Annotated in this window: 113 protein-coding genes and 7 tRNA genes (2 of these 120 running past the window's edge); 71 read left to right on the top strand and 49 right to left on the bottom strand. The window is 60.6% G+C overall.

Features of this window, described 5'->3' with window-relative positions; translation table 11 throughout:
* A protein-coding gene (parC, locus tag E5E96_RS04260; RefSeq protein WP_171281621.1) for a DNA topoisomerase IV subunit A crosses the window boundary here: on the top strand, window positions 1-974 show its final stretch. It extends 1,318 nt beyond the left edge of the window; the window shows 974 of its 2,292 coding nt (coding positions 1,319-2,292); its start codon lies off the left edge, out of view; its stop codon occupies window positions 972-974.
* A 102-nt stretch (window positions 975-1,076) separates the two neighbouring features.
* On the opposite strand, the gene E5E96_RS04255 is transcribed toward parC, so the two are convergent.
* The 3 genes from E5E96_RS04255 to E5E96_RS04245 form a co-directional block, all read right to left on the bottom strand.
* Window positions 1,077-2,066 (bottom strand): toll/interleukin-1 receptor domain-containing protein, encoded by a 990-nt coding sequence (locus tag E5E96_RS04255; protein WP_171281620.1) that lies wholly within the window; start codon window positions 2,064-2,066, stop codon window positions 1,077-1,079.
* 203 nt (window positions 2,067-2,269) lie between these two features.
* The gene (locus tag E5E96_RS04250; RefSeq protein WP_171281619.1) at window positions 2,270-2,644 is read right to left on the bottom strand and encodes a hypothetical protein; all 375 of its coding nucleotides are present in this window, start codon (window positions 2,642-2,644) and stop codon (window positions 2,270-2,272) included.
* Between the two features lie 58 nt (window positions 2,645-2,702).
* On the bottom strand, window positions 2,703-2,954 hold the full coding sequence (locus E5E96_RS04245; RefSeq protein WP_045525551.1) for a hypothetical protein: 252 nt from the start codon (window positions 2,952-2,954) through the stop codon (window positions 2,703-2,705).
* A gap of 303 nt (window positions 2,955-3,257) precedes the next feature.
* On the opposite strand from E5E96_RS04245, the gene E5E96_RS04240 reads away from it, so the two are divergent.
* Window positions 3,258-3,581 carry a hypothetical protein gene (locus E5E96_RS04240; RefSeq protein WP_139392595.1) on the top strand — a complete coding sequence of 108 codons (324 nt, stop codon included), beginning with the start codon at window positions 3,258-3,260 and terminating at the stop codon, window positions 3,579-3,581.
* A gap of 241 nt (window positions 3,582-3,822) precedes the next feature.
* Here E5E96_RS04240 and E5E96_RS04235 read toward each other — a convergent pair whose 3' ends face one another.
* From E5E96_RS04235 to E5E96_RS04195, 9 genes are all read right to left on the bottom strand, one after another.
* Window positions 3,823-4,194 carry a hypothetical protein gene (locus E5E96_RS04235; protein WP_171281618.1) on the bottom strand — a complete coding sequence of 124 codons (372 nt, stop codon included), beginning with the start codon at window positions 4,192-4,194 and terminating at the stop codon, window positions 3,823-3,825.
* A 605-nt stretch (window positions 4,195-4,799) separates the two neighbouring features.
* A complete protein-coding gene (locus E5E96_RS04230) occupies window positions 4,800-5,702 on the bottom strand; it encodes a hypothetical protein (protein ID WP_171281617.1) in 903 nt (300 codons plus the stop codon).
* 11 nt (window positions 5,703-5,713) lie between these two features.
* Window positions 5,714-6,481 (bottom strand): hypothetical protein, encoded by a 768-nt coding sequence (locus tag E5E96_RS04225; protein WP_005343119.1) that lies wholly within the window; start codon window positions 6,479-6,481, stop codon window positions 5,714-5,716.
* A gap of 12 nt (window positions 6,482-6,493) precedes the next feature.
* Window positions 6,494-7,036, bottom strand: a complete 543-nt coding sequence (locus E5E96_RS04220) for a hypothetical protein (protein ID WP_171281616.1) — start codon at window positions 7,034-7,036, stop codon at window positions 6,494-6,496.
* A 23-nt stretch (window positions 7,037-7,059) separates the two neighbouring features.
* The gene (locus E5E96_RS04215) at window positions 7,060-7,344 is read right to left on the bottom strand and encodes a DnaJ domain-containing protein (RefSeq protein WP_005305278.1); all 285 of its coding nucleotides are present in this window, start codon (window positions 7,342-7,344) and stop codon (window positions 7,060-7,062) included.
* A 280-nt stretch (window positions 7,345-7,624) separates the two neighbouring features.
* Window positions 7,625-8,152 carry a redoxin domain-containing protein gene (locus E5E96_RS04210; RefSeq protein WP_171281615.1) on the bottom strand — a complete coding sequence of 176 codons (528 nt, stop codon included), beginning with the start codon at window positions 8,150-8,152 and terminating at the stop codon, window positions 7,625-7,627.
* A 3-nt stretch (window positions 8,153-8,155) separates the two neighbouring features.
* Window positions 8,156-8,911 (bottom strand): DsbA family protein, encoded by a 756-nt coding sequence (locus E5E96_RS04205; protein WP_043127148.1) that lies wholly within the window; start codon window positions 8,909-8,911, stop codon window positions 8,156-8,158.
* 10 nt (window positions 8,912-8,921) lie between these two features.
* The gene (locus E5E96_RS04200) at window positions 8,922-10,964 is read right to left on the bottom strand and encodes a protein-disulfide reductase DsbD (RefSeq protein ID WP_171281614.1); all 2,043 of its coding nucleotides are present in this window, start codon (window positions 10,962-10,964) and stop codon (window positions 8,922-8,924) included.
* A gap of 55 nt (window positions 10,965-11,019) precedes the next feature.
* Window positions 11,020-11,400, bottom strand: a complete 381-nt coding sequence (locus E5E96_RS04195) for a hypothetical protein (protein WP_171281613.1) — start codon at window positions 11,398-11,400, stop codon at window positions 11,020-11,022.
* Between the two features lie 176 nt (window positions 11,401-11,576).
* Here E5E96_RS04195 and E5E96_RS04190 point away from each other — a divergent pair, with 176 nt between their 5' ends.
* The 4 genes from E5E96_RS04190 to pspG all read left to right on the top strand — a co-directional run bounded on the left by E5E96_RS04190 (window position 11,577) and on the right by pspG (window position 13,644).
* The gene (locus E5E96_RS04190; RefSeq protein WP_011707454.1) at window positions 11,577-12,305 is read left to right on the top strand and encodes a 1-acylglycerol-3-phosphate O-acyltransferase; all 729 of its coding nucleotides are present in this window, start codon (window positions 11,577-11,579) and stop codon (window positions 12,303-12,305) included.
* A gap of 206 nt (window positions 12,306-12,511) precedes the next feature.
* Window positions 12,512-13,174 (top strand): phage shock protein PspA, encoded by a 663-nt coding sequence (gene pspA, locus E5E96_RS04185; RefSeq protein ID WP_171281612.1) that lies wholly within the window; start codon window positions 12,512-12,514, stop codon window positions 13,172-13,174.
* Window positions 13,175-13,176: 2 nt separating this feature from the next.
* On the top strand, window positions 13,177-13,383 hold the full coding sequence (locus tag E5E96_RS04180) for a PspC domain-containing protein (protein ID WP_045788971.1): 207 nt from the start codon (window positions 13,177-13,179) through the stop codon (window positions 13,381-13,383).
* A 42-nt stretch (window positions 13,384-13,425) separates the two neighbouring features.
* On the top strand, window positions 13,426-13,644 hold the full coding sequence (gene pspG / locus E5E96_RS04175) for an envelope stress response protein PspG (RefSeq protein WP_045788972.1): 219 nt from the start codon (window positions 13,426-13,428) through the stop codon (window positions 13,642-13,644).
* Window positions 13,645-13,840: 196 nt separating this feature from the next.
* Here the strand turns inward: pspG and E5E96_RS04170 are convergent, their stop codons facing one another.
* Entirely contained in the window at window positions 13,841-14,242 is a 402-nt protein-coding gene (locus tag E5E96_RS04170) for a GIY-YIG nuclease family protein (protein WP_171281611.1), read from the bottom strand.
* Between the two features lie 44 nt (window positions 14,243-14,286).
* On the opposite strand from E5E96_RS04170, the gene E5E96_RS04165 reads away from it, so the two are divergent.
* Entirely contained in the window at window positions 14,287-15,021 is a 735-nt protein-coding gene (locus E5E96_RS04165) for an ABC transporter substrate-binding protein (protein WP_041216483.1), read from the top strand.
* Here the strand turns inward: E5E96_RS04165 and rarD are convergent.
* The gene (rarD, locus tag E5E96_RS04160) at window positions 15,003-15,911 is read right to left on the bottom strand and encodes an EamA family transporter RarD (protein ID WP_171281610.1); all 909 of its coding nucleotides are present in this window, start codon (window positions 15,909-15,911) and stop codon (window positions 15,003-15,005) included. The two genes, E5E96_RS04165 and rarD, sit on opposite strands and share 19 nt — an antisense overlap.
* A gap of 102 nt (window positions 15,912-16,013) precedes the next feature.
* Between rarD and E5E96_RS04155 the strand changes: the two genes are divergently transcribed.
* A complete protein-coding gene (locus E5E96_RS04155) occupies window positions 16,014-16,595 on the top strand; it encodes a uracil-DNA glycosylase family protein (RefSeq protein WP_135318943.1) in 582 nt (193 codons plus the stop codon).
* 10 nt (window positions 16,596-16,605) lie between these two features.
* On the opposite strand, the gene E5E96_RS04150 is transcribed toward E5E96_RS04155, so the two are convergent.
* A complete protein-coding gene (locus E5E96_RS04150; protein ID WP_011707447.1) occupies window positions 16,606-17,463 on the bottom strand; it encodes a DMT family transporter in 858 nt (285 codons plus the stop codon).
* A gap of 91 nt (window positions 17,464-17,554) precedes the next feature.
* Here E5E96_RS04150 and E5E96_RS04145 point away from each other — a divergent pair, with 91 nt between their 5' ends.
* Window positions 17,555-18,472, top strand: a complete 918-nt coding sequence (locus E5E96_RS04145; RefSeq protein WP_011707446.1) for a LysR substrate-binding domain-containing protein — start codon at window positions 17,555-17,557, stop codon at window positions 18,470-18,472.
* Between the two features lie 90 nt (window positions 18,473-18,562).
* On the opposite strand, the gene znuB is transcribed toward E5E96_RS04145, so the two are convergent.
* Together znuB and znuC are read right to left on the bottom strand one after the other, a co-directional pair.
* Window positions 18,563-19,342, bottom strand: coding sequence for a zinc ABC transporter permease subunit ZnuB (gene znuB, locus E5E96_RS04140; RefSeq protein ID WP_011707445.1), 780 nt, complete (start codon window positions 19,340-19,342; stop codon window positions 18,563-18,565).
* 21 nt (window positions 19,343-19,363) lie between these two features.
* Entirely contained in the window at window positions 19,364-20,128 is a 765-nt protein-coding gene (gene znuC, locus E5E96_RS04135) for a zinc ABC transporter ATP-binding protein ZnuC (protein ID WP_139703900.1), read from the bottom strand.
* A 94-nt stretch (window positions 20,129-20,222) separates the two neighbouring features.
* Between znuC and znuA the strand changes: the two genes are divergently transcribed.
* Both znuA and E5E96_RS04125 read left to right on the top strand, forming a co-directional pair.
* Complete coding sequence (gene znuA, locus E5E96_RS04130; protein WP_171281609.1) at window positions 20,223-21,137, top strand: zinc ABC transporter substrate-binding protein ZnuA; 915 nt, start codon at window positions 20,223-20,225, stop codon at window positions 21,135-21,137.
* A gap of 85 nt (window positions 21,138-21,222) precedes the next feature.
* Window positions 21,223-21,897, top strand: coding sequence for a transglutaminase-like cysteine peptidase (locus E5E96_RS04125; RefSeq protein WP_077095163.1), 675 nt, complete (start codon window positions 21,223-21,225; stop codon window positions 21,895-21,897).
* On the opposite strand, the gene E5E96_RS04120 is transcribed toward E5E96_RS04125, so the two are convergent.
* Window positions 21,892-22,833: a TAXI family TRAP transporter solute-binding subunit gene (locus tag E5E96_RS04120; protein ID WP_077095162.1), complete on the bottom strand. Its 942-nt coding sequence runs from the start codon at window positions 22,831-22,833 to the stop codon at window positions 21,892-21,894. The genes E5E96_RS04125 and E5E96_RS04120 overlap by 6 nt on opposite strands.
* On the bottom strand, window positions 22,833-24,125 hold the full coding sequence (locus E5E96_RS04115; protein WP_171281608.1) for a LapD/MoxY N-terminal periplasmic domain-containing protein: 1,293 nt from the start codon (window positions 24,123-24,125) through the stop codon (window positions 22,833-22,835). Before E5E96_RS04115 ends, E5E96_RS04120 begins: the two co-directional genes overlap by 1 nt.
* Window positions 24,126-24,385: 260 nt before the next feature.
* Between E5E96_RS04115 and mepM the strand changes: the two genes are divergently transcribed.
* A complete protein-coding gene (mepM, locus tag E5E96_RS04110; protein WP_016352056.1) occupies window positions 24,386-25,723 on the top strand; it encodes a murein DD-endopeptidase MepM in 1,338 nt (445 codons plus the stop codon).
* A gap of 66 nt (window positions 25,724-25,789) precedes the next feature.
* Here the strand turns inward: mepM and E5E96_RS04105 are convergent, their stop codons facing one another.
* A complete protein-coding gene (locus tag E5E96_RS04105) occupies window positions 25,790-26,734 on the bottom strand; it encodes a D-2-hydroxyacid dehydrogenase (protein ID WP_011707438.1) in 945 nt (314 codons plus the stop codon).
* Window positions 26,735-26,896: 162 nt separating this feature from the next.
* On the opposite strand from E5E96_RS04105, the gene E5E96_RS04100 reads away from it, so the two are divergent.
* Window positions 26,897-27,478 (top strand): YjaG family protein, encoded by a 582-nt coding sequence (locus E5E96_RS04100; RefSeq protein WP_011707437.1) that lies wholly within the window; start codon window positions 26,897-26,899, stop codon window positions 27,476-27,478.
* A 47-nt stretch (window positions 27,479-27,525) separates the two neighbouring features.
* On the opposite strand, the gene E5E96_RS04095 is transcribed toward E5E96_RS04100, so the two are convergent.
* Window positions 27,526-28,005 carry a MarR family winged helix-turn-helix transcriptional regulator gene (locus E5E96_RS04095; protein ID WP_011707436.1) on the bottom strand — a complete coding sequence of 160 codons (480 nt, stop codon included), beginning with the start codon at window positions 28,003-28,005 and terminating at the stop codon, window positions 27,526-27,528.
* 163 nt (window positions 28,006-28,168) lie between these two features.
* On the opposite strand from E5E96_RS04095, the gene E5E96_RS04090 reads away from it, so the two are divergent.
* Together E5E96_RS04090 and E5E96_RS04085 are read left to right on the top strand one after the other, a co-directional pair.
* Window positions 28,169-28,696, top strand: coding sequence for a hypothetical protein (locus E5E96_RS04090; protein WP_171281607.1), 528 nt, complete (start codon window positions 28,169-28,171; stop codon window positions 28,694-28,696).
* 9 nt (window positions 28,697-28,705) lie between these two features.
* Window positions 28,706-30,304, top strand: coding sequence for a BCCT family transporter (locus E5E96_RS04085; RefSeq protein ID WP_011707434.1), 1,599 nt, complete (start codon window positions 28,706-28,708; stop codon window positions 30,302-30,304).
* 93 nt (window positions 30,305-30,397) lie between these two features.
* Here E5E96_RS04085 and mutS read toward each other — a convergent pair whose 3' ends face one another.
* The gene (gene mutS / locus E5E96_RS04080; protein ID WP_171281606.1) at window positions 30,398-32,980 is read right to left on the bottom strand and encodes a DNA mismatch repair protein MutS; all 2,583 of its coding nucleotides are present in this window, start codon (window positions 32,978-32,980) and stop codon (window positions 30,398-30,400) included.
* Window positions 32,981-33,214: 234 nt separating this feature from the next.
* Between mutS and pncC the strand changes: the two genes are divergently transcribed.
* The 12 genes from pncC (at window position 33,215) to E5E96_RS04020 (ending at window position 40,907) form a co-directional block, all read left to right on the top strand.
* Window positions 33,215-33,706, top strand: coding sequence for a nicotinamide-nucleotide amidase (gene pncC / locus E5E96_RS04075; protein WP_016352049.1), 492 nt, complete (start codon window positions 33,215-33,217; stop codon window positions 33,704-33,706).
* A gap of 79 nt (window positions 33,707-33,785) precedes the next feature.
* Window positions 33,786-34,850 (top strand): recombinase RecA, encoded by a 1,065-nt coding sequence (gene recA / locus E5E96_RS04070; RefSeq protein ID WP_011707431.1) that lies wholly within the window; start codon window positions 33,786-33,788, stop codon window positions 34,848-34,850.
* A gap of 41 nt (window positions 34,851-34,891) precedes the next feature.
* Window positions 34,892-35,392 (top strand): regulatory protein RecX, encoded by a 501-nt coding sequence (locus E5E96_RS04065; protein ID WP_171281605.1) that lies wholly within the window; start codon window positions 34,892-34,894, stop codon window positions 35,390-35,392.
* Window positions 35,393-35,860: 468 nt separating this feature from the next.
* Window positions 35,861-38,485, top strand: coding sequence for an alanine--tRNA ligase (gene alaS / locus E5E96_RS04060; RefSeq protein ID WP_043127213.1), 2,625 nt, complete (start codon window positions 35,861-35,863; stop codon window positions 38,483-38,485).
* Between the two features lie 16 nt (window positions 38,486-38,501).
* Window positions 38,502-39,749, top strand: coding sequence for an aspartate kinase (locus E5E96_RS04055; RefSeq protein ID WP_171281604.1), 1,248 nt, complete (start codon window positions 38,502-38,504; stop codon window positions 39,747-39,749).
* Window positions 39,750-39,842: 93 nt separating this feature from the next.
* Window positions 39,843-40,031 carry a carbon storage regulator CsrA gene (gene csrA, locus E5E96_RS04050; RefSeq protein WP_005305164.1) on the top strand — a complete coding sequence of 63 codons (189 nt, stop codon included), beginning with the start codon at window positions 39,843-39,845 and terminating at the stop codon, window positions 40,029-40,031.
* A gap of 214 nt (window positions 40,032-40,245) precedes the next feature.
* Window positions 40,246-40,338: transfer RNA gene (locus E5E96_RS04045), tRNA-Ser, on the top strand.
* 3 nt (window positions 40,339-40,341) lie between these two features.
* Window positions 40,342-40,418, top strand: a tRNA-Arg gene (locus E5E96_RS04040).
* 99 nt (window positions 40,419-40,517) lie between these two features.
* Window positions 40,518-40,594: transfer RNA gene (locus E5E96_RS04035), tRNA-Arg, on the top strand.
* Window positions 40,595-40,620: 26 nt separating this feature from the next.
* Window positions 40,621-40,697, top strand: a tRNA-Arg gene (locus tag E5E96_RS04030).
* A 28-nt stretch (window positions 40,698-40,725) separates the two neighbouring features.
* Window positions 40,726-40,802: transfer RNA gene (locus E5E96_RS04025), tRNA-Arg, on the top strand.
* A 28-nt stretch (window positions 40,803-40,830) separates the two neighbouring features.
* Window positions 40,831-40,907, top strand: a tRNA-Arg gene (locus tag E5E96_RS04020).
* A 364-nt stretch (window positions 40,908-41,271) separates the two neighbouring features.
* Here the strand turns inward: E5E96_RS04020 and pbpG are convergent.
* From pbpG to pepA, 6 genes are all read right to left on the bottom strand, one after another.
* Window positions 41,272-42,099, bottom strand: a complete 828-nt coding sequence (pbpG, locus tag E5E96_RS04015) for a D-alanyl-D-alanine endopeptidase (RefSeq protein ID WP_011707427.1) — start codon at window positions 42,097-42,099, stop codon at window positions 41,272-41,274.
* Window positions 42,100-42,238: 139 nt separating this feature from the next.
* Window positions 42,239-42,904, bottom strand: a complete 666-nt coding sequence (locus E5E96_RS04010; RefSeq protein WP_016352045.1) for a DedA family protein — start codon at window positions 42,902-42,904, stop codon at window positions 42,239-42,241.
* 18 nt (window positions 42,905-42,922) lie between these two features.
* Window positions 42,923-44,215: a hemolysin family protein gene (locus E5E96_RS04005; protein ID WP_029302168.1), complete on the bottom strand. Its 1,293-nt coding sequence runs from the start codon at window positions 44,213-44,215 to the stop codon at window positions 42,923-42,925.
* 186 nt (window positions 44,216-44,401) lie between these two features.
* Window positions 44,402-47,254, bottom strand: a complete 2,853-nt coding sequence (locus E5E96_RS04000) for a valine--tRNA ligase (protein WP_171281603.1) — start codon at window positions 47,252-47,254, stop codon at window positions 44,402-44,404.
* A gap of 65 nt (window positions 47,255-47,319) precedes the next feature.
* The gene (locus E5E96_RS03995; protein WP_011707423.1) at window positions 47,320-47,775 is read right to left on the bottom strand and encodes a DNA polymerase III subunit chi; all 456 of its coding nucleotides are present in this window, start codon (window positions 47,773-47,775) and stop codon (window positions 47,320-47,322) included.
* 162 nt (window positions 47,776-47,937) lie between these two features.
* On the bottom strand, window positions 47,938-49,446 hold the full coding sequence (gene pepA / locus E5E96_RS03990; protein ID WP_011707422.1) for a leucyl aminopeptidase: 1,509 nt from the start codon (window positions 49,444-49,446) through the stop codon (window positions 47,938-47,940).
* 172 nt (window positions 49,447-49,618) lie between these two features.
* Here pepA and lptF point away from each other — a divergent pair, with 172 nt between their 5' ends.
* A complete protein-coding gene (gene lptF / locus E5E96_RS03985) occupies window positions 49,619-50,731 on the top strand; it encodes an LPS export ABC transporter permease LptF (protein WP_065475552.1) in 1,113 nt (370 codons plus the stop codon).
* A gap of 141 nt (window positions 50,732-50,872) precedes the next feature.
* A complete protein-coding gene (lptG, locus tag E5E96_RS03980; RefSeq protein ID WP_011707420.1) occupies window positions 50,873-51,943 on the top strand; it encodes an LPS export ABC transporter permease LptG in 1,071 nt (356 codons plus the stop codon).
* A gap of 263 nt (window positions 51,944-52,206) precedes the next feature.
* Here lptG and E5E96_RS03975 read toward each other — a convergent pair whose 3' ends face one another.
* On the bottom strand, window positions 52,207-52,728 hold the full coding sequence (locus E5E96_RS03975) for an RDD family protein (RefSeq protein WP_029304803.1): 522 nt from the start codon (window positions 52,726-52,728) through the stop codon (window positions 52,207-52,209).
* Window positions 52,729-52,871: 143 nt separating this feature from the next.
* Between E5E96_RS03975 and E5E96_RS03970 the strand changes: the two genes are divergently transcribed.
* From E5E96_RS03970 to E5E96_RS03955, 4 genes are all read left to right on the top strand, one after another.
* A tRNA-Leu gene (locus E5E96_RS03970) sits at window positions 52,872-52,957 on the top strand.
* A gap of 453 nt (window positions 52,958-53,410) precedes the next feature.
* Complete coding sequence (gene amt, locus E5E96_RS03965) at window positions 53,411-54,847, top strand: ammonium transporter (RefSeq protein WP_171281602.1); 1,437 nt, start codon at window positions 53,411-53,413, stop codon at window positions 54,845-54,847.
* Between the two features lie 321 nt (window positions 54,848-55,168).
* Window positions 55,169-56,521 carry a 23S rRNA (uracil(1939)-C(5))-methyltransferase RlmD gene (gene rlmD / locus E5E96_RS03960; RefSeq protein ID WP_171281601.1) on the top strand — a complete coding sequence of 451 codons (1,353 nt, stop codon included), beginning with the start codon at window positions 55,169-55,171 and terminating at the stop codon, window positions 56,519-56,521.
* Between the two features lie 206 nt (window positions 56,522-56,727).
* Window positions 56,728-56,910 (top strand): DUF5363 family protein, encoded by a 183-nt coding sequence (locus tag E5E96_RS03955; RefSeq protein ID WP_171281600.1) that lies wholly within the window; start codon window positions 56,728-56,730, stop codon window positions 56,908-56,910.
* Here the strand turns inward: E5E96_RS03955 and tppF are convergent.
* Window positions 56,879-57,496 carry a type IVa pilus pseudopilin TppF gene (gene tppF, locus E5E96_RS03950; RefSeq protein ID WP_171281599.1) on the bottom strand — a complete coding sequence of 206 codons (618 nt, stop codon included), beginning with the start codon at window positions 57,494-57,496 and terminating at the stop codon, window positions 56,879-56,881. The two genes, E5E96_RS03955 and tppF, sit on opposite strands and share 32 nt — an antisense overlap.
* A gap of 40 nt (window positions 57,497-57,536) precedes the next feature.
* Here tppF and E5E96_RS03945 point away from each other — a divergent pair, with 40 nt between their 5' ends.
* The 7 genes from E5E96_RS03945 to deoD all read left to right on the top strand — a co-directional run bounded on the left by E5E96_RS03945 (window position 57,537) and on the right by deoD (window position 64,730).
* Window positions 57,537-58,313, top strand: a complete 777-nt coding sequence (locus tag E5E96_RS03945) for a TatD family hydrolase (protein ID WP_171281598.1) — start codon at window positions 57,537-57,539, stop codon at window positions 58,311-58,313.
* A 225-nt stretch (window positions 58,314-58,538) separates the two neighbouring features.
* Window positions 58,539-59,813: a NupC/NupG family nucleoside CNT transporter gene (locus E5E96_RS03940; RefSeq protein WP_011707414.1), complete on the top strand. Its 1,275-nt coding sequence runs from the start codon at window positions 58,539-58,541 to the stop codon at window positions 59,811-59,813.
* Between the two features lie 123 nt (window positions 59,814-59,936).
* On the top strand, window positions 59,937-60,107 hold the full coding sequence (locus tag E5E96_RS03935) for a XapX domain-containing protein (protein WP_005305103.1): 171 nt from the start codon (window positions 59,937-59,939) through the stop codon (window positions 60,105-60,107).
* 391 nt (window positions 60,108-60,498) lie between these two features.
* Window positions 60,499-61,272 carry a deoxyribose-phosphate aldolase gene (gene deoC, locus E5E96_RS03930; RefSeq protein WP_011707413.1) on the top strand — a complete coding sequence of 258 codons (774 nt, stop codon included), beginning with the start codon at window positions 60,499-60,501 and terminating at the stop codon, window positions 61,270-61,272.
* Between the two features lie 109 nt (window positions 61,273-61,381).
* Window positions 61,382-62,713: a thymidine phosphorylase gene (gene deoA / locus E5E96_RS03925; RefSeq protein WP_171281597.1), complete on the top strand. Its 1,332-nt coding sequence runs from the start codon at window positions 61,382-61,384 to the stop codon at window positions 62,711-62,713.
* 14 nt (window positions 62,714-62,727) lie between these two features.
* Complete coding sequence (locus tag E5E96_RS03920; protein ID WP_171281596.1) at window positions 62,728-63,936, top strand: phosphopentomutase; 1,209 nt, start codon at window positions 62,728-62,730, stop codon at window positions 63,934-63,936.
* Window positions 63,937-64,013: 77 nt separating this feature from the next.
* A complete protein-coding gene (deoD, locus tag E5E96_RS03915; RefSeq protein ID WP_011707410.1) occupies window positions 64,014-64,730 on the top strand; it encodes a purine-nucleoside phosphorylase in 717 nt (238 codons plus the stop codon).
* 74 nt (window positions 64,731-64,804) lie between these two features.
* Here the strand turns inward: deoD and E5E96_RS03910 are convergent, their stop codons facing one another.
* Both E5E96_RS03910 and E5E96_RS03905 read right to left on the bottom strand, forming a co-directional pair.
* A complete protein-coding gene (locus tag E5E96_RS03910; protein WP_171281595.1) occupies window positions 64,805-67,051 on the bottom strand; it encodes a PAS domain S-box protein in 2,247 nt (748 codons plus the stop codon).
* A gap of 53 nt (window positions 67,052-67,104) precedes the next feature.
* Complete coding sequence (locus tag E5E96_RS03905) at window positions 67,105-67,713, bottom strand: AhpA/YtjB family protein (protein WP_017411238.1); 609 nt, start codon at window positions 67,711-67,713, stop codon at window positions 67,105-67,107.
* 120 nt (window positions 67,714-67,833) lie between these two features.
* On the opposite strand from E5E96_RS03905, the gene serB reads away from it, so the two are divergent.
* Both serB and E5E96_RS03895 read left to right on the top strand, forming a co-directional pair.
* The gene (gene serB / locus E5E96_RS03900; RefSeq protein ID WP_171281594.1) at window positions 67,834-68,844 is read left to right on the top strand and encodes a phosphoserine phosphatase SerB; all 1,011 of its coding nucleotides are present in this window, start codon (window positions 67,834-67,836) and stop codon (window positions 68,842-68,844) included.
* Window positions 68,845-68,893: 49 nt separating this feature from the next.
* Window positions 68,894-69,799 (top strand): alpha/beta fold hydrolase, encoded by a 906-nt coding sequence (locus tag E5E96_RS03895; RefSeq protein ID WP_029304809.1) that lies wholly within the window; start codon window positions 68,894-68,896, stop codon window positions 69,797-69,799.
* A 127-nt stretch (window positions 69,800-69,926) separates the two neighbouring features.
* Here the strand turns inward: E5E96_RS03895 and E5E96_RS03890 are convergent, their stop codons facing one another.
* Window positions 69,927-72,305, bottom strand: a complete 2,379-nt coding sequence (locus E5E96_RS03890) for a PilZ domain-containing protein (RefSeq protein ID WP_171281593.1) — start codon at window positions 72,303-72,305, stop codon at window positions 69,927-69,929.
* Window positions 72,306-72,405: 100 nt separating this feature from the next.
* On the opposite strand from E5E96_RS03890, the gene radA reads away from it, so the two are divergent.
* Window positions 72,406-73,770 carry a DNA repair protein RadA gene (gene radA, locus E5E96_RS03885; protein WP_060390695.1) on the top strand — a complete coding sequence of 455 codons (1,365 nt, stop codon included), beginning with the start codon at window positions 72,406-72,408 and terminating at the stop codon, window positions 73,768-73,770.
* A gap of 71 nt (window positions 73,771-73,841) precedes the next feature.
* Here the strand turns inward: radA and E5E96_RS03880 are convergent, their stop codons facing one another.
* Window positions 73,842-74,222, bottom strand: a complete 381-nt coding sequence (locus E5E96_RS03880; RefSeq protein WP_011707404.1) for a PilZ domain-containing protein — start codon at window positions 74,220-74,222, stop codon at window positions 73,842-73,844.
* A gap of 101 nt (window positions 74,223-74,323) precedes the next feature.
* Window positions 74,324-74,806 carry an Rsd/AlgQ family anti-sigma factor gene (locus E5E96_RS03875; RefSeq protein WP_011707403.1) on the bottom strand — a complete coding sequence of 161 codons (483 nt, stop codon included), beginning with the start codon at window positions 74,804-74,806 and terminating at the stop codon, window positions 74,324-74,326.
* Between the two features lie 97 nt (window positions 74,807-74,903).
* Between E5E96_RS03875 and E5E96_RS03870 the strand changes: the two genes are divergently transcribed.
* The 3 genes from E5E96_RS03870 (at window position 74,904) to E5E96_RS03860 (ending at window position 75,947) form a co-directional block, all read left to right on the top strand.
* Window positions 74,904-75,089 (top strand): hypothetical protein, encoded by a 186-nt coding sequence (locus E5E96_RS03870; RefSeq protein ID WP_130631666.1) that lies wholly within the window; start codon window positions 74,904-74,906, stop codon window positions 75,087-75,089.
* Between the two features lie 58 nt (window positions 75,090-75,147).
* Window positions 75,148-75,420 carry a nucleoid-associated protein HU-alpha gene (gene hupA / locus E5E96_RS03865; RefSeq protein ID WP_005305063.1) on the top strand — a complete coding sequence of 91 codons (273 nt, stop codon included), beginning with the start codon at window positions 75,148-75,150 and terminating at the stop codon, window positions 75,418-75,420.
* A gap of 101 nt (window positions 75,421-75,521) precedes the next feature.
* A complete protein-coding gene (locus E5E96_RS03860) occupies window positions 75,522-75,947 on the top strand; it encodes a hypothetical protein (protein ID WP_171281592.1) in 426 nt (141 codons plus the stop codon).
* 74 nt (window positions 75,948-76,021) lie between these two features.
* Here E5E96_RS03860 and E5E96_RS03855 read toward each other — a convergent pair whose 3' ends face one another.
* Both E5E96_RS03855 and dusA read right to left on the bottom strand, forming a co-directional pair.
* Complete coding sequence (locus tag E5E96_RS03855; protein ID WP_011707400.1) at window positions 76,022-76,171, bottom strand: hypothetical protein; 150 nt, start codon at window positions 76,169-76,171, stop codon at window positions 76,022-76,024.
* Between the two features lie 2 nt (window positions 76,172-76,173).
* Window positions 76,174-77,160: a tRNA dihydrouridine(20/20a) synthase DusA gene (gene dusA, locus E5E96_RS03850; protein WP_011707399.1), complete on the bottom strand. Its 987-nt coding sequence runs from the start codon at window positions 77,158-77,160 to the stop codon at window positions 76,174-76,176.
* A 138-nt stretch (window positions 77,161-77,298) separates the two neighbouring features.
* Between dusA and zur the strand changes: the two genes are divergently transcribed.
* The 3 genes from zur to E5E96_RS03835 are packed head-to-tail and all read left to right on the top strand — an operon-like array spanning window position 77,299 to window position 78,443.
* Window positions 77,299-77,757, top strand: a complete 459-nt coding sequence (gene zur, locus E5E96_RS03845) for a zinc uptake transcriptional repressor Zur (protein ID WP_011707398.1) — start codon at window positions 77,299-77,301, stop codon at window positions 77,755-77,757.
* Window positions 77,747-78,208, top strand: coding sequence for a chemotaxis protein CheX (locus tag E5E96_RS03840; protein ID WP_016351979.1), 462 nt, complete (start codon window positions 77,747-77,749; stop codon window positions 78,206-78,208). The genes zur and E5E96_RS03840 overlap by 11 nt, the downstream gene beginning before the upstream one ends.
* 4 nt (window positions 78,209-78,212) lie before the next feature.
* Window positions 78,213-78,443, top strand: coding sequence for a hypothetical protein (locus E5E96_RS03835; RefSeq protein ID WP_029302182.1), 231 nt, complete (start codon window positions 78,213-78,215; stop codon window positions 78,441-78,443).
* A gap of 70 nt (window positions 78,444-78,513) precedes the next feature.
* Here E5E96_RS03835 and brnQ (E5E96_RS03830) read toward each other — a convergent pair whose 3' ends face one another.
* From brnQ (E5E96_RS03830) to E5E96_RS03820, 3 genes are all read right to left on the bottom strand, one after another.
* The gene (brnQ, locus tag E5E96_RS03830; RefSeq protein WP_253264703.1) at window positions 78,514-79,791 is read right to left on the bottom strand and encodes a branched-chain amino acid transport system II carrier protein; all 1,278 of its coding nucleotides are present in this window, start codon (window positions 79,789-79,791) and stop codon (window positions 78,514-78,516) included.
* A 392-nt stretch (window positions 79,792-80,183) separates the two neighbouring features.
* Window positions 80,184-81,491, bottom strand: a complete 1,308-nt coding sequence (gene brnQ / locus E5E96_RS03825) for a branched-chain amino acid transport system II carrier protein (protein ID WP_011707394.1) — start codon at window positions 81,489-81,491, stop codon at window positions 80,184-80,186.
* A 191-nt stretch (window positions 81,492-81,682) separates the two neighbouring features.
* A complete protein-coding gene (locus E5E96_RS03820) occupies window positions 81,683-82,393 on the bottom strand; it encodes a tRNA1(Val) (adenine(37)-N6)-methyltransferase (RefSeq protein WP_171281590.1) in 711 nt (236 codons plus the stop codon).
* A 128-nt stretch (window positions 82,394-82,521) separates the two neighbouring features.
* Between E5E96_RS03820 and srmB the strand changes: the two genes are divergently transcribed.
* Entirely contained in the window at window positions 82,522-83,745 is a 1,224-nt protein-coding gene (srmB, locus tag E5E96_RS03815) for an ATP-dependent RNA helicase SrmB (protein ID WP_016351974.1), read from the top strand.
* 176 nt (window positions 83,746-83,921) lie between these two features.
* On the opposite strand, the gene yaaA is transcribed toward srmB, so the two are convergent.
* From yaaA to tapT, 3 genes are read right to left on the bottom strand one after another with little or no spacing between them, the layout of a single operon-like run.
* Window positions 83,922-84,695, bottom strand: a complete 774-nt coding sequence (yaaA, locus tag E5E96_RS03810; RefSeq protein ID WP_049045842.1) for a peroxide stress protein YaaA — start codon at window positions 84,693-84,695, stop codon at window positions 83,922-83,924.
* 31 nt (window positions 84,696-84,726) lie between these two features.
* Window positions 84,727-85,836, bottom strand: coding sequence for a type IVa pilus ATPase TapU (tapU, locus tag E5E96_RS03805; protein WP_017411211.1), 1,110 nt, complete (start codon window positions 85,834-85,836; stop codon window positions 84,727-84,729).
* A 28-nt stretch (window positions 85,837-85,864) separates the two neighbouring features.
* The gene (tapT, locus tag E5E96_RS03800; protein ID WP_011707389.1) at window positions 85,865-86,899 is read right to left on the bottom strand and encodes a type IVa pilus ATPase TapT; all 1,035 of its coding nucleotides are present in this window, start codon (window positions 86,897-86,899) and stop codon (window positions 85,865-85,867) included.
* Between the two features lie 39 nt (window positions 86,900-86,938).
* On the opposite strand from tapT, the gene E5E96_RS03795 reads away from it, so the two are divergent.
* Genes E5E96_RS03795 through E5E96_RS03775 form a run of 5 tightly spaced genes read left to right on the top strand, consistent with a single transcriptional unit; the run spans window position 86,939 to window position 89,852 of the window.
* Window positions 86,939-87,640, top strand: a complete 702-nt coding sequence (locus E5E96_RS03795) for a YggS family pyridoxal phosphate-dependent enzyme (RefSeq protein WP_029304817.1) — start codon at window positions 86,939-86,941, stop codon at window positions 87,638-87,640.
* Window positions 87,641-87,698: 58 nt separating this feature from the next.
* The gene (gene proC / locus E5E96_RS03790) at window positions 87,699-88,523 is read left to right on the top strand and encodes a pyrroline-5-carboxylate reductase (RefSeq protein WP_171281589.1); all 825 of its coding nucleotides are present in this window, start codon (window positions 87,699-87,701) and stop codon (window positions 88,521-88,523) included.
* 40 nt (window positions 88,524-88,563) lie between these two features.
* Window positions 88,564-89,115: a YggT family protein gene (locus E5E96_RS03785; RefSeq protein WP_016351969.1), complete on the top strand. Its 552-nt coding sequence runs from the start codon at window positions 88,564-88,566 to the stop codon at window positions 89,113-89,115.
* A complete protein-coding gene (gene yggU / locus E5E96_RS03780; protein ID WP_011707385.1) occupies window positions 89,115-89,414 on the top strand; it encodes a DUF167 family protein YggU in 300 nt (99 codons plus the stop codon). Before E5E96_RS03785 ends, yggU begins: the two co-directional genes overlap by 1 nt.
* 18 nt (window positions 89,415-89,432) lie before the next feature.
* Complete coding sequence (locus E5E96_RS03775; protein ID WP_011707384.1) at window positions 89,433-89,852, top strand: DUF4426 domain-containing protein; 420 nt, start codon at window positions 89,433-89,435, stop codon at window positions 89,850-89,852.
* A 54-nt stretch (window positions 89,853-89,906) separates the two neighbouring features.
* Here the strand turns inward: E5E96_RS03775 and E5E96_RS03770 are convergent, their stop codons facing one another.
* Both E5E96_RS03770 and E5E96_RS03765 read right to left on the bottom strand, forming a co-directional pair.
* Complete coding sequence (locus E5E96_RS03770; RefSeq protein ID WP_024945836.1) at window positions 89,907-90,218, bottom strand: hypothetical protein; 312 nt, start codon at window positions 90,216-90,218, stop codon at window positions 89,907-89,909.
* Window positions 90,219-90,330: 112 nt separating this feature from the next.
* Window positions 90,331-91,935, bottom strand: a complete 1,605-nt coding sequence (locus E5E96_RS03765; protein ID WP_139388236.1) for an ABC transporter substrate-binding protein — start codon at window positions 91,933-91,935, stop codon at window positions 90,331-90,333.
* 172 nt (window positions 91,936-92,107) lie between these two features.
* Here E5E96_RS03765 and E5E96_RS03760 point away from each other — a divergent pair, with 172 nt between their 5' ends.
* Entirely contained in the window at window positions 92,108-92,815 is a 708-nt protein-coding gene (locus E5E96_RS03760) for a ParB-like protein (RefSeq protein ID WP_011707381.1), read from the top strand.
* Between the two features lie 51 nt (window positions 92,816-92,866).
* Here the strand turns inward: E5E96_RS03760 and E5E96_RS03755 are convergent, their stop codons facing one another.
* On the bottom strand, window positions 92,867-93,532 hold the full coding sequence (locus tag E5E96_RS03755; RefSeq protein WP_171281588.1) for a CatB-related O-acetyltransferase: 666 nt from the start codon (window positions 93,530-93,532) through the stop codon (window positions 92,867-92,869).
* Window positions 93,533-93,822: 290 nt separating this feature from the next.
* On the opposite strand from E5E96_RS03755, the gene E5E96_RS03750 reads away from it, so the two are divergent.
* On the top strand, window positions 93,823-94,251 hold the full coding sequence (locus tag E5E96_RS03750; protein ID WP_011707379.1) for a DUF2753 domain-containing protein: 429 nt from the start codon (window positions 93,823-93,825) through the stop codon (window positions 94,249-94,251).
* A gap of 3 nt (window positions 94,252-94,254) precedes the next feature.
* On the opposite strand, the gene E5E96_RS03745 is transcribed toward E5E96_RS03750, so the two are convergent.
* Window positions 94,255-95,004 (bottom strand): enoyl-CoA hydratase-related protein, encoded by a 750-nt coding sequence (locus tag E5E96_RS03745; RefSeq protein ID WP_171281587.1) that lies wholly within the window; start codon window positions 95,002-95,004, stop codon window positions 94,255-94,257.
* Window positions 95,005-95,093: 89 nt separating this feature from the next.
* Here E5E96_RS03745 and E5E96_RS03740 point away from each other — a divergent pair, with 89 nt between their 5' ends.
* The 3 genes from E5E96_RS03740 to E5E96_RS03730 all read left to right on the top strand — a co-directional run bounded on the left by E5E96_RS03740 (window position 95,094) and on the right by E5E96_RS03730 (window position 97,001).
* Window positions 95,094-95,534, top strand: a complete 441-nt coding sequence (locus E5E96_RS03740) for a copper chaperone PCu(A)C (protein ID WP_011707377.1) — start codon at window positions 95,094-95,096, stop codon at window positions 95,532-95,534.
* Window positions 95,535-95,629: 95 nt separating this feature from the next.
* On the top strand, window positions 95,630-96,259 hold the full coding sequence (locus E5E96_RS03735; RefSeq protein ID WP_011707376.1) for a TIGR04219 family outer membrane beta-barrel protein: 630 nt from the start codon (window positions 95,630-95,632) through the stop codon (window positions 96,257-96,259).
* Window positions 96,260-96,323: 64 nt separating this feature from the next.
* Window positions 96,324-97,001 carry an SDR family oxidoreductase gene (locus tag E5E96_RS03730; RefSeq protein ID WP_011707375.1) on the top strand — a complete coding sequence of 226 codons (678 nt, stop codon included), beginning with the start codon at window positions 96,324-96,326 and terminating at the stop codon, window positions 96,999-97,001.
* A gap of 86 nt (window positions 97,002-97,087) precedes the next feature.
* On the opposite strand, the gene E5E96_RS03725 is transcribed toward E5E96_RS03730, so the two are convergent.
* Entirely contained in the window at window positions 97,088-98,812 is a 1,725-nt protein-coding gene (locus tag E5E96_RS03725) for a proline--tRNA ligase (RefSeq protein ID WP_171281586.1), read from the bottom strand.
* Window positions 98,813-98,947: 135 nt separating this feature from the next.
* Complete coding sequence (locus E5E96_RS03720; protein WP_171281585.1) at window positions 98,948-100,957, bottom strand: methyl-accepting chemotaxis protein; 2,010 nt, start codon at window positions 100,955-100,957, stop codon at window positions 98,948-98,950.
* A 238-nt stretch (window positions 100,958-101,195) separates the two neighbouring features.
* Here E5E96_RS03720 and ruvA point away from each other — a divergent pair, with 238 nt between their 5' ends.
* The 11 genes from ruvA to tolB all read left to right on the top strand — a co-directional run.
* The gene (ruvA, locus tag E5E96_RS03715; protein WP_016351960.1) at window positions 101,196-101,810 is read left to right on the top strand and encodes a Holliday junction branch migration protein RuvA; all 615 of its coding nucleotides are present in this window, start codon (window positions 101,196-101,198) and stop codon (window positions 101,808-101,810) included.
* Between the two features lie 8 nt (window positions 101,811-101,818).
* Window positions 101,819-102,829, top strand: a complete 1,011-nt coding sequence (ruvB, locus tag E5E96_RS03710; protein ID WP_011707371.1) for a Holliday junction branch migration DNA helicase RuvB — start codon at window positions 101,819-101,821, stop codon at window positions 102,827-102,829.
* Window positions 102,830-103,766: 937 nt separating this feature from the next.
* A complete protein-coding gene (gene cydA, locus E5E96_RS03705; protein WP_011707370.1) occupies window positions 103,767-105,323 on the top strand; it encodes a cytochrome ubiquinol oxidase subunit I in 1,557 nt (518 codons plus the stop codon).
* 12 nt (window positions 105,324-105,335) lie between these two features.
* Window positions 105,336-106,472 carry a cytochrome d ubiquinol oxidase subunit II gene (cydB, locus tag E5E96_RS03700; RefSeq protein WP_011707369.1) on the top strand — a complete coding sequence of 379 codons (1,137 nt, stop codon included), beginning with the start codon at window positions 105,336-105,338 and terminating at the stop codon, window positions 106,470-106,472.
* A 14-nt stretch (window positions 106,473-106,486) separates the two neighbouring features.
* The gene (gene cydX, locus E5E96_RS03695; RefSeq protein WP_005304933.1) at window positions 106,487-106,603 is read left to right on the top strand and encodes a cytochrome bd-I oxidase subunit CydX; all 117 of its coding nucleotides are present in this window, start codon (window positions 106,487-106,489) and stop codon (window positions 106,601-106,603) included.
* Window positions 106,590-106,901, top strand: a complete 312-nt coding sequence (locus E5E96_RS03690) for a cyd operon YbgE family protein (RefSeq protein ID WP_253264702.1) — start codon at window positions 106,590-106,592, stop codon at window positions 106,899-106,901. The genes cydX and E5E96_RS03690 overlap by 14 nt, the downstream gene beginning before the upstream one ends.
* 105 nt (window positions 106,902-107,006) lie before the next feature.
* Window positions 107,007-107,414, top strand: a complete 408-nt coding sequence (gene ybgC, locus E5E96_RS03685) for a tol-pal system-associated acyl-CoA thioesterase (RefSeq protein WP_171281584.1) — start codon at window positions 107,007-107,009, stop codon at window positions 107,412-107,414.
* A complete protein-coding gene (gene tolQ, locus E5E96_RS03680; RefSeq protein ID WP_011707366.1) occupies window positions 107,404-108,093 on the top strand; it encodes a protein TolQ in 690 nt (229 codons plus the stop codon). Before ybgC ends, tolQ begins: the two co-directional genes overlap by 11 nt.
* Window positions 108,093-108,539 (top strand): protein TolR, encoded by a 447-nt coding sequence (gene tolR / locus E5E96_RS03675; protein ID WP_011707365.1) that lies wholly within the window; start codon window positions 108,093-108,095, stop codon window positions 108,537-108,539. Before tolQ ends, tolR begins: the two co-directional genes overlap by 1 nt.
* Window positions 108,540-108,544: 5 nt before the next feature.
* Window positions 108,545-109,708 carry a cell envelope integrity protein TolA gene (gene tolA, locus E5E96_RS03670; protein WP_011707364.1) on the top strand — a complete coding sequence of 388 codons (1,164 nt, stop codon included), beginning with the start codon at window positions 108,545-108,547 and terminating at the stop codon, window positions 109,706-109,708.
* A 94-nt stretch (window positions 109,709-109,802) separates the two neighbouring features.
* Window positions 109,803-110,772, top strand: the 5' portion of a protein-coding gene (gene tolB, locus E5E96_RS03665) for a Tol-Pal system beta propeller repeat protein TolB (protein WP_171281583.1). Its footprint extends 356 nt past the window's final position; only the first 970 of its 1,326 coding nucleotides appear in the window; the start codon lies at window positions 109,803-109,805; its stop codon lies beyond the right edge, outside the window.

Raw genomic sequence — 110,772 nt, 5'->3', positions numbered from 1 at the left:
GCGCCGAACAGAACGAACTGGCGGAAGAGCGCGACAAGCTGGAACTGATCCTGGGTTCCGAGCGTCGTCTCAGTACCCTGCTGAAGAAAGAGATCCTGGCGGACGCCGAGAAGTACGGCGACGATCGCCGCACCCCGCTGGTGGAGCGCGCCACCGCCGTGGCGCTGACCGAGAAGGAGCTCACCCCGAGTGAGCCGGTTACCGTGATCCTCTCTGACAAGGGCTGGGTGCGCGCCGCCAAGGGCCACGACGTCGATGTGGAGGGCCTCTCCTACAAGGCGGGGGACGGTTATCTGGCCCATGCCCATGGCCGCAGCAATCAGCAGGCGGTGTTCCTCTCCACTCTGGGGAGAACCTACTCGCTGGAGGCCCATACCCTGCCCTCCGCCCGCAGTCAGGGCGAGCCGCTCACCGGTCGCTTTGCGCTGGGGGCTGGCGAAGAGGTGCGTCATCTGGTGATGGGCAACGAAGGCGAGCCGTACCTGATCTGTTCCGACGCCGGCTACGGCTTCGTCTGCAAATACGACGACCTGATTGGCAAGAACAAGAACGGCAAGGCGCTGCTGACCGTGCCGGAAGGGGGCCTGGTGATGGCACCCCAGAAGATAGGCGCGCCGGAGACCGATCTCTGCATGGCCATCTCCAACGAGGGGCGCATGCTGCTGTTCCCGCTCAATACCCTGCCGGTGCTCGGCAAGGGCAAGGGCAACAAGCTGATCAGCATCCCCTCGGCGCGCGTGAAGGCGCGGGAGGAGTTTGTGGTGATGGCCGCCGTCATTCCGCAGGGTCAGTCGGTCACCCTGTTTGCCGGCAAGCGCAAGCTCACTCTTAAGCCATCTGACCTTGACTACTACCGCGGCGAGCGCGGCCGCCGTGGCGCCAAGCTGCCCCGCGGTCTGCAGCGGGTCGATCGTATCGAGATTGAATCCGCCGCCGGCGCCGAGCCGGTAGCCGGGGAAAATCAGGAAGGGTAATAAAATAATAGGGAGCGAATAGTCGCTCCCTATTATTTTGAGGTAATAAATGAAAGCTTAATTTATTACCATCGCTGGGATTAAATGTTAGTTTTCGTAAACTCAGTCTAACCTACGACTTTGCTTAATTTGGTTGAAAAACATATCCCAGAGGTGTTCCGCCATTCCTTCGTTCGTGAGCAATGTTTCTCTTGAAGAACTCATATTGTAACCCCCCATCAATGGACGAAAACCAAGAACTTGACCATTTTCGGTAATGGTCAAACATTCATTGTAACTATTTCTGGCCATGCCATCCTGGCCATAACATATATCACCCACCCCATGACTACGGCCATTGTTACGCCAAATAGCACACTGACCAACCCGGCTGCCGCTGATGTAAATCGCGCAACTGAATGCATTGGCATCCAGCTGATGGAACTCAGAGTCTACTCCTGAATTACGCTTTTTAAGCTCAGACAAGGAGTTTTCAAAATATCGGGTAACGTACTCGAACCCTTCACGGCAGGCACGATCTTTATCGAGATCGGTGAAGCTCTTTGGCAAGGAAAGGTTGCTGGATCTTGGTGTGAAAATTGATCCAGTTTCTTGAGTCGAAGAAAATGTATTAATCTGTGAACGAAGGCCCACATCCTGCTGCGTATTTTTCGCCTCCATATTGTCAATGGCGCGTACTACGGCATCGACCACTTGCACATAACCTTCATCGTGACTAGCGAATTTCGTAATTGGTTTACCATCCACTGTGGCAGCAAGTATTTTGCCAAACGGTAATTGATGCCAGGAACATTCCCTTAAAATTACCGGAATAACTATTGCCTCGCCCCTTCTATGGCGCTCCATAGCATTTGCCATTTCAACCTGATAACAATAATCAGAAGCGATAAAGTCACTACTGATCAGCAAAAGCACAATATCTGCTTCAGAAAAATATTGATCAATCTTATGCTCGAATACTTCCCCTGGAATAATGCACCGGTCGTGCCATGTGGATATTCTCCCCATGCGTTTCAAGGGTGATAGATGTTTTTCAAGTTCATTACGTAATGCTTCATCAGCATGAGAATAGGAAAAAACGAGGCTAGCCATAATTCTAAGATGCTCCTGAACCATTACTGTTAGATACAACTATTCTGACGATTAAGCACGGAAGGTGCAATGAGCAATATGGCTTGTTCTGTGCTTATTACACCTGATGAGAATTGCATACCCCCCTCTCCCATTGGGAGAGGATCGGTGTGAGGGAAAGTAACCGCTGGGTGCCATCAACAGGGGAATGGCACTGCCGTCAATCAGTTATTGAAGTTCCACTCGATGGGCAGCTCAAGATCGAAAACAAGCTGATCCCCGTCGAGACGAAAGGCCACGCTGGTCTGGTGCTGGTCATATTCATCGATAAGCCGGCAGCTTTCGGCGAAGTTGGATTCGTAGCTGAGGCGCGCACTGCCGTCGGTGTGAGCCCCATCGAGTTCCACCCCCAGTACTCGCAGTGGCTCTTTCTGACTGAGCTTGACCCGGCTGTCACCCACATCCACCAGCCGCTCCAGCAGGGGGAAGAAATCCTGCTTGTGGGTCTCTATCGCCCGGGCGATGGCCTGCTCCAGTTCGGCGGGGCTGGCAAGGGGGCCATTCAGGGGGTAGCGGGTCTGTATCCTTTCCTGGGTCATAAACTGTTCCTCTCGGGGGTTGCCGGCGGGCGCTTCTCCCTTGGCTGCGATGGGGTGCTCAGGCGGGGATGCGGCCATTGCGCACCAGGGCCCGGCGGATGTTCTTGCACATCTTGCCGAAGCGGTTGATCTCGTCGAAGGAGGGCGGGATGCCGCGATCGATCTGATATTGCCAGTAGCAGAGATCCGTATCCACCAGCTCCATCAGCTTCTTGGGACAGCCGATGCAGGTGTTGTCCGGCCCGCATTTGAAGGTATCCGGTTGATAGAGCGGAAATTCCGCCTTCACGGCGTCGATGATCTGCTGCATTGCGGTAATGCGGTCCGGCTTTCTACTCACTGCTCGTTCCCCGGCTCTGGTATGGGGGAGTCATTATATCCCTGCCAAAAATGGGGCCAATGACGCTTACGAGGTAGTTTCGTGTGGACGCTATAAGGAAGAAGGTCTTGCTTGTTTTCAGTCGGCGGTTTTGTAAGGCCAGCATTTGTTGGCTAGGTGGCTGTATGTACAAGAGGTTTTATTGAGTTCTTTTACAGGATATTATTGGTTTCCAAATGAGTTAATTCCGCTCCACGGTCCCGGTAGAAACGGGCAAAATCATAAGGAGACGTGATGATGAGATATACCCCGCTCTTACTTTGTTGGTGGGCTTTGTGTGCTCAGGCTGAGATACCCAAGCCAGTACAGGAAGGCACACTCGCCAACCCGCAGCTTATTCAAGATGCTATGGTGGGCGTGGCGTCCTGGGTGGCTACCAAGGGTTGTGAGGCACCGGAGCGTTTTGTGCCCGTGGTGTTGCAGTTGACTAGGGGAGAGCCGGGTAGCCGCTACTGGCAGGAGCGCTGGACCGTGATGGGGTGTGGCAAAGAATACCCTGTGACCATCGACTTTCGGGAAACTGGTATGGAAAGTGCCATGTGGAGCATTGTGAATTGAATTGCTGGTTAGCATGAATCAGTCGAGCAGTAGCTACCTATATCGATATCGTTTCACCTGTTAGGCGAGATGTATTTGATGACGTATCGCAGTTATGTAAGCCCTACAGGGTAGCTACCGCTCTGCTGGGACCACTTTTTCTCAGACTTCACCATTTGAATTGCATCAGTTGAGTTAATATATGTCGGAAGATAAATGGTTGTTGATATGTATATTGTTGGGTAGGCACATGCTTTATTAATCAGGGCTGTGCGGCAATTGATGTATTAAATTGAACTTGCCGGCCATCGTAGTTGTAGAAATTGCTTGAAGATATATTTGAGTGTGAAGAGAAATCAAGTTTGATAGCAATCTCATTTAATAGGTGCGGATTTTTGTCTTTATCAAGTTCATATATCCTCAATCGATGTAGGCCCTGCACAGTAGTAATAAGTTGATAGCCTTGTGATTTATTGTTTTCGTTGCGCCACGTTAGCCCTGCAGTATCTGTGAATGGTTCATCATAGTACACCGGCAGACTATCAGAAAAAATCATCAGCAATGTTAAAAGGACGGCACCAATAAATGCATAGCCATGATACAGCGATTTAAGTAAGAATTTAATGTTTTTCATAAGCTATCGTTTCTATGGGGAGAAAAATTCGTAGTCAGGTGTAATAATGGTATTCTCTCGATACGTTACATAAATGATAGTACCCTCTTCATCCACTATGGCATATGGCCATTTCCCATTGGTTTTATACATGGCTGCATAAAGAGGATGGAAGTAGTCTTGAGTTTTTCCGGTTGGGTCATATGGCAGTCTGACATGATATATCGGATATTTTTTATCGTTACACAACTCAACTTTTTTTAATATGACACCTCGTTCCAACAGTACCTTCTTGGTTGGGTGCCGCCAGTTCTCCAAATCTGCACTTATGCAATTGTATGTAACCTCTTTATAAAGGCGGGTATCCAATAGTAGTGGCGCCTCAGTGCTGAACAGCATGATAAGTGGAAGCAACATATAAAAACGGCCTATATAAGAGTGAGCTTGCCCAGCCCTAAAGTCAGGCGAGTATAGCGATGTATGGGGTTTGAATGAACCTAATTTACCTCCTTTATTCCTCGACTGTTAAGTGAGGTGGCAAGAGGATTGCTGATATAGCAACGCCCGGCAAGCCGGGCGTTGTGGGGAGGAGCGGCGGGTACCGCCCTGCAAGAGGGCATGGCCCCTTAGAAGTCGTGATAGAGCGGCCAGCCGAGCAGCGGGTGCTTGAGCCCGGCGCGCATCTCCATGTTGTCGAGCTTCTCCGGAGAGGCGTTCTCTTTTTGCAGCAGCTGGTACTGGCGCACAAAGCCGAGGGTGTGCAGCAGGTTGGGCACAAAGCCCGGGCTCAGCTCCTGACGCAGGGCGGCGGCCATGTCGGCGGGCAGCGCGCCCAGCATCAGGGTGAGCTGGGCGGCGAGGTAGTCGGTGTCATACCAGCCCTCGTCGAGTTCAATCTCCCGCGCCAGTTTGCGCTTGAGATCCTGCTTCACCTTGAGCGGGGCGGCGCCACTGCCCTTGCCGCAGAGGATGCGGTAGAGCAGCGCTTCGGCCAGCTTGTCCTCCATGGTGGGGTGGTCGCTCTCGCAGGCGAAGAAGTGCTGGTCGATGAGCTCCATCAGGCGGCTCTTGTTGTGCTCGGTCAGCGCCTTCTCGTACTCCTGCCACCCTTGCCACTCCTCCACATCGGGCGGGCTCGAGATCTTGTCCAAGAGCCGCGCATCCACGTCACCGTAGAGGCTGTTGCCAGCCTGCTTGGGGCTGACGGTGATGAGCATCGACCAGCCCTTCTGGAACGGCTTGATGGGGCCTTCCGGCGCCTGCAGCAGCGCCAGCGCCTTGGCCGGATCACGCGCCGAGAGCTCCTGCAGGCCGAGGCTCACCACGCCGATGACGTCGTGGGCGGCCTGCTCCAGCAGGTGCATCTTGTACTTGTTGTAGTACTTGTCGGCGAATTTGAGGCTCATCAGCACCGCCTTGCCCTTGATGGCGGCCAGCTGTTGCTCGGTCAAACGTTCATTGTCGTGGCCAAAGCGCAGCACCTGGGTCAGAAAGGGGCCCTGGTTGGCATCGCGAATGACTAACTGCATGAATGGGCTCCTTAATCCAGAAAGCTGAACATGTCGTCGACGTCGCCGTACTCGTCTTCCTCGACCTTGTTCTTCTCTTTGGCCTGCATCACCAGTTCGGCGGCAAACTTGTTGATGATGCCGTCCCAGCTGGAGTGCTCATTGCGCAGCAGCGCCTTGATGGCTTTCTCCACCTCGGGGGCCAGCTCGCGAATGAGCATCAAGAGGCTGCGCGGATCATCCAGCGCGTAGTCGTGGACATCCTCGCTCTGCTGGCGCTCGCTGTAGCGCAGGGACTCTTCGAGATCTTCCTCTTCGGCGTGCAGCACGTCGCGATAGCCCTCATCCTCTTCATAGCGATCGCCACGATAGAACTCGATAAAGGGGATGGCGAGGTAGAAGAGACCGGCCGGGTCTTCGGCCACGCACTCGAGGATTTCGCGCTGCTTGGCTTCGCTATCCTGGGTGCGGATCAGGTAGTTGAGGAAGTCGAAGGTGTGCTGCTGCAGCTCGTCGGCGTTGTTCTTGATCGCCTCTTCCCAGTAGAGCGGCTGCTGGCAGACGATGTCGCGGATCCGCTCCGGGGTCATCAGCTCGGAGATGATGGAGGGGAAGGAGATGTCGTGCTGGCCGTTAATCTGGGTCAGGGTAACGATATCAATGTTTTCAATCACTTCTGCCAGCTGGTCGTCAGACATGGTCTTGGCGATCAGCTCGAACTTTTCGCTGGCCTGCTTCGGCTCGATGACGGCCAGCTCTTTGATCTCGATGGCGGTAATTTCTATCAGACTGTTGCTCATGCCTTGCCCCAATTAGAAACGGACTTCGTCGTACATATCCTGATCGCCGTCGTCATCACCATAGCGGTCACTGCCGCCATGGTAGTCGGCGTCGGCATCTTCCCCGTCTTCCTCTTCATCGTCCCGCAGCTCATAGTCGTCATCGGCACGGTGGCTGCCGCGCGGCAGCGGGTTGTCGAGCAGGAACAGCACGGCGCAGGCTTCCATCAGCTGATCTTCGCTCTGGGCCCGCACCGCCTTGACCAGCGGCAGGACGGCGTTGTTGAAGCCAACGCTCACCTTGAACTCGTCCCAGGAAGGCTGCTCGCCGCTGGCGAGCCACTTGTTCCACTGCGACTTGGCCTTGGGCGGGAACTGCACCCGGCCATAGAGGGCGAGCGGCAGGTATTCGGGCATGAACTCCAGCATGCTCATGTCGGCCAGCAGCAGGGCCTTCATCTGGTCGGTGAACTGCTCGAGTCCCTTGGGATCGTCCTGATCCCGGTAGGATTCGATGTTTTCACTGGCATCGCTTTGCAGGGCCTTGAGCCGTGCCTGGTCCCATTTATTTTGCATAGTCGCTCTTCTTGCCTGGTGGCTCAGGGGTAGAACTGGTCCCACATCTCCTGCATGGCAGCAGCGGGATCGGTCACGATGACGTTGTTGAAATCCTTGATAAAGGCGGCCCGCTGTTTCGGATCGGACAGCACTTCATAAGCCTGCTTTACCTGGTGCAGCTTGAGGGCTGCCTGCTCTTTCTCTTCTTCGCTCGCCCCGTGCAGCTTGTCGGGGTGGTACTGGTTCGACAGCCGTCGATAGGCTTTTTTGATGTCGTTTTCACTGGCGTTGGACTTGACGCCCAACACCCGGAAGTAGTTGTTCATGACGGATCCTGCCTCACTGGCATCGTGGAATTGACCCTGCGCTGGCCTGGCGGCGGGGCTCTTGGCAAACCAGGCTCGGCAAAAACCCGACATTTTAACGCAAACAGGCCGCCATCGCCATGGATAGGAAGCGAACAGATGGGCGTGCGGGTAGCGTCGTGCGGGGCCTCGTCAGGGGGAGGTTTGGGGCCGTTTGTGACTATTTTGTCAGTTCCATGGTGACCCATGTGTGACAGGGGTTGAAAAAACGCCCGGACTGGCCGGGCGTCGAGGTCAGGGGTCAGCGCAGGCTGGCCCACAGCAGACGGGCCTTGAGCCCGAGCCATGAGCTCCAGCCGATGGTGCTGCTCACCAGCTTCCCATCCTTGATGATGAGGAAGGTGGGGGTGACCCCCACCTGCCAGCGAGCGGCCAGCGCCCCCCGCTCATCGTTGTGGGTGGGAAAGGCAAGCCCCTTCTTCGCCATCCCGGCGCGCAGCTGGTCATCGCTGCCGGAGCGCAGCGCCACCGTCAGCACGTTTTCACCCTGCTGCCAGAGCTGCTCCACCGTGGGGGTGGTGAAGCGGCAGACGCCACACCAGCTGGCCCAGTAGTAGACCAGCAGCGGCTTGCCGCGGCTCTGCTCGGCCAGGCTGGTGATGGTGCCATCCTGCAGGGTGAAGGGTGCCGCCATGGCCCCCGCCGGCAGGGTGGGGCTGTGCCACAGATCCAGCAGAGTGGAGATGACCAGCGCCATCAGCAGCAGCCAGAGCGCCTCCTTGCCCCAGCGGCGCCAGCGGGGTGGTTTTACGACTACATCCTCCGCCATGGCTTAGCTCCGCTTGGCCAGCTCGGCCTTCACCAGCTGCTCCAGCTCGTCATAGGGCACGGCGCCCGGCACCAGCTGGTTGCCGATCAGCGTTGCCGGGGTGCCCTGCACGCCAAGGAGGGTGCCGATGCGCAGGCTGTTACGCAGCTCCTCGGTGGCCTTGGCATCGGGCTTGAGGGCGGTGTTGCCGGTGGCCGCCAGCGCCTTGTTGATGTCCGCCTCGGTCAGCATCCCCTGCTTGCTCATCAGCTTGTCGTGCAGGGCGAGGAAGCGGGCCGGCTCCTGCTGCCACAGGGTCAGGCTGTACTGGGCCGCCTTGGCGGAGCTCTGCCCCTTGAACGGCAGTAGCTTGATCACCAGTCCCAGATCGTCGGGATAGGCCTTGAGCAGCTTGGTCAGCTGGGGATCGAACTGCTTGCAGTAGGGGCAGTTGTAGTCGGTGAACAGCACCAGGGTCAGCTTGGGGTGCTTGGCGCCAAGGCGCGGGCTGGTGGCGCTGTTGAACAGCACGTCTTGGTTGCCCTTGATGAAGTCGCCGAGCTGGGCCTCCTGGGCGGCGGCGTTCTGCTTCTCCCAGGACTCGGCCGCCTCGTCGAGGATCTTGGGGTTGGCGACCAGGGTCTCGCGAATAAGCTCCTTGATGCGTGCCTCCTGCTCCGGGGTGAAGGGCGCCGCCTGCAGCAAGGGGGCGCAGAGGGTGCCGGCAACCAGGGCGGTACAGAGGGTCAGGGTGCGCAGTTTCAGGGTACGCAGGGTCATGGGATTCTCCTTAAAAATGAGGGGCATCGGCCTGGACGAGGCCGGCCTGGTGCAACACGTCGAGCAAGTCGGCCTTGTCCAGCAGGGGCGAGAGGATCTCTCCTTCTGGCAGGCCGGGCCCGTAGATCTGGTTGAAGGGGACGGCGGCCGCGCCGCGCTGGCGCAGGAAGGCGGAGATGGCATCGCTTGGCCGGCTCCAGTCGCCGCGCAGGGCCACCACGTCAGGGGCCGACAGGGCGCTTTGCACCTCGTCACGCAGCAGCACGTTGTACTTGTTGGCCTTGCAGGTGACGCACCAGTCGGCGGTGACGTCGACGAAGACCCGCTTGCGCTGGGCCAGCGCATCGACGATGGCCTGTTCGGAGAGCGGCTGCCAGGTAATGCGATCGACGCTGCCCGACCCCTGCGCCGTGAGGGCGCCACCCAGCAGCAGGGCGCCGCCGATGAGTGCCGAGAGGGAGAGGGCCAGCGTGAAACCGCGCATGCCATAGCGCCAGAGGATGCCAATCAGCAGTGCCAGCAGCATGGCGGCCATCAGCCAGCCGGTGGCCGTGCTGCCCAGATGGTTGCCAAGCAGGCTCGCCAGCCAGAGGCTGGAGCCCAGCATCATCAACCCGAGCAGGATGCGCAGTCGCCCCATCCAGCGGCCCGGTTTGGGCAGCCAGAGGGCGAGGCGCGGCAGGGCCGCCACCAGCAGCCAGGGCAGGCTCATGCCAAGGCCGAGCGCCGTGAAGATGAGCCAGAGCTGGCCGAGCGGCGCCGCCAGCGCAAAGGCCACCGCGGTGCCGAGGAAGGGGGCCGAGCAGGGGGTGGCCAGCAGGGTGGCGAAGCTCCCCTGCAGGAAATGGCCACCGAGCCCCTTGCCGCCGCTGGTGGCGAGGCGAGTGCTGAGATTGCTGGGCAGACGGATTTCGAACAGACCCAGCAGGTTGGCGCAAAACAGCAGGGTCACCGCCACCATGAAGCCGATGAAACCGGCGCTCTGGAACTGGATCCCCCAGCCGACGGCGCCCTGAGACGCGCGCAGCAGGCTGCTCATGGCCGCCAGCATCCAGAAGGAGGCCATGATCCCGGCACTGGCGGCGAGGAACTGCTTGCGCACCTGTCGCTGTTTGCTCTCCTGCTGCTGCAGCACGGTACCCAGTTTCAGGGCCAGCACCGGCAGCACGCAGGGCATCAGGTTGAGGATGAGGCCGCCGAGCAGCGCCGCCCCCAGCAGCCAGATGAGAGGCTGGCCTGGGGCCGGCAGGGCGAGAGGATCGGCGATGGTGGCGCGGGTCTGCCAGGCCTCATCGCCGCTGCCGAGCAACAGGCTGAGGGATTGGCCACGCAAGTCAGGGGCATCCCCCTGCCAGCCATCGCTGACCGGGACCCGGGCAATCAGGGTGTTGCCGCTTACCTCGAGCGTGGGCTTGCCGAACTCGGCCCCCTCCAGCGCATCGATGAAGAGCACAGGCTCCTGCCATCCCTCCGCCCGCTCGGCGCGCAGCTGCAGCTGGTTGTGCTGGTAGCCGAGCTCGACCCGGGTGTCGGCGGGCAGCGTCTGCGGCAGGGTGCTCATGGTCTGGGCCCAGGCGAAGTCGAAACCGGCCGGCGCCTGCCCATCCACCGCCAGGGTGAAGGGGTAGTCGGTCAGGATGCAGACGTTGCTGCAGGTGGAGAGGCGCAAGGTGCCCTTGAGTGGCTGCCCCGCCGGGTAGTCGAGGCTCAGGGGGAAGCGCACCTGTTGCTGATAACCCTGGGTGCTGAGCCCGGCCACCTCGAAGGGGCGCGGCGTGGGCCAGTGCCACTGGAAGTCGCCGACCGGCTGATCCCACAAGATCTGGGGCGCTATGCCCCCTTCACCCGGGCTGCGCCAGTAGGTTTTCCAGCCGGATTCGAGGGCCACCTCGAGCAGGATGCGGGTGTGGTCAGGGGCGCTGCGGTCGGCTTGCAGCCTGACCTTGGCGTGATCGTTCTGGGGGCTGGTGAGCCAGCCCGTATCGCTGGCCAATCCGCTGGATTGCCACAGCAGGCAGCCCAGCAGCAGGCTCGCCTTGAAGAGAGTTGACATAAATGTTGTCTCGCAAAAAATGAATGACAGCAGGCTGAAAAAAGCGCGGCTGAACTCATTCCCGCCAGACACAGAGGGTGAGGTGAAGTCGTCGTTCGGGAGGGGAGACGGCCCGTGGCGGCGGCAGTGGCGGCGTGTAGCGCCAGAGCGGGGCCAGCAGGGCGATGAGCAGGGCCACCGCAAAGAACAGCTGCTCGAGGCAGAGCAGGGTGGTGGCGCTCAGCCACTTGCCGTTGAGCTGGCAACTGCTGGGCTGCGGGCTGGCGGGCTTGCTCTTGTCGGCCTGGTCGTCGGCCGTGACGAAGGAGGGCAGGGCCTGACAGCTGAGAGCGTGATCGAGCAGGGCCAGCCGGGCCAGCGGCTGGGCAGCGCAATTGAGCGCCAGCAGGCAGACCAGCAGCAGGAATCGTTTCGCCACGCGTTGTTGGTGAATCATGCTCGCCCCGTTCATCAAGATGGCCACATCCTAACGGCCAACGCCGGGTGGGGCAAGCCGCCGTCCGTTTTAAGGCAGAGGGGCGAGTGGCAGGGGTGGTCGGTTCTGTTTGGCGAACGCTTGTTCGCTAAAAGGGGGGCCAGTATACTGCGCCGAGTCAAAATCCGAGGTGTTCGATGCTCAAACTTGCCCGTGTGCTGCTGCTTGGTCTGCTGCTCATCTTCTGGTTCCTGTTCGGTCTGCTGCTTTGCCTGGTGCGTCCGCGCCATCCCAACAACGTCTATGTCTTCGCCCGCATGTATCATGCTGTCTGCCCGCTGATCGGCCTCAAGGTCCGGGTTACGGTGGCCGACGAGGTCAAATCGGTGGGGCCGGCGGTCTACGTCTGCAACCACCAGAGCAACTACGACATCTTCACCGTGACCGGCGCGGTGCAGCCCGGCGTGGTGGCGGTGGGCAAGAAGAGCCTGCTGTGGCTGCCTTTCTTCGGCCTCATCTTCTGGCTCTCTGGCAACGTGCTGATCGACCGCTCCAACCGCTCCCGCGCCATCGGCACCATCGGCCAGGTGGTGGAGCGCATCAAGAATCGCGGCACCTCCATCTGGATGTTCCCGGAGGGGACCCGCTCCAAGGGGCGCGGCCTGCTGCCGTTCAAGGCGGGCGCCTTCCACACCGCGGTACAGGCAGAGGTGCCGGTGGTGCCCATCGTCTGCTCCAGCTACTTCGGCCAGATCGATCTCAACCGCTGGGACAACGGCGAGGTGCTGCTGGAAGTGATGGCCCCGGTCTGCAGCAAGGAGCACGGCGCCGCCGGCATTCGCGACCTCTCCGACAACTGCCGCGCCCGGATGGAGGCCAAGCTGGCCGAGCTGGACAGCCAGCTCGGTCATCCCCGGGCCGCCTGAGTACACCGCTGATTGCATGAGGGAGCCGCCGGCTCCCTTTTTTATTGGTGAAAATCACCACTAGATCGGTATTTTTCGCCACTAAGACGATATTGAAAATACCTGATAAAACCTCATCTATATGTAAGTAAAGGGAAAATAATCTTGGCACGGCTCTTGTAATGTCATGGGAAGAGATAGCCATCCCATCAACAAGGAGCCAGACCATGAGCGTATTTAGCCGCCTGACCGACGTGATCAATGCCAACCTGCACAGCCTGCTCGACAAGAGTGAAGAGCCGGAGAAGATGCTGCGGCTGATGATCGAAGAGATGGAGCAGGTCCAGGTCGAGATGAGAACCCAGGCCGCCCGCGTCATTGCCGAACAGAAGCAGCTGGAGCGTCATCAGCAGGCGTTGCAACACCAGATCCTGGAGTGGTCGGCCAAGGCCGAACTCGCCATCGAGAAGGGGCGTGAGGACCTGGCCCGGGCCGCGCTGACCGAGAAGCTGGCCGAGGTCAAAAAATGCGAACAGCTGGAGCAGGACAAGGCGCGGGTCGCCGAGGTGCTGGCCCAGCTCACCGCCGACAGCGAGCGGCTGGCCGCCAAGCTGACCGAGGCGCGCGAGAAGCAGAAGCTGCTGACCCTGCGTGAGCAGACTGCCCACAGCCGGCTGCGGGCCCGTGCCCAGGTAGACAACCAGCGCATGCACGAGCTGATGGCCCGTTTTGACGGTTTTCAGGGCCGGGTCGATCAGCTGGAAGCCCAGCTGGAGGCGGCCACTCTGGGGCAGAACCCTTCGCTGGAGGCCCAGTTCCGCGAGCTGGAGCTGAACGACGAGATTGAACGGGAGCTGGCCCGCCTCAAGGGTCAAAAGGTGGAGGCATAACCATGACGCCCTGGCCGAAGGATCTTGCCCATCGCAAGCTGACCGGGGTCTGTGCCGGCATCGCCAACGGGCTGGGGCTCTCCAGGGTGACGGTGCGGGTCGTGGCCTTGATGGCGCTGATCCTGATGCCGCCCCTGGCGCTGGCCGCCTATCTGCTGGCGGTATTGATCATGCCGCCCCGTCGTGAATTGAAGCGCTGGCTGGATTGACCCCGGGTCACTCAGCCGCATTAACCCAGTGAGGAGCAAAACATGCTGGAATTTATCGTCTTGATGCTGGTTCTGGTCGGCATGGCGCTGGCCGGGTTCACCGTGCTGGCCATGCTGCTGGTGAGCGGCGTCTTCGTGCTGTTTGGCGCCCTGGCCGGCATGTTTGCCCTCATCATCAAGCTGGCGCCCTGGTTGCTGGTGCTGCTGCTGGTGTGCTGGTTCATCAGCAGCCGGCGCAAGCAGGCTAATACCTACCGTTGACACTCCCTGTTACCGGATCCTTCCTTGGCCGCTGCGTACCGCGGCCTTTTTTGTGTCTGCTGTTCAGCCACCGGCACAAGCTGGTTAATCAACCTGCCGTTGACAGTCCCTGTTACCGGATCCTTCCTTGGCCGCTGTATACCGCGGCCTTTTTTGTGTCTGCTGTTCAGCCGCCGGCACAAGCTGGTTAACCAACCTACCGTTGACACTCCCTGTTATTGGATCCTTCCTTGGCCGCTGCGTACCGAGGCCTTTTTTGTGTGCGGGTGTCGGCCAGCCATGACTGGCTGCAGGCGAGCCAGCGCTCCGGCTGGGTGATCAGCTGCTCCTTGAAGGCCTTGCTCTGCTGCTTGAGCCGGTATTCGAGGCGCAGCGCCGCCCCTTTCTCGCCGACGACCTGCTGCCATGCCAGGGTCAGCGGCCCCTTGCCACGCAGGGCGCGGGATCCCTTGCCGCTCTGATGCTGGCGCAGGCGGCGGAGCGGGTCCGTGCTGATCCCGGTATAGAGCAGGCCGCTGGCGGTGCGCACCATGTAGATGAACCAGTGGCTGGCGGGCGGACTGGCAGCCGGTTCGGCGCCGGGAGCGGGTTCTCTCATTCGATCTCTCTGTGCCACACTCAAGAGCAGCTCAAGGAGGTGCGATGCGAGCGTGGTGGTGGTTGTGGTGTTTGCTGTCGATATCGGCTCATGGCGAGACGCTGCGTCTCTACGACTATCATCAGCACCCCCCCTTCATGACCGGGGAGCAGACCGGTCTGAGCCGGGATCTGGTCAAGTATCTCAATGAAAAGCTTGGCGGAGAACCCAGGCTGGAACTTTGGCTGGTGAATCGGGCCAGACTGGCACTGGAGATGTCGGATCCAGGCTTCGATGGCCTGGTGGCCTGGGTCAATCCCGCCTGGGTGGGGGATCCCCAGCGCGAGCTCTACCTCTGGACCTTTCCCATCATGCGCGATACCAACGAGCTTATCTCCAGCGTCGCCAGGCCGGTCATCTATCGCGGGCCCGATTCACTGAAGGGGATGACCTTTGGCGGCATCGAGGGGTATCGCTATCAGGGCATCGACGAGGCGGCGGCCAGGGGGGATCTGGTGCGGGTCGATGCCAAGAAGGTCAAGACCAACTTCAGCCTGCTGGTGCGCGGTCGCATCGACGTGACCCTGGTGCCGGGCTCGGCGCTCACCTTCTTCACCCATGACCCGGCCTTCGAGGGCAAGCTGTTCGTCTCGCCCTTTGCCCAGTCCAGCTATACCCGCCACATCCTGTTGCCAAAATCCCGCAGCGCACTGCACTCCCGGCTGAATGACATCGCCGAGCAGATGGACCGGGATCCCAAGTGGCACGCCATCCTTGAGTCCTACCGCGGCAGACCCTGAGCGTCGGCGCTGCGGCGCGGATGGCGCCCAAGCTTGTGCAGGGGCAGCAGGCTCACCAGCAGGCCGGCCCAGACGAAGGCAAACCCCACCGATTTTACCGGATCCGGCGTCTCGCCAAACCAGAAGATAGCGAGCAGGAAGGCGAGGCTGGGCTCTATGTATTGCAACAGGCCCACCGTGCTCATGCGGGTACGCATCATGCCGTAGCAGAACAGCCCCACCGGCAGCAGGGTGGCGGGGGCGCTGCCCATCAGCAGCAGTCGCTCGGTCCAGTCACCGGCCACGAACTGGCTGGCGCCGCTCACCGCCAGAGCGCCGATGATCAGCAGGGCGACGGGCAACTGCACCAGCGCCTCGAGATAGAGACTGACGCCGGCGTTATAGTGGACCTTCTTCTTGAGCAGACCGTAGAGGGCGAAGTTGGCCCCCATGATGAGGGAGAACCAGGGCAGCTGGCCGTAAGAAAAGAGCATGTAGGCCAGCCCCGCCAGCGCCAGCGCTACCGCCAGGTGTTTTTGCGGGGTGAGCTTCTCTTTGAGGAACAACACGGCAAACACGATGTTGAACAGCGGCGTCATGAAGAAGGCGAGGCTGGTGGCCAGCACCTGGCCGGTGGTGAGGCACCAGGTGAACATGCACCAGCTGATGGACATGACGGGGCCGGCCAGCAGGATGAGGCCGAGCTGGCGCGGTTCGCTGCGCAGCCGCGCCCAGGGCACCCGGTAGCCGATGAGGAGGAACAGGACGCCCAGCAGCACCGCCGACCAGAGTACCCGGTGGGAGAGCAGCTCCCACATGTTGACCGCGGGCATGAACTGGTAATAGAGGGGCAGCATGCCCCACAGCACGAATGAGAGGGCCGCGCTGCCGGTGCCCATCCAGTTCTTCATCTCGCTCCGTTTATTAAATTAAACAAGTGTGGCTGCATGATAAGTATCTGCTGAATCTTTCACAAGCAGGATCCGGCGGAAAACTCTGCTACTATCGGGCCCATGAACCGACTCGACAGTTTGTTTGAACAGATCCGTGCCTGCCACCTGTGCGAGGCACACTTGCCGCTCGGGCCCAGACCGGTGATCCGTGGCAGCGAGCGCGCCCGTCTGCTGATCATCGGCCAGGCGCCTGGCACCCGGGTGCATGCCAGCGGCATCCCCTGGGACGATCCCTCCGGCGATCGCCTGCGCCAGTGGCTCGGGGTGGACAAGGCCACCTTTTACGATGAATCCCGTATTGCCATCATGCCGATGGGGCTCTGTTATCCCGGCAAGGGCAAGTCGGGGGATCTGCCGCCGCGCCCCGAATGTGCACCCACCTGGCACGACAAGGTGCTGATGCTGCTGCCCAACATCGAGCTGACCCTGCTGATCGGCCAGTATGCGCAAGCCTACTACCTGCGGGATGCGGCGAAAGGGTCGCTGACCGAGACGGTACGCAGCTGGGCGGACTACGGCCCGGCCTGGTTGCCGCTGCCGCACCCGTCACCGCGCAACACCTTCTGGCTCAAGAAGAATCCCTGGTTCGAGCAGGATGTGATCCCCCATCTGCAACAAAGGGTCGCCCCGCTGCTGGGGTGACCCTCGTTGGCTAGAGCGCCGGTTCGACCTGCGGTTTGGGCTTGCTGCGGGCCATGGCGATGAGCGGCAGTATGATGCACAGGCACCCCAGCAGCAGCGGCAGGCCCGGCTGCTCATCGAACAGCCACACCCCGATGGCGACCGCCATCAGCAGGCCGGTGTACTCCGCCGAGGCTATTTTGCTCGCCTCCGCCTTGCGATAGGCCACCACGCACAATCCCGCATAGACCATGATCAGCGCCGAAGAGCCGAAGGCGGGCCACCACATCTGCCACTGCCAGTCGCCCCCTTCCCACCAGGCCAGCGCCATGATGAAGGGCATGCTCAACACGTTGGTAAAGAACAGGGTCTGGGCGATGGGCTGCTGGAGCGGGATCCGCTTGATCAGCAGGTTGTTGAGCGCCATGGAGAGCGCCACCCCGAGCGCCGCCAGCGCCGCCCAGTTCACCTCGGTGGGGCGCAGCACGATCAGCACCCCGACAAAGCCGATGAAGGCGGTCAGCACCTTCTGGCGCGAGATCGCTTCCCCCGCCAGCCACACCGCCAGCGGCACCATCATCAGCGGCGCCGCATAAAAGAGGGCGTTGGCGGTGGCCAGCGGCAGCCGGGTGAGGGCGATCACCATCAGGCAGACGCCGACGGCCCAGATATGGGCCCGCAGCAGATGCCACTTGAGCGCCACCGGCGGGTTGCGACGCCATGACCAGAGCAGCCAGGGGGCCAGCAGGATGGCGGCGGAGAGCTGGCGGAAGAAGACGAACTGGAACACCGGCTGGTCCGGCTCCAGCACCTTGACCAGCGCGTCGGAAAAGACCGCCACCATATTGCCCAGCACCAGATAAAGGATGCCGATCCCCACTGCATTCATACCACCTCCCATGTTTGATGAGGGAAGGGTAGCCCGCGTGCTGTTATCCAGTAAAATGATAAAAAATCACCATGCATGAGAATTTTGGATAATGAAGCTGCCCCCCCTGCGTGCCGTTCAATACTTCGAAGTGGTTGCCCGCCTGCTCAGCTTTTCTCGCGCCGCGGTTGAGCTCAACGTCAGCCAGAGTGCGGTCAGCCACCAGATCCGCCTGCTGGAGGATTTTCTGGGTGAGCGGTTGTTGCTGCGCCAGGGCCGGCTGCTGTCGTTGACGGCGCAGGGGGAGGTCTATTTCGAAGGGATCTCCGCCGGGCTCGGCCAGATTGCACAGAGCAGCGAGCAGCTGCGCGGCGGTGGCGAAATGCGGATCCGGCTCGCGGTCTACAGCTCGTTTGCGGTGAAGTGGCTGATCCCGCGCCTGGCGGGGCTGCGCCAGCTCTATCCCGAGCTGGATCTCAGCCTGGAGATGGTGGCGGAGGATCCCGAACTCTCCGATCGGGTGGCGGACTGCTTCATCACTGTCTCCCCCAAGGGGCCCGGTTATATGCACGATCTGCTCTATCGGGAGCGGCTGATGCCGGTGTGCAGCCGGCGGCTGTGGCAGCAGGTGGAGGGGGAGTGGCCCGCGGCCTTGTGGCAACTGCCGTTGCTCTCCATCCAGGCGATCTACAAGGAGAAGGGGGAGGATTGGCGGCGCTGGGCCGACGTGGGCGGGCTGACGATCGCCCCCGAGGCGAGGATGCACCATTTCAGCCACATTCTGCTGGCACTGGAGGCAGCCAACTGGGATCAGGGGGTGGCACTCATCAACGACTATATGCTGCAGCCGGAGGATCCTGGTCTGGTGCGACTGCCGCTGCATGCACTGGAGACCGGGGACAACTTCTATTTCGTCTGCAAGCGCTCGCGTGTCCATGAGCCCGCCATCAGCCGGCTGCGCCAATGGCTCTGGCAGGAGGCGCAAGCGAGCCTGCGCCCTGGTGAGAATGAACCGCTCAGGCGCGTTTGAATCGGCTTAGCACGAGCAGGTTGGTGGCGGAGATCCAGCGAAGGGTCGAGATATGGAGTGGCCTGACGGCAAGGCTCAGGCCACTTAGGTTCAGGCTTTCTTGAACTGGCTCAGGATAAACAGGCTGGTGGCGCAGACCACCACCGAAGGGCCGGCCGGGGTGTCCTGATACCAGGAGAGCAGCAGTCCGCCGAGCACGGCAAGGCAGCCGATGAGGGCGGCAAAGCCGGCCATCTGTTCCGGTGTCCGGCTGAAGCGGCGGGCCGTTGCCGCAGGGATGATCAGCAAGGAGGTGATGATCAGCGCCCCGACGAACTTCATCGCCACGGCGATCACCAAGCCAATCAGCAGCATCAGCACGCAGCGCAGTACATCGACCCTTACCCCTTCCACCCGCGCCAGCTCTTCGGAGATGGTCATTGAGAGCAGGGGATCCCACAACCGCCACAGGGTGAGCAGCACCAAGGCGCCGCCGCCATAGATCCAGAGCAGGTCCATCGGCTGCACCGAGAGCAGGTCGCCGAACAGGTAGGCCATCAGATCCACCCGCACGTTGTCCATGAAGCTCAAGGTAACCAGGCCGAGCGACAGGGCGCTGTGGGCCAAGATGCCGAGCAGGGTATCGGTGGCTACCTGCTGGTTGCGGCTCATGATCACCAGCAGCATGGCCATGGCGAGGCAGCAGACCACCACCGCCAGGGTGAGGTCCACCTGCAGCAGGATGCCGAGCGCGATGCCGAACAGGCAGGCGTGGGAGAGGGTGTCGCCAAAATAGGCCATCTTGCGCCACACCACGAAGCTGCCGAGGGGGCCGGCCAGCAGGGCGATGCCGAGGCCGGCCGCGAGGGCGTATAACAGAAAGCTGTCCACTTGATGATCCTGTCGGGTACGTTATTGATTGCGGGAGGGCAGGCGGATGACGGGGGCCTGCGGTTCATGATGATGGTGTTCGCCGTCGCAGTGGTGATGGTGGGTGTAGACCGCCAGCACCTCCTGCTCCGGTCGGCCGAACAGACGGGCAAACTCGGGGTGACGGGCCACGCTCTCCGGCTCGCCATGACAGCAGACGTGGCGGTTGAGGCAGATCACCTCGTGGGTGCTGGCCATCACCAGGTGCAGGTCGTGGGAAACCATCAGCACGGCGCAGTTGAACTCGGCGGCCAACTGGCTGATGAGGGCGTAGAGCTCGATCTGGCCGTTGATGTCCACCCCTTGCACTGGCTCGTCCAGCACCAGTAGCTCGGGTTTGACCAGCAGGGCACGGGCCAGCAGCACCCGCTGCATCTCGCCGCCAGAGAGCTTTTGCATCCGGTTGTCCAAGAGATCTTCCGCACCGACCCGGTTCAATGCTTCCTCGATGGAGAGGCGGCCATTCTTGCCAAGCTGCAGGAAACGGCGCACCGTCAGCGGCAGGGTAGGATCCAGATAGAGGCGCTGGGGCACATAGCCGACCCGCAGGTCGCGGCTGCGGATGATTTGGCCTGAATCCGGCGTGAGCAGGCCCAGTACCAGCTTGCTCAGGGTACTTTTGCCCGCTCCGTTGGGACCGACCAGGGTCGTGATTTTGCCTTTGTTCAGGGTAAAGGAGACCTTGTCGAGCACGGATCGTCCATCAAATGAAAGACAGACCTCTTTCAGCTCCACCAGTTGGGTCATGACAGCTCCGGGGTTTACAGCCTGTGAGAGTTATAATATAACAATAACGTTGGTTTGTTATATTATCACACACACACTTCCTGACGAGATCTCTATGCGAATTCTTGCCCTGATCACTGCCCTGCTGGCGGTGAGTCTGCCTGTCCGTGCCCTCGAGGTGCTGACCACCATCAAGCCGCTGGGTTTCATCGCGGCCGCTATCACCGACGGCGTAAGCGAGCCCAAGGTGCTGCTGCCGACCGGCGCCTCGCCCCATGATTTCTCCCTGCGCCCCTCCGACATTCGCAGCATCAATGAGGCCGATCTGGTGGTTTGGGTCGGCCCCGAGCTGGAAGGCTTCATGGCCAAACCGCTGGCCAAGCATCCCCATGTGTTGACCCTGACCCGGGTCGAAGGGATGCCGCTGTTCGATTACAGCAAGCAGGCCGGTCACGAAGAACACGCCGACGAGGCGCATGAAGGCCATGACCACGATGGTCATGAGGGGCACCACCACGAGGGCGTCGATCCCCATATCTGGCTGGGACCGACCCAGGCGCTGGTCATTGCCAATGCCCTGAGCGAAACCTTGAGTGCTCAGGATCCTGCCAACGCCGAGCGTTATCGCGGCAACCTGCTGGCGTTCAAGGCCAAGGTGGAGGCCAAGGACAAGGTGATTGCCGAGCAGATGAAGGCGGTGAATCAGAAGGGCTACTTCGTGTTCCACGAGGCCTATGGCTATTGGGAGCGCCACTACGGCATGAGCTCCAAGGGCCACTTCACCGTGAGCCCGGAGCGGCGCCCCGGCGCCAAGACCCTGGTGGAGATCCGCAAGGCGCTGGAAGAGAAAAAGGCGAGCTGCATCTATGCCGAGCCGCAATTCTCGCCGGCGGTGATCGAGTCGGTGGCCCGCAATACCGGTGCCAAGGTGCTGCTGCTGGACGAAGTGGGTGAACAGGTGCCGCTCGGCCCGGATGGCTATCCCCGGTTCATGCAGCAGCTGGCCGACGCTTTCGCCGAGTGCCGCTGACAGACCCACCGAGCCGTGGTGCTCATCGATGGGACGAGCACAGCCAACTATACTGACTTCCAGCATCTGACAGGGAGTGTCTTGTATGAAATGGCTGCTCGTTCCCACCTGCACGTTGGCACTATGCTGTGCCAGCGTGCAGGCATCCCGCCTCTCCGAATACATCGCCAGCCCCGAGCTGCGGGCAAAATTGCAGGAAGTGTATGGTGGTCGTGCCATTCAGCGGGCCGAGGCATTTTCGCGCCTGCTCACGCCCAGGGCTGGTACCACGGATCAGCAGAAGATCGAGCTGGTTAACAACTACTTCAACAACCTGACCTATAGCGATGATCCCAGGTTGTGGGGAGAAACGGATTACTGGGCCAATCCGCTGGAGTTTATTGGCGCCCGCGGTGGCGACTGCGAGGATTACAGCATCTCCAAGTACTACACCCTGATGGAGCTGGGGGTGGACGAGAAGAAGCTGCGGCTGGCCTACGTCAAGGCGGTGCGTTACAACCAGTTCCACATGGTGACGCTCTACTTCGCGACCCCCAAGTCGGATCCAATGGTGCTCGACAACATCAACAGCCGGATCCTGCCCGGCAGCAAGCGAACCGACCTGATCCCCGTCTACAGCTTTGATGCCAAAAGCATCTGGATCATGAAGTCCCGCCGTGAAGGGACGCTGGCAGGCAGTGCCGACAGGTTGGCGCAGTGGACGTCGATGAAGACCCGGTTCTCCAGCGAGCAACTGCGCTCCCCCCGCCGCGAGCTATAGCTTGCCCGCGGTTTTCAACTCCTCGAAATATTTGGCCGCGCCCGGATGCTGGTCGATGCTCAGCACCGGGCCGGTCTTATTGCGTGCCTGGTGGAACAGGTTGGCGTAGCCGTAGGTCTGCTCATTGAACTTGGTTTGCTGGGTCAGCATGGCCTTGGTCAGGCGGTACACATCGGCTTCCGGCGTGCTGGCGGTGGTCACCAGGGTAGCTGCGATGGCAAAGGTCGGCGTCGCCTTGAGGTTGCCCGGGTAGATGCGTGCAGGCACCTGGCTGCGCTGGTAATACTTCACTCCCTTGAGCAGTTGATCTCGGGTCGCCCCCTCGATCGGCAGAAAACGCACGGCGCAGCGTTTGGCTGTATCCAGCACGATGCGGTTGGGGTGGCCCATCACCAGGCCATACGCATCGATCTGCTTGCTGCAGAGCGACTCGGCCAGATTGGCCACGCTCTTGAGATCGAGATCCTGCTCCTTGGTGCCCAGCACGTTGAACAGAGCGAGCGCCGTCTGGCGGGTGCCTGAGCTCTTGAGCCCCATGTCGATGGGGGCCAGCTTGAGCTGCTCCAGGCTGGTGATATCGCCGTCGGCCCTTACCACTATGGTGAAGGGTTCGGCGTGGGTGGCGAAGATGGCTCTGAGCTCTGGCTGTGGCTGACTGGCATACGGACCCAGACCGTGACTGGCCTGGTAAAGCCAGTCCGACTGCACCAGCGCATAGCGGGTCTCTCCACTCTTCAGCTGGCGCAGATTTTCGATGGAGCCCGAGGTCGCCTGCAGCTTGCACTGCAATCCAGCATCGCTCTTGTTGGCCAGCCGGCAGAACTCTTTGGCGATCTGGTGATAGATCCCCTGCTCACCGCCGGTGGCGATGGTCATGGTGTCGGCCAGCAGCGGCAGTGGGCACAGCAGAGCGAGCAACAATCCGGTCTTGTTCATCATGCCTCCTTGCTGGCGTAGCCATCGATGCCCCAGTTGCGCAGGGTATCGATATCCTGAATGTCGCCAGCCTCCGCCAACAGGGTGTAGCCCGCGCTGTGCAGGCACTGAGCCACCAGATTCCAATAGAGCGGGGCCTGGCTTGGCTGGCAGCTGATGAAGACAGGGTTGATGGGGTCGAGCTGATTGAAGGTCTCGTTGGTCATCGGGATGGCGCTGAAGGCCATCTCCACGCCCTGTTCTTGCAAGGCGGCCAGCCGCTCCTGGGCAAGGGGCGGCACATGTTCCTGATCCCAGCGCCAGTCGAGGGTCTTGCCTCTGCCCTTGGCAAGCAAGGGGGAAAATTGCGTCCAGTCAGCGTGGCCGAGCAGGCTGAGCGGCAGTTGCAGTCCCTCGACCGTGTGGTGCAACCAGAGATCGAGCAGGTGCCGGATCTCGTCCGGCGAGCTGTCCAGCGAGGGGGTGACCTCTGGAATGAGGCGGCTGTAGAGGCGAATGCTGCCCTGAGTCGAGAAGAAATGCTGTTGCTGCAGGCCTTCTCCTGCCTCAGTCAGGGTTTGCAGCGGCTGATTTGATATGGCGACCTGTTTGCTGAGCTGGCTTATCTTGAGCCGCTGTTGCAGCAGATCCCGTTTGCGTTCGGACACCAGCTGGTTGACCGAGGCAACCAGCTCCTTGAGATCCTGCAGCCAGGGGGAGGCCAGATTGCCGCTGAATTGGCGCTTGCGGATCTTCACCAACTGCTGGTTGATCTGCTCGAGCGGGCGCAGCAGCCGGTTGCAGACCCAGGAGATCACCAGGGTGAATACCAGTAGACCGGCCAGCAGTGCCGTGCCGGTACGGCTGATGGCATTCCATAGGTGCTGGTAGGCATAACCCGTGTGTCCTTCCAGGGTGAGGGTGCCCAGCATGCGCCAGCCATCGGTCAGCTCCTGCTCAATTTTTACCGGCGGCATGTCGATAACAGAGGGAAGCCAGGTCGGTACGTTTTGCTGCGCCGTGTGGAAGACCTTCTGAAACAGCACCTGGCCATCGGGATCCAGCAGGGTGACTGCGCTGACGAAGCCGCCGTCGAACATGGCGTTGACGATGGTTTCGGCCAGTACCTTGTCATCGTTGAGCAGGGTGCCCTGCAGCACCAGGCCGAGGGCCGTGATGGCGGTTTCCAGATTGGCAGACATCTGATCGAGGATGGACTGGCGTACCGTGGTGACCTCCAGCATGAACAGCAGGATGGCCCCGGCCAGGAACAAGATCAGGATGATTCGATTTAACAGTTTCGCTAACGACATATCCACTCCATGGAAAAGTTATCGCAACATGCTGAAACCTTGGGTCTGATGTGAGCGGACCCGGCTCTTAAAAATAGGAAAAAAATGGTTAAAAAAGACGATCATTTCTGCCCATAAAGGAATGTTATGCATAAAATGTGAGGTTCATGCAGATTGCTATGAACTAATTGTGAGTATTTAGGTCAAACAATCAGTTTTATACGGTTTCATAACAAACAAACTGACCACTAACACCCTTAGATCTAATGACAGGATAGCGGATGAAACGTCTCCGTCCCTTGGTAGCGCAGGCTGCCAATTGGGAACCCCCGGTTCCCCGCAAACACTTTTACGCCATGCTATTGCTGACCGCCATGACGCTGTCAGCGGTAGCCATATTGCCAGCACCGGGTGACATCCTGGAGCGGCCATTGCGTCTGGAGTTGCCGATCGCCACCAACGGCACCGCAACCAACGAAGACAATACGGACTTCAACGACATCCCGGATCACGAGCTGGTGGAAGCCGCGACCCCGGAAGATGACATCCCGACCGATGCCACCCCCCAGTGGCAGGATTATCGGGTACGAAACGGCGAAAACCTGACCACCATCTTCAACAACCTGGGTCTCTCCACCACTACCCTCTACAAGGTGCTGGATGCCGATACCAAGAACAATCTGGCACGTCTCAAGCCCGGTCAAACCATCGAGCTGCTGATCGATCAGGACAACATACTGCAGCAGATGAAGATTCGTCTGAACATCAAGCAGACCCTGATCCTGGAGCGCACCGACGACACCTACAGCGCCAACATGCTCAACGAAGAGGTGGAGTGGCAGAAGAAGGGGTATGACGGGGTCATCAACGGCAGTTTTTACGTCAGTGCCCGCAATGCGGGGATCCCGGCCAACCACATCCAGAAGATTGCCAACCTGTTCCAATGGCGGCTCAACTTCGCCAAGGATCTGAAAAAGGGCGACAAGTTCAAGGTGCTGGTGCGCCAGGAGACGGTCGAGGGCAAGAGCACCGGCAATACCCAGTTGCTGGGGGTGGAAGTGTTCAGCCAGGGCCAGAGCGTGTCAGCCTGGTTGTCTGAAGATGGCAACTACTACGATGGCCAGGGCAACAGCCTGGAGCGCGGCTTCCGCCGTTATCCGACCCACAGCCGCTACCGGGTCAGTTCCAGCTTCAACCCGAACCGCCGTCACCCGATCACCGGCCAGGTGCGTCCCCATGAGGGCACCGATTTTGCCCTGCCGGTCGGCACTCCCGTGATGGCAACCGGCGACGGCGTCGTGCTGAAGGCGACCAGCCACCCGCTGGCGGGCACCTATGTGGTGATCAAGCATGGCCGCACCCTGATGACCCGTTATCTGCACCTGAGCAAGCTGCTGGTCAAGCCGGGCCAGAAGGTGAAGATGGGTGACAAGATTGCGCTCTCCGGCAACACCGGTCGCTCCACCGGTGCCCACCTGCACTACGAGGTGCGGATCAACAACCGTCCGGTCGATGCCATGAAGGTCAAGCTGCCGATGGCTGAACCGCTCTCCGGCAAGGAGAAGCGCCAGTTCCTCGCCAAGGTGAAGAGCTATCGCAAGGAGATGGAGGCCGGTTGATGCCTTTCTCGCCGAAACAAAAAGGCCCCGCCACTCTGGCGGGGCCTTTTTGTTGGCTGGTGGCCATCAATAGCCCTTGTCGAAGTCTATCTTGCCGTCCAGCGGTTGGCCGTCGATGAAGCGGATGTAGTTGCGCACAAAGATCTGGGCCACATCCTCGGGGAAGCTGTAGGCGCTGTTGTGCGGCGTGATGATGAGATTGGGCTGGCCCCAGAGCGGGCTGTCGGCGGGCAGCGGCTCCTGTGCGAACACGTCCAGCACTGCCATACCCAGCTTGCCGGTGCGCAGCGCCGTGAGCAGGTCACCTTCGTGGATGGCGTTGCCGCGCCCCACGTTGAACAGGATGGCGCCCGCTTTGCAGTGTTCGAAACGGGGAGCGGTGAAGAGGTGATGCGTCTCGCGGGTGGCGGGCAGGACGCTGACGATGACGTCTGCCTGCGCCAGCACCTTGTTGAGGGCCGGCAGCTGATACACCTGATCGAAGCCGGCCCGCTCGCGGCCGCTGCGGCTGATGCCAAGCACCTTCATGCCGAAGTGCTTGCCGGTGTGGGCTATGTGCTGGCCTATGCTGCCGGTGCCCAAGATGAGCAAGGTGCGTCCTTTGAGGCCGTGATAGGGGTGGCTTTGCCACAGCCGCTGCTTCTGTTGCTCCCGATAGAGCGGCAGCTGGCGCATCAGGCTGAGGAGATGGCCGAACACATATTCGCTCATCAGCGGGCCGAAGATGCCGCGCACGTTGGTGAGCTGATAGTCGCGGCGGCAGCTGGCATCCAGCAGCACGTCGACTCCAGCGTAGGTGGACTGCAGCCAGCTGAGCTTGCCGGCCTTGGCCAGCAGCGGTTTGGCCCGCGCCGGTTCCGCCATCAGGATGTGGGCTTCGCCGATCAATTTCTCGGCCTCGCCCTGATTGTCGGCCCGCAGAATGCGCAAATGGGGGAGGTGGGCCGCCTTGAGCAGGCGCTCGTAGTGAGCATTGTCCTGGCTGAGCAAAAGAAGGGTACGTTGACTCATACTCTTGTTCCTTATCAGATTTGCGGCGCGGGAGAGAGGCCGCTCTGCCCTCATCTTACCCGAGTTGACCGGCCAACATAGCCGACCAGGCCGCTTTTTCGTTTTCGCGCGGCCCCTCGTGGGCTACAATCTGCCCCACATTTTGCAAAGGATCCGACTCCAGTGTTTGGTGACAAGTTTTATAAGCGACTGGCCGAGCTACAGCCTTGGCAACAGACCGTCTACACCCTGGCGCTGGCAGAGCGCATGTACCCCAACTATGCGCTGTTTTCCCAGGCTTCCGGTTTCGGGGATGCGAAGGCATTTCGCCACGCCCTGGATCAGATGTGGAATTACCTGACGGTGAAGGGTTCCCGCGTCAATCTGGGGGCGATCCTGGAGGCGTTTGAAGTCTATATTCCCGAGCCTGGCAAATTCGAGTCCTACGGTGCCTATCCGGCGCTGGATGCCTGCGTGGCGCTGGGCTGTGCCTACAACTCGGTGATCTGCCGGGTGGGTGAAGAGGCCAACGATGCCAGCCATGCGTCGGTGGGTACCGTGGCCGGTTTCATCGAGATGCTGGAAGAGCGCGACCTCACCGACGAGGAGCTCTACGAGCACGAATACATGGAAGCTGAGCTGGAGTTCCAGGTCGAGCTGCTCAAGCGGGTTGCCCATGAGCGCGACAGCGACCGCATTCTGGCTATCCGTACCTTTGCGGCCCAGGATGGCGTCTCCAATATCGGCATCAGCCTGGAAGAGTGATCGCACTTCCCCGGCTCATAAAAAAAGCTCCCGAATGGGAGCTTTTTTTATGCCCGCTCCTCGGTGAGGGGCCGGACGCTCAGCACCGGGGCCGCGTCTATCTCGTCAGCATTCATCATGGCCGAGATGCGCTGCAGGGAAGAGAGCAACAGGGTCTGTTCCCAGACCTCAAGTGCCTGAAAGCGCTGGATGAAGCGCTCCTGCAGCGGGGTGGGCGCCTGGGCCAGCAGGGCGCGGCCTGCGTCAGTCAGCGTCGCATGCACCTTGCGCTTGTCGGTTTCGCTGCGGATGCGCTGCACCAGCTGGCGGCTCTCGAGGCGGTCCATGATGGTGGTGGCGGTGGCCTGGCTCATGTTGGTGTGATCCGCCAGCTGGCGCATGGAGATCTGACCCAGCTCGTCGATCCCCTTGAGCAGCAAGAGCTGGGGCGAGGTCAGGCCGGCCTCCTTGATCAAGCGCTTGGAGTGCATGTCGATGGCACGAATTATCTGGCGCAGGGCGACCAGCACTTCATCATGTTTTTCCATGGGGAACGAATCGTCGAGGGGCTGTTGAGAGGCGCAAAATTCTCCGCCTAATTCGTCACAAGGTCAATATGGTTTTCACTGTAATGATTTCTGCTCTAATCATTTTTGTGTTAGGTTAGCGGGCATTTTCCGAATTTTGACCCGACCTTTGAGGAGCAAGATGATGAGTGACGAACTGGACATCAAGTCGCTGACGGCCGACCTTCGGGTGGTCAGAGTACGTTATGAACTGCCTGATACCTCGGCTTTCGTGCGTTACCAGCCTGCCTATGACGAAGACCCCAACAACCTCAAGGTGCACCACTACGATGGTGAGCTGCCCCTCTCCTGTAGTGAGACTGGTTCTTTCAACCTAAAGGAGTTGGTGAATGAATTGCGTTACGCCTATGTGCTGGTACACCTCTTCCCGGACGAGAGCGCGATGAACTTCTATCTGACCGGGCTTGATACCGGGCTGGCCCAGCTGGAGTTCATCGGCGGCTCCTACGACTTCAACCGGCTCTGGATCACCAGCGGCATCTCCAACCTGGGCGTGCCCATGGCCATCTTCCTCGGCAAGCGTCATGCGGTGAATGGCCAGCCTTCGGTCAGCCTGGTGGACCACCGGGTGCAGACGGCCGGCAAGCTGGTCTACCGCGCCATCGGTGGTGCCGGCGATCACGTGGGTGAAGACTTTTTCAACAACGACTAAGGAGGCCAGATGAGAGCAAGCAAAGGGCTATTCAAAGGACTCAATCCGACCATGGCCATGACGGCACTCACCGTCATCACCCTGTTCCTGCTGTTCGGGGTGTTCGTCCCCGAAACCGCCGCCAGCTGGTTTGTCGGCGCCAAGGATCAGATCATTGCCGGGTTCAAGTGGTACTATATTCTGGTGGTCGCCCTGTTCCTGTTCTTCGCTGTCTACCTGATGTTCAGCCGCTTTGGCAGCATCCGGCTGGGTGACGACGACCAGGTACCGGAGTTCGGCTACTTCGCCTGGTTTGCCATGCTGTTCAGCGCCGGCATGGGTATAGGCCTGGTGTTCTGGAGCATCGCCGAGCCGATGAACCATCTGCAGGGCAACCCCTTCATCACCGAAGGGATGACCCCTGAAGCGGCCCAGATCGCCATGCGCCTCACCTTCTTCCACTGGGGCCTGCACCCCTGGGCCATCTACGTGATCGTCGGCCTGTCGCTCGCCTTCTTCAGCTATCGGCGCAAGCTGCCGCTGGCCATCCGCTCCGTGCTCTATCCGCTGCTCGGCGATCGCATCTACGGCTTCTGGGGCCACGCCGCCGACGTGCTGGCGGTGTTTGGCACCGTGTTCGGGGTGGCCACCTCCCTTGGGCTGGGGGTCTCCCAGATGAACACAGGGCTCAACCAGATGTTCGGCATGGAAGTATCGCAAGCGAACCAGCTCTGGCTCATCGGCGGCATCAGCCTGATCGCCACTCTGTCGGCAGTCTCCGGGGTCGGACGGGGGGTCAAGCTACTCTCCGAGCTCAATATCTGGCTGAGCGTGTTTGTGCTGGGCCTCTTTCTGGTGCTGGGGCCGACCACCTACATCCTCAACGCCTATGTGCAGAACATCGGTGACTACCTGCAAAACATCGTCAAGCTGAGCTTCTGGACCAACACCGAGGCCAACGGCACCTCGGCCTGGCAGTCGAGCTGGACCGCCTTCTACTGGGGCTGGTGGATTGCGTGGGCGCCGTTTGTCGGCATGTTCATCGCCCGCATCTCCAAGGGGCGTACCATCCGCGAATTCGTGCTCGGTGTGCTGCTGGTGCCCTCGCTGCTCGGCATGTTCTGGCTCACCGTGTTCGGCGGTACCGCCATGAATCTGGAGCTGTTCGGCGGTGGCGGCGTGGTGGCCGCGGTCAATCAGGACGTGACCCTGGCGCTCTACCAGACGGTGGAACTGCTGCACTGGGAAACCTTCGGCTGGATCGCCAAGGGCGTGCTGACCCTGCTGATCTGTACCTACTTCATCACCTCCAGTGATTCGGGCACTCTCGTGATCACGACCCTGCTCTCCATCGGCGATCAGGATCCTCCCGTGTTGCACCGCGCCATCTGGGGGCTGGGTCAGGGGCTGGTGGCCGCCATCCTGCTGGTCTCCGGCGGGCTGGCCGCCCTGCAGGCCGCCAGCATCATAGCGGCGCTGCCCTTCTCGGTGATCATGCTGGCCATGTGCTATTCGCTGATGCTGGGGCTCAAGCAGGAGAGCCAGCACCAGTTCGAATACCGGCAAAAGCTCAAGCGCCACGACGGTTCAACCCACATGAGCCTGCTGGAGCGGATCGGGCCTGCCTGACCTGCTTCATCCTGTTGAGGCCGCCATCAAGCAGCCAAACAAAAAGGGGAACCTCGTGGTTCCCCTTTTTCATGGCTGATCAGCTGCCGCTGGTCACAGCATCTGTTTGAGACGATAGAGCAGATCCAGCGCCTGCCGCGGGGTGAGCTCGTCCGGGCGCACCGCTTCCAGCTCATCGACTACCGGATGACTCTGGGGCGCCATGGCCACCGGGGCCGGGCGAGATTCGCCAGCGGCCACCGGGGTGGCGCTTTCCAGCTCGTGCAGTTTGTGACGGGCCTGCTGGATCACCGATTTCGGCACCCCCGCCAGCGCCGCTACCTGCAGCCCGTAGGAGCGGCTGGCCGCTCCCTCCTGCACCGCGTGCATAAAGGCGATGGTGTCACCGTGTTCCACCGCATCGAGGTGGACGTTGGCCAGCCCGCTCATCAGCTCCGGCAAGCGGGTCAGCTCGAAGTAGTGGGTGGCGAACAGGGTGTAGGCGCCGATCTTGCTTGCCAGCTGTTCGGCGCAGGCCCACGCCAGCGAGAGGCCGTCATAGGTACTGGTACCGCGACCTATCTCGTCCATCAGCACCAGACTGCGGGCGGTGGCGTTGTTGAGGATGTTGGCGGTCTCGGTCATCTCCACCATGAAGGTGGATCTTCCCGATGCCAGGTCATCCGATGCCCCGATACGGGTGAAGATGCGGTCGATGGGGCCGATACGGGCGCTGTCGGCCGGCACGAAGGCACCGATATGGGCCAGCAGCACGATCAGCGCGGTCTGGCGCATGTAGGTGGATTTACCGCCCATGTTGGGGCCGGTGATGATCAGCATTCGCCGCTCCCTCTCAAGCCGGATCGGGTTGGCGATAAAGGGGTCTGTCATCACCTGCTCCACCACCGGATGGCGGCCCGCCTCGATCAGGATCTGATCCTCGTCGATGAGCGTCGGGCAGCGGTAGTCCAGGGTCTCGGCCCGCTCGGCCAGGTTGGCCAGCACGTCCAGCTCCGCCAGTGCGGCGGCGGACTCCTGCAGATCGCCGAGGTGGGGCAGCAGGGCATCGAGCAGCTCTTCGTAGAGGCGTTTTTCCAGCGCCAGCGCCTGAGCCTGGGCGGTGAGCACCTTGTCCTCGTACTTTTTAAGCTCGTCGATGATGTAGCGTTCGTTGTTTTTCAGTGTCTGACGGCGGATGTAGTGGGCCGGCACCAGGTGGCTGTTGGCGCGGCTCACCTCGATGTAGAAGCCGTGCACCTTGTTGTAGCCCACCTTGAGGGTGTTGATACCGGTCAGCAGCCGCTCGCGCTCCTCGATGCGGGCCAGGCTGGCGGTGGCGCCGTTGGCCAGATCCCGCAGCTCGTCCAGCTCCTGGTTGAAGCCGTCACGGATGACGCCGCCATCGCGGATCAGCACCGGCGGCACCTCCATCACGGCGCGCTCCAGCAGGTCGAGCAGTTCGGGGAAGGTGCTGGCGCGTTCGCGCAGCTGCTGCACCGCCTCGTGCTCGCTCTCCGCCAGCAGGCGCTGCAGCTCAGGCAGTTGGGCGAAGGCCTGACGCAGGCGGGTGAGATCGCGCGGACGGGCCGAACGCAGGGCCAGGCGCGCCAGCACCCGCTCCACATCGCCGACCTGGCGCAACAGGCCGCCCAGCTCGTCATAGAGGTTCTGCTCGATGAGCTCCTTGATGGTGCTCTGGCGACCTTTCAGGATCACCCGGTCGCGGATCGGCTGGTGGATCCAGCGCTTGAGCAAGCGGCTGCCCATGGGGGTAGCGGTGCAGTCCAGCACGGCGGAGAGGGTGTTGTCGTGGCCGCCGGCCAGATTCTGGGTCAGCTCCAGATTGCGGCGGGTGGCGGCATCCATGATGACCGCATGATCGGGCTGTTCGAGGCGCACGCTGCGAATGTGGGGCAGGGCGGTGCGCTGGGTGTCTTTCACGTATTGCATCAGGCAACCGGCGGCGCACAGGGCGGTCTCGCTCTGCTCGACGCCAAAGCCCACCAGATCCTGGGTGCCAAACTGTTGGCACAACAGCTTGCGGGCGGTACCCAGCTCAAACTCCCACTCGGGGCGGCGGCGCAGGCCACGGCGACCTTCAACGTGATGCAGGAAGGCGAACGATTCGGGGTAGAGCAGCTCGGCCGGGTTGGTGCGCTGCAGCTCCGCCAGCAGGGTCTCTTCTTTCTCGAACTGGTTAATGAAGAAGCGGCCGGAGCCGATGTCCATGGTGCCATAGCCGAAGCGGCGGCCATCGTGATAGACGGCGGCGATCAGGTTGTCTTGTCGTTCGCTGAGCAGCGCCTCGTCGGAGACGGTGCCCGGGGTGATGATGCGAATGACCTTGCGTTCCACCGGCCCCTTGCTGGTGGCGGGATCCCCGACCTGTTCGCAGATGGCGGCCGATTCGCCGAGCTGTACCAGCTTGGCCAGATAACCCTCGATGGCGTGATAGGGCACCCCTGCCATCGGGATGGGGCTACCGGCCGACTGGCCGCGCTTGGTCAGGGATATGTCGAGCAGCTGGGAGGCCTTGCGGGCATCGTCATAGAACAGTTCGTAGAAGTCGCCCATCCGGTAGAACAGCAGGATCTCCGGGTTCTCGGCCTTGAGGGTCAGATATTGCTGCATCATGGGCGTGTGGGCGCTGAGATTGGCGCCGGGCGCGGTGCCGGTAGCTTGGTGTTGTGCGGTCATGTGCGATTCCAGAAGGGGCCTCTGCGGGCCAGTGTCTGCGGTGATGAGCCTTGAACTTGATGGCGCCATTCTACACATAAGCAGCGCGGCGGGGGAGGTCGGGTTCCGGGGTTGTCTCTGGCTGAGCGGGTCTTGGTGCTGCACATCGATGTCGGTGGGGGTCTGCCCAGCGGTTGCGGGCGGCAGTGACGGGATCGCATAATATGCCTCTTCAACGAATCAGCAGGAGCCGTGATGAAACTGGATGCAGAGATAGAGCACCTTGCCATCGAGCTGGGTAAGGCCCTCGGTCAGCGTGGTTGGCTGGCGGCGACCGCCGAATCCTGTACCGGTGGCGGGGTGGCGACGGCCATCACCGACATCGCGGGCAGCTCAGGCTGGTTCGACCGCGGTTTTGTCACCTACACCAACGAAGCCAAGCAGCAGATGCTGGGGGTGAGCGGCGAGAGCCTTGAGCAGCACGGCGCGGTGAGCGAAGCGGTGGTGCTGGAGATGGCCCGCGGTGCTCTGGCCCACTCCTCTGCCGCCATCAGTGTCGCCATCAGCGGCATCGCCGGCCCTGGCGGCGCGACACCGGGCAAACCGGTCGGCACCGTCTGGTTCGCCTGGGCGGACCGATCTGGCCGTCATCATTCCCTGCTGGCCCGTTTCGACGGGGATCGCCGGCAGGTGCGCCAGCAGGCGGTGAGACAGGCCTTGTCGGGTCTGTTGGCCCTGCTCAGATAAATTGGGCTTGATACTGTATGAATAGACAGTATACTTAGCCCAACTTCATTTTTACTCACGATTTCCAGCGGAGATTGGCATGGATCAGAACAAACAGAAGGCACTGGCGGCTGCGCTGGGTCAGATCGAAAAGCAGTTTGGCAAAGGCTCCATCATGCGTCTGGGCGACAGCAAGACCATGGATATCGAAGCCATCTCCACCGGCTCCCTCTCCCTGGACGTGGCGCTGGGCATCGGTGGCCTGCCGTGCGGTCGTATCGTCGAGATCTATGGTCCGGAATCTTCCGGTAAAACCACGCTGACCCTTCAGGTGATCGCCGAAGCGCAGAAGAAGGGCAAGACCTGTGCCTTCGTCGATGCGGAGCACGCGCTGGATCCCATCTATGCCGCCAAGCTGGGCGTCAACGTCGACGACCTGCTGATCTCCCAGCCGGATACTGGTGAACAGGCGCTGGAAATCTGCGACATGCTGGTGCGCTCCAACGCCGTTGACGTCATCATCGTCGACTCCGTGGCAGCCCTGACCCCGAAAGCGGAAATCGAAGGCGAGATGGGTGATTCCCACGTCGGCCTGCAGGCCCGTCTGATGTCTCAGGCGCTGCGCAAACTGACCGCCAACATCAAGAACGCCAACTGCCTGTGCATCTTCATCAACCAGATCCGGATGAAGATCGGCGTCATGTTCGGCAGCCCGGAGACCACCACGGGTGGTAACGCGCTCAAGTTCTACGCCTCCGTGCGTCTGGATATCCGTCGCATCGGCGCCATCAAGGAAGGTGACGAAGTGGTCGGTAACGAAACCCGCGTCAAAGTGGTCAAGAACAAGGTGGCCCCGCCCTTCAAGCAGGCCGAGTTCCAGATTTTCTATGGCGCCGGCATCTCCAAAGAGGGCGAACTGGTGGATCTGGGCGTCAAGCACAAGCTGATCGACAAGGCCGGTGCCTGGTACAGCTACAACGGGGAGAAGATCGGTCAGGGTAAGGCCAACGTCATGAAGCTGTTCGCCGAGAACAAGGCGATGGCTGGCGAAGTAGAAGCCCGTCTGCGCGAGCTGCTGCTCTCCGGTGCCGTACCTGTCGATGACAAGGCTGCACCGGTTGAGGCAGAAGAGTTCGATGCCGAAAGCGAACAAGAGTTCGAATAAGGAACAGAGGAAGGCCGGGTTGATACCCGGCCTTGTTATTTATGGTTGATGAATCTGCTGACAAACCGGTCGAACTCACCTTTGAAGAGCAATTGGCTGCGGCCCGCGCCTTTGCCATGCGCAGTCTTGCTCGCCGGGAAAGCGCCGAGTCCGAGCTGGCCAGACGGCTGCGCCAGCAGGGCTATCAGGAAGAGGTGATCGAGGCGGTCGTCGGTTATTGCCGGGGTTACAACTGGGTCAACGACGAGCGCTATGGCGCCATGGCGGTAAGAGCTGGGGCGGCCAAGGGGCACGGTCCCATCAAGATCCGTTTCGAGCTGCGCCGCAAGGGGCTGGATGACAACCAGATTGACGCCGCCTTCGAGCAGCCGGAGCTGGACTGGTTTGAACTCGCCCTGGCGCTGTTGGCGCGGCGAGCCAACGTGGCCGACCTTGCCGATTTCAAGCTGCGGATGAAGTGGCTCAAATACCTGCTGGGGCGCGGCTTTACCCAGGAGCAGGGACGCTATGCGTTGAGCGCCTTGCAGGAGCGCGAGCTGTAAGCACTCCGTTTCTGCTCTCCTGCAAGTCGTCGCAGCCTGCTGATGACCTGCAGGGGGGATGGTGGCGCGCTTGCCAACTAGCCCCAACACCAAATACCAAACACCTAGCAGCCAAGATTGTCATGGCGCAGTTCTGCATTTCACAGGATGTCTTTTGCTCGGGTTGTCCGTATCGCTTATCCCGCCGCTATGGACATGATTGCATGTCATTTACCGCTGGCGTCTGTGGATTCAACAACTTGCATCCTGGTGGCGGACGCGGTGGAAGGCTCCTCGGTGACAAGCCGATTTTCCGCTGCCATCGGCCCAAAGCATGGCTGAAAACGCCCCGGTTTGTCTCCCTTTTCTCCCAGCCCCCATTTATGCGCGCTTTTTCACCCGTGGCGGCCCTGTCCGTTTTACTTTACCCCGCAGAAAACTTACATTAATGCGGTTAAAAGTCCGTATTCGAATCAAGCAGGATTTTCCATGTATATGTCCACGTCAGAGATTCGCGCCGCGTTTCTCGAGTATTTCCGTTCCCAGGGGCACCAGGTTGTCTCCTCCAGCTCGCTGGTACCGCATAACGACCCGACCCTGTTGTTTACCAACGCGGGTATGAACCAGTTCAAGGACGTGTTCCTTGGCGCAGACAAGCGTGCCTACAATCGCGCGACGACTTCCCAGCGTTGCGTGCGTGCCGGTGGTAAGCACAACGATCTGGAAAACGTCGGCTATACCGCTCGTCACCACACCTTCTTCGAAATGCTGGGCAACTTCAGCTTCGGCGACTACTTCAAGCAGGATGCCATCAAGTTTGCATGGGGTTTCCTGACCGAGGTGCTGCAACTGCCGAAAGAGCGCCTGCTGGTGACCGTCTACGCGACTGACGATGAAGCTTTCGACATCTGGGAAAAAGAGGTCGGTGTGCCGGCCGATCGCATCGTGCGCATCGGTGACAACAAGGGTGCACCGTACGCTTCCGACAACTTCTGGGCGATGGGCGATACCGGTCCGTGCGGTCCTTGCACCGAGATCTTCTACGACCACGGCGATCACATCTGGGGTGGCCGTCCCGGCTCACCGGAAGAGGATGGCGACCGTTTCATCGAGATCTGGAACGTGGTGTTCATGCAGTTCAACCGTCAGGCTGACGGTACCATGGAACCGCTGCCGCGTCCGTCCGTGGATACCGGCATGGGTCTGGAGCGTATCTCCGCCATCATGCAGGGTGTGCACTCCAACTACGAAATTGACATCTTCCAGGCGCTGATCAAGAAAGCGGCCGAGATCGTCGGCACCACCGACCTGAGCAACCAGTCCCTGCGCGTCATCGCCGACCACATCCGCTCCTGCGCCTTCCTGGTGGCAGATGGCGTGATGCCGTCCAACGAAGGTCGCGGCTACGTGCTGCGTCGCATCATCCGCCGCGCCGTGCGTCACGGTCGCAAGCTGGGTGCCACCGAAGTGTTCTTCTACAAACTGGCAGCCGAGCTGGCGGCACAGATGAAGGATGTCGCGGCCGAGCTGATTGCCCAGCTGCCGCTGGTCGAGCGCGTGCTGCGTATCGAAGAGGAGCAGTTCGTCCGCACTCTGGACAGAGGTCTGCTGCTGCTGGAAGACGTGCTGGCCAATCTCGGTGATGCCAAGGTCATTCCGGGCGAGGTGGTGTTCAAGCTGTATGACACTTACGGCTTCCCGGCCGACCTGACTGCCGACGTGGTGCGCGAGCGCGAGATCGGCATCGACGAAGAGGGCTTCAAGGCCGAGATGGAGAAGCAGCGTGCTCGCGCCAAAGAGGCTTCCAGCTTCGGCGTGAACTACAACGAGATGCTCAAGCTCGACTTCGAGACCCCCTTCACCGGTTACAAGACCCTGACCGAGCGCACCCGTGTGGTCGGCATCTACAAGGGCGTGGACGAGGTGAGCGGTCTCATCGCCGGTGACGAAGCTGTCATTGTGCTGGAGCAGACCCCCTTCTACGCCGAGTCCGGCGGCCAAATCGGCGACAGCGGTACCCTGAAAGTGGACGACGGCATCTTTGCCGTGACCGATACCGTCAAAGCGGGCAAGGCGATCATCCACAAGGGCTACATGGAGCTGGGCACCCTGGAGAAAGGGGCCGAGGTCGAAGCCGTGGTCGATGGCGAGCGTCGCCAGGCCATCGCTCTGAACCATTCCGTGACCCACCTGCTGCACGCTGCCCTGCGTCAGGCGCTGGGTGAGCACGTGACCCAGAAAGGCTCTCTGGTGGGTGCCGAGCGCATGCGCTTTGACTTCTCCCACTTCGAGGGGATGACCATGGCGACCATTCGCCGGGTCGAGGAGCTGGTCAACAACCAGATCCGCGCCAACCACGAAATCACCACCCAGCTGATGGATCTGGAAGCCGCCAAGTCGGCCGGCGCCATGGCGCTGTTTGGCGAGAAATACGAAGACGACGTGCGCGTGGTGCGCATGGGCGACTACTCCACCGAGCTGTGCGGCGGTACCCACGCGAAGCGCACCGGTGACATCGGCTTCTTCAAGATCATCGCCGAGAGCGGCATCGCCGCCGGTGTGCGCCGTATCGAAGCGGTGACCGGCAAGGCCGCCATCGACTTCATGCATCAGGTCGGCGAGCAGATCGAAGAAGCTGCCGCACTGGTGAAAGGTGACCAGTTCTGCATCGCCGACAAGGTACGTCAGGTACTGGACAAGGCCAAGATGATGGAGCGCGAGCTGGAGCAGCTCAAGGCCAAGCTGGCCGCTCAGGCCGGTAATGACCTGCTGGGTCAGGTTATCGAGATCAAGGGTCAGAAGGTGCTGGTTGCAGCGCTGGAAGGGGCCGATCCGAAATCCCTGCGCGGCATGCTGGACGAGCTGAAGAACCAGATGAAGTCTGGTGTCGTGCTGCTGGCCACCAGTGGCGAGGGCAAGGTTAACCTGATCGCGGGCGTCACCAACGACCTGACCGGCAAGGTCAAGGCCGGTGAGCTGGTCAATCTGGTCGCCCAGCAGGTAGGTGGCAAGGGCGGTGGTCGTCCCGACATGGCCCAGGCGGGTGGTACCCAGCCCGAGGCGGTGCCGGCAGCCCTGCAATCCGTACATTCCTGGCTGGAAGAGCGCCTGTAATCGGGCGAGGTGATCTGTGGCACTCTATGTACAGAAGTACGGCGGCACCTCGGTCGGCACGCTGGAGCGGATCGAGGCGGTAGCTGAGCGGGTCGAGCAGACCCGCGCCCAGGGACATGACGTGGTGGTGGTTGTCTCCGCCATGTCGGGCGAAACCAACCGGTTGCTGGGCATGGCCCAGCAGCTGGATCCTGATGCCAACCGGCGCGAGATGGATGTGCTGGTCTCCACCGGTGAACAGGTCACCATAGCGCTGCTGGCGATCGCGTTGAACAAACGCGGTTGTCCTGCGGTCTCAATGACCGGCGATCAGGTTCGCATTCATACCGATTCCGCCTATGGCAAGGCGCGCATCACCCACATTGACATCGAGCAGGTTCAGGCTGAACTGGGCGCGGGCAAGGTGGTGGTGATCGCCGGCTTCCAGGGGCGTGACGAGCATAACGCCATCACGACGCTGGGGCGCGGTGGCTCTGACACCACGGCGGTTGCCGTGGCGGCGGCCATCAAGGCCGATGAATGCCAGATCTTTACCGATGTGGATGGGGTCTATACCACGGATCCGCGCATCGAGCCCAAGGCGCGCCGTCTCGATACCATCACCTTCGAGGAGATGCTGGAGATGGCCAGTCTCGGCGCCAAGGTGCTGCAGATCCGTTCGGTGGAGTTCGCGGGCAAGTACCGCGTACCGCTGCGGGTGCTGTCGAGCTTTGTCGATGGAGAGGGAACCTTAATCACATATGGAGGTGAGAGGATGGAAGCTCCCCTGGTATCCGGGATAGCGTTCAATCGCAACGAGGCGAGCCTGACCATTCTGGGTGTGCCGGACAGGCCCACCGTGGCCGCGCAGATCCTGAATCCGATCAGCGACGCCAACATTGATGTCGACATGATAGTGCAGAACACGCTGGGCGATGGGACCGCCGACTTCACCTTCACGGTGAATCGCGATGACTATCGCCGGGCGCGCGCCCTGCTGGAGGAGACCGCCAGCGAGCTGGGGGCCGCCTGTGTGCAGGGCAACGGTGAGATCGCCAAGGTTTCCATCGTCGGAGTCGGGATGTGGAACCATCCTGGCGTCGCCCGCACCATGTTCAAGGTATTGGGCGAGGAGGGGATCAACATGCAGTTGATTTCCACCTCTGAAATCAAGATATCCGTGGTGATTGACGAGAAGTACCTGGAGCTGGCAGTGCGTGCCTTGCACTCCGCTTTTGGGCTGGATCAGGAGCCTCATGAGCAGCCCTTGGGAAACAATCCCTGATTGATTTAGTTTCAACCATTTACCATATCGGTATCTTTGTAAGATAATGTCGCATATCGATATAAATACAAAACAGGATACAGGAGCAAGCGAATGCTTATTTTGACTCGTCGTGTAGGGGAAACCCTGATGATTGGTGACGAAGTGACTGTCACCGTACTGGGCGTAAAAGGCAATCAGGTTCGTATCGGTGTGAACGCACCGAAAGAGGTCTCCGTACACCGCGAAGAGATCTACCAGCGCATCCAGGCCGAGAAAGTTCCGGGCCAATCCGGCTTCTAAGCGGCGTTAATGGCTGTGACAAGGCGACACCTCATGTGTCGCCTTTTGTTTTTCTGGGGGGCTGAAAATCATGTCGCAGGGAGTAAAAGAGCGGGATAAGTGTCGATATTGCTTGAATATTCCACGCTTTGACCAAATGCTGAGCGAACGCGCTTTTTTCTCCAAAAAAGTGTTTGACTAAAAATCCCTGTGAAGTATTATCAGCCCCGCAAACGGAGAGGTGGCCGAGAGGCTGAAGGCGCTCCCCTGCTAAGGGAGTATGCGGCTTATACCCGCATCGGGGGTTCGAATCCCCCCTTCTCCGCCATTTGCGCCCGTAGCTCAGCTGGATAGAGTACCTGGCTACGAACCAGGTGGTCAGAGGTTCGAATCCTCTCGGGCGCACCATATTAGACTCACGATGAGTCATGTACTGGCAATCAGCAAGCCGGTACACCTGAAAAAGGCTTACTGTTGAGTAAGCTTTTTTTATCGCTTTAAATCAGGGCGCCCGTAGCTCAGCTGGATAGAGTACCTGGCTACGAACCAGGTGGTCAGAGGTTCGAATCCTCTCGGGCGCACCATTTAAAGCAAAATCAAAAGTTTATGAGCGCCCGTAGCTCAGCTGGATAGAGTACCTGGCTACGAACCAGGTGGTCAGAGGTTCGAATCCTCTCGGGCGCACCATTTTGAAAGCAGTACCAAAAGTTTGTGAGCGCCCGTAGCTCAGCTGGATAGAGTACCTGGCTACGAACCAGGTGGTCAGAGGTTCGAATCCTCTCGGGCGCACCATATTGAAAGCAGTACCAAAAGTTGATGAGCGCCCGTAGCTCAGCTGGATAGAGTACCTGGCTACGAACCAGGTGGTCAGAGGTTCGAATCCTCTCGGGCGCACCATATAGAAGACAGCCTCGACCTCGGTCGGGGCTGTTTTTTTATATGACTATGCCACCAGGAGAGCTAACACGGCTCAGCTCGCGGTATCCTCCCGTTTGGCTCGACAACCGTCATCCGTCTTGCCCTCAGCCCAACAACAGCGTGACGAAGGCTCCTATGCCTGCATAAGGCGCTACCCTGTCGCGTACAATTGCCCATCTCCTAATCCCCTTATGCTCACGCCATCACCTCGTATAGCCGTCTTTTGGCCTGAGGCAATCCTTTATCCTCCTTTGTGATTACTGTCCCCAGATGGGCGCAGAAGCGGTTTGCGGGCAATAAAAAAGGATGCCGCAGCATCCTTTTTCATCCCCGTGGAGCGGGATCAGCTTTTCAGCCACTTGCGAATGCGGTTGGCATCGCCGACCGGGGTGCGTTTGCCCACCGAGTTGAGCAGTACGATGGCCAGCTCGCGGTTGTCCGGCTTGGCACGCATCAGCAGGCAACGGCCCGCCTCGTCGGTAAAGCCGGTCTTGGAGAGGCGCACATCCCAGTCCGGGTTCTTCACCAGCGGGTTGGTGTTGTTGAACATCAGGCTGTAGGCAGGGGTGCGAAAGCGCATGTCCTTGCTGGTGTCCTGGGTGAACTCGCGGATCAACGGCTGGCGATAGGCGGCGGCGATGAGCTTGGCCAGATCCTGGGCGGTGGAGACGTTGCGAGTCGACAGGCCGGTGGAGTCATAGAAGCGGCTGTTGCGCATGCCCAGCTGCTTGGCCTTGTTGTTCATGGCCCGTACGAAGGCGGGGCGTCCACCGGGATAGTGACGGGCCAGGGCCGAGGCCATGCGGTTCTCGGAGGACATCAGTGCCAGGTGCAGGGCATCGCGGCGTGATACCTGGGTGCCCATGCGCACCCGCGAATAGGTGTGTTTGATGGCGTCTCTGTCGTTCTGATCGATGGTCAGGGTCTGGCCGAGATCCTGGCGGGCATCCAGCACCACCAGTGCCGTCATCAGCTTGGTGATCGAGGCGATGGGGCGCACCCGGGTGGCATTCTTCTGGTACAGGGTCTTGCCCGTACCGACATCCATCACCAGCGCGCTGCTCGATTGCAGCTGCAGTTTGGCCGGGTTGGGGGCAGCCAATGCTGCTGGCAATCCCAGCAGTCCAACCAATGCATAAACCAGCGCCATAGCGCTAACCCGACACCGCATACTACCGACTCCATTCACGTCGAAAAAAAAGGCGCTAGATTCACTCATTTTTACTCTCGCTTGACAAGAGCGCCAGCGGGTAAATCGCCATTATTTAGCTAAAAAAAGGGCCATCTTGCGATGGCCCTGTGTATTTGTCTCAATCCCGTGGCGCACTGGCTTTGCGTTTGCTCAGCCAGCGCCAGATCAGCGCGATGAGACCGCCGACCAGCAGTACGATCGGCAGGCAGAGAATGATGCTGAGGAACTGGGACTGATACTCGGACGCCAGCTTGGTGTGGCTCAGGAAGTAGCCAAAGCCGACCAGCGGGCAGATCCACATGATGGAGCTGACCAGATTGACGATGAGAAAGCGCCCCTGCGGCAGTTCGGTCGCGCCGACGATATAGGGGTAGGCGGTGCGCACGAAGGCGATGTAGCGGGCGGTGATCAGGGTCACGATGCCGTATTTGTCCAGCAGGTAGTACACCTTCTGCTGGTGCTTCTCTTCCACATGGGACAGCAGCCGGTGGTAGAGCTGGGTATGACCCAGGAAACGCCCCTGCATGTAGCCGAGCCAGGTGCCGACGAAGGTGGCTAGGATCAGCAGCGGGATCACCCCAAGGGAGAGCACGTCCTGATAGATGAGCACGCCGGTCAGGATCAACAGGCTGTCGCCGGGCAGAAAGGCGGTGGGGATGAAGCCGTTCTCCAGCACCAGAAACGTCAATAACACGCCGCAGACCATGAAGGCCATCTTGGGATCGGATAGCGTCACCAGATCCTGATGCATAAAGGCGTGAGCCAGTTGGTAAAACTGCTCCATAGTTGCAAACTCCGCAGGTTAGCTGGGTTGATCAAGCAAGGGCATGGCCAGCACCTTGTCGATGCGCAGACCATCCATGTCAACAATTTCCAGTTGCCACTGTTCCAGCGTGACCAGATCTCCGGTCTGGGGAACGCGGCCAAGGAGCAGCATGATAAGCCCTCCGAGGGTGTGATAGTGATGTTTTTCTTCTTCCGGTAGCCGAACCAGTCCCAGACAGTCCTTCAGCTCAGGCAGCGGAATGAGGCCGTCGAGCAGCCAGCTGCCGTCGGTGCGCTGGAATGCCCAGTTGTCGTCGCCGTCCTCCTGCTGGAAGTCGCCGGCCAGGGTCTCCAGCAGATCCTGCTGGGTGACCAGCCCCTGCAGCTCGCCATATTCGTCCACCACCAGCACCATGTGCTCGGAGTGGGTACGGAAGTGGTTGAGCAGCTCGAGGCCGTTGAGGGTCTCCGGCAGCAGGCTGCCATCCTGGGTCAGCGCCGCCAGATCGATGGGCTCTCCCTTGATGTAGGCGTGCAGCACCTTGCTGACGTTGATGATGCCCACCAGTTCCGACAGGCTGCCGTCACAGACCGGGAAGAAGCTGTGGCGATACTCCACCAGTCGCTGCAGGTTCACCTCCAGCGGCAGGGCGAGGTCGAGATAGCGGATGTCGCTGCGCGGCACCATCAGTGACGAGAGGCTGCGCTCGTCGAGGCGGAACACATTCCGTAACATGGTGTGTTCATGATCCTCGATGATCCCGGCCTCGGAGCCTTCCACCAGCATGGCGTGGATCTCCTCCTGGGTCACGTTGGCGCCACCGTCCTGGCTGACGCGCAGGATGCGCAGGCTGGCCTTGGTGGAAGCCGACAGCAGCCAGACGAAGGGGCGGGTGAGCGCCGCCAGCCACATCATGGGGCGGGCTACCAAGCAGGCGATGCGTTCGGCACTGAGCTGGCCAAGCCGCTTGGGCACCAGTTCGCCGATGACGATGGAGAGATAGGTGACCACCACGATGACCAATACGGTTGCGAGCAGGCTGCTGCTCTTGGGGGCCATGCCCCACTCCTGCAGCCAGAGCGCCAGTGGCTGGGCCAGCAGGGATTCGCCGTAGATACCGTTGAGCAGACCGATACTGGTGATGCCGATCTGCACCGCGGAGAGAAAATGGGTCGGATCTTCACTCAGTTTGAGGGCGATGGCGGCAGAGCGGCTCCCTTCGCTGACCATCTTGCTGAGGCGGGCCTTGCGCGCGGTGACGATGGCGATTTCCGACATGGCGAAGACGCCATTAAGCAAAATCAATCCAAACAGGATCAATATTTCCATACTGCAACAGCACTCCGAGTAGAAAAGATCGCTGGCAGTGTAATGAATTTGGGGGCGATGCGCTTGTGAAAGCGGGTGATTTGGCTCGCTAATTTTGCATGAAGAAGCGCAAAAAACGCGGGGTGGCGGCGGGCGGGCAATAAAAAGCCCCCTGCAGGAGGGGGCTTCTACCAAGTCAAATCCGGCTTACAGCGCGGCGATCTCGGCCTGCTGGGCTTCCAGCTTGGTCAGCTGGAGACGGTAATCTTCCAGCTTCTCGCGTTCCTTGATGATGACCGCTTCCGGCGCCTTGGCGACGAAGGCTTCGTTGCCGAGCTTGCCTTCGATGCGACCGCACTCACCGACCAGACGGGCAACCTCTTTGGCCAGACGGGCCAGCTCGGCGTCTTTGTCGATGAGACCGGCCATCGGGATCATCAGCTCGGTAGCACCGATCAGCTTCTTCACTGACAGGGGCGCCACTTCACCATCGGCCAGTACGCGGATGGATTCCAGACGGGCCAGCGACTTGAGGAAGGCCTCGTTGTCGGCTGCGCGCTGGGCATCCTTGGCATCGCACTGGAGCAGCACGTTGAGCGGCACGCTCGGCGCCACGTTCATCTCGGCGCGGATGTTGCGGATGCTGACGATGAACTCCTTCACCCACTCCTGATCCGCCATCGCGGCTTCGTCCACCTTGGCGGCGTCGAACTCCGGGAAAGCCTGAATCATGATGGTGTCGGCGTGTACGCCGGCCAGCGGGGCGACCGATTTCCAGATGGTCTCGGTGATGAACGGGATGATCGGATGTGCCAGGCGCAGCAGGGTCTCGAGGACGCTGACGAGGGTGTGGCGGGCAGCGCGCTGCTCGGCCTCGGAACCCTTGGTCAGTACCGGCTTGGTCAGCTCCAGATACCAGTCACAGAACTGGTTCCAGATAAATTCGTACAGCACGCCTGCCGCGATGTCGAAGCGGTAGGTATCGAGGGCGGTACGGAAGTCACGGATGGCCACTTGCAGCTGGGACTGGATCCAGCGATCCGCCAGGCTGAACTGCATCTCGCCACCGGCAAAACCGCAATCCTGATCTTCGGTGTTCATCAGCACGTAGCGGGAGGCGTTCCACAGCTTGTTGCAGAAGTTGTTGTAGCCATCCAGGCGCTTCATGTCCCAGTTGATGTCACGACCGGTAGAGGCCAGCGCCGCCAGGGTGAAGCGCAGGGCGTCGGTACCGTGGGCTTCGATCCCTTCCGGGAACTGCTTGGCGGTACGCTTGCCGATCTTCTCGGCCATCTGCGGCTGCATCATGTTGCCGGTGCGCTTCTCCAGCAGATCTTCCAGCGAGATGCCGTCGATCATGTCGAGCGGATCCAGCACGTTGCCCTTGGACTTGGACATCTTCTGGCCTTCTTCGTCACGGATGAGGCCAGTGATGTAGACGGTCTTGAACGGGACTTGCGGCTGGCCGTTTTCATCCTTGATGAAGTGCATGGTCATCATGATCATCCGGGCAATCCAGAAGAAGATGATGTCGAAGCCGCTCATCAGCACGTCGGTCGGGTGGAAGGTCTTGAGCGCCTCGGTGTTGTTGGGCCAGCCGAGGGTGGAGAAGGTCCACAGGGCGGAGCTGAACCAGGTGTCGAGCACGTCTTCGTCCTGACGCAGCACGGTCACGGACGGGATGCTGTGCTTGGTGCGCACTTCATCTTCGTTGCGGCCCACGTAGACGTTGCCGGCATCGTCATACCAGGCCGGGATGCGGTGACCCCACCACAGCTGACGGGAGACGCACCAGTCCTGAATGTCGCGCATCCAGGAGAAGTACATGTTTTCGTACTGTTTCGGCACGAACTGGATGCGGCCATCTTCCACCGCCTCGATGGCGGTCTTGGCCATCGGCGCCACGCGCACGTACCACTGGTCGGTCAGCATCGGCTCGATGGGCACGCCACCACGATCGCCGTAAGGCTGCTGCAGCACGTGATCCTTGATCTCGGCCAAGAGGCCCAGCTCATCCAGCTTGGCGACGATGGCCTTGCGGGCCGCAAAGCGCTCCATCCCGGCGAACTCGGTCGGCAGGGCGGCGTCATAGGCGGTGCTGGGGTTGCCGTTGCTGTCGACCACTTCGGCCTCGGCACGCACGTGGGCGTCCAGGGTGAAGATGTTGATCATCGGCAGGTTGTGGCGCTTGCCCACTTCGTTGTCGTTGAAGTCGTGGGCCGGGGTGATCTTCACGCAGCCGGTGCCCTTCTCCATGTCGGCGTGTTCGTCGGCGACGATGGGGATCAGACGGTTCACCAGCGGCAGCAGAATGTGCTGACCGATCAGCGCCTTGTAGCGCGGGTCTTCCGGGTTTACCGCGACGGCGGTATCACCCAGCATGGTTTCCGGACGGGTGGTGGCGACGATCAGGTGATCCTGGCCTTCGGCAGTCTTGGCGCCGTTGGCCAGCGGGTAGCGCAGGTGCCACATGTGGCCCTTGATCTCGCGGTTTTCCACTTCCAGATCGGAGATGGCGGTGTTGAGCTTGGGATCCCAGTTCACCAGACGCTTGCCACGGTACATCAGGCCATCTTCGTAGAGACGGACGAACACTTCCTGTACGGCGGCGGAGAGGCCTTCATCCATGGTGAAGCGCTCGCGCTCCCAATCCACGGAGTCACCCAGACGGCGCATCTGGCGGGTGATGGTGCCGCCGGACTCTTCCTTCCACTGCCAGATCTTGTCGATGAAGGCTTCCCGGCCGTAATCGTGGCGGGTCTTGCCCTCTTCTGCGGCGATCTTGCGCTCAACCACCATCTGGGTGGCGATACCGGCGTGGTCGGTACCCGCCTGCCACAGGGTGTTCTTGCCCTGCATGCGGTTGTAGCGGATCAGGGTATCCATCAGGGTTTGCTGGAAGGCGTGACCCATGTGCAGGCTGCCGGTGACGTTCGGCGGCGGGATCATGATGCAGAAGGAGTCTTTGCTGGTGTCGCCGTGGGGCTTGAAGTAACCCTGGGCTTCCCAGTGCTGATAGAGCGCCTGTTCGATGGCGTTGTGATTAAAAGTCTTTTCCATGGTCTCGCCGTATTCTGGATGGATGGATTCTGGTGTTGATTCGTCGTGGATCGAGGGTGGCACAGTCAGGGCTGCGCCGGATCCGGTGCGGCAAGGACGGGCTGATCCCTCATCTCGAGGGCGTGGCCTGCCTGGCGATAGTGCTTGTAGCGCTCGCGGGCTTGCTGCTTTTGCGTTTCGTCAGTGGGGACAAAATCTACCACTTGAGCGAAGTGTCCTGCAAACAAAGGTGTCTGTTTGGCCAGATTGATGAGGCGGGCATAGCGCCGCCGTGGCGGCTGATGGCCGATCTCCACCGGTGCCTGACCGCTCTCGCCCTGCAGCTGGTGCGGCACGAAGCGCTCCGGCGGCAACTGCCACAGCAGCTCGTCGAGGCGCAGGGCCTGCGCTTCGTCGTCGCACAGCAGGTAGAGATGGCCCGCCCCCCAGCTATCGGCTACGAGCTGGCAGGCGAGGCGCTCGACGGCCGAAGCCTGCGCGTCATCCTGCTCGCTCATCAGGTAAAAGGTCACTTGGCTCATCAGGTTGATCCCGTTTGCGGTGACGGACTATTGACCGCCGGTAAGGACGGGCAGGGGATATTCCTGCCAACCCTCAATGAAACAAGGAAGAGGCGGGCCTCTTCCTTGTGATTCAGGGTAACGCCATCCCGCTTGATGCACGCATCGAACGGGATAAAAGGGTTACTCCTTCTCTTCGATGACCACCCCTGACCGGTTCAGCAGGAACTGGGTCAGCAGGGGCACCGGACGCCCGGTGGAGCCTTTCTCCTTGCCACTCTTCCAGGCGGTCCCGGCGATATCCAGGTGGGCCCAGTTGTACTTCTTGGTGAAGCGTGACAGGAAGGCGGCGGCGGTGATGGTACCGGCCGGGCGGCCGCCTATGTTGGCCATGTCGGCAAACGGACTCTCCAGCTGTTCCTGATACTCGTCGAACAGTGGCAGACGCCAGGCGCGGTCACCCGCCTGCTCGGAGGCGTTGAGCAGCTCGTGGGCCAGCGGGTTGTGGTTGGCCAAGAGGCCCGTGGTGTGGTGACCCAGGGCGATGATGCAGGCACCGGTCAGGGTGGCCACGTCGATCACGGTTTCCGGATCAAAGCGATCCACATAGGTCAGCGCATCGCACAGCACCAGGCGGCCTTCCGCATCGGTGTTGAGCACTTCGATGGTCTGGCCGGACATGGAGGTGAGAATGTCGCCCGGGCGATAGGCGTTGCCACCCGGCATGTTCTCGCAGCCCGCCAGCACGCCGATGACGTTGATGGGCAACTGCAGCTGGGCCAGGGCGTGCATGGTACCGAGCACGGAGGCGGCGCCACCCATGTCGTACTTCATCTCGTCCATGCCCTCGGCCGGCTTGATGGAGATGCCGCCGGAGTCGAAGGTCAGTCCCTTGCCGACCAGCACGATGGGCTTGGCATCCGGATGACCCTTGTACTCGATGATGGCCATCATGGCTTCGTTGTCGGAGCCGCGGGCCACCGCCAGATAGGAGTTCATGCCGAGCTCGGCCATCTCCTGCTCGCCGATCACCTTGGTGGTGATGTTGTCGAAGGCATCGGCCAGACGACGGGCCTGGGAGGCGAGATAGGCCGGATTGCAGACATTGGGCGGCATGTTGGCCACGTCGCGACAGACGCGCACCCCTTTCGCCACGGCCAGGCCGTGGGCGATGGCTTTTTCACCAATGGTCAGTTCCCGACGCGTTGGCACGTTGAATACCAGCTTGCGCAGCGGACGGCGTGGCTCGGCCTTGTTGGTCTTGAACTGATCGAAACTGTAGAGGCCCGCCTTGGTGGTTTCCACCGCCTGGCGCACCTTCCAATAGGTATCCCGTCCCTTGACGTGCAGCTCGGTCAGGAAGCAGACCGCTTCCATGGAGCCGGTTTCGTTGAGGGTGGTGATGGTCTTGTTGATGATCTGCTTGTACTGGCGTTCGTCGAGTTCCCGCTCCTTGCCGCAACCGACCAGCAGCACGCGCTCGCTGAGCACGCCCGGTACTTGATGCAGCAACAGCATCTGGCCTGGTTTCCCTTCCAGGTCGCCACGGCGCAGCAGCGAACTGATGTAGCCATCGCTGATCTTGTCCAGTTGTTCGGCAACCGGAGAGAGGCGACGCGGCTCGAATACGCCGACCACGACGCAGGCACTGCGTTGCTTCTCAGGACTGCCACTCTTTACACTGAACTCCATGGAATCTCCTACATCCTAAAGACAAAAGGCACCTTTTATTGAATAATGCGGTGCTTGTTGGGGTATCAGAGGCGGAGCGAACAGGCACTGGCTCCGCAGTTCAAACTGGTAAAAATCCAATATACGGCCCTATTTTTCAGGCATTCGACTAAAAACACAAGTTTACTTGGGAATGACTGTGATCGTTTTCCGATATTTGTTCAGGGAAACCCTGAAAACCCAGCTGGCGGTATTATTCGTGCTGCTGCTCATCTTCGTCAGCCAGCAATTCATCCAGATCATCGGCGATGCCGCCGATGGTGAGGTGCCGACGCGCCTGGTCTCCACCCTGCTGCTGCTCAACCTGCCCAACATGGCTTTGTTGATGCTGCCTATCAGCCTGTTTTTGGCCATCTTGTTCGCTCACGGGCGCCTCTACGCCGAAAGCGAAATGACGGTGATGCATGCGGTGGGCTTCAGCCACCGTTTCGTGATGCGCAGCGCCATGGTGCTGGCCTTGCTGACGGCGGCCGTTGCCGCCTTCAACACCGGCTGGGTGGCCCCGCAGGCCAAGGAGCGCGAGTACCAGGTGATCGACGAGTTCAAGGCCGATCCGGGGATCTCCTTCCTGCAGGCCGGCCGCTTCATGGAGCTCGACAAGGGGCGCCTGGTGGCTTACATCCAGGACCTCAACGACAAGGGCTCCAAACTGCAGAAAATCTTCGTGTTGCAGCGCTCCCAGGACGGCAAGCCGCCGTCGGTGGTGGTGGCGACCGAAGGGGTGGTCACGGTCGACAGCAACGGTCTGCAGTGGCTGACCCTGAAGGATGGCTCCCGCTACGAGGGGCACTTCAATACCCGCCAGTTCCAGATCTCCGAATTCGATGAGTACAGCCTGGTGATCCGCCAGCAGGAGATGGAGCGCTCCAACCGCAAGGCGGCGGCCAAGCCGACCATGGAGCTGCTGGGTACCCAGGACAACCAGCTGATGGCCGAATTGCAGTGGCGCCTGTCGCTGCCGCTCTCCATTCTGGTGCTGACCTTTCTGGTGGTGCCGCTGGCGCGGGTCAACCCCCGTCAGGGCCGCTATGCCAAGCTGTTGCCGGCCATCCTGCTCTACCTCTCCTACTTCCTGCTGCTCAGTGCCGCCCGCTCTGCCATCGACAGCGGCCGGCTGCCGCACTGGCCCGGCATGTTCCTGGTGCCGATGGTCTATCTGCTGCTGATCGGGTTGCCGCTCAACCTGCAGGGCACCAGCTGGTGGAACGGGGTCAAGACCCTCTATTTCAAGAGAAAATCGGCATGATGTTGCCATCTGGGAGTCTCTACTGATGTTTGGCATTCTCGATAGACATGGCGACCGGGTCATTTTGATGTCGTCCCCGCTCCATGCGTCTGTATTTGAGGAAAAAATCAGCATGATGCTGCAACAGGGGGGTCTCTGCTGATGTTTGGCATTCTCGATAGATATATCGGCCGGGTTATTTTCATGTCGGTCCTGCTGTGCGAACTGACTCTGGTCGGGCTGGCGGCGCTCATCAAGTACGTGGAGCAGCTGAAGTCGGTAGGGGAAGGCAACTACGACATGCTCAGTGCCCTCTACTATGTGCTGCTCTCCATGCCGAAAGAGGCGGTGCTCTTCTTCCCGCTGGCGGCTCTGCTGGGCGGCCTCATCGGCCTGGGCCAGCTGGCGACCAGCTCCGAGCTGGTGGTGATGCAGGCGGCGGGCCGCTCCAAGATCAGCATAGTGATGGCGGCGCTCAAGACTGCCATCCCGCTGATGATCCTGGTGGGGCTGATGGGGGAGTACGTGGCTCCCATCGCCAAGCGGATGGCGGACGACATCAAGGCGGGTGCCCTGTCTGAGGGGCGGCTGACCGTGTCGGCTTACGGGGTGTGGGCCCGCGATGGCAACAACTTCGTCAATATCAACGGGGTGCGCAACGATGGCGCGCTGACCGGCATCACCCTTTACCGTTTCACTCCGGAGCGCAAGCTGATCGATATCCTGCAGGCGCAGGAAGGGGTGTTCGAGCAGCATCACTGGCTGCTCAAGCAGGTACAGGTGACCCGCTTCGATGATCCCAGGCAGATCATGAGCGAGACTCAGCCCCAGATGGAGTGGAGCTCAGAACTCACGCCCAAACAGCTGGGGGTGGTGAGCATCGATCCTGAAAACCTGCCGGTGGCGGGACTGCTGGATTACATCGGCTATCTGGATGCCAACAAGCAGGATGCCGGGCGTTACAAGCTGGAGATGTGGCGCAAGCTGCTGTCACCGCTCTCGGTGGTGGCTATGATCCTGCTGGCCTCCTCTTTCATCTTCGGTCCGCTGCGTTCGGTCAGCATGGGGGCGCGGATGCTGATGGGAATCATGACCGGCTTTGCCGTCTACGTCAGCGATCGGGTGTTCGGCCCCATCAGCCTGGTGTATGCGGTACCACCGATCCTGGCAGCCATCGCGCCGAGCCTGCTGTTTGGTGGTATCTCCTTCTATATCCTGAGCCGCAAGCAGTAGCGGCCGGAAGGGCGGTTGCGCTGCTGACAAAAGGCGGCCATCGCTCCTGCTGCACTGCTGTTCGGCGGTATCTCCTTCTACATCCTGAGCCGCAAGCAGTAGCGGCCTGAAGGGCGGTGGCGCTGCTGACAAAAGGCGGCCATCGCTCCTGCTGTACTGCTGTTTGGCTGCATCTCCTTCTATATCCTGAGTCGCAAGCAACAAGCGCGTCGGCCAGCAAAAAGGGCACCCTCGGGGTGCCCTTTTTCGTTGTTGCCACAGGATCAGCGATTGAGCTGTTCCAGGTTCTCCTGTTTGCCGAGCACCACCACCTCGCATTCGGACCAGATGTCCTGAAACGCGCGAGGTGACTTGTGGTTGAACAGGCAGAGCAGGTTGCCGAGGCCGAAGGCCGCCGTGGCCAGCCGGATCAGGGCCTGGGTGATGCGAATGTTGCTGCCGTCGGCATTCTGGATGCGCAGACGCCAGGCCCGCATACCGATAGTCTGGCCGGCGCGGGTCCAGAACCAGGTGTAGAAACCGCAGATGATGAAGGCGAGCCAGGCGCTGTAGATGGGGCTGGTCAGCAGCCAGGCGGCGTCCTTGCCTTCGGGCACGGTCGCCATGCCGGTTGCCAGCAGCAAGTGTGCCACCCCCATCCCGATGAAGCCGGCGATGATCAGCAATGAGATGACCACCAGATAGTCATAGAGCAGGGCGCCGAGCCGGCGCAGCAGGCCGGCGGAAGGGTAGCGCGCAGTCGCGGGAGAGGTCGGTGTCGGTTGGACGGATTTACGCTTGGCCATCGTTTTTATTCCATTAATATGATGCGGGCATTCTATGTAACTGACCCAGCATCGGCAAGGCGTTGAATAAATGAGCAAACAACTGTGAGAGCAAGAAAAACACCTTGCATGCCCAAGCGCCATTCGTATAATCCCTCGCAGTTGCCCGGGTGGCGAAATCGGTAGACGCAGCGGATTCAAAATCCGCCGGTGAATAACCGTGTCGGTTCGAGTCCGACCCCGGGCACCATCAAATTCCAAGATAAAAGGCCATCAGCAATGATGGCCTTTTGTTTTTCCGCTTTTCCCCTTTCTCATCGCTCTTCCGTTTTCTGGCTGATATCGACAGGCTGGCTACTCGTCTATGTCCCGCATGGCGTCCCTCTGCGCTATTTCGGTGCGGCAATATGTGTGTGCACAGCGGAAGTGCGCACTTGCTCAAGTTAGCGCGTCCCGTGCGCCAATCTGGTGCGTTACTTCGCTGTGGCAAGCATAATTGATTGATTTAAAACCATTTATTAAGTTGGCCTGCTTTGTGCTTTGAAGCACTTATGTCGCCATGATGCCGCTCATCCGAGGAATGATGGGCGGGGCGGTCACCAGTGTGTAGCGAATGTGGATGTACGTGAATCGTCGGTTTCGATGTTCATATCAGGAAATGGACCCGGCCGGGAGCCGGGACGACAGGGAAGGAGATGGCTGTATGCTCAAGAGACTCGTGATGACTGGCCTGTTGGCGCTTGCCGCCTTGCTGGCCGCCCCCAGTTGGGCTGAAGAGGTGGTGGCCGCCTCGGCCGAGGTCGTGCAGGCTGCGGCACCGGCAGTCGTGACCATCAACAAGGGGGACAATACCTGGATGCTGCTGTCGGCAGCCCTGGTGATCCTGATGTCCATTCCGGGCTTGGCCCTGTTTTATGGCGGCCTGGTGCGCAGCAAGAACATGCTGAGCGTGCTGATGCAGGTGTTCACCCTGTTCTCGCTCATCTGCGTGTTGTGGATCCTCTACGGCTATTCGCTGGCCTTTACCGAGGGCAACAGCGTTTATGGATCTTTCAGCAAGGCGCTGCTCAAGGGAGTCACCCCTGACTCTATCGCCGCCACCTTCAGCAAGGGGGTCGGCATCAGCGAGTTCATCTATGTGGTGTTCCAGGGTGCCTTTGCCGCCATCACCTGCGGTCTGATCGTGGGGGCCTTCGCCGAGCGCATCAAGTTTGCCGCCGTGCTGCTGTTCTCGGTGATCTGGTTCACCTTTGCCTATATCCCACTGGCCCACATGGTGTGGTACTGGGCGGGTCCGGATGCCTATACCACGGCCGATGCTGCGGCAGCGGCCACCGCGACCGCCGGTTATCTGTTCCAGCACGGTGCGCTGGATTTTGCGGGCGGCACAGTGGTGCATATCAACGCGGCGGTGGCCGGTCTGGTCGGTGCCTACCTGGTGGGCAAACGCCTGGGATATGGCCGTGACCCCATGACTCCGCACAGCCTCACCATGACCATGATCGGGGCCTCCCTGCTCTGGTTCGGCTGGTTCGGTTTCAACGCCGGCTCCGCGCTGGAAGCCAACGGCACGGCGGCATTGGCCTTCATCAATACCTGGGTGGCTCCGGCGGCGGCGGCCCTCTCCTGGACCCTGGCCGAGTGGGTGATGAAGGGCCGTCCCTCCCTGCTGGGCGCGGCTTCCGGCGCCGTCTCCGGGCTGGTGGTGATCACTCCGGCGGCCGGTTTCGTCGGGGTGGGCGGCGGTCTGGTGATGGGCCTCATCAGCGGTGTTGCCGGGCTGTGGGGGGTCCACGGTCTCAAGCGGCTGCTGGGCGCCGATGACAGTCTGGACGTGTTCGGCGTGCACGGGGTGTGCGGCATCCTGGGGGCGCTGCTGACCGGCGTCTTCGCCAGCCCGGATCTGGGCGGTACCGGGGTGTGGGACTACGTCATCAACCAGGTGGCGGAGGGCTACTCCATCCTGGCGCAGGTCAAAATTCAGGCCATCGGGGTCGGTGTGACCATCCTCTGGTCCGGCATCATCTCGGTGGTGGCCTACAAGCTGGTGGATCTGCTGATCGGCCTGCGAGTGAAAGAAGACGCGGAGCGGGAGGGGCTGGATGTCACCACCCACGGCGAGAAGGCCTACAGCCTGTAATCCGCCATCTGTTAGTCAGCAATATTGCCGCCGGCCATGCCGGCGGCTTTTTTATGTCGGATTGTCGGGATTTGATATCTGGGCCGTCGGGGTGATAGCCCATCCGTGGTCACCATGCTCTCTGATAAGAGCAACCCCTGAATCGCGCCGGGGATGCCGGCTTTTCGCCAGATAACGTCAGGCGGGGCAATGTCCTCGGTCTTGTTGCTGTTTTATGCCTGCAATTTGGCCGGATCTCCGCTAAACTCTGCCACCTTTTCTTGATGGGGCTGGCCGGGCCGGTTCCATCACCCCTCTTTATATGTACTTTTGGAGCCGCTCATGCCGTTAGTGGGACATCAACACCAGATCGAGATCCTGGAACTGACCGACAAAGGAGATGGCAAAGGACGCCTGTTCGACCGCCCCCTGTTTGTCGAAGGTTTGCTGCCCGGTGAGCAGGCGCTGGTGGAGCTGACCGAGGTCAAGCCCAACTATCTGCACGGCAAGGTGACCGAGCTGCTCCAGCCCTCCGCCGATCGGGTCGCCGACTTCTGCCCCAACACCGAATGCGGTGGCTGTCAGGTGCGCCCGCTGGCCTATCCGGCCCAGCTCAAGCTCAAACAGGCGCTGGTGGAGAGTGCGCTGGAACAGGCCGGGCTGGGTGATACCACCGTCAGGACGATCCTCGGCATGGACAGCCCGTTTGCCTATCGCAACAAGGCCCAATATGCGGTGCGCGGTTGCGACGCCGGCGCCGAGATCGGTTTTTATCGCAAGCACTCCCATGACCTCATCACCGCCGATGATTGCGCGGTGCAAGATTCCCTGCACGTCGAGCTGAACGCCCGGGTGCGCAACTGGATGCGCGAGCACAACATCGCCGCCTATGACGAGGTGAACCACACCGGCTGCGTGCGCAACCTGATGACCCGCAAGGGTTTCAAGAGCGGCGAGCTGATGGTGGTGCTGGTGACCCTGGGCGAGGAGCTGCCGTTCGAAGCCGAGCTGCTGACCGCCCTGAGCGATCTGCCGGTTACCACCCTGGTGCAGAACATCAACGAGGAACGCACCAACCGCATCCTGGGTGCCACCAACCGGGTGCTGCTGGGCGAAGGGGTGATCCGCGACAAGATCCACGAGCTCGAGTTCGAGATCTCGCCGCTCTCCTTCTTCCAGAACAACCCGACCCAGACCGATGTGCTCTACTCCAGCGCCCTCGAGTATGCCGAACTGACCGGCAACGAGACGGTGTTCGACATCTATTGCGGTATCGGCACCATCTCCCTGTTCCTGGCTGGCAAGGCTGCCAAGGTGGTGGGGATCGAGTCGGTGGAGAGCGCCATCAGCGATGCCCGTCGCAACGCTGCCCTCAACGGCATCGAGCACACCGAATTCCACGTTGGCAAGGCCGAGCAACTGATGCCCGAGCTGCACGCGCAGGGTGTGACCGCTGACGTGGTGGTGATGGATCCGCCGCGCAAGGGCTGTGACAAGGCCGTGCTGCAGACCCTGGTGGCCATGGCGCCGCGCCGGCTGGTCTATGTCTCCTGCAATCCGCAGACCCTGGCCCGCGATCTCGCCTGGCTGGTCAAGCAGGGCTTCGTGCTGGACGAGGTGCAGCCGGTCGACATGTTCCCGCACTCCATGCACGTGGAAGCGGTTGCCCGCCTGAGCCTGTCGGCCAAGGCCTAATCGCCGGGTCATGCACGTAGAGGCCGTTGCTCGACTGAGCCTGCCCACCCAGGCGTGAATTGAATTAGCCAGATGGCTCTGATAAAAACGACTCCAAATGGAGTCGTTTTTTTATACCTGTCCTTCCGGTATCGAGTCGTGACATTAGCGGATTCGGAGCAGATAGATAGAGACGGCAAGGGTGTGACAGAGACGAGGAACAGACCATGAAAGGCATCTTGTTACGCTGGCTGGCTCGCTACGATGGCTGGTGCGAGGAGTGGGGACTCACACCGGAGAACCGGCGCTGCTGCGTGCCGATACGCCGCGAGCAGGATGATGCGCCGCAGACGGAGCAGCAGGGCGAGTCGGAATCGCTCACTGGAAATTGCGGGTCACAGCACCAGTGACGCTGTTGTAGTCGAAGGAGAGGCCAGCGGGATAGGCCGGGAAGCGACCGATGGAGTCGCGCAGGGTATAGCGGCAGTTGCTGTGGGGCTCCCCATCCGCATCTACCTGGTTGGCAGGCAGTTCGCTGGACAGGTAGTCGGCGTTGAGCTGGATCTCGGGATCCTGATCGACTGAGGCGACGGTATAGCTGCTGTCCAGCAGTCCCTGAAACAGCAGGCGACAGTCTGACTGGTTGCTCACCGAGATGTAGTCTCCCTGACCTGCGACATAGGACTCATCTATCCCTTTGCGGCCCTGATCTTCGTCGGTGCCGGCGGGCCAGCCATAGCGGTTGATGTCGAGATTGCGCTGCCCCATGCTGCCGAGATTGTAGAGCGCCTGATCCTGCGCCTTGACCGCCCAGCCGGCATGGGCCAGCTGCACCGCGTTGGCAAAGCTGGTGGCGGTGGTGGCGACCGTACTCTTGAGTGCATCATCCTTGAGATTGATGAAACGGGGCAGGGCGGTGACGGCCAGGATCCCCAGCACTATGATGACCAGCACCAGTTCTATCAGGGTAAAGCCGTGGCTTGTGCGTTTCATCATGATATGGACCCATTAATTACGACAAACAGGTGAGAGCGACATGCAACTGATCGACACCCATTGCCATCTCGATTTTCCGGTCTTCGATCCCGATCGGGCGGCGCTGCTGGCCGAGTGCCGCCAGCTGGGGGTGAGCGAGTATATCATCCCCGCCGTGGGAGAGGAAAACTGGGGCCGGGTGATGGCGCTGGCGGCAGAGCACGACGGTATTTCCTATGCCCTGGGTGTGCACCCCTGGTACGTGGGGGGGCAGACTCCGGTGGTATTGACCCGGCTGCGGCGACTGCTGGCCGAGCGCCCACGCGGGCTGGTAGCAGTGGGCGAGTGCGGGCTGGATCTGCGCTCCCATGTGCCGCAGGAGGGGCAACTCGAGATGTTCGAGGCTCAAATCAAGCTGGCCATGGAGCATGAGCTGCCCTTGATCGTCCATTCGGTGCGCGCCAACGACACGGTTGCCAAGATCCTCAGACGCCTGCGTCCGGCCAAAGGGGGCGTCATCCACGCCTTCAGCGGTTCTCTGCAGCAGGCAGAGGCGTTCTGGCAACTGGGATTTCGGCTCGGTATCGGCGGGGTCATCAGCTTCGAGCGGGCCAACAAGACCCGAGAGGCGGTGCGCGACATGCCGCTGGAATCCTTGCTGCTGGAAACCGATGCCCCCGACATGTCGCTGCAGGGTCAGCAGGGGGCGCCCAACACCCCCGCCAACCTGCCGAAAATTGCGCAACTGCTGGCCGATTTGCGGCAACAACCGCTGGCCCATGTTGCCTCGGTGTTACGTGAATCCACTTTGCAGGCTTTCCAACTGGGCAAGTCATAAATTAACAGCTGATTAACTATTGATAGCGGCATGATAAAAAACGGGGTAAGTAAAAATCGTTTGCGGTCTAATTTGACGACCCCTAGCGCATTTCATGCTTATAAAATGTGACCAGCATTCTACTTTGTCGCACCGTAATTAGTATAATGCGCACCCTTGATTGATGGCTTTGAGATACAAGTTGTTAACAAGCTGGAAGGTGCTACTAAAGAGGAAGTGTTAATAATGAATTTGATAATGGGTCTGGTAGGGATGGCAACGCTCGTCCTTATCGCGGTGCTGTTCTCCAGTAATCGCAAAGCAATAAAAATTCGCACCGTTGTCGGTGCCTTTGCAATTCAAGCTGGACTGGGTGCATTCGTGCTGTACGTCCCGGTTGGCCGAGATATTCTGGTGGGTGTATCCGATGCCGTTTCCAGCGTCATCGGTTATGGCCAAAACGGTATCGAATTCCTGTTCGGTGGTCTGGTCAGCAACAAGATGTTCGAAGTATTCGGTGGCGGCGGCTTTATCTTCGCCTTCCGCGTATTGCCGGTCATCATCTTCTTCTCCTCGCTGATCGCCGTTCTTTATTACCTGGGCATCATGCAGTGGGTCATCAAACTGCTGGGTGGTGGCCTGCAAAAAGTACTGGGCACTTCCCGTACCGAATCCCTCTCCGCTACTGCCAACATCTTCGTAGGTCAGACTGAAGCCCCGCTGGTGGTGCGTCCCTTCATCTCCAAGATGACTGACTCCGAGCTGTTTGCCGTCATGTGTGGTGGTCTGGCTTCTGTTGCCGGTTCCGTACTGGCTGGCTACGCTTCCATGGGCGTCAAGATGGAATACTTGATCGCCGCCTCCTTCATGGCTGCTCCGGGTGGTCTGCTGTTCGCCAAGCTGCTGGTGCCGGAAACCGAGACCCCGAGCTACGACGAGAACAATGCCGATGGCGAGCTGGAAGACAAGCCTGCCAACGTGATCGATGCCGCTGCCGCCGGTGCCTCCGCCGGTCTGCAACTGGCCCTGAACGTCGGTGCCATGCTGCTGGCCTTCATCGGCCTGATCGCCATGATCAACGGCATCTTCTCCGGTGTGGGTGGCTGGTTCGGTTATCCGCAGCTCTCCCTGGAACTGCTGCTGGGCTGGATCTTCTCCCCGCTGGCCTTCCTGATCGGGGTGCCTTGGAGCGAAGCCATCGTGGCCGGTTCCTTCATCGGTCAGAAACTGGTGGTCAACGAGTTCGTGGCCTACCTGAACTTTGCCCCGTATCTGAAAGATGAAGTGCTGATCAATGGCGTGGCCATGTCCGACCACACCAAGGCCATCATCTCCTTCGCCCTGTGCGGCTTCGCCAACCTGTCCTCCGTCGCCATCCTGCTGGGTGGTCTGGGCTCCATGGCACCGAACCGTCGCGGCACCATTGCCAAATTTGGTCTGAAAGCCGTACTGGCTGGCTCTCTGTCCAACCTGATGTCTGCGACCATCGCAGGCTTCTTCCTGGCGCTGTCCGGCATGTAATATCGCCTGACTGTCAGGGTAAAGACGAACGCCACAGCGAGAAGCTGTGGCGTTCGCGTTTGGGGCGGTGACAACCGTTTTCCTTTCTAAACTAATAATAAAATGAGTCAAATCGGAGGTTATATGAATGAAGTGCTACTGGCGATGGCGGCCGGCTTTATCGTTGGCTTGTTGTTTTCTTTCCTCAAATTGCCGATCCCGGCCCCGCCCGTATTGTCCGGGGTAATGGGGATCGTCGGAGTCTATCTGGGGGGGCTGGCATACTCCTGGATACTCACTCGCTTCTTCTCTTAACGCACTTTTCAGTACCGGATTTGCCAGATGTGAGGTACCTCTGAAAATGGCAAATCCGGCTTGCAAACAAGGGGTATCTCGGCTGAAATAGGCATTGCCAGCAGGGTGCTGGCATTGACTAATGCCCGATGAAATCGGGTGTTGGCGGTCAAATGGAATTGATTGGGAAGTCGGGTCAGACCTTGTCTGCCTTTCTCAAGTCTTCATGGAACCAAGTCCGCACTTTTGTAAGAAAGTGACAGGGCTCTTGCCTTATTTGCAGCCTCATTGCCCGTGCAATTGCGCTGCAATTCCATTCCCGTTTCTTTGGGAGTCGTGTCTTGCCGGTTGCGTTGCGACAGGCGGACCCATGCCCTGGAATCCGGACTAAATCGAGACTTTGGAGAACAGAATGACTGATCTGAAACTGGCCGCCCAGCGCGCCCTGAACCTGATGGACCTGACCACTCTGAACGATGACGACACCGATCAGAAGGTGATCGACCTGTGCCGCAAGGCCAAGTCACCGGCTGGCCTGACCGCCGCCGTCTGCATCTATCCCCGTTTCATCCCCATCGCTCGCAAGACCCTGCGTGAAATCGGCGCCGCCGACGTGCGCATTGCGACCGTGACCAACTTCCCGCACGGCAACGACGACATCGAGATCGCCGTGGCCGAAACCCGCGCCGCCGTGGCCTACGGTGCCGACGAAGTGGACGTGGTGTTCCCGTACCGCGCCTTCATGGCCGGCAATGAACAGGTCGGCTTCGATCTGGTCAAAGCTTGTAAGGAAGCCTGTGGTAGCCAAGCCCTGCTGAAAGTGATCATCGAAACCGGCGAGCTGAAAGAAGAGGCGCTGATCCGCCGCGCGTCTGAAATCTCCATCGACGCCGGTGCCGACTTCATCAAGACCTCCACCGGCAAGGTGCCGGTCAATGCGACCCCGGAAGCGGCGCGCATCATGATGGAAGTGATCAAGGCCAAGAACCCGAAAGTCGGCTTCAAGCCGGCCGGTGGCGTGAAAGACGCCGCCGTGGCGGGTCAGTACCTGGCCATGGCCGAAGAGATCCTGGGCAAGGACTGGGTATCCGCCCGCACCTTCCGCTTTGGTGCATCCAGCCTGCTGGCCAGCCTGCTGGCCACACTGGGGCATGGCGACAAGCCGGCCAACACCAGCGGTTACTAATAGGTTGATGAGAGGGCGGACCTGGTCCGCCCTGTTTCGCCCCCACCATGCGGTGTGCGGGCAAGGATTCAGGCTTGTGTAACGCCAGCAATGGCGGAGGGAATGAAAGATGTTTTTGCCTCAAGAAATTATTCGCAAGAAGCGCAACGGTGAAGCGCTCAGTACCCAAGAGATTCAATTCTTCGTTCAGGGCATTACCAACAACACCATCGGCGAGGGCCAGATTGCGGCGCTGGCGATGGCGGTCTACTTCAAAGACATGAGCATGGATGAGCGGGTTGCCCTGACCTGCGCCATGCGCGATTCCGGCATGGTACTGACCTGGGACCACCTCAATCTGGGTGGCCCGATCGTCGACAAGCACTCCACCGGCGGTGTGGGTGACGTCGTCTCCCTGATGCTGGGCCCGATGGTTGCCGCCTGCGGCGGTTTCGTGCCGATGATCTCCGGCCGTGGCCTGGGCCACACCGGCGGTACCCTCGACAAGCTGGATGCCATTCCCGGCTACCAGACCTCGGTCGACAACGATCGTTTCCTGAAAGTGGTGAAAGAGGCGGGTGTCGCCATCATCGGCCAGACCGGCGATCTTGCCCCGGCCGACAAGCGTATCTATGCGGTACGGGACATCACTGCCACCGTCGAATCCATCGCCATGATCACCGGCTCCATCCTCTCCAAGAAGCTCGCCTCCGGGCTGGAAGCGCTGGTGATGGACGTCAAGGTGGGCTCCGGTGCCTTCATGCCGACCTTCGAAGCTTCCGAAGAGCTGGCCAAGAGCATTGTTGCCGTGGCCAACGGTGCTGGCTGCCGCACTTCTGCACTCTTGACCGACATGAACCAGGTGCTGGCCTCCAGCGCCGGCAACGCGGTGGAAGTGCGCGAAGCGGTGCGCTACCTGACCGGTGAATACCGCAACCCGCGCATCCACGCCGTGACCATGGCGCTGTGTGCCGAGATGCTGATCTCCGCCGGCCTGGCCAGCGATGACGGCGAGGCCCGCCGCAAGCTGCAGGCGGTGCTGGACAACGGCAAGGCGGCCGAGATCTTCGGTCGCATGGTGACCGGTCTCGGTGGCCCGAGCGACTTCATGGAGCGCTACGATTACCACCTGCCGAAGGCCGCCATCGTGCGCCCTGTCTATGCTGCCAACAGCGGTTTCGTGACTGCCATGGACACCCGTGAACTGGGCCTGGCCGTGGTCGCCATGGGCGGTGGCCGTCGCGCTGCCGGTGACAAGCTTGATTATGCGGTCGGTCTGACCGACTTTATCCGCCTGGGTCAAAGCGTCGAGGCAGACAAGCCGCTCGCCCTGATCCACGCTCAAACTGAAGAGCAATTCGCTCAGGCTGCCAGCATGGTGCAGGCCGCCGTCAAGATCGGTGACACCCGACCAGAGGCGCTGCCCGAGGTCTACCGTCGCATCGGTCTGGCTGATTTGTAACAAGGGGAAGTCCCATGAAACGTACCTTTATTCTGATGATGGACTCTTTCGGTATTGGCGCTGCCGCCGACGCCGACAAGTTCGGAGATGTGGGCGCCAATACCCTTGGCCATATCGCCAAGGCCTGCGCCGCCGGTGAGATCGAAGGCCGTAGCGCCCTCAATCTGCCGAACCTCAGCAAGCTGGGTCTGGGTCACGCAGGCGAACTCGCCAGCGGCACCTTCCCGGCCGGCCTGAACAAAGACATCGAGGTGGTCGGGGCCTACGGCTTTGCCCAGGAGCTCTCCTCCGGCAAGGACACCCCGTCCGGCCACTGGGAGATCGCCGGCGTGCCCGTGCTGTTCGAGTGGGGTTACTTCCATGACCACCACAACAGCTTCCCGCAGGAGCTGCTGGACGCCATCGTCGAGAAGGCTGGTCTGCCGGGCTACCTCGGCAACTGCCACGCCTCCGGCACCCAGGTGCTGGATGATCTGGGCGAAGAGCACATGCGTACCGGCAAGCCGATCCTCTACACCTCTGCCGACTCCGTGTTCCAAATCGCCTGCCACGAAGAGACCTACGGCCTCGAGAAGCTCTATGAGCTGTGCCACATCGTGCGCGAGCTGCTGGAGCCCTACAACATCGGCCGCGTCATCGCGCGTCCGTTCGTGGGCAGCGGCAAGGGCAACTTCAAGCGCACCGGCAACCGCCACGACTACTCCGTGCTGCCGCCGGCACCGACCGTGCTGGACTACATGAAGGAAGCGGGCGGCCAGGTGGTCTCCATCGGCAAGATCGCCGACATCTATGCCCAGCAGGGCATCACCAAGCAGGTGAAGGGGACCGGTCTGACCGAGCTGTGGGATCGTACTCTGGAAGAGGTCAAAGCGGCCGGTGACCAGACCATCGTCTTCACCAACTTCGTCGACTTCGACTCCTCTTACGGTCACCGTCGCGACGTGAAGGGCTATGCCGATGCGCTGGAGTATTTCGACTCCCGCCTGCCGGAGCTGTTCGAGTTGCTGGAAGATGGCGACGTGGTGGTGCTGACCGCCGACCACGGCTGCGATCCGACCTGGGGTGGTACCGATCACACCCGCGAGTACATCCCGGTGTTGTTCTACGGCAAGCCGGTCAAGGCCGGCTCCGTCGGTCGTCGCGAGACGTTCGCCGACATCGGCCAGAGCATTGCGGCGTACCACGGCCTGCCCAAACTGGCATACGGTACCAGCTTCCTGTAATTTACCCGCCCGCCGCCTCGGCGGCGGGCAACCAATAAAGACAATAAAACTCAACCTAGTGTGAAGGAATCAAGAGAATGGCAACTCCTCATATCAATGCGAAAGATGGCGCCTTTGCTGATACCGTGCTGATGCCGGGCGACCCCCTGCGCGCCAAGTACATCGCCGAGACTTTCCTGGAGAACGTCGAGCAGGTGTGCGACGTGCGCAACATGTTCGGTTTCACCGGCACCTACAAGGGTCGTCGCATCTCCATCATGGGTCACGGCATGGGCATCCCGTCCTGCTCCATCTATGCAAAAGAGCTGATCACCGATTACGGCGTGAAAACCCTGATCCGCGTCGGCTCCTGCGGTGCCGTGCGTGAAGACGTGAAACTGCGTGACGTGGTGATCGGCATGGGTGCCTGCACCGACTCCAAAGTGAACCGTCTGCGCTTCAAGGATCACGACTTCGCCGCCATCGCCGACTTCGATCTGGTTGCCAATGCCGTACAGGCCGCCAAGAACAAAGGCGTCGCCGTGCGCGTGGGCAACATCTTCTCCGCCGACCTGTTCTACACCCCGGACCCCTCCATGTTCGACGTCATGGAAAAGTACGGCATCCTGGGTGTCGAGATGGAAGCCGCCGGCATCTACGGCGTGGCTGCAGAGTACGGTGCCAAGGCACTGACCATCTGCACCGTCTCCGACCATATCCGTACCGGTGAGCAGACCACCTCCGAAGAGCGTCAGCTGACCTTCAACGACATGATCGAAATCGCGCTGGATTCCGTCCTGCTGGGCGACAACTAATCCCCCTCGCGCATGAATAAAATAATGACAACGGCGGCCCTCGGGCCGCCGTTTTGCATTGCAAGGATGGCAGATCAGAGGTCGAGGGCGAAGCGCCCCTTGCCGGCCTGCTTGGCTTGGTACATGGCACTGTCGGCCCGATGCAGCAGATCGTCGATGTGGCAATACTGGCCCGAGTGACAGAGCGCACCGCCAATGCTGCCGGCGAGGGGCAACAGGTGGCCGGCCACGTCGGCTGGCACTGCCATGGCCGCCAGCAGCCGCTCGCACAGGGCGGGCAGCTCCAGCTCCGGCTGGCGCAGGGCCGGCAGTATGATGGTGAACTCGTCGCCAGCCAGGCGCGCCACCATGTCGCCGGGACGCACCTCGGCACTCAGCACGCTGGCGAAGCGTTGCAACAGGGCGTCGCCGACGTGATGGCCGAGCTGATCGTTGATGCGCTTGAAGCCGTCGAGATCGAGAAACAGCAGGCCCAGAGTCTCGGCATTCTGGCGCACCCGCTCCAGCTCCCGGGAAAGGCGCAGGGTGAAGGCGCGCCGATTGGGCAGGCCGGTGAGGGGGTCGTGGGCCGCCTCGTGCTCCAGCTGGTTCTGCAGCGCCTTGAACTCGGTGATGTCGCTGCCGAGGATGTAGACCCCCGGTTCATCGCCCCGGCTCGGGATCATGGTGATCCTGAGATCGCGCGGGCCGATGGGCAGCTCGAAACGGTTCTCGAAGCTCACCTGCTCACCGGCGAGGGCCCGCTCCAGATGGGCGATGGCCCGGCCGTAAGCCGCGTCGCCGATCACCTCCCGCACGCTCATCTCCCGCATCAGCTCGGCATCGAGCCCGAAGTAGCGGCAGTAGGCCTGGTTGGCGAACAAATAGCGCCCCTCGGGCGAGACCATGCTGATGGTGACCGGCAGGCCGTCGGTGATGGCCCGCAGCCTGGCCCGCCCGCGCTCAATCTCAGCCAGCCCCTGGCGGCGGGCCGTGATGTCATGCAAAAACAGGGCGATGCGCACCTTGCCGTCGAACTGGTAGCGCTCGGCAATCACCTCCACCGGGATGCGCCGGCCGTCGTGGGTGCCGATCTCGCACTCCAGCCGGCGCGCAGCACTCTGGGGATGGGTCAGCTGGGCCAGCAGGGGGTGAGCGCTGCCGAGCAGGGCGGGCAGGGTACGCCCCAGCATCTCTTCGGGGTGCCAGCCCAGCAGGGTGGTGGAGGCCGGGTTCCAGCCGGTGATGACCAGCGCCTCGTCGAGTTCGAGGAAGGCGTTGCTGGTGTGTTCCAGCATGTGCTGCAGGCGGCGCTGCTCCTGCCACAGGCGCTGCTGCATGGCGCCGCGCTCCTGCATCTCGCGATGCAGCTGCTCCACCGTGCTCGACAGCTCGCGGGTGCGCTCAAGGACCTGCCGTTCTAGCCCCTGCTGCAGTTGCAGCAGCTCGGCTTCGGCCTGCTTGCGCTCGGTGAGATCGGCGAACACGGCGATCAGATGCGGCGCCATGGTGCGGCTATGGCACAGGGTCACGCTGAGCTGGACCCAGCACTGGCTGCCGTCGGCCCGGATCATCCGCTTCTCCAACCGGTAGTCCTGCCGTTGCCCCGCGAGCAGGGCGTTGAACAGGGGCAGCTCGCGCGGCAGATCCTCGGGATGGGTCATGGCGTGCCAGGTACGGCTCAGCATCGCCTGCTCGCTGTAGCCCAGCAGCCGCTCCAGCCCCGGGTTGGCCCGCAGCCACTTGCCTTCGAGGGAGGAGAGGGCCATGCCCACTGACGACTGGTTGAAGGTGAGGGTGAACAGGTGATCCTTGTCCTCCAGCACCTGATTGAGGCTGCGCACCTGATGGCGCCGCTCCAGATCGTGCAAGGTGTTCTCCACCAGGCGGCCGAAGTCATCGAGATCGCGGCAGGCCTCCTGGTCGAGGTGGCGCGGTGCATGATCCACCAGACAGAGGGTGCCGAGCACCACGCCATCCAGCGCCCGCAGCGGTCGCCCGGCATAGAAGACCACGTGCGGCTCCTCGGTCACCAGCGGGTTGTCGGCAAATCGAGGGTCGAGCCTGGCATCCGGCACCTGCATGATGTCGGGACGCAGGATGGCATGGCCGCAAAAGGAGTGCTCCCGGCTGATCTCGCACAGGGCGACGCCGGTGCGGGCAAGAAACCACTGCCGGTTCACGTCGGTCAGCGAGACCATGGCGATGGGCAGCGAGAAATGGCGGGTAATGAGCCGGGTCAGGCGATCCAGCTGATCGATGGGCTCGCGGTCAAGCAGGCCGAGGATGCGGAGTCGTTCCAGTCGACTCTCTTCATCCAGCGGCAGAGAGGGGGCAATCATACAGCGCTCCTGCTGGTGGCATTGCCAGTTTCGGGTCGGGGGATCGCGCCGCCTTATTGCGGCTCGACCGGTTTGCTTTTCTTCTTGTGCTTGCGCACCCGCATGTAGTTGCGACGGATCCCGTAGGAGATGAGCAACCCGGCCAGCAGGGCGACCAGCAGCATCAGCCGCTGCTTCTCCTGTACCACCTTGAGCCGGGTATCCTTGTCCGCCAGCATCTGCTGCTCTTCCAGCGTAATGCGCAGATACCCCAGGGTCTGCTCCCCATCCAGGATCTCCTGCACGAACTGGATGCGTCCCTTGCCCTGTTCCGGTATCGACTTGTTGCTGTCGCCGATGGGCAACAGGCTGTCCAGCGGCACCGCATTGTCCGACTGGGCGAGGGGGATGCCGCGGGCATCGTAGAGGGTGACATCGAGGATCTCGGGCTCGGCAGCCAGATCCTGGGCCAGCCGCTCCAGCTCGCTGTTCTTGTCCTCCTTGAGCCAGCGTTTCATGTCGCGGGCGGCGTAGGCCACCAGCGCCTGGGCTCGGTTGCGTGCCTCGCTGTGCAGCGAAGCCTGGCTCTCACCCTGCATGTGGATGAGTACCGCGAGCACCCAGAGCCCGAGCAGGACGCCGGCACCGAGACTGAGCACACGTTTGATGGGGAGATGACGCAAGCGTTGAGCCTTTTGCTGACAAGGGGTGGCGGGATCTTGGCGCTTGCCTGTACAAAAAGCAATACGCTACTCTGGACCAGCATTGTTAACCCCATGATCACCAAGGAAGGCGTTATCCCTATGTTGTTGTCCCAATTGCCCGCAGAGATTTCAGAGTGGCCCGAGTGCCTGTCCGGCGCCCCCTGGTGGGAGGCGACGCCGCAGGCGTTGCTGCCTGCCGCCAGTGCGCTGGCTGGCGGCTGGCTGGTGCTGTTCGGGCGCGCGCTGGCCGGCCATCATCTCGGGCGGCTGGCCGGGCTGCTGGCACGGCACGAGTTGCAGGCCAGGCTCTATCCGCCCGCCATGCCGGCCGGGGTGCCTCTGCTGCTGCTGGGCACGGATCGCTTCTCACCCGCTCTGGTACAAGCGCTCAAGGGGGAGGAGTGGGACATCGATCTGTGTCATCTGTCGGCCCTGCCCAGTCTGGCGGAGCCCGGTCTGCTGGTGATGGACATGGACTCCACCGCCATCCGCATCGAGTGCATCGACGAGATTGCCCGGTTGGCTGGGGTCGGTGAGCAGGTGGCGGCGGTCACGGCGGCCGCCATGCAGGGCCAGCTGGAGTTTGCCGACAGCCTGCGGGCCAGGGTCGCCCTGCTGGAAGGGGCGCCGGTCTCCCTACTCGACCAGGTGGCGGCCGACATGCCCTGGATGCCGGGCCTGCAGTTGATGGTCGATACCCTCAAGCAGGCTGGTTGGAAGGTGGCGATCGCCTCCGGTGGCTTCACCCGTTTTGCCGGCCAGTTGCAGCGGGAGCTGGGGCTGGACGCCATCTTCGCCAACGAGCTGGCGGTGGAAGGGCAACAGCTGACCGGCAAGGTGAGCGGGCGCATCGTCGATGCCGCCGTCAAGGCCGAGGTGCTGCAGCAGTTGGCTCAGGAGTACGGCATCGCCGCTGGCCAGACCGTGGCCGTCGGCGATGGCGCCAACGATCTCAAGATGATGGGGGTGGCCGGGCTCGGCATCGCCATCCACGCCAAGCCGCTGGTGCGGGCGCAGGCGGCGGCCACCCTCAACCACCACGATCTGGAAGGGGTGATCTGCCTGCTCGGCGCCCTGGCCTGCCGCCAGCAGCGCTGGGATCGCCGCTAGTCCCGGCGCCTCGGCAAGCCCCTCACGTCACGGAGGACGTAGTCTCAAAATGGAACTGTTACAGCAATCCCTGTTTATTCCCTGCGGCGCACATCGGCTGCATGTGCGCCACATTCAGCCGCGGGTCGCGGTACATGGCGAGCCGATCCTGATGGTGCACGGTGCCATCGAGAACGGCCGCATCTTCTACACCGAATCGGGCAAGGGACTGGCCTGCTTTCTGGCCCGCCATGGCTATCAGGTCTATGTGGCCGACCTGCGGGGACGGGGGCTGAGCACGCCGGCCATCGCCGAGCAGGCCGAACATGGCCAGCATGAGCTCATCACCGAGGATTTGCCGGCCCTGCACCGCTGGATTGCCGCCCGCCATGCCGGCTTCAAGCTGCACTGGATGGCCCACTCCTGGGGCGGTGTCATCATGGCGTCGACCCTGGTGCGCTTCCCCGAGTTGGCGGATCAGGTGGCCAGCCTAGTGTTCTTTGGCACCAAGCGCGGCGTGTCGGTACAAAATCCGGAGCGCTGGCTGAAAGTGGATCTGATCTGGAACCGGCTGGCCCCCTGGCTGGCCAGGCGCAACGGCTTTCTGGCCGCGCGCAGTCTGAAGATCGGGGCGGATGACGAGCCGCTGCGTTACCTGCAGGAGACCATCCCCTGGGTCAAATGCGGCCCCTGGCAGGATCCCAGCGACGGGTTCGCCTATGACGAGGCAGCCGCTAGGGTCAACTGGCCACCGCTCTGGATGATCTCGGCCAAGGCGGACAAGGTGCTGGGTCACCCGACCGACGTGCGCCGCTTCAGCGCCGAGATGGGCTCGGCCGCGCGCCATACCCGCCTCGGTCGGGACAACGGCAACCGGCTCGATTACGACCATATCAACATGTTGACCGCCCCGCAGGCGCAGGAAGATCACTTCCCGCAGATCTTGGAATGGTTGCTCAACCCGCAGGCTGCCTGACAAAGACCGGTTGGCGGAGCCGGTTATTCGGTGTACTGATGGATGAATGAACCATGGCGGGCCAGAGGCCCGCCATGGTTTTATTGCCTGCCCGCCAGGTTGAGGGCCGTGCTTTGCAGGGGCCTGCTCAATTGACGGGGGCCGTGAGGCCGAGCCGGAACAGGGTCGCCTGGCTGGTATCGGTCAGCTCACCCACCCCCACCACGCTCCACAGCTCCTCTTCCAGCTTCTTGGCCTTGTGAATGGCGAACTTGGCGATGTAGTCCAGCTCGTTGGCGATGAAGTTGGTGTCGGGGCGGCCAGTGCGGGAGATGCCCACCAGCACCGAGTAGAACTCTCCCTGGCGCAGCGCCTGTTCGATGAAACTGCGCTTTTCCGCCACATTCTTGAAGCTGCTGGCGAGCCGGCTGGTGAAGATGGGCAGGCCGGCCGCCGTCTGCAGGCTGGCGATGTAGACCTCCTCCTCCTGAGGCTGATCCTCCCGCTCGATGGCCCGCAGCGGGTTCATGATGAGCTGTTTGAGCAATTCGCCCTGGAACAGGGGATAGAGGTTGTCCTGGTCGCCCTGCTCGGCACAGGCCTTCAGCAGCCGCGACAGGCTGCGCGCCTGGGGGGCATGACCGATGGAGGCCGGCCTGGGGGCGCCCTTGAGCTTGTTGATGTAGACCGGGGTGCTGAAAACGTGGTGGGTGTAGATGTTGCGCAGCGCCCGCGCCATGCCGCGATAGCGGCGCTGCTCCTGGGCTGCTTTGAGCTTGTTCTGGTTGCTCTCGATCAGCAGCTTGAAGAACTGGCGGCCGGTGTGGCGCTCCGGATCGCCCTCGATGCACAGGTGCAGCACGGTGCGGGTCAGGTTGATGCTGACCAGGCGGTAGGGCAGACGCTGCAGATCCATGCTCTTGGAGAGCTCCTGCAGGCGCGGCAGGGCGATGGTGACGATGTCGTCCTTCACCCCTTCGAACGGCTCTTCCAGCTCGATCTGCATGCCGTGGGCCGAGATGTCGCGGGTCCAGCCGAGCCAGGCCCGGCCATTGTGCTTGATGGCCACGGCCGTCTTGTGGATGTAGCGGGCCTCCTTGCGCAGCTGGACATAGTGCAGCGTCTCGATTTCGAAGGGGGCGGCACTGCTGTCGTGGCCGAAACGTTGCAGTTCGTTGGCATTGTGCTGCGCGGTGGCATCGTACTGGAACTCCTCCCGCTGACTGTCGAGGCCGACATCCTGCAGCAGGCCGACATAGCTTATCTGCTTGAGCCGCTCCTGCAGCAGCATGTCTTGCAGCTGGGGGCTCTCCTTGCTCTGCTGGCTGGCCAGATCGGCCTCGTGCAGGTCACAGCGCTCCAGGCTGAATTTGTAGACCCGCCAGCTGGGGCGCCGGGCGCCGACCTGGAAGAAGAGCGACATCAGCCCGCTCTGCAACAGCTCTTCCCGGGTGGCGGAGAAGAAATAGAGGTGGCTGCGTACCGAGTGGGTGAAGCAGTAGATCAGGGTCTCTTTCAATTCCCCCGCCGCCGGCAGCAGGGCCTGCATGCGGGTGGCGGAGAACAGGCTGGCGAGCATGTCGCGGTTCTTGGCATCGCGCCAGTATTCCAGGATGTGCTGGTTGTTCTCGGTGCGCAGGGCGATCTCGAGGCTGGGGCTGTCGCCCGAACCGAAAAACAGCGGCATCCCGGTCATGCGCGGCAGATAGAACTGCTCATACCCCTTGATGATGGCGGCGGAGAGCAGGTAGTCGACGCTGACCCGATAGCGGCTCTTGTTGCTCTCGATGAACTCGCTCAGGAACTGGTCGAAGCCGGGGTGTTCGCCGGTTTTGACCAGCCTGAGCCAGAACTTGCCCTCCTTGCTCTCTTCCCCGAGGATCTGGTAGCTGACCGAATGGTGCAGGACCGGGTTGGCATGATCCCGCTCCAGCCCGGTGAAGAACACTTCGACCTGGGCGCCGGTCTGGTAGTTGGGCAGATAGGGCACCGAGACCCGGATCCCGCCGAGGGAGAGGTCGGAGCTTTTGGCAAACAGCTTGTCGCCATCGGCAAACTTGATGAGCACGGGGGAGCTGAAGTGCATCCGCTCCTGGCGTCGGCCATAGTAGCTGGCAAAGGCGATGGGGTTGACGTCGTACTGGCGAAACGGGCTGGCAGGTGGTTGCAGCGGGCCATCGCTCTTGCCATGGTGGTGTTTCTGCCAGTATTGCAGTGCCTCATAGACTCCCAGGGTGTAATCGTCTTTGTAGAGATAGCACTGTGACTGGAACAGACCGATGGCCTCGGCCGGCATGAAGTGGGTGATCCCGTCGGATTCATGGACCAGACACTCGTCACCCAGTTCGTCCCGCATGTCGATCACGCGACGGCAGGGGGTGCATCTGCGCTTGATCTCCATCTTGATCAGAAAACGGCTGTTGCTGTTTTCGTCCTGGGTCAGGCGATTGAAGATGTCATCGAAATCCTTTTCTCTGAGCAGGGGGATGAGCTGTTCAATAAGGTGCTGTTGTTGTTCTGAATCCATGTGTTCCTGCCACGGAAAGTCACTTTTCCGATTCTGGGTTTGATCTGTCGGTCGCAAACAAGTATATCAAGCAGGAATTCATCCTGTCCCCGAGTTATCCATGGCCAAAAACAAAACTGCCTATGTTTGTACCGAATGTGGCGCCGACTTCACACGCTGGCAGGGCCAGTGCAGTGAGTGCAAGGAGTGGAACACCATCAGCGAGGTGCGCCTAGGCTCGGTGACCCCGGGCAAGAGCGCCCGCTATACCGGTTATGCCGGCGCCGTTGGCAGCCAGGTGCAGACGCTGGCGGAGATCGCCACCACCGAGATCCCCCGTTTCTCTTCCGGTTTCAAGGAGTTGGACCGGGTTCTGGGTGGCGGGGTGGTGCCGGGCTCGGCGATCTTGATCGGTGGCAACCCAGGGGCGGGCAAATCGACCCTGCTGCTGCAGACCATGTGCGGTCTGGCGGAGCGGATGAAGACCCTCTATGTCACCGGCGAGGAGTCGCTGCAGCAGGTGGCGATGCGCGCCTCGCGCCTCGGCCTGCCGACCGACAAGCTGCGCATGCTGTCGGAGACCTCGGTCGAGCAGATCTGCCTGATTGCCCAGCAGGAGCAACCGCAGATCATGGTCATCGACTCCATCCAGGTGATGCATGTGGCGGATGTGCAGTCGGCGCCGGGTTCCGTGTCTCAGGTGCGGGAAGCCGCCGCCCTGCTGACTCGCTATGCCAAGCAGAATCATGTCGCCATCTTCATGGTGGGCCACGTGACCAAGGATGGCACCCTGGCCGGCCCCAAGGTGCTGGAGCACTGCATCGACTGCTCCGTGCTGCTCGATGGCGGTCACGATTCCCGCTTCCGGACCCTGCGCTCCCACAAGAACCGCTTCGGGGCGGTCAACGAGCTCGGTGTCTTTGCCATGACCGGGCAGGGGATGCGGGAGGTGAGCAACCCCTCCGCCATCTTCCTCAGCCGCGGTGAAGAGCAGGCGCCGGGGTCGGTGGTGATGGTGATCTGGGAAGGGACTCGTCCTCTGCTGGTGGAACTGCAGGCGCTGGTGGATTACTCCCAGCTCTCCAACCCACGCCGGGTGGCGGTGGGGATGGATCACAACCGTCTCGCCATGTTGCTGGCGGTGCTGCATCGCCACGGCGGCCTGCAGATGGCGGATCAGGATGTCTTCATCAACGTGGTCGGCGGGGTCAAGGTCGAAGAGACCAGCGCGGATCTGGCTCTGCTGCTCTCCATGGTCTCCAGTTTCCGGGATCAATCCCTGCCCAAGGATCTGGTGGTGTTCGGGGAAGTGGGGCTGTCTGGCGAGATCCGCCCCGTGCCCTCCGGCCAGGAGCGGTTGCAGGAGGCGGCCAAACATGGCTTCCGCCGGGCCATAGTGCCGTACGCCAACGCGCCCAAGCATCCCATCGAAGGCATGGAAGTGGTGCCGGTCAAGAAGCTGGCCGATGCCCTAGAGGCGTTGTAATCGGCATGGTGGCCGCAGGCAGGTAATAAAAAGGAGCGCAACGGCGCTCCTTTTTACATTGAATGTACTGCTCAGGGGTGAGGGTGTTCGAGATGTTCGCTCAACAACTGTTCCAGCTCCCGGTGCAGCAAGTCTTCATCGCCGACGTTGAGCTCGATCATCCGCTTGAGGTGGGTGGCGCTGTCGATGTCGATGTGATGGCAGTAGAACCCTAGTTTCTTGCTGGCTTCATGGGTCAACATGACCTGCATCTTGATCTCGATGTCGCTGCCGCTCAGCACGAAGCTGAGTGAATACTCTTTGTTGTCGTGACTTTCCCAGTCATCGGGCCGGATCAACAGGGCGCCCTGCAGGGAGATATCCACCAGCTGGGTCCGCCATTTCTTATCTCCCTGGACGAGGTCGGCCATGGTCAAGTAGAGGATCCGTGAAAAACGGCGACGCTCGGACATTCTCATCTCCTGTCAGCAATAGGAATTGGAGCTAAAGGTCATGACATAGAGTGTAATGCACCTTGCACATCAGGATCTTGAACTGGCTCCGAAATTGGATATCAAACCTGCTGGGCGCTGAGCGACTCCACCACCTGCAATGCCTTGATCAGCCGATCTTCCTGTTTGAAACGATCTTCCAGCACGGGGCCCAGCTGGTTCAGATCCTCATCCAGCAACAGCAACTGGGCCTCATCGGCATTGCTGTACTTGTCGTTGAACTCCAGCGCGAACTCGGTGCAGGCCCGGATATGGGGATAGATGCGTTTCGCCAGTTCCAGCTTGTCGCCGCTGGCCTGTTCGAAGGCGGTCACCACATGGTTGTAGATTTCGAAGTGTCCGGCGCTGACATAGTCGACCAGGCGTTCACAGAAGCCTTGCAGTTCCACATGGCCGGGCAGCGAACGCTGCTTGGTGCGGGCGGGAGTCAGTCCGGCAAGCCGCATGTACTCGACCAGCAATGCCTGCCTGGCATCCAGCCAGTCGTCGATAGCTCTGTGCTTTCCTGCCAATGCGCGTTTGGTTTGTTCCAGTTCAGTTAACATAGTCCCTCCGTGGGGCATAGGCATGGAGTGCTATCGTGACGGGCCTCCGGCCTTTTTATTGACTGACGACACCCTCCTATAACTAGGGAAAATCCAGTTGACCGTCAATAGGGGCATGGGGATATTGTTACACCGGGTGGCGTTTTGGTTACAAGGCACCATCATTTGCTCTCCTCTTCCCGTCAATTACGATCACGAAGGGGCGAGATATGTGACTATTTCCGCAGATCTTGATGAAAACCCCAGCATTCAAGCCAATCCGGCTGATAAAGCCTTTGCCTGAGTGTTTTTTTTTGAATAGAGTGGCCCGGTGCTAAATGCCCGATCATAAAGGAAATGTTATGAACAAAGCTCAACTTGTCGATGCAATTGCAGCCAAAGCAGATCTGAGCAAAGCTCAGGCCAAAGTCGCTCTGGAAGAGATCATCAATGGTATTACCCAGAGCCTGAAAGAAGGTGATGCTGTGCAGTTGGTGGGTTTTGGCACCTTCAAGGTGAACCATCGTGCTGGCCGTACCGGTCGCAATCCGCAAACTGGTAAAGAGATCCAGATTGCAGCCGCGAATGTGCCGTCCTTTGTGGCAGGCAAGGCGCTCAAAGACGCCGTCAAGTAATCCCCAAAAACCCGGCGCCAGCCGGGTTTTTTATTGCCATCGTCAGCGGAAATTGTTTCAGATACACTCAAGATATGGCGTGCGCCGTAGTGAGGTGGATGATGGAACAGAAAAATGCCATTCGGCAGGTTGCCGTACCTTGGGCTCCGTCCCGCCAACTCCCCCCGGGCCTGGTTGTGGCCGAACTTCATCAGGATATCTGGAGCGACTCCCTCACCATCATGCTGGGCAGGGCTCGCAGCATCGATCTGCCGCCGCAGATCCTTTACCGGGTCTATTTTCGCCATATCTACGCGGTGCGGGTAATGGAAGATTGCGATCTGGCGGAGGGCAAGGATAGCCATGCCATCGAGGAGCAGATCCAGCTCATCACCCCGTCCCGGTTTGCCAGCTGGTTCCATCAGGAGTCGGACGGCCTGCACCTGGACGAGGATCTGCAGCACTACCGCATTTCGACCTGGGATTATTGCGCCGATGTGCTGACGTCCAGAGCGCCCGAGCTGCAGTTCGTGGACAAAGGCGATTAGCGAGGCTGAAGAGACAATAAAAAACCGGCAACACTGGGTGTTGCCGGTTTTTTATTGGTCGACGCGGGGTGAACTCAGCCGAGCAGCTGATCCCGATGCAGCCCCAGCACGATGAGCAAGCCGAGGAAGTAAAAGGCGCTGAGTTTGATGCCAAGAATGGCGAGCAGGCCGGCGCAGAGCCGGACGATGGCCTTGTGCAGCCAGGAGCCGGTGAAACGGTACATGGTTACTCCGCCGCCTCCGTGGTGGCGAATTCCGGCACCTTGGCCATTGCATCCAGCACTACCTGGATATCCGCTCCCGGCTTGCAGGCGTTTTCACTCAGATGGCGGCGCCAGGCGCGGGCTCCCTGCATGTTCTGGAACAGCCCCAGCATGTGGCGGGTCATGTGGGAGAGATAGTTGCCCTTGGCCAGCTCCTGCTCGATATAGGGCAGCATCATCCGCACCACCTCATGGCGGCTCGGCACGGCATTGTTCTGGCCGAATACCAGATTGTCCACCTGCGCCAGAATGTAGGGGTTCTGATAGGCTTCGCGCCCCATCATGACACCATCCAGGTGCTGCAGGTGTTCGAGGGTCTGCTCCATGGAGGTGACGCCGCCGTTGATGGCGATGGTTAGATCCGGGTAATCCTGCTTGACCCGATAGACACGGGGATAATCGAGCGGTGGGATCTCGCGGTTTTCCTTGGGGCTCAGGCCGCTCAGCCACGCCTTGCGGGCATGGACGATGAAGGTGTCGCAACCGGCATCGCGCACCTGTTCGATGAAGGCCTGCAGAAATTCGTAGGAGTCCTGATCGTCGATACCGATACGGGTCTTTACCGTCACTGGGATATCGACCACATCGCGCATCGCTTTGACGCAGTCAGCCACCAGTGCGGGTTCGCCCATCAGGCATGCGCCAAAGCGGCCGTTTTGCACTCGATCGGAGGGACAGCCGACGTTGATGTTCACCTCGTCATAGCCGCGTTCCTCGGCCAGCTTGGCGCAGCGTGCGAGATCGGCCGGATTGCTGCCACCCAGCTGCAGGGAGATGGGGTGCTCCTGCTCGCTGTAACCCAGATAATCGCCCTTGCCGTGGATGATGGCGCCGGTGGTCACCATCTCGGTATAAAGCAAGGTCTGGCGAGTCATCAGACGATGGAAATAACGGCAATGCCGATCGGTCCAGTCCAGCATGGGGGCGATGGAAAAACGCTGCGCCTGCATAAAAATCATCCGGGTTGGCTAAACAAAGGGGGCGGATTTTACCACAACGTGAGGCAGCCCCAGAAAATGAATTTTGTCACCGCGTCAAAGGGGGCCCTGTGATAGTATCCGGCTAATAAAAAGGGTAATTGCGTGATCATGAATCAAGACCAACTTTTACAACGAGCCGAACGACTCTGCGAACAACGCGGGATCCGCTTCACCCCTACCCGGCGTCAGGTATTCAGGCTGCTGGCTGCCCACGGCAATGCCATCAGCGCCTATGATCTGTTGGCCCAGTTGCAGCAGACCGAGGCCCATGCCAAGCCGCCAACCGTTTATCGGGCGCTGGATTTTCTGCTCGAACAGGGCTTTGCCCACAAGGTGGAGTCGCTCAACGCCTTCATTTTCTGCTGTCACTTCGATCATGCCCACCCGATGCAACTGCTCATCTGCGATCGGTGTGGCGAGGTGGTCGAGTTGCATGACTCGGCGATCGATGGCGCGTTTTCCGAGCAAGCCCACTTGCATGGCTTTACTATTACCAATAAGACAATAGAGGCACATGGCCAATGTGCTCGCTGTACGCCCACCGTAGGAAGTCAACATGAAGGCTGATTTTGTAAACCCGTTCCTGCTCTCCCTGCTCAATGTGCTCTCCACCATGGCACAGCTCGAGCTCAAGCCGGGCAAACCCAAACGCAAGATGGACGAGCTGGCACGCGGCGATGTCTCTGGTCTCATCGGCATGGTCGGCCCGCAGACCCGTGGCTCGCTCTCCATCAGCTTCGAGAAGGGGCTGGCGCTGGAGATCATGCGTCGGATGCTGGGCGAGGCACCAGCCACCATCAATGAGGAAGTGACCGACATGGTGGGCGAGATCACCAACATGGTGACCGGCGGCGCCAAGCGCATGCTGGGGGAGAAGGGGTATGAGTTCGACATGGCGACTCCCATCATCGTCTCCGGCCCCAACCACACCATCACCCATCGTGCCGACGGCACCAAGATCATGATGCCGTTCGAATCAGATTACGGTCGTGCCACCATCGAGATCTGTTTCGAGTAATCCTATGTGGAAAGCGCTGAAATGGTTCTTCATCGGTTGGGCCCTACTGCTCATCCTGTCTGATCTCCAGATCACCACCTCGCTCTACAAGTACGAAGACAACCGGGTGGTGGTGAACTTTCCGCGCTGGCAGGCAGATCAGCCCTGGGGCACCTTTGAGTGGCATGCCGGGCGGGTGGAAACCCATTGGTATGGTCTGGCAGGCAGACCCAAGCCGGTAGACCCGCTGCTGTAGCAGCCAGGGTGACAGATGCAATGCAAGAGGCCAGCTGATGCTGGCCTCTTGTCGTTGGTCGCCCGGTTGATCAGGCCGCTTCTGCGGCCAGATCTTCGCGGGGGCGCAGCAGCATGCCGAGGCAGCAGGTCAGCAGGGTGGGCAGCAACCAGGCCAGCCCCTTGTCGAACAGCGGCAGGAAGGCGAACGCATCCATCTGCATGCCGGCCGCTCCCAGCCCGTCTAAACAGCCGAACAGAAACGCCACCAGCAGCACGGCACGAAACGCCAGCTGTGGCCGGCCAAAATAGCCCTGTACAAAGGTCACCAGCACCAGTGCGATGGCGACCGGGTAGATGGCGACCAGCACCGGGATGGAGAGGCTGATGAGCTGGCTCAGCCCGACGTTGGCCACCAGGATGGAGACGCATCCCATCAGCAGTACCCACTTGCGGTATGTCCAGCCGGCCAGACCGTGGAAGTAGTCGGCGCTGGCGCAGAGCAGGCCGACCGCGCTGGTGAAGCAGGCCAGGGTGATGATGGCGGCCAGGATCAACTGGCCGTAGTGGCCGAACAGGCTCAATACATAGGCGTTGACGATGGCGCCGCCATTGTCGACGTTGGTCACCACGCCCGCCGCGCTGTTGCCCAGGTAGAACAGGGAGATGTAGACCGCCGAGAGGCCAACCGCCGAGATGAGGCCTGCGATGGTCAGGTACTTGAACTGGCTCGGGTAGTCCTCGATGCCCCTGCGTTGCAGTAGACCGATGATGAGAGCACCAAACATCAGCGAGCCGAGGGTATCCATGGTGTTGTACCCCTCCAGCATCCCCTTGATGAGCGGCGTATCCGTGTAGTCGCCGCTGGCCTCTGGCAGGGTGCCTTGCGGGTCAACCAAGACTCCGACCGCCAGGATCAGCAACATCACCATCAAGACAGGCGTCATGTACTTGCCCACCGCATCGAGCAGCCTTCCCCGATCCAGCGATACCAGGATCACCAGCGCGAAGAAGAGCAGGCTGTAGAGCAGCAGCCCGTGTTGGCCGGCTTCGCCGAGCCAGGGTTTGAGCCCCATTTCATAAGCCACCAGCCCGGTGCGGGGGGTGGCAAAGGCCGGCCCCATGATGATGTAGATGGCGATGGCCAGCGCCGTGGCCGCCCAGGTCGGCAGATAGCGGGTCATTGCCGTCCAGCCGCTGCTGCCTTGTCCGGCGCTGCCTCTGGCAACGGCGACCAGCGTCAGCAGAGGGAGACCCACCGCCGTCAGCAGAAAGCCGACCATGGCTGGCATTAGATGCTCACCGGCCATAAAGCCGGCGAGCGGCGGAAAAATGATATTGCCTGCCCCCAGATAGAAAGCAAACGTCATAAAACCCAGTCCGAATACGTCGGACAACTTCAGTGATTTTGTCAAACCTGACCTCATCTGCCTTATCAGCTTGTTCTTGTTGATTGCACCCACTGCCTGGCAGATAACCGGATAACAATGCTTCCCTCTCCTCCACGATGAGCACATCGATAAAGGAGCACTCTTCTGAGCATAAAGAAGAGAAATTTGATCTCAATCACACATTAATATCTTGAAACAATTTAATTGGCCAGAATAAATCACCGATTAGCCAGCGGTTGGCAGCAGTGAAAGAGGTCGGCATGGCGGCAGGGGCTGGCCGCAGGAAAGGGGTAACTGGTGCTGAAAGGCTGTGGGCAGACAAACAAAAGAGCCTGCGCAAGGCAGGCTCTTTAATACGGACGGGAGTGAAATCAGGCGGCTTCGGCGGCCAGTTTCTCGCCGGAGCGAACCGCCATGCCGAGGCCACAGGCCAGCAGGGTCGGCAGCAGCCAGGCCAGGCCTTTGTCGAACAGCGGCAGGAAGGCAAATGCATCCATCTTCATGCCGGCGGCGCCCAGACCGTCCAGGCAGCCGAACAGGAAGGCAACCATCAGCACGGCGCGGAACACCAGGCGCGGACGACCGAAGTAACCCTTCAGGAAGGTGACCAGCACCAGTGCCACGGCAACCGGGTAGATGGCGACCAGCACCGGGATGGAGAGGCTGATGAGCTGGCTCAGGCCCACGTTGGCGACCACGGCGCAGATGACCCCCAGCAATACCACCAGCTTCTTGTAGCTCATGCCGGTCAAGTTGTGGAAGAAGTCGGAGCAGGCGGAGATCAGGCCCACGGCGGTGGTGAAACAGGCCAGGGTGATGATGGCGGCCAGGATGAACTGACCCGGCTGCCCGAACAGGCTCAACACGTAGGCGTTGACGATGGCGCCGCCGTTGCTGATGTCGGTGGCGACACCGGCTGCGGTGTTGCCCAGCTGGAACAGGGAGACGTAGACCACGGACAGACCGATGGCGGAGATGATGCCGGCAATGGCCAGGTACTTGAACTGGCTCTGGTAGTCATGAATGCCTTTCTGACGCAGCAGGTCGACGATCAGGGCGCCGAACATCAGGGACGCCAGGGTGTCCATGGTGTTGTAGCCTTCCAGGATCCCTTTCACGAAGGGGCCGTTCTGATAGTCACCGGAAGAGGCCGGCATATCACCTTGCGGGGCGACGAACACACCGATGGCCAGGGTCAGCAGCAACAGCATCAGCACCGGGGTCAGGTATTTGCCGATGGCATCCATCAGCTTGCCCTGATTCATGGAGACCAGGATGGCCACGCCGAAAAACAGCACAGTGTAGGCCGCCAGACCGGCCTGACCCATGTCACCGATGAAAGGCTTGAGGCCCATTTCGTAAGCTACCAGCCCGGTACGGGGGGCGGCGAAGGCCGGACCGATGATGATGTAGATGGCGACGGCCAGTGCGGTGGCCACGCCGGCCGGCAGCAGCTTGGTCATGCCGGCCCAGCCATTGCCTGCCTTGGCGACGGCGATGATGGTGATGAGGGGCAGACCGACGGCAGTGACCAGGAAACCCAGCATGGCGAGAGAGAGGTGCTCACCTGCCATGTAACCGGCCAGCGGTGGGAAGATGATGTTGCCGGCGCCCAGATAGAAGGCGAAGGTCATGAAGCCCAATCCGAGCACGTCGGACAATGTGAGTGATTTCGTCAAGTTCAACCTCGTCTGTCTTGTAAACTATTGCTTGTTATAGTTTTTTATTGGTCAGTGACCGATATTGTTCAGGGGTAAAAAAAAGGAGCCCCGCTTGTTTTTTCATCACAACCAGTGGTTTGAGCTGGTCTTGAGCGGGCGCTCGTTTAGGAGTCAGCATAATGGCGTGAAAAAATAGTTCAAGACGAAATTTACATCTTCAAATAGAAGGGACTGGTTAGTTGGATGTATCTGTCGGAATAGGTTCCATCAGCAGAATGGATCACAATTTCACCCTGCTCACACTTGTTTAATCCTCTGCCAAGTCGCAATAAAACACGATTTGCCTCTTTTCCAACTCTGGTGATAACAGCTGTATAACAAACGGCGTGCAGATCATAATCCGCCGAGATGCATAAAATTTCATCGGCCATGGCCGTTGGTACGACCAGCGCAACCTCGCCGTTGGGGGCCAAGAGTCGGTCACAGGCGGCCAGCAGATCCCGGCTGTCGAGGCCGCCGGTATGACGTGCCAAGGCCCTGGCCGGATCGCGAAATGACTGGCCCGCCACGAAGTAGGGTGGGTTGGAGACGATGAGATCGTAAGGGTCAGCCTGATAGGTTTGAATGGCACTCTCGATGACGGTGACCCGCTCATGCCAGGGGGAGGCTGCCGCATTCTCGCGAGCCTGCCGGGCTGCATTGCTATCCAGCTCTACCGCATCGATGCGGCAGTCGGCAGGGCTGCGCTGGGCCAGCATCAGGGCGATGAGGCCGCTGCCGCTGCCAATGTCGAGCACCCGGCATGTGTTGGCGACAGGTGCCCAGGCGCCGAGCAGGATGCCATCGGTGCCGACTTTCATGGCGCAGCGATCGTGCGCGACGTGAAATTGTTTGAAGGTAAAACCGCTGTTTCGTCCCATCCGACTCCCGTCCTGTGCCAGCGCCGCAGAAAATGGTCGGCGATTATAGCGACTAAGCCACAGTCGCCATAGGAGCCGACGACATAATCGCCTATAATCTGCCGTTTCCTTAATGACCGAGTATTGCCATGAGCCAGTCCTTTGATGATTTCGACCTGAATCCAGCCCTCAACCGGGCCTTGGCCGAGATGGGTTTCACCCGCCCCACCACCATTCAGCAGATGGTGCTGGAGCCAGCCCTGGACGGCCGCGATATTCTGGCATCCGCCCCGACCGGTACCGGCAAGACCGCCGCCTTCCTGCTGCCCGCCCTGCAGCACCTGCTGGACTTCCCGCGCCGCAAGCCGGGCCCGTGCCGCATGCTGGTGCTGACCCCGACCCGTGAGCTGGCGCTGCAGGTCACCGCCCACGCCAAGGCGCTGGCGGCTCACACCAATCTCAGCATCGAGACCATCATCGGCGGCGTCAGCCATGAAGAGCAACTGCCGGCCCTGACCAAAACCACCGATATCGTGGTGGCCACCCCGGGTCGTCTGCTCGAGTACATCGAGAAAGAGGAGTTCGAGAGCCACGACATCGAGGTACTGGTGCTGGACGAAGCGGACCGCATGCTGGACATGGGCTTCATCAAGGATGTGAACCGCATCGTGGAAGAGGCGCGTTATCGCAAGCACACCATGCTCTTCTCCGCCACCCTGGAAGGGGCCGGCCTTGAGAAGTTCGCCAACGATATCCTGAAGGAGCCGGTGGAGTTGCACGCCGAGCCGCCCCGCAGCGAACGTCGCCCCATCACCCAGTGGGTGCACCTGGCCGACGATGCCGCTCACAAGCTGGCCCTGCTGGTGCATATCCTGAAAGATCCCGAGACCCAGAAAGCCATCATCTTCGTCAAGACCCGTGAGAGGCTGGCGGAGCTGTCCGGTCAGCTGCAGGCGGCTGGCGTCTCCTGCGCCTGGATCCGCGGCGAGATGGAGCAGAGCAAGCGCATCGAGTCGATCCGCAAGTTCCATGAAGGGGAAGTGCCCTTCCTCATCGCCACCGATGTGGCCGCCCGCGGCATCGACCTGCCCAACGTCAGCCATGTCATCAACTACGACATGCCCTACGGCGCCGATGTCTATGTCCACCGGATCGGCCGCACCGGCCGTGCCGGCAACCGTGGTTGCGCCATCAGCCTGGTGGAAGCCCACGACATGGCGATGGTCGCCAAGATCGAGCGCTACACCGAAGAGCGTCTCAAGCGCCGGGTGATCGACGAACTGCGCCCCAAACATAAAGAGGCGCGGGTGCCGGTGAAGAAGAAAAAGCCGAAGGACGACAAGAAGAAGTCGGCCAAGAAGAAAAAGAAGTAAGCCTGCCCGCCACAACGGCCATCCCCGGATGGCCGTTGTGCTATCTGCTGCCCACTCGGCGGGGGCCAGAAAAGAAAAAAGCCGACGTATAAACGTCGGCCAATAAAAAGTGCTTACAACAGAGGATTCACCTATTCAGACTTGGGGATCCTGAATTTGGTTCCCTCGGGTCGTAATTAATTTTCAGCGCGTTTGAACATCAGGGTATGGGCGTCGGACTCTTCCGGTACGAAGTAGTAGCCATCGGCGTTGAACCCGGTCAACTGCTCTACCTTGGTGAGTCGGTGTTTGATGATGTGACGGGCCATCATGCCGCGCGCCTTCTTGGCGTAGAAACTGATGATCTTGAACTGGCCGTTCTTCTCGTCCTTGAACACCGGCGTGATGATGCGCCCCTGCAGGGCCTTGGGACGTACCGACTTGAAGTACTCGTCGGAAGCCAGGTTGATCAACACCTCGTCTCCCTGAGCAGCCAGTGCCTTGTTCAGGTGGGCGGTGATGATGTCGCCCCAGAACTGGTAGAGATCCTTGCCACGCGCGTTGTCGAGGCGGATCCCCATCTCCAGCCGGTAGGGCATCATCAGATCGAGCGGGCGCAGCACCCCGTAGAGGCCGGAGAGCATGCGCAGGTGCGCTTGGGCGAAGTCGAGATCAGCCTCGCTGAAATCCTCCACCGCCAGCCCCGTGTAGACATCCCCCTTGAAGGCCAGCAGCGCCTGGCGGGCGTTGGCCGGGCTGAAGTCGGGTTGCCAGTCGGCAAAGCGGGCGGCATTGAGGCCGGCCAGCTTGTCGCTGATCTTCATCAGGCTGGCGATCTGGTCCGGGCTCAGCTGGCGGGCCCGGCCGATCAGCTCGGCGGAGTGGTCCAGCAGCTCGGGTTGGGTGAAACGGGAAGTCACCAGCGGCGACTCGTAGTCCAGCGTCTTGGCCGGGGAAACCACAATCAGCATAACGATCCTTTATAGCGGTGACGTACGCCCCTCATTCATCCAGGGTGACGTTGTCGAGAGTGCCTGCACCCAGCTGCTCGCGCCCCGACAGCTTGATCAGCAGTCGCAGGTCGTTGGCCGAGTCGGCATGGGCAAGGGCCTCACTGTAGCCAATTTGGCCGGCACAGAACAGGGCGAACAACGCCTGATCGAAGGTCTGCATGCCGAGCTCGGTGGACTTGGTCATCACCTCCTTGAGCCGGTGCATCTCCCCCTTGCGGACGATATCGGTGATGAGCGGGGTGTTGAGCAGCACCTCGAAGGCCGCACAGCGGCGGCGTCCGTCCAGGCTGGGCAGTAGTTGCTGGGCCACGATGGCACGCAGGTTGAAGGAGAGATCGAACAAGAACTGGCGATGTTTCTCCTGAGGGACCAGGTGCAGGATGCGGTCCAGCGCCTGATTGGCATTGTTGGCGTGCAGGGTGGCGAGACAGAGGTGGCCGGTCTCGGCAAACTGCAGGGCAAACTCCATGGTCTCCTGGCTGCGGATTTCACCGATCAGGATCACGTCAGGGGCCTGGCGCAGCGAACTCTTCAGCGCCACGTCGAATGACGCTGTGTCTATACCCACCTCGCGCTGGGTGATCAGGCTACGGCCGTGCTGATGCACGAACTCCACCGGATCTTCCACCGTCAGGATGTGGCCGTCCACATGCTGGTTGCGATAGCCGATCATGGCCGCCTGGGTGGTGGATTTGCCGGCGCCGGTGGCTCCGACGAACAGCACCAGCCCGCGCTTGGCCAGGGCGATCTCCTGCAGGATGGGGGGCAGCGCCAGCTCGTCGAAGGTGGGGATGCGGGTCTCGATACGGCGCAGCACCATGCCCGGCAGCTCCTGCTGCCAGAAGGCGCTGACCCGAAAGCGGCCAAGTTCCTCGCGGTGGATGGCGTAGTTGGCCTCCTTGGTATGCAGATAGCGCTCGAAGTGCTCCTGGCTCAGGGTCTCCTTGACCAGCGCCAGCGCCCTTGCCTTGTCGAGGGGGGCTTCTGCCAGTGACTGCAGGTGGCCGTTGACCTTGAGGGTCGGCGGCGTGCCGACCGTGATGAACAGATCCGAGCCTTTGCGGGCGACCAGCTCGGTCAGCAGGGCATCCAGATTCATAACGACTCCTTCCCTAGATTCGTCGTGGTTAGATGGTGTTGGGATCGACCGCCTTGGCCTTGGCATCCAGCGCCGCCACTACGCCGCGGCTCACCAGCTGCTTGAGGCTCTGATCCATGGTCTGCATGCCGTGGGTCATCCCGGTCTGTATCACCGAGTAGAGCTGGGCAATCTTGTCTTCCCGGATGAGGTTACGCACGGCGGGAATGCCCATCATGATCTCGTGGGCCGCCACCCGGCCGCCGCCGATGCGCTTGAGCAGGGTCTGGGAGATGACCGCCCGCAGCGACTCGGAGAGCATGGAGCGCACCATGTCTTTTTCCGCACCGGGGAAGACGTCGATGATCCGGTCGATGGTCTTGGCCGCCGACGAGGTGTGCAGGGTGCCGAACACCAGGTGGCCGGTCTCGGCCGCGGTCATGGCCAGACGAATGGTTTCCAGATCGCGCATCTCGCCTACCAGGATGATGTCCGGATCTTCCCGCAGCGCCGAGCGCAGGGCGTTGCTGAAGCTCTTGGTATCGCGGTGTACTTCCCGCTGGTTCACCAGACAGCGCTTGTTCTCGTGCACGAATTCGATGGGATCCTCGATGGTGAGGATGTGGTGATGAAAGTTCTCGTTGATGTAGTTGACCATGGCCGCCAGGGTGGTGGATTTACCCGAGCCGGTCGGGCCGGTCACCAGCACCAGGCCGCGCGGGTATTCGGCAATCTTGCGAAAGATCTCCGGCGCGTCCAGATCTTCGAGGCTCAGCACAGTGCTGGGGATGGTCCGAAATACCGCGCCGGAGCCGCGCGCTTGCTGGAAGGCGTTGACCCGGAAGCGGGCCAGGTTCGGCACCTCGAACGAGAAGTCCACCTCGAAGTTCTCTTCCAGTTCCTTGCGCTGGTGGTCGTTCATTATGTCGTAGATGAGGGCGTGCACTTCCCGGTGTTCCAGGGCGGGCAAATTGATCTTGCGAACCTCGCCATCAACCCTGATCATCGGGGGAACCCCGGCCGAGAGGTGTAGATCCGAGGCTTTATGTTTTACACTGAAAGCCAATAACTCTGTGATATCCATAGATTTGTCATTCTCCCATCACAAGATCACTAACGAAACATGAACCAGATTGCCGAGCACCTGCTTCAGGTCAAGGAACGTATTGTACAAGCCGCCAGTCGCGCGGGCCGAAGCCGCGATCACATCCAGCTGCTGGCGGTCAGCAAGACCAAACCGCTGGAGGCCGTTTGCGAGGCCTATGCCGCCGGTCAGCGCCGCTTTGGCGAATCCTACGCCCAGGAAGCGGCGACCAAGATAGATACCCTGCGTGAGCAAGGGGCCTGTGCAGACATAGAGTGGCACTTTATCGGCCCGCTGCAATCGAACAAATCCAAGCTGGTGGCCGAGCGCTTCGACTGGGTGCAGAGCGTGGACAGAGAGAAGCTGATCGAACGCCTGAACAACCAGCGCCCGAGCGGGCTCGCGCCGCTAAATGTCTGTCTGCAAATCAATATTAGCGGAGAGAGCAGCAAATCCGGAACGTCGGAGCAAGAGATTTTCCGCCTGGCTGAACTGGTCTCCCGCTGTGAACGGCTGCGGCTGCGCGGTCTGATGGCGATTCCGGAGCACACCAGCGACGAGGCGGTGCTGGCCGCCCAGATGGTGCGCATGCAGACTCTGTTCACCGAGCTTGCGCAACAATACCCGGGCGTCGACACCCTCTCGATGGGGATGACCGAGGATCTCGAACTGGCGATCGGCCACGGCAGCACCATGGTACGGGTCGGTACCGCTATCTTCGGTGCCCGCGACTATTCATGAGCAAGGCCTGGGATGCGATGCATCGGGCCGTGCTTTTTTCAGGTAACAGGAGCGTTTGATGCAGCATAGAATCCTCGCCTTTATCGGGGCGGGCAACATGAGCCGCAGTATCATTGCCGGTCTGGTTCAGGCGGGCTATCCGGCCGGCCGGATCATCGCCGCCAACCCCAGTCGGCCCAAGCTGGATGCGCTGGCCAACGACTACGGCATCCGCATCACCCAGGACAACGCCGAGGCAGCCCGGGCGGCGGAGGTGATCGTGCTGGCGGTCAAGCCGCAGCTGATGGCGGCCATGCTGAGCGCGCTGGTGGCACAGCTGGGTACGCTGGAGGGCAAGCTGCTCATCTCCATCGCCGCCGGCATCAAGGTGGCGCGGCTGGCCGAGATGGCGGGCGGCCACGGCCGGATCATCCGCACCATGCCGAACACCCCCTCTCTGCTGGGGCTGGGGATGACCGGGCTGTACGCCCCGCCCGGTATCGAGCAGGCTGACCGCGCGCTGGCCGAGCAGATGATGCAGGCGGTGGGCAAAACCCTCTGGGTAGAGCAGGAGTCCGCCATCAACGGCGTCATCGCCGCGGCCGGCAGTGCACCTGCCTACTTCTTCCTGTTCATGCAGGCCATCGCCGAGGAGGCTGAGGCCATGGGCTTCTCCCCCGAGCAGGCTCGCCTGCTGGTGCAGCAGACCGCCCTTGGTGCGGCCGCCATGGTCGAGCAGAATCCCGAGCTGTCGCTGCAGACCCTGCGCGAGCAGGTGACCAGCAAGGGCGGCACCACCGCCGAGGCGATCAAGACTTTCCAGCAGCAGGGGCTGATGCCGCTGACGGCACACGCCATGCAGGCGGCCGTTGCCCGGGCCGGCGAAATGGAAACCCTGTTCTGAACCCGATTTCTCTTACTCTCTGTCTCAACCTGGAGCCCAGATGAACACTGCTTACTTTCTGATTAACACGATTTTTGACCTCTATCTCATGGTGGTGCTGTTGCGCGTCTGGCTGCAGTGGGCCCGCGCAGATTTCTACAACCCCATGAGCCAGATGGTGGTCAAGCTGACCAATCCGCTGGTGGTGCCGCTGCGCCGGGTCATTCCCGGGTTTGGCGGGCTGGACATGGCCTCTGTGCTGCTGGCCATCATCATCGCCTTTGCCAAGCTGGCGCTGCTCAAGAGCATGAACGTGCTGCTGGCCGACTGGCTCACCCTCAGCCTGTTTGCCGGGCTGACTGTGCTGAAGAAGGCCGGCTCCATGATCTTCTGGGTGCTGCTGATCCGCGCCATCCTGAGCTGGGTCAGTCAGGGTCGCAACCCCATCGAGTACGTGATGCACCAGCTGACCGAGCCCTTCCTGGCCCCCATCCGCCGCATTCTGCCGGCACTGGGCGGGCTGGATCTCTCCGTGCTGGTCGCCTTTATCGGGCTGCAGGCCATAAACTATCTGTTGGGTGATCTGTTCGGCCAGCTGTGGTGGATGATTTGATGGCAGCCGTCCTGCGGGAAGGGGATGAGCTGATAATGCATCTGATGATCCAGCCCAAGGCGAGTCGGGATCAGATCGTCGGATTGCATGGAGAAGAGTTGAAAGTGGCCATCACGGCGCCGCCGGTGGATGGCCAGGCCAACAGCCACTTGATCAAGTATCTGGCCAAGCAGTTCAAGGTGGCCAAGGGGCAGGTTCGCATCGTGCGGGGGGAGCTGGGACGGCACAAGACGGTCGCCATCGAGGCGCCCAGACAGATCCCCGCCGAGGTCAGTGCCCTGCTGGACAATCAGGGTTAACACGAGAAGGATGACACCATGAAAACAGCCTGGATAAGCTGCCTGCTGGCATTGCTGCTGACCTTGCCCCTGCGGGCCGAACAGATGAAGGAGCTGGGCCCCTGGCAGGTGCACTACAGTGCCTTCAACTCCAGCTTCCTCACCCCCGAGGTAGCCAAGGCCTATGGCCTGGAGCGCAGCCGCTACAACGGCATCGTCAACATCGCTGTGCAGAACAAGCAGGGGGTCGCCCAGGCGGTGGGGATCAGCGGCGAGGCCAAGAACCTCACCGGCACCATCCGCAACCTGAGCTTCCAGGAGGTCAAAGAGGGGGATGCCATCTACTATCTGGCGGTGCTGCCCTATCGCAACGAGGATACCTACCAGTTCACCCTGAAGATCATGGGAGAGGGGCAGCAGCAGACGCTGACCTTCCAGCAGACCTTCTACGTCGACTGATATTGGTACCTGTCATGCCCAGAAAAAGCCCCGAACGCAGGTTCGGGGCTTTTTTCATGATGGCGAGTCGGTGGGCGGGGTGAAGTCGTGGATCTCCCCGATCCGCGGGGTGAAGCGGGGATCCTGATCCCGGTTGTGTTCCACCCACTCCATGGCCTGACAGAAGCTCTCCCGCTTCGAGAACTCGCTGCGCACCTGATCGATGGCCCGCTCCGCGCTGCGCCGCTCCATCTTGCTGGCCTTGCGGTCGCTGAACTGCTTGTGCTGGGCCAGCATCCACTCGGTGAAGGCCTGGCGGCACTGTGCCTCGCTGGCCGCCTGGACGGGCAGGGCCGCCAGCAGGGCGATCATCAATAAATAGCGCATAACAACATCGGTGACTGAGGGGAGTGGTTGTCTGAAAGGGCGGCATTCTATGCCGAAAACTTGAGCATGAACAGGGGAAGAGAGGGGGCCGGCATGGCCGGCCCCCACAGGGTCAGTGTTTGACGAGGTAGAGCTGGCGGCTGTAGGCCACGTCTTCCGGATTGTTGATGGGATAGCCTTTGAGCCAGGGCTTGATCAGCCGGGCGTTGGTGTACTGATAGATGGGGGCGATAGGCGCCTCGTCCTGCAGTATGGTTTCGGCCTCATCGAACAGGCGGGCTCGTTCACGGGGATCCTGGCTGTTGGCTGCCTGGGCCAGCAGGGCATCGTAGCCGACGTTGGCGAAGCGGGCCATGTTGCCGCTGTGGTGGGAGCCCCACAGGCCGAGGAAGGCAGACGGGTCGTTGTAGTCGGCCACCCAGGAGGAGCGGATCACCTCGAACTGGCCACTCTGGCGGCTGTCGAGATAGGTTTTCCACTCCTGATTGGTGAGCTCGACCCGGGCCCCCAGCTTCTGTTTCCACAGGTTGGCGATGGCCAGCGCCATCTTCTTGTGTACCTCGGCCGTGTTGTAGAGCAGGGTCAGCTTGAGCGGGTTGGCCGGGCCATAGCCCGCCTCCTTGAGCAGGGCTCTGGCCTTGTCGTCCAGCACCTGCTGACTGCTGCTGGAGAGCAGGTTGGCCTTGGGCTCGAAGCCGGCGACCACGTCCGGGGTGAAGTGATAGGCCGGTTTTTCTCCGGTGCCCAGGATCTTGCTGGCGATGAGGCCACGGTCGATGGTGTAGGAGAGCGCCTTGCGCACCCGCACGTCGTTGAGGGGGGCACGCTGGGTATTGAATGCGTAGTAGTAGGTGCCGAGTTGATCCGGGGTATAGACCTCACCCGGGATCTGCTGCATCAGCTTGTGATACTGCTCCTTGGGGAAGGATTCGGTGATGTGCAGGTCGCCGGCCAGGTAGCGGTTGGTGGCCGCGCTCTCCTGGTTGATGGGCACGAAGGTGACCTTGGTCAGCACGGTATGGGCGCGATCCCAGTAGTAGGGGTTGGGAGTCAGCTCCAGCTTCTCGTTCACCACCCGCTGACTCAGCACGAAGGCGCCGTTGCCGACCAGCTTGCCGGGCTGGGTCCACTGGTTGCCGTATTGCTCCATGCTGGCGCGATGCAGCGGCGACAGGCTGGGGTGGGTCAGCAGGCTCAGGAAGTAGGGCACGGGCTGGGAGAGGGTCACCTGCAGGGTATGTTCATCGAGGGCCTTCACCCCGAGCTCAGCGGGGGGCAGCTTGCCGGCCACGATGTCATCCACCTTGTCGAAGCGGGCCAGCTGGGCGAACCAGGTAAAGGTGGCGGCCTCTTTGGGATCGACCAGTTTGCGCCAGCCGTAGACGAAGTCGGCGGCCTGCACGGGATCGCCGTTGGACCAGCGGGCGTCCGGTCGCAGATGGAAGGTGAAGCGCTGATTGCCCTGGTTGTCCCAGCTGGCGGCCACCCCGGGCTGCACCTTGCCGTCCGGTCCCTGGGTCAGCAGCCCCTCGTAGAGATCCCGCAGTACCTGCAACTCGGGCAGGCCGACCAGCTTGAGCGGGCTCAGGCTCGCCGGCTCGTCTTTCAGATGACGCACGACGGCCTGTTCGGCGGCGAGCTGGGTGCCGGGTGGAACATCGGCAGCCTGGACACAGGCACAGCCCAGCAGGGCCAGCAGGGGACTCCATCCTTTCATGATTGATCCTTCAAATAGTGTGAAGCGGGGTGAAAACTCGGCGAGAAGTGATCGCCGACAGACGGGAAATCATGATATCCCGTTTGCTGGTCAGACCGCCAGTATGAGTCCCTTGGATGAGGGGACTCCCCGGCATCTTATTTGACCCGCCATTCGGGCAGAGGAGTGAGCAATGAGAACATGGATCCTGTTGGCCCTGGCCATCAGTCAGGGGGCCTGGGCGCTGGCGCCGTGTGAGCGCGAGAGCCAGGTTGGTAGCTGGTGCGAGGTGAACATAGATCAGCTGCATCCGACCCAGGGCGGCGTGGGCCAGATCCAGGTCGACAACACCCAGGCCGAGCTGGCGGGCAAGAGTGCAAAACAGCTCGACAAGCTGATGAAAAAGAAAGAGATCCCCATCGTCATTGCGCCCGATGGCGGTTACTGGCTGGTGGACAGGCACCATCTGACCAAGGCGCTATGGCAGTCTGGCGTGAAGCAGGTACGGGTCAAGGTGATCGCCAGGTTGCAGGACAAGGAGAACTTCTGGAGCCAGATGCAGTGCAACCACTGGGCCTGGCTCAAGGATGAAAAGGGCGGTGCACTGACGCCGCAGCAACTGCCGGCCCACATCGGCGAACTGCCGGATTACCCCTACCGGACGGTGGCCGGGCTGCTGCAGGATGCGGGCTATTTCGACAAGCGGGAGCAGGTCTACTTCGTCGAGTTTGCCTGGGCCAGCTGGCTCGGCCAGCAGATGGACTGGTTGCCGGTCGACAGTGCCAACCTGGCGGATCGCCTCTATCAGGCCAAGCGGCTGGCATGCAGCAGCAAGGCGGCGGATCTGCCCGGTTATCCGGGCAAGCAGTGCCGGGTCAATCAGTCGCGCAGCGGCAACTGAGCAGATAGTCGCTGCCAAAACAACTGCGGGGGGCCTATGCCCCCCGCTTCGTCATGATGGCTGCCGGGCCTGCTGCCAGTGCGCGGCGGCCTGTTCCAGCATGGCCACTTCGCCTTGCTGGATCAGCGGCAGCAAGGCCTGCACCTGGGCATCCGGCCATTCCCACCAGGCCAGCGCCTGCAAGCGGGCGATCTCCTCCTCAGCAAAGCGCATCCTGATCACCTTGGCCGGCGTGCCGGCCACCATGGCATAGGGCGGCACATCCTGATTGACCAGGGCGCGCGCCGCTATGATGGCGCCGTCGCCGACGGTGACCCCCGGCATGATCATGGCGTCCATGCCGATCCAGACGTCGTTGCCGATGCGGGTGTCGCCGGCAGGGCGATAGCTGCGCTGGAGGGCATCGAGATCGGCAAACGGATAGGTGCTGATGAAGTCGGCATTGTGGGTGTGGTTGCCGCCCATCAGGATCTTCACCCCGGCGGCTATTTGCACATAGTCGCCGATATGAAGCTGATCGATGTGCCAGAGCGGCTCCCAGCCGGTCTCTGGGCTGCGGCTGAAACGGTCGCCGTGCAGATAGCGTACGGCGGCCTCTTCAAACGGGCCATCCCAGGCGCCGGAGTAATAGCTGTGGCGCCCTTTCAGGTGGATGTTGGGGTTGCTCACCGTCAGGTGCAGGTACTCGACCTGCGACCAGTGTTGGCAGGGTTTCATGATTGTCTCCTCGTTCAAATGGATAGGGTGGATGACGCGAGGAGCGCAGCTAATAGATCCAGACCAGCAGGCGGGGCACGCACAGGGTCGAGCAGCCCAGATCCTGGGGTAAACGGGGTCGCAGCATGGAGTGTGCGGGTCCTGAAGAGTGGATTAGCATGGTAAGTCATATGGGGATGGGGGCCAAGCCAAGCATCGTTATCTGGTCAAAACCTGCACGAAATATCGGGTTGATATTCATTCTCAACTGGGCATGATAAAAGTCCCACCCATCAACTTGGGAGATCGGCATGACCCATCAAATCTGGCAGCGTTACATGTTGGAGGCTGAAAACGCACTGGGCGCGGGCGCGCTCGGCACCGCCATCTGCCTCTATCAGCAGGCCCTCGCCGAGGTATATGAACTGAGTGACGGTGAGCTGGACGAGTTGGCCAGCATGCGGGTGGCGACCTGCCACCGGCTGGCCGATTTCTGGCGCGCCATGGAGGAGCCGGCCTACGAGTTGCGCTACCTCAAGCTGGCCTCCGAGCTGGTGACGGCGTTGGTGCCCCAGTGTCCGAACCAGGAGTGCGAATCCCTCATCAGCGAACTTGGCTGTTGTCGGGCGGCGCTGCTCTCTTTCCTCAAGCGCCACCCCAATCCCGACATCGCCCGCTTGATCCAGTTGCAGGATCAGGTGCAGGGCTGCGAGCTGATCGGCCGTTTTCGCCTCAACTGAGGATCATTTACGGCCTTTGAGGCGCTGGGCGATCCGCGTTTGTGCCTCTTCCCCCTGCAGGGCGAGGGAGAAGGCGCGTGCCTCCAGATCGATGACGAAGTGCACCGCCTGCCTGAGCTCCTGCTTGAGCAGCGCCTTGCTCTTTTGCAGCGCCTTCGGCGCCTTGGCCGCCAGCTTCAAACCCTGTTCCCGGGCAAAGGGGATCAGCGCTGCGGCCGCCAGCACCCGGTTGGCGAGCCCCAGCCGCAGTGCCTCGTCGGCATCGATGGCTTCGGCCAGCAGCAACAGCTCCGCCGCCTTCAAGTGACCCACACTGCGCGGTAGCAACAGGCTGGAGGCAAACTCCGGCACCAGCCCCAGCTCGACAAAGGGCAGTTGCAGGCGGGCATTGTCGGCCAGATAGACCAGATCGCAGTGCAGCAGCAGGGTGGTGCCAATCCCCACCGCCGCACCGCCGACCGCGGCGATCACCGGTTTCGGGAAGTCGGCCAGGGTGTGGAGGAACTGCAAGATGGGATCGTCCGCCTCTAGAGTCTCTTTCCCCACGAAATCGGCCAGATCATTGCCGGCGGTAAAGCAGTCGCTCTGCCCCTGGATGAGCAAGGCGTGGATGGCGTCATCTTCCGTCGCTTGTCGCAAGGCGTCGGTGAGCGCACGATACATGGCGGTATTGAGGGCATTGCGCTTGTCGGGACGATTGAGGGTCAGGGTGAGCAAGCCATCCTGCTGCTCGACAATGATAATGGGGTCCATGTCTAAATCCTTGTTATTGCTGGCTGCCAAAAGCTTACCGCTGCGGTAATCTTTGCTGCGTTTAACAACATCATAAAAGGATTTCAACCATGTTTAAACGTGCGTTCTATTCCCTGCTGGCCCTGGGGCTGGCTGCTCCCGCCCTGGCCAAGGTCGAGGCCGTCGACGGCTATGTGCGTCTGCTGCCGCCGGGCTCGCCCAACACCGCCGCCTTTTTGGTGCTGAAGAATGATGCCGACCAGCCGGTCAAGCTGGTGGCTGCCGCCTCGCCCGAGGTGGGCCGCGCCGAGCTGCACACCCATCTGCACGAGAACGGTGTGATGAAGATGCGCCAGGTCGAGAGCATAGAGGTGCCGGCCAAGGGCGAAGTGGCGCTCAAACCCGGCAGCTTTCACATCATGCTGTTCGAGGTGCGCGAGCTCTCCCAGGGCACCCCTTTCCCGCTGACGTTGACCATGGATGATGGTCAGAAGCTGGAGTTGAGCCTGCCGGTGAAGCCGATTGAACCCATGGCAGGCATGCAGCACTGACATTAATGGACGCTTGTTCAGTTTTTTACACTGTGTATTCCCGTCGCACTGGGTAAAATGATGGCCTTTCCAGTCCATAGATAGAGAGTGACGTGATGAAGAAGACCTTGATTGCCGGTTGCGTACTGGCCCTGTTCAGCCAGGCAGCCATGGCTGCCGATGACTGGCGTTTCGCTGCCGGTACCGATGTATGGAATGCTCAGGGCAGCGGCCAGATCAACGGTGTCGGGGCCAACGGCAGCTACGACGAGAACTACAACTGGAGCGGCTACCTGCAACTGGAGCACGGCATCATCCTGCTGCCCAACGCCAAGTTCGAGATCTCCGATTTCGGTACCAGCGGCGGCGCCCTCAACAACGATCTGATGGCGTATGACCTGAGCCTCTACTATCGCCTGTTCAACAACGACCTGTTCCAGATCGATCTGGGCCTGACCGGTCGTCGCTACGATGGTGATTTCAACACCCAGCACTACTCCTATGACAAGGACGTGCTGATGGCCTACACCGGCGCCGAAGTGCGCATCCCGGGTACCGGCTTTGCCGCCTTCGGTGATGCCCGCGTGCAGGATGCCGACAACTACGACTACCGTCTGGGTGGCTCCTACAAGTTCGCGACCGTACCGCTCAAGGTGCGTGCCGGCTGGCGTGATGCGAGCATGGACTTCGATCGCGTTGACCAGCGGGTCGACGGCTGGTTCATCGGTGGCGAATTCACCTTCTAATTCCGGCAACGGCTGATGACGATGGCCCCATCATCCCGATGGCGGCATCCGACGAGGAAAGAGCATGGGTCATATCATAGTGACGGGGGCGGGGTCCGGTCTGGGCCGGGCGCTCACCATAGGTCTGGTTGAACGCGGTCATCAGGTCTCCATGATGGGGCGTCGTTATCAGAGGCTGCAGGAGCAGGAGGAGTTGCTTGGCAAGGCGGTGATCGGCATTGCCGCCGATCTGGCACACCACGAGGAAGTGGACGTGGCGTTCGCCGCTGCGGTTGAGTGGGGCGGCCTGCCCGAGCTGGTGCTGCACTGCGCCGGCGTGGGCGAGTTCGGCCCGGTCGGCGTCTATACCGCCGAGCAGATCCGCCGGGTGGTGGAGAGCAACCTCATCTCCACCATTCTGGTGGCCCAGCAGACGGTGCGCCTCATCGGCGACAAGGGCGGTGTGCTGGCCAACGTGCTCTCCTCCGCCGCCCAGGTGGGCAAGGCCAACGAGAGCCTCTACTGCGCCTCCAAATGGGGCATGCGCGGTTTTCTGGAGTCGTTGCGGGCCGAGCTGAAAGGCTCGCCGCTGCGGCTGGTGAACCTCTATCCGAGCGGGATCCGCAGTGAATTCTGGGACAACTCGGATCATGTGGACAGCAGTGGCTTCATGACCCCGGAAGACGCCGCCGCCTACATGCTGGATGCGCTGGAAGCCAGAAGCAGCTGCCATGTGACCGATCTCTTCATCGGTCGCAACTAGCTGCGGCCAGCCTCGCCTCTGCCCTGCGGCAGAAAACAAAAAGCGCGCCTAATGGCGCGCTTTTTTATGGGGGCAAGGGGGCGTAATTAACGGCCCAGCTTGGCCTTGAGCAGGGCAACGATCTCGCTGATCGCCACTTCCTGCTTCTCGCCGGTGCGGCGGCACTTGTACTCCACAACGCCGTTGTCCAGACCGCGATCGCCGATGACGATGGCGTGTGGCACACCCAGCAGCTCCATGTCGGCGAACATCACGCCCGGGCGCTCTTTACGGTCATCGAACAGCACATCCACACCGGCGGCTTTCAGCTCGGTGTAGAACTGCTGTGCCTGCTCGGCCACGCGCTCTGATTTGTGCATGTTCATCGGCACGATGGCCACTTCGAACGGGGCGATGGCTTCCGGCCAGATGATGCCGTACTGGTCGTTGTTCTGCTCGATGGCGGCAGCCACCAGACGGGAAACCCCGATACCGTAGCAACCCATCTCCATGGTGACGGACTTGCCGCCTTCGTTCAGCACGCTCGCCTTCATGGCTTCGGAGTACTTGGTACCCAGCTGGAAGATATGACCCACTTCAATGCCGCGCTTGAGCAGCAGCTTGCCCTGGCCGCACGGGCTCGGGTCGCCTTCTACCACGTTGCGCAGGTCGGCCACTTCATAGGAGGCGATGTCGCGATCCCAGTTGGCGCCGGTCAGGTGGAAGCCGGTCTCGTTGGCGCCACAGACAAAGTCCGCCAGATGGGCAGCGCTGCGATCGGCGATGATGCGACCGGCAAAGCCGACCGGACCGATGGAGCCTGCGTCGCAACCGGCGGCAGCCTTGATCTGCTCGTCGTTGGCGAAGGTCAGCGGGTTGGCTACACCCGGCAGCTTCTCGGCCTTGATTTCGTTCAGCTCGTGATCGCCACGCAGGACCAGCGCGATGACGGCCTGTTTTCCGTGCTCGTCCTCTTCACCCAGCACCAGCAGGGTCTTGGCGATTGCGACCGGCGCTACGGCCAGGAAGGCGGCCACTTCGTCGATGGTGTGGACGGCCGGGGTGGCAACCTTGGTCAGGGCCGCGGTGGCGGCAGGGCGCTCGCCAGCCGGTGCCAGCGCTTCGGCCATCTCGATGTTGGCGGCGTAGTCGGAGCTGTCGGAGAAGGCGATCAGATCTTCACCGCTCTCGGCCAGCACCTGGAATTCGTGGGAGCCGGTACCACCGATGGAGCCGGTATCGGCCTGCACCGGACGGAAGTTCAGCCCCATGCGGGTGAAGGCGGCGCAGTAGGCGGCGTGCATCCGCTCGTAGGTTTCGATCAGCGAAGCCTTGTCGATGTGGAAGGAGTAGGCGTCCTTCATCAGGAATTCGCGGCCGCGCATCACGCCGAAACGGGGACGCACTTCATCGCGGAACTTGGTCTGGATCTGGTAGAGGTTGAGCGGCAGCTGCTTGTAGCTGTTCACTTCGTAACGCACCAGCGAGGTGATCACCTCTTCGTGGGTCGGACCCAGCACGAAGGGACGGTTGTGACGGTCGGTCAGACGGCACAGCTCGGGACCGTAGTCATCCCAGCGGCCGGACTCCTGCCACAGCTCGGCGGGTTGCACCACTGGCATGGAGACTTCGATGGCACCAGCATTGTTCATCTCTTCGCGAACAATGTTCTCGATTTTTTTCAGAACCCGCAGACCGGACGGCAGCCAGGCATACATGCCGGAGGCCAGTTTGCGGATCATGCCGGCGCGCAGCATCAGCTGGTGGCTGACGATCTCGGCATCGGACGGGGTTTCCTTGAGAGTGGAAAGCAGATATTGGCTGGTACGCATCGCGGTAGACCTTAGCTAAGACGGGCGGCTGGGCCCTGGATAATTTCAAGAGCGGAATTTTAACAGGCCGGACCCTGCGGCCCAAGGGCTAAATTCGTACGATGGGAGAAAGCGGGGGCATTGCCCCCGCGTTGGTCAGACCCGAAATTGCGACAGCAGGCGCTGTTGCAGCAGGCTGGCCTGATGCAGGGATGAGGCGAGCTGCAGGCACTCCTGCGCCTCCTGCTCGCCGGTCTGGGCCTGCAGGCTGATGCCGGAGACCTTGTCCGAGGTGTGGCTCAGGGTATGGGAGAGCTGGCCGGTGGCATCCGCCACCTGTTGCACCATGTCCGCCAGATGGTCGATGGCCTCTTCCACCTTGAACAGGATCTGTCTGGTGTTGTCAGAGTCCTCCATGCCGGATTCCACTGTCTTCAGATTGCGCTGCATCATCAGATAGGCTTTCTCGGTCTGTTGCTGGATGTTGTTTATCACCTCGGTTATTTCGGCGCTGGAGGAGGCGGTGCGATTGGCCAGGGTACGTACCTCGTCGGCCACCACGGCAAAGCCGCGACCCATTTCGCCGGCCCGGGCCGCCTCGATGGCGGCGTTGAGCGCCAGCAGGTTGGTCTGCTCCGAAATGCTGCTGATGGTGGAGATGATCTGGCCAATCTGGCTGGCCTGCTCCTTGAGGGCGTTGATGGCGTTGGCGCACTCGCCCACTTCCACCACTACCCGCTGCATGCCGTTGCTGGCGGAGGTCACGTATTGGCTGCTCTCGGCGGTGAGCTGGCGCACCTCGTTGGCGTTTTGGGCCGCCAGGCTGCAGTTGTCCGAGATGGAGGTGGCGACCTGAACCATCTGCTCGCTGTCGTGGTGCAATGCCTGGGCGTGTTCGGCGGTCTGGCGGCTGCTCTGGCTGATGGCTTCGACCCGGTTGACCGAGGTGTGGACGTGCTCGCTGATGTGCTGGTTGTTGTCCATGGTGGAGCTGATCATCTTCTGCAGTTTCTCGATGAAGCGATCCACGCTGCCGGCCAGCGAGCCAATCTCGTCGTCGCGCTTGAGATTGATGCGGGCATTGAGGTCGCCTTCTCCTGCCGCGATATCCTGCATGCGCTGATTGACCTGCAGCAGGGGTTTGACGATGGTGCGCACCAGCCAGAAGCCGCACAGGGTCACGAGCAGCAGGCTCAACAGCAGGCCCCCCAGCAGTAGGTTTTTGGTGTGGCTGATGATGCTGTTGAGCTGGTTCACCTGATCCTCGACCGTGGCGTCCCCCTTGGCTTCGACCTCGACCAGTTGCCGCTTGAGCTGGTCGGCGCTGCGTTCATAGTTGACCAGTTGACCCTGATACTCGCTCAGAGCCGCCATCCACTGCACCATCAGCCGCTGCACCTCGGTTTGCAAGGTGCGGTACTGGGTTGCCAGCGACTGGCCGGCAAATTCTCCTTCGCCGGGCACATCAAACATGCCGCTGCCCAGCATGGCGTCGACCGCTTCCTGGTAGAAGCGGGTTGCCTCCTTCATCTCGGCCTGGATGGCGGGAGTCGGCCCCTCGCTCTGCATCTTCTCCAGTGCATAGAGCTGGCGCAGGAAGCCGATGTTGGCCTCCATGCCGCCATCGGCAGCATGCCAGCGGGTCGCCAGACCGCCATTCCAGCTGATGGCCTGATCCGGCGACTGGGTCAGGCTCTCGACCGCGCCGTCCCCCACCACCTCAAGCTGGGTCGAGAGGCGGGACATGCGCTCCGAGCTGGCGCGCAGCGCCTGATCGACGCTGGTAAAGGCCCGGTAGAGTGCCAGCAACTGCTCCTGTTGCTGCTGATAGGCCAGATGCTGCTGCTCCATCGCGCTGATGGCGGTGGCGTCGATCAACCGGCCTTCCCCCACCCGGCGCATGGCATCGGCGGTGGCTGCTCTGGCGCGCTGCAGCTCCGGCTCGTCGAGCGGCATGCCTCTGAGCATCTTCTGGATGTAGAGCGATTGGTTGCCGAGCTCGATGGACCCCTCCATGGCGCCATCGGCAGTCTGCCAGGCGGCGCCCAATACATAGGAGAGCAGATCCGCCAGCCGCTGGCTGCCATACCAGCCGACGATGCCCATCCCCAGTGTGCAGCTGAGCAGAATGGTCAGCCCGAGATTCGATGTGGTGACAATTTTCATGATGCAGGACCTTCCTTGGCTCCGAACAAACCCAATTCAGTGTTTTATCAATGGCGGGGATTCGCCATTCCCGATGAAAAATAAAGTTACTGCCATGCCCGGATCCAAGCATGGCTGGCAACGGGCAAACGTGCCGAGAATCCGCCCCGATCCTCACCGCCCTATGCTGGATACTTATCCAGTTATTCTTTATGCTATGAGCCAATTTACAGATAGCTGGTTTGGTGAGGAGATTGCCGTGATTGGTCGCTTGAGAGGCGTAGTCATTGAGAAACAACCCCCCGAGGTACTGCTGGAGGTCGGGGGCGTGGGCTATGAGGTACAGATGCCCATGAGCTGCTTCTATGATCTGCCCGAGATCGGCAAGGAGGCGACCATCCACACCCACTTTGTGGTGCGGGAAGATGCCCAGCTGCTATATGGCTTCAACCACAAGCAGGAGCGGGCGCTGTTTCGCGAGCTGATCAAGACCAACGGGGTCGGTCCCAAGCTGGCGCTGGCCATCCTCTCCGGCATGACTGCCACCCAGTTCGTGCTGAGCGTCGAGCGCGAAGAGATAAGCTCCCTGGTCAAGTTGCCGGGAGTGGGCAAGAAGACCGCCGAGCGGCTGGTGGTGGAGATGAAGGACCGGCTCAAGGGCTGGGTCAGCCACGATCTTTTCTCGCCGGCCGAGATCACCCTGCCTGCCAGAGAAAGTGCCCTGCGGGCGCCGGATTCGAGCGAAGAGGCGGCCAGCGCGCTGGTGGCGCTCGGCTACAAGCCGCAGCAGGCCAGTCAGATCGTCAGCAAGGTCGCTGTCGACGGCATGTCGGTGGAAGATATCATCCGTGAAGCACTGCGCAGCCTGGTGTGAGGTAGACAATGATTGAAGCGGATCGTCTCATCTCTGCCTCCGGCGGGCGAGAAGAGGAAGTCATCGATCGGGCCATCCGGCCCAAGCTGCTGGCCGATTACACCGGTCAGGATCCCGTCTGCGAGCAGATGGAGATCTTCATCGCGGCGGCGCGCCAGCGTGGCGAGGCGCTCGACCACCTGCTGATCTTCGGCCCGCCGGGGCTTGGCAAGACGACGCTGGCCAACATCGTGGCCAACGAGATGGGGGTCAACATCAAGACCACTTCCGGCCCGGTGCTGGAAAAGGCCGGCGATCTGGCGGCACTGCTCACCAACCTCGAACCGAACGACGTGCTGTTCATCGACGAGATCCACCGCCTCAGTCCAGTGGTGGAGGAGGTGCTCTACCCGGCGATGGAGGATTACCAGCTCGACATCATGATTGGGGAGGGGCCTGCCGCCCGTTCCATCAAGCTTGATCTACCTCCCTTCACCCTGATCGGTGCCACGACCCGGGCTGGCTCCCTCACCAGTCCGCTGCGGGATCGTTTTGGCATAGTGCAACGGCTCGAATTCTACAATGTCAAGGATCTGACCGACATCGTCGCGCGCAGCGCCCGTTGCCTCGGGCTCGACATGACGGAAGACGGTGCACTGGAGGTGGCGCGTCGTTCGCGCGGTACGCCGCGAATTGCTAACCGTTTGTTGCGCCGGGTGCGCGATTTTGCCCAGGTGAAATCTGACGGCCGCATCGATGGACCCATAGCGGCCCGAGCCATGGACATGCTGGACGTGGATAATGAAGGCTTCGACTTCATGGACCGCAAGTTATTGTTGGCTGTGATAGACAAGTTTCTGGGCGGGCCGGTGGGGCTCGACAACCTGGCGGCTGCCATCGGGGAGGAGAAGGACACTATCGAGGATGTACTCGAGCCTTATCTGATCCAGCAGGGCTATCTGCAACGTACACCCAGAGGGCGGATCGCGACACCAAGAGCTTATGCGCATTTTGGCCTGCAACGGCCAGATGAAGGGTGAAAATAGCTGATTGAACAAAAAACCGCCGCCAGAGGCGGTTTTTTGTTATCCGGGCAAAAAAAAAGCCCACTGCGGATGCGGTGGGCAAAGACAATTCAGGATGGATGTTCACAGACAGTGAGTGCGTCTGGAGACAGACCGGTAAAAAAACAGAGGAGCCGTCGCGAGGCCTCAGAGTCGGTTCATTTGATAGAGCTGCACGAACGAAAGCTTGTAGTAACGGATGGTTTTAGCAACAAACTTTTTCATCTTTGATTCCAATAAACAGGTTCGAAATGTTCATCGAATACGTACCGGGAACCCAGATTGACCGGCCTGTATCCAAGGGTATGCCCTCACTGCGAGGCGCATTGTAGGAGCTCTATCGGACTCGGACAAACAAGAAAAATTACCTATCTCAGATTAGATTAACTAATCATATTGCCGGCTTGTGGAATTAGCATGAACATGCGTTTTTGGTGGTTTTTAATTAGTTTTATTCGGACCCGGCACAGCCACAGGAAACATTATGAAAACGACCTTGCCAGTTGTTTTTTAACAGAACAATTACTAATTGGTGGTAAATATAAATTTGATTTAAATCAATGATTTGCGATCTTCATTTTTTTGTGACACAGCTCTCTAAAATAAATCTCATCGGTCGTGAAAATGCCTTTGAAAGGCATGTATTCATGATGGTTTTACATTGATTTCAATCAAATAAAGGTGATATAAAACGCAGGTCATTATGGGCGGGAATAAAGCAAGCTGGATTGTTTTGTAATTGTTAAACATTAGCTTTTTTTGTTCCCTATTATTGCCTTGTTGTTAATGTGGTGGCAGTCGAATCCGGTCGTCAGTGCAAAACTGGAACATGACCGATAATTCGGGGACTTCCAACGGAAGCTTTGTCCTTAAAACTTAAAATAGCCGTGCCAATAATCGGTGAGGAAACATCATGATTGCTGAGCATGTGGTAGACCTATCGCGGTTCCAATTCGCTGCGACGGCCCTTTATCACTTCCTGTTTGTGCCCCTGACGCTCGGAATGGCCTTCATTCTGGCGATCATGGAGTCTGTCTATGTGATGACCAACAACCCTGTCTACCGGGACATGACCAAGTTCTGGGGCAAGTTGTTTGGTATCAACTTTGCCCTTGGGGTCACCACAGGGCTGACCATGGAGTTTCAGTTCGGTACCAACTGGGCTTACTACTCCCACTACGTCGGCGATATCTTCGGGGCCCCGCTGGCCATCGAAGGCTTGATGGCCTTCTTCCTGGAATCCACCTTCGTCGGTATGTTCTTCTTCGGTTGGGATCGCCTCTCCAAGCGTCAGCACCTGGCTGCGACCTGGCTGATGGCACTCGGGACCAACCTCTCCGCCCTCTGGATCCTGGTGGCCAACGGCTGGATGCAGAACCCGGTCGGTGCCGAGTTCAACTTCGAATCCATGCGGATGGAGATGGTGAGCTTCGCCGAGCTGGTGTTCAACCCGGTTGCCCAGGTCAAGTTCGTGCATACCGTCGCGGCCGGCTACACCACGGGCGCCATGTTCGTGCTGGGTATCTCTTCCTACTACCTGCTGAAGAATCGTGATGTGGCCTTTGCCCGTCGCTCCTTCGCCATTGCAGCCGCTTTCGGCATGGCTTCCATCCTCTCCGTGCTGATCCTCGGTGACGAGTCCGGTTACGAGACCGGTGAAGTGCAGAAGGTGAAACTGGCGGCCATCGAGGCCGAGTGGAACACCGAGCCGGCACCTGCCTCCTTTACCCTGTTCGGCATTCCGAATCAGGAAGAGATGCGCACCGACTACGCCATCAAGATCCCCTATGCGCTCGGCATCATCGCCACCCGTTCCCTGGATGGTCAGGTCACCGGCCTCAAGGATCTGAAGAGCGAGCATGAGCTGCGCGTGCGCAACGGCATGACCGCCTACGACCTGTTGACCAAGCTGCAATCCGGCGACAAGTCCGACGATACCCGTGCCCGCTTCGATGAAGTGAAGCAGGATCTGGGCTACGGTCTGCTGCTCAAGCGCTACACCAACAACGTCACCGATGCCACCGACGAACAGATCAAGGCTGCCGTGGATGACTCCATCCCGCAGGTTGCGCCGCTGTTCTTTGCCTTCCGCATCATGGTTGCCTGCGGCATGCTGATGCTGCTGCTGATCGGTCTGGCCTTCTATGACAGCACCCGCCACAAGATCGGCGAGCGCAAATGGCTGCTCAAGGCGCTGCTGTACGGTATCCCCTTGCCCTGGATCGCCATCGAGTGTGGCTGGTTCGTCGCTGAGTATGGCCGTCAGCCCTGGACCATCGCCGAAGTGCTGCCGACCTCCGTCTCTGCATCCAATGTGCCGGCGTCCGAGATCTGGTTCTCCCTGATCGGGATCTGCCTGTTCTATACCGTACTGCTGATCATCGAGATGTACCTGATGTTCAAGTACGCGCGTCTGGGCCCAAGCAGCCTGAAGACGGGCAAGTACCACTTCGAACAGAGCAAGGCATAAGGAGAGTAACCCATGTTTGATTACGAAATGTTGCGTCTGGTCTGGTGGGTGCTGGTCGGTGTCTTGCTGATCGGTTTCGCCATCACCGACGGCTTCGATATGGGGGTGGGCGCACTGCTCCCCTTCGTCGGCAAGAAGGATGTCGAGCGTCGGGTGATGCTCAACACCATGGGCCCGCACTGGGAGGGCAACCAGGTATGGCTGGTGACTGCCGGTGGTGCCCTGTTTGCCGCCTGGCCCATGGTCTATGCCGCCGCCTTCTCCGGCTTCTACATCGCCATGATCCTGACGCTGATGGCCCTGTTCTTCCGTCCGGTCGGTTTCAAGTACCGCTCCCTGCGTGAAGACGCCAAGTGGCGCAGCAACTGGGACTGGGCGTTGTTCGTCGGCAGTGCGGTACCGCCCATCGTGTTTGGCGTGGCATTCGGCAACCTGCTGCAGGGCGTACCGTTCGACTTCAACCAGTTCATGATGCTGACCTATCACGGCAACTTCTTCGGTCTGCTCAATCCGTTCGGCCTGCTGGCCGGCCTGGTGAGTCTGTTCATGCTGGTCACTCAGGGTGCGACCTGGCTGATGATGAAGACCGACGGTGAAGTGCTGGCCCGCTCCCGCACCGCTGCCATGATCTGCTCTCTGCTGACGCTGGTGCTGTTCGGTCTGGCCGGTTTCTGGGTCAGCGGCATGGAAGGCTATGTGGTGGTCAAGGCGGCCGCGACCGATGCCGTTTCCAATCCGATGAACAAGGAAGTGGTGCGTCAGGCCGGAGCCTGGATGAACAACTACAGCCTCTATCCCTGGATGGTTGCAGCACCAGTGCTGGGTCTGGCCATGAGCCTGCTGACCGCGCTGTTCGCCAAACTGAACAAGGGCTGGCTGGCGTTCACTACCTCCTCCCTGGCGGTTGCCGGCGTGATCCTGACTGCTGGCTTCTCCATGTTCCCGTTCGTGATGCCTTCCAGTCTTGAGCCGTCACTGAGCCTGACCATGTGGGATGCCACTGCCTCCTTCAACACCCTCAAGGTGATGACGGTGGCGGCTGCCATCTTCGTACCGATTGTGCTGGGTTATACCCTGTGGACCTACATCAAGATGTTCGGCCGGGTGACCAGCAAGCACATCGAAGACAACCAACAATCGCTCTACTAAGAAGGTGCCCTGATATGTGGTATTTCACCTGGATCCTGGGTCTGTTGCTGGCTTGCGCATTCGGCATCATCAATGCGCTCTGGCTGGAGCACACCGAGAACATGGATCGCCAGATCGATGAGAACAAGTGATCGACTCGCCTGGTTGGCCGCTCCATTGGAGCGCCAACCCTGGCAGGGGTTGATGCTGTTGGCGGCGGCCCTGCTGGCCGTCGCCATTTTACAGGCTCCCAACCTGGTGGCCGCCAATACCAGCGAGCACGGGCTCTGGCTCGCGCCCTGGCTGATGTGGGCGGTCTGTTGTGGCGTCATGCACGGGCTGGGATTTCACCCCCGCAGCCTCATCGGTCGTGTGCTGTTTTGCCCCTGGCTCGCCTGGCCCAGTTTGTTATATGGGCTCTGGTTGACCCAAGGCTATTTCCTTTCATAAAAAACGGGGGGAGGCAGGATTTCCCTGCTTCCCCCTGCTTCTTTCCTATTCAGCCCTGCGCTATGATAGCCCCCCATCTGACTGTCGAATGGATCACAGATTGTTATGGGGGAAGTCTCTGAGTTTCCGGTACGGGTCTACTACGAAGACACCGATGCCGGGGGCATCGTCTACAACGCCAATTATCTCAAGTTTATGGAACGTGCTCGCACCGAGTTCCTGCGCTGCGGCGGCATCGAACAGGATGTCATGCTGCGCGACGGGGTCGCGTTTGTGGTGAGTCGAACAGAGATCGATTTCCGCTCGGCGGCCCGATTTAATGAGCTTTTGACTGTATTAACGCAAGTGACTGAAGTGAAACGCGCCTCCATGCGTTTTTCACAACGGATACTGGCGGCTGATGGACGACTGATCACCCAGGCCATGGTACAGATAGCCTGTGTCAGTCATCCGCATATGAAACCTGTTGCAATACCTGAAAATGTGAAGGGAGTGCTGTTAAGTGCACGCTGAAATTTCGTTTATTGGCCTGTTTTGGCAAGCCAGCCTGCTGGTAAAACTGGTCATGATGACCCTGATGGGTATGTCGGTAGTCTCCTGGGCGCTGATCATCCAGCGTTCCAAGGCCATCAAGGCAGCCAATCTCGCATCGGAGCAATTTGAAGACAGATTCTGGTCCGGGGTCGATCTGAACCGTCTCTACCAGGAGTCCTCCTCCCGTCGCGACGACATCGAAGGCATGGAAGACATCTTCTACTCCGGCTTCAAGGAGTACGCCCGTCTGCTCAAGGCCGGTGCCCGTGGTCAGGATGCGGTGATGGACGGTACTTACCGTGCCATGCGGGTCTCCCTTTCCCGTGCCGTGGACGAACTGGAATCCAACCTGCCGGTGCTGGCCACCATCGGCTCCATCAGCCCCTACATCGGTCTGTTTGGTACCGTCTGGGGGATCATGAACGCCTTTATCGCCCTGGGTCAGGTGCAGCAGGCCACCCTGCAGATGGTGGCACCCGGTATCGCGGAAGCGCTGATCGCCACCGCCATGGGTCTGTTTGCCGCCATTCCGGCCGTTATCTTCTACAACCGCTTCTCCAACAAGGTCGAGCGGCTGGAAAACGCCTACGCCAACTTCATGGACGAGTTCACCACCATTCTGAACCGTCAAATTGCTCAGCAGCAGGGTGATCAGTAATGCAAACCTATCAGCGGATCCGGCGCAAGAAGGTGGCCGAGATCAACGTGGTTCCCTATATCGACGTCATGCTGGTGCTGCTTATCATCTTCATGGCGGTGACGCCCGTGATCACGCAAGGGGTCAAGGTTGACCTGCCGCAGGCGGAATCCGAGCAGTTGCCGGAAGATGCCAAGCCGCCCTTCATCGTCAGCGTCAACACCGAGGGTGAGTACGTCATCAAGGCCGGTGAGGCCGATGACGAGCCGGTGCCTGCCGGTACTCCCGAGGCGATGCAGCAATACATCACCGAGAAGGCCATGGGTTACCTGGCCATCAACCAGAACGCCCCCGTGGTGGTAGCCGGCGACAAGTCGGTGCGCTACGAAGAGGTGATCCTGCTGATGGTGGCCCTCAAGAAAGCGGGTGTGCCTCAGGTCGGCCTGATGACGGATCCGGTGAACTGACGGAGATGGATGTGAAGCGTGGTATTTCCGGTTATCTCATCGCGTCGCTTCTGCTGCACCTGATCATCGGCATCATCCTGTTTGTCGGGCTCGATTTCAGCAAGCCGAAGCGACCCGAGTCGAAGGGGCAGATCGTCAATGCCGTCATGCTCGACGAGAATTTCCTCAACGAGCAGGCCAAGCAGATCCAGCAGCAGAAGTCTCAGCCCAAGCCGCAGAAGGTAGAGAAAGAGAAGGATAAGGAAGACACGGACATCGCCAAGCGCGAGCTGGCCCAGCAGCAGGAGCGGCTGCGTATCGCCGAGACCAAGCGCAAGGAGGCCGAAGAGGCCACCCGCAAGGCCGAGGCTGAAAAGCAGAAGAAGGTAGCCGAGCAGAAGCAGGCGGAAGAGAAGGCCCAGAAGGCCGAGGAAGCCCGCAAGCTGGAAGAGCAGAAAGCCAAGAAGGTGGAAGCCGAGCGCAAAGCCGCGGAAGAAGAGAGCAAGGCGCTGGCGCTGAAGAAGAAAAAGGAACAAGAGAAGAAAGAGGCCGAAGAGAAGCAGGCCAAGGCGGACGCAGCCAAGAAGGCGGAAGCCGAGAAGAAGGCCAAGCAGGAGGCTGAGAAGAAAGCCAAGGCCGAAGCGGACAAGAAAGCCAAGGCGGAGGCCGAGAAAAAGGCCAAGGCCGAAGCCGACAAGAAAGCCAAGGAGGCCAAGGAAGAGGCCGCCAAGAAGGCAAAAGCTGACGCAGAGAAGAAAGCCAAGGCGGAGGCCGACAAGCAGGCCAAGATCGCGGCAGAGCGCAAGCGCAAGGCGGCCGAGGAGGCCAAGCTGCAAAAAGAGATGGAAGACATGATGCAGCAGCAGCTGGCGGCTGAGGCCAATGCCCGCAGTCAGGCGGCATCTGCTGCAGCGCAGGGCGAGGTCGACAAATACGCGGCACTTATCAAGGCGACTGTTGAGCGATATATGATTTTGGATCCCACCATGCGGGGCAAAACATGTACTATCGGCGTACGTCTTGCGAGCACTGGCTTTGTCATCTCGGTAGATAACGGCCAGGGTGACCCGGCGGTATGTCGTTCCGGCAAGGCGGCCGTATTGAAGGCCAACCAACTGCCGGTGCCGAAGGATCCTGCGGCGTTCGAGATGTTGAAGGAGTTCAACCTCAAGTTGGAACCGAGCATCTAAGGCCTGGGTAAGGTAAATCGTGTAGCGTGGTTGGCAGCATCTTGCCGAGAAAGGAAGTTAATCTCTCATTTTTTTGGAACCGAGTATTTAAGCCATGATAAGAAAAGTGTTTTTTGCTTTGGTTGGCTGTTTGTTGCTGGGCCAGAGTGCCCAGGCGGCCTTGGACATCGTCATCACTGGCGGTATCGACAGTGCCCGACCCATTGCGGTCGCCCCCTTCAAGTGGGAAGGCAATGGCCAGCTGCCGCAGGACATCGCGGAAGTGGTCTCCAACGACCTGATGCGCAGCGGCAAGTTCAAGCCGCTGGCTCGTGGCCAGATGCCGCAGATGCCGAGCACCAGCGGCGAAATCAACTTCGCACCCTGGGCTTCGCAAGGGGTCGAGGCCGTGGTGGTCGGTTCCATTGCCGCTGTCGGCGACGGTACCTACAAGATCAACTTCGAGTTGGTTGACGTGCTGAAGGGCCAGCTGGCCAAGGCGCAAGGTGGCGAGAGCAACGGCTACATCCTGGACAGCCGCATGGCGACCATCCCGGGTGCCCAGATGCGTCAGTTCGCTCACCGCATCTCCGACATCGTCTATGAGCGTCTGACCGGCGAGCGTGGGGCCTTCCTGACCCGCCTGGCTTATGTCTCCGTCCAGCAGGGTACCCAGTTCCCGTATCAGCTGCGCATCGCCGACTACGACGGTTACAACGAGAAGACCCTGCTGCGCTCCCGCGAGCCGCTGATGTCCCCGGCCTGGTCGCCGGATGGCAGCAAGCTGGCCTACGTGAGTTTCGAGAACCAGAAGTCCGAGATCTACGTGCAGGATATCTACACCCAGCAGCGCAGCCTGATCACCAGTTTCCGCGGGATCAACGGTGCGCCTGAGTGGTCTCCGGATGGTCGTCGTCTGGCTATCGTTCTCTCCAAGGATGGTTCACCGAACCTCTATGTGGTTGATGTCGCTAGCAAGCAGCTGACCCGCGTCACAACCAGCCGGGTGATCGACACCGAACCCTCTTGGATGCCGGACGGGCAAAATTTGTTGTTCACCTCTGAACGTGGTGGCAAACCCCAGA

Origin of the sequence: Aeromonas sp. 1805, assembly GCF_013085525.1 — a bacterium.
GTDB lineage: Bacteria > Pseudomonadota > Gammaproteobacteria > Enterobacterales > Aeromonadaceae > Aeromonas > Aeromonas hydrophila.
The sequence above is the reverse complement of the archived record's forward strand: the minus strand, read 5'-3'. Positions and strand labels throughout refer to the sequence as shown.

Coding starts and splice junctions, on each gene's coding strand:
- cydA (WP_011707370.1), top strand. CDS start 103,767: ATGATTGCTGAGCATGTGGTAGACCTATCGCGGTTCCAATTCGCTGCG.
- E5E96_RS04090 (WP_171281607.1), top strand. CDS start 28,169: ATGAGTGACGAACTGGACATCAAGTCGCTGACGGCCGACCTTCGGGTG.
- E5E96_RS03855 (WP_011707400.1), bottom strand. CDS start 76,171: ATGTACCGTTTCACCGGCTCCTGGCTGCACAAGGCCATCGTCCGGCTC.
- E5E96_RS04085 (WP_011707434.1), top strand. CDS start 28,706: ATGAGAGCAAGCAAAGGGCTATTCAAAGGACTCAATCCGACCATGGCC.
- E5E96_RS03770 (WP_024945836.1), bottom strand. CDS start 90,218: ATGCGCTATTTATTGATGATCGCCCTGCTGGCGGCCCTGCCCGTCCAG.
- mepM (WP_016352056.1), top strand. CDS start 24,386: ATGAAACGTCTCCGTCCCTTGGTAGCGCAGGCTGCCAATTGGGAACCC.
- mutS (WP_171281606.1), bottom strand. CDS start 32,980: ATGACCGCACAACACCAAGCTACCGGCACCGCGCCCGGCGCCAATCTC.
- E5E96_RS04195 (WP_171281613.1), bottom strand. CDS start 11,400: ATGATTCACCAACAACGCGTGGCGAAACGATTCCTGCTGCTGGTCTGC.
- tolR (WP_011707365.1), top strand. CDS start 108,093: ATGCAAACCTATCAGCGGATCCGGCGCAAGAAGGTGGCCGAGATCAAC.
- E5E96_RS04125 (WP_077095163.1), top strand. CDS start 21,223: ATGAAATGGCTGCTCGTTCCCACCTGCACGTTGGCACTATGCTGTGCC.
- deoC (WP_011707413.1), top strand. CDS start 60,499: ATGACTGATCTGAAACTGGCCGCCCAGCGCGCCCTGAACCTGATGGAC.
- znuA (WP_171281609.1), top strand. CDS start 20,223: ATGCGAATTCTTGCCCTGATCACTGCCCTGCTGGCGGTGAGTCTGCCT.
- E5E96_RS04225 (WP_005343119.1), bottom strand. CDS start 6,481: ATGAGCAACAGTCTGATAGAAATTACCGCCATCGAGATCAAAGAGCTG.
- cydB (WP_011707369.1), top strand. CDS start 105,336: ATGTTTGATTACGAAATGTTGCGTCTGGTCTGGTGGGTGCTGGTCGGT.
- srmB (WP_016351974.1), top strand. CDS start 82,522: ATGAGCCAGTCCTTTGATGATTTCGACCTGAATCCAGCCCTCAACCGG.
- E5E96_RS03820 (WP_171281590.1), bottom strand. CDS start 82,393: ATGGGACGAAACAGCGGTTTTACCTTCAAACAATTTCACGTCGCGCAC.
- csrA (WP_005305164.1), top strand. CDS start 39,843: ATGCTTATTTTGACTCGTCGTGTAGGGGAAACCCTGATGATTGGTGAC.
- E5E96_RS04145 (WP_011707446.1), top strand. CDS start 17,555: ATGAAGCTGCCCCCCCTGCGTGCCGTTCAATACTTCGAAGTGGTTGCC.
- alaS (WP_043127213.1), top strand. CDS start 35,861: ATGTATATGTCCACGTCAGAGATTCGCGCCGCGTTTCTCGAGTATTTC.
- E5E96_RS03775 (WP_011707384.1), top strand. CDS start 89,433: ATGAAAACAGCCTGGATAAGCTGCCTGCTGGCATTGCTGCTGACCTTG.
- E5E96_RS03750 (WP_011707379.1), top strand. CDS start 93,823: ATGACCCATCAAATCTGGCAGCGTTACATGTTGGAGGCTGAAAACGCA.
- E5E96_RS04180 (WP_045788971.1), top strand. CDS start 13,177: ATGACGCCCTGGCCGAAGGATCTTGCCCATCGCAAGCTGACCGGGGTC.
- E5E96_RS04065 (WP_171281605.1), top strand. CDS start 34,892: ATGGTTGATGAATCTGCTGACAAACCGGTCGAACTCACCTTTGAAGAG.
- E5E96_RS03740 (WP_011707377.1), top strand. CDS start 95,094: ATGTTTAAACGTGCGTTCTATTCCCTGCTGGCCCTGGGGCTGGCTGCT.
- E5E96_RS04155 (WP_135318943.1), top strand. CDS start 16,014: ATGAACCGACTCGACAGTTTGTTTGAACAGATCCGTGCCTGCCACCTG.
- tapT (WP_011707389.1), bottom strand. CDS start 86,899: ATGGATATCACAGAGTTATTGGCTTTCAGTGTAAAACATAAAGCCTCG.
- E5E96_RS03940 (WP_011707414.1), top strand. CDS start 58,539: ATGAATTTGATAATGGGTCTGGTAGGGATGGCAACGCTCGTCCTTATC.
- deoA (WP_171281597.1), top strand. CDS start 61,382: ATGTTTTTGCCTCAAGAAATTATTCGCAAGAAGCGCAACGGTGAAGCG.
- dusA (WP_011707399.1), bottom strand. CDS start 77,160: ATGCAGGCGCAGCGTTTTTCCATCGCCCCCATGCTGGACTGGACCGAT.
- radA (WP_060390695.1), top strand. CDS start 72,406: ATGGCCAAAAACAAAACTGCCTATGTTTGTACCGAATGTGGCGCCGAC.
- E5E96_RS03875 (WP_011707403.1), bottom strand. CDS start 74,806: ATGTTAACTGAACTGGAACAAACCAAACGCGCATTGGCAGGAAAGCAC.
- E5E96_RS04250 (WP_171281619.1), bottom strand. CDS start 2,644: ATGACCCAGGAAAGGATACAGACCCGCTACCCCCTGAATGGCCCCCTT.
- brnQ (WP_253264703.1), bottom strand. CDS start 79,791: ATGACGTTTGCTTTCTATCTGGGGGCAGGCAATATCATTTTTCCGCCG.
- E5E96_RS04210 (WP_171281615.1), bottom strand. CDS start 8,152: ATGGCGGAGGATGTAGTCGTAAAACCACCCCGCTGGCGCCGCTGGGGC.
- amt (WP_171281602.1), top strand. CDS start 53,411: ATGCTCAAGAGACTCGTGATGACTGGCCTGTTGGCGCTTGCCGCCTTG.
- E5E96_RS04205 (WP_043127148.1), bottom strand. CDS start 8,911: ATGACCCTGCGTACCCTGAAACTGCGCACCCTGACCCTCTGTACCGCC.
- E5E96_RS03760 (WP_011707381.1), top strand. CDS start 92,108: ATGAGAACATGGATCCTGTTGGCCCTGGCCATCAGTCAGGGGGCCTGG.
- lptG (WP_011707420.1), top strand. CDS start 50,873: ATGTTTGGCATTCTCGATAGATATATCGGCCGGGTTATTTTCATGTCG.
- E5E96_RS03755 (WP_171281588.1), bottom strand. CDS start 93,532: ATGAAACCCTGCCAACACTGGTCGCAGGTCGAGTACCTGCACCTGACG.
- E5E96_RS03765 (WP_139388236.1), bottom strand. CDS start 91,935: ATGAAAGGATGGAGTCCCCTGCTGGCCCTGCTGGGCTGTGCCTGTGTC.
- E5E96_RS03880 (WP_011707404.1), bottom strand. CDS start 74,222: ATGTCCGAGCGTCGCCGTTTTTCACGGATCCTCTACTTGACCATGGCC.
- pepA (WP_011707422.1), bottom strand. CDS start 49,446: ATGGAGTTCAGTGTAAAGAGTGGCAGTCCTGAGAAGCAACGCAGTGCC.
- E5E96_RS04115 (WP_171281608.1), bottom strand. CDS start 24,125: ATGTCGTTAGCGAAACTGTTAAATCGAATCATCCTGATCTTGTTCCTG.
- E5E96_RS04005 (WP_029302168.1), bottom strand. CDS start 44,215: ATGGAAATATTGATCCTGTTTGGATTGATTTTGCTTAATGGCGTCTTC.
- E5E96_RS03955 (WP_171281600.1), top strand. CDS start 56,728: ATGAAAGGCATCTTGTTACGCTGGCTGGCTCGCTACGATGGCTGGTGC.
- tolA (WP_011707364.1), top strand. CDS start 108,545: ATGGATGTGAAGCGTGGTATTTCCGGTTATCTCATCGCGTCGCTTCTG.
- E5E96_RS03735 (WP_011707376.1), top strand. CDS start 95,630: ATGAAGAAGACCTTGATTGCCGGTTGCGTACTGGCCCTGTTCAGCCAG.
- deoD (WP_011707410.1), top strand. CDS start 64,014: ATGGCAACTCCTCATATCAATGCGAAAGATGGCGCCTTTGCTGATACC.
- E5E96_RS04235 (WP_171281618.1), bottom strand. CDS start 4,194: ATGAAAAACATTAAATTCTTACTTAAATCGCTGTATCATGGCTATGCA.
- E5E96_RS04240 (WP_139392595.1), top strand. CDS start 3,258: ATGATGAGATATACCCCGCTCTTACTTTGTTGGTGGGCTTTGTGTGCT.
- hupA (WP_005305063.1), top strand. CDS start 75,148: ATGAACAAAGCTCAACTTGTCGATGCAATTGCAGCCAAAGCAGATCTG.
- rarD (WP_171281610.1), bottom strand. CDS start 15,911: ATGAAGAACTGGATGGGCACCGGCAGCGCGGCCCTCTCATTCGTGCTG.
- proC (WP_171281589.1), top strand. CDS start 87,699: ATGCAGCATAGAATCCTCGCCTTTATCGGGGCGGGCAACATGAGCCGC.
- E5E96_RS04230 (WP_171281617.1), bottom strand. CDS start 5,702: ATGCAGTTAGTCATTCGCGATGCCAACCAGGGCCCCTTTCTGACCCAG.
- E5E96_RS04010 (WP_016352045.1), bottom strand. CDS start 42,904: ATGGAGCAGTTTTACCAACTGGCTCACGCCTTTATGCATCAGGATCTG.
- E5E96_RS04215 (WP_005305278.1), bottom strand. CDS start 7,344: ATGAACAACTACTTCCGGGTGTTGGGCGTCAAGTCCAACGCCAGTGAA.
- E5E96_RS04245 (WP_045525551.1), bottom strand. CDS start 2,954: ATGCAGCAGATCATCGACGCCGTGAAGGCGGAATTTCCGCTCTATCAA.
- E5E96_RS03835 (WP_029302182.1), top strand. CDS start 78,213: ATGTGGAAAGCGCTGAAATGGTTCTTCATCGGTTGGGCCCTACTGCTC.
- pspA (WP_171281612.1), top strand. CDS start 12,512: ATGAGCGTATTTAGCCGCCTGACCGACGTGATCAATGCCAACCTGCAC.
- E5E96_RS03995 (WP_011707423.1), bottom strand. CDS start 47,775: ATGAGCCAAGTGACCTTTTACCTGATGAGCGAGCAGGATGACGCGCAG.
- E5E96_RS04150 (WP_011707447.1), bottom strand. CDS start 17,463: ATGAATGCAGTGGGGATCGGCATCCTTTATCTGGTGCTGGGCAATATG.
- ybgC (WP_171281584.1), top strand. CDS start 107,007: ATGGGGGAAGTCTCTGAGTTTCCGGTACGGGTCTACTACGAAGACACC.
- E5E96_RS04200 (WP_171281614.1), bottom strand. CDS start 10,964: ATGTCAACTCTCTTCAAGGCGAGCCTGCTGCTGGGCTGCCTGCTGTGG.
- E5E96_RS03730 (WP_011707375.1), top strand. CDS start 96,324: ATGGGTCATATCATAGTGACGGGGGCGGGGTCCGGTCTGGGCCGGGCG.
- rlmD (WP_171281601.1), top strand. CDS start 55,169: ATGCCGTTAGTGGGACATCAACACCAGATCGAGATCCTGGAACTGACC.
- yggU (WP_011707385.1), top strand. CDS start 89,115: ATGGCAGCCGTCCTGCGGGAAGGGGATGAGCTGATAATGCATCTGATG.
- E5E96_RS04170 (WP_171281611.1), bottom strand. CDS start 14,242: ATGAGAGAACCCGCTCCCGGCGCCGAACCGGCTGCCAGTCCGCCCGCC.
- E5E96_RS03785 (WP_016351969.1), top strand. CDS start 88,564: ATGAACACTGCTTACTTTCTGATTAACACGATTTTTGACCTCTATCTC.
- E5E96_RS03690 (WP_253264702.1), top strand. CDS start 106,590: ATGAGAACAAGTGATCGACTCGCCTGGTTGGCCGCTCCATTGGAGCGC.
- tapU (WP_017411211.1), bottom strand. CDS start 85,836: ATGAATCTGGATGCCCTGCTGACCGAGCTGGTCGCCCGCAAAGGCTCG.
- ruvB (WP_011707371.1), top strand. CDS start 101,819: ATGATTGAAGCGGATCGTCTCATCTCTGCCTCCGGCGGGCGAGAAGAG.
- E5E96_RS03895 (WP_029304809.1), top strand. CDS start 68,894: ATGGAACTGTTACAGCAATCCCTGTTTATTCCCTGCGGCGCACATCGG.
- znuC (WP_139703900.1), bottom strand. CDS start 20,128: ATGACCCAACTGGTGGAGCTGAAAGAGGTCTGTCTTTCATTTGATGGA.
- E5E96_RS03935 (WP_005305103.1), top strand. CDS start 59,937: ATGAATGAAGTGCTACTGGCGATGGCGGCCGGCTTTATCGTTGGCTTG.
- E5E96_RS04105 (WP_011707438.1), bottom strand. CDS start 26,734: ATGAGTCAACGTACCCTTCTTTTGCTCAGCCAGGACAATGCTCACTAC.
- E5E96_RS03945 (WP_171281598.1), top strand. CDS start 57,537: ATGCAACTGATCGACACCCATTGCCATCTCGATTTTCCGGTCTTCGAT.
- E5E96_RS03725 (WP_171281586.1), bottom strand. CDS start 98,812: ATGCGTACCAGCCAATATCTGCTTTCCACTCTCAAGGAAACCCCGTCC.
- E5E96_RS04120 (WP_077095162.1), bottom strand. CDS start 22,833: ATGAACAAGACCGGATTGTTGCTCGCTCTGCTGTGCCCACTGCCGCTG.
- E5E96_RS04220 (WP_171281616.1), bottom strand. CDS start 7,036: ATGCAAAATAAATGGGACCAGGCACGGCTCAAGGCCCTGCAAAGCGAT.
- E5E96_RS03860 (WP_171281592.1), top strand. CDS start 75,522: ATGGAACAGAAAAATGCCATTCGGCAGGTTGCCGTACCTTGGGCTCCG.
- E5E96_RS03890 (WP_171281593.1), bottom strand. CDS start 72,305: ATGGATTCAGAACAACAACAGCACCTTATTGAACAGCTCATCCCCCTG.
- E5E96_RS03840 (WP_016351979.1), top strand. CDS start 77,747: ATGAAGGCTGATTTTGTAAACCCGTTCCTGCTCTCCCTGCTCAATGTG.
- serB (WP_171281594.1), top strand. CDS start 67,834: ATGTTGTTGTCCCAATTGCCCGCAGAGATTTCAGAGTGGCCCGAGTGC.
- E5E96_RS03975 (WP_029304803.1), bottom strand. CDS start 52,728: ATGGCCAAGCGTAAATCCGTCCAACCGACACCGACCTCTCCCGCGACT.
- tppF (WP_171281599.1), bottom strand. CDS start 57,496: ATGATGAAACGCACAAGCCACGGCTTTACCCTGATAGAACTGGTGCTG.
- zur (WP_011707398.1), top strand. CDS start 77,299: ATGAATCAAGACCAACTTTTACAACGAGCCGAACGACTCTGCGAACAA.
- E5E96_RS03745 (WP_171281587.1), bottom strand. CDS start 95,004: ATGGACCCCATTATCATTGTCGAGCAGCAGGATGGCTTGCTCACCCTG.
- pspG (WP_045788972.1), top strand. CDS start 13,426: ATGCTGGAATTTATCGTCTTGATGCTGGTTCTGGTCGGCATGGCGCTG.
- pbpG (WP_011707427.1), bottom strand. CDS start 42,099: ATGCGGTGTCGGGTTAGCGCTATGGCGCTGGTTTATGCATTGGTTGGA.
- E5E96_RS03795 (WP_029304817.1), top strand. CDS start 86,939: ATGAACCAGATTGCCGAGCACCTGCTTCAGGTCAAGGAACGTATTGTA.
- cydX (WP_005304933.1), top strand. CDS start 106,487: ATGTGGTATTTCACCTGGATCCTGGGTCTGTTGCTGGCTTGCGCATTC.
- yaaA (WP_049045842.1), bottom strand. CDS start 84,695: ATGCTGATTGTGGTTTCCCCGGCCAAGACGCTGGACTACGAGTCGCCG.
- pncC (WP_016352049.1), top strand. CDS start 33,215: ATGAAACTGGATGCAGAGATAGAGCACCTTGCCATCGAGCTGGGTAAG.
- E5E96_RS04000 (WP_171281603.1), bottom strand. CDS start 47,254: ATGGAAAAGACTTTTAATCACAACGCCATCGAACAGGCGCTCTATCAG.
- E5E96_RS04255 (WP_171281620.1), bottom strand. CDS start 2,066: ATGGCTAGCCTCGTTTTTTCCTATTCTCATGCTGATGAAGCATTACGT.
- E5E96_RS04165 (WP_041216483.1), top strand. CDS start 14,287: ATGCGAGCGTGGTGGTGGTTGTGGTGTTTGCTGTCGATATCGGCTCAT.
- E5E96_RS03920 (WP_171281596.1), top strand. CDS start 62,728: ATGAAACGTACCTTTATTCTGATGATGGACTCTTTCGGTATTGGCGCT.
- E5E96_RS03910 (WP_171281595.1), bottom strand. CDS start 67,051: ATGATTGCCCCCTCTCTGCCGCTGGATGAAGAGAGTCGACTGGAACGA.
- lptF (WP_065475552.1), top strand. CDS start 49,619: ATGACTGTGATCGTTTTCCGATATTTGTTCAGGGAAACCCTGAAAACC.
- recA (WP_011707431.1), top strand. CDS start 33,786: ATGGATCAGAACAAACAGAAGGCACTGGCGGCTGCGCTGGGTCAGATC.
- E5E96_RS04190 (WP_011707454.1), top strand. CDS start 11,577: ATGCTCAAACTTGCCCGTGTGCTGCTGCTTGGTCTGCTGCTCATCTTC.
- E5E96_RS04095 (WP_011707436.1), bottom strand. CDS start 28,005: ATGGAAAAACATGATGAAGTGCTGGTCGCCCTGCGCCAGATAATTCGT.
- E5E96_RS03720 (WP_171281585.1), bottom strand. CDS start 100,957: ATGAAAATTGTCACCACATCGAATCTCGGGCTGACCATTCTGCTCAGC.